At 48.1% G+C, this 114,133-nt stretch carries 110 protein-coding genes and 2 tRNA genes (1 of these 112 cut by a window edge); 97 read left to right on the top strand and 15 right to left on the bottom strand.

Annotated elements, in window-relative coordinates; translation table 11 throughout:
* Both G6R30_RS04175 and G6R30_RS04170 read right to left on the bottom strand, forming a co-directional pair.
* On the bottom strand, window positions 1-323 hold the beginning of the coding sequence (locus G6R30_RS04175; protein WP_213821779.1) for a DUF6198 family protein. Its footprint begins 400 nt before the window's first position; 323 of the gene's 723 nt are visible here — the first part of the coding sequence; it begins with the start codon at window positions 321-323; its stop codon lies beyond the left edge, outside the window.
* A 3-nt stretch (window positions 324-326) separates the two neighbouring features.
* Complete coding sequence (locus tag G6R30_RS04170) at window positions 327-1,343, bottom strand: zinc-dependent alcohol dehydrogenase family protein (protein WP_213821777.1); 1,017 nt, start codon at window positions 1,341-1,343, stop codon at window positions 327-329.
* Between the two features lie 429 nt (window positions 1,344-1,772).
* Here G6R30_RS04170 and G6R30_RS04165 point away from each other — a divergent pair, with 429 nt between their 5' ends.
* The 6 genes from G6R30_RS04165 to G6R30_RS04140 all read left to right on the top strand — a co-directional run bounded on the left by G6R30_RS04165 (window position 1,773) and on the right by G6R30_RS04140 (window position 8,265).
* The gene (locus G6R30_RS04165; RefSeq protein WP_213821775.1) at window positions 1,773-2,450 is read left to right on the top strand and encodes a DedA family protein; all 678 of its coding nucleotides are present in this window, start codon (window positions 1,773-1,775) and stop codon (window positions 2,448-2,450) included.
* Window positions 2,451-2,453: 3 nt separating this feature from the next.
* Entirely contained in the window at window positions 2,454-4,157 is a 1,704-nt protein-coding gene (locus G6R30_RS04160; RefSeq protein ID WP_213821774.1) for a phospho-sugar mutase, read from the top strand.
* A 121-nt stretch (window positions 4,158-4,278) separates the two neighbouring features.
* Window positions 4,279-4,638: a 50S ribosomal protein L19 gene (rplS, locus tag G6R30_RS04155; RefSeq protein ID WP_213821772.1), complete on the top strand. Its 360-nt coding sequence runs from the start codon at window positions 4,279-4,281 to the stop codon at window positions 4,636-4,638.
* Window positions 4,639-4,716: 78 nt separating this feature from the next.
* The gene (gene dinB, locus G6R30_RS04150) at window positions 4,717-5,811 is read left to right on the top strand and encodes a DNA polymerase IV (protein WP_213821770.1); all 1,095 of its coding nucleotides are present in this window, start codon (window positions 4,717-4,719) and stop codon (window positions 5,809-5,811) included.
* A 73-nt stretch (window positions 5,812-5,884) separates the two neighbouring features.
* The gene (locus G6R30_RS04145; protein WP_213821762.1) at window positions 5,885-6,847 is read left to right on the top strand and encodes a DHH family phosphoesterase; all 963 of its coding nucleotides are present in this window, start codon (window positions 5,885-5,887) and stop codon (window positions 6,845-6,847) included.
* Between the two features lie 56 nt (window positions 6,848-6,903).
* The gene (locus G6R30_RS04140; RefSeq protein WP_213821761.1) at window positions 6,904-8,265 is read left to right on the top strand and encodes a DEAD/DEAH box helicase; all 1,362 of its coding nucleotides are present in this window, start codon (window positions 6,904-6,906) and stop codon (window positions 8,263-8,265) included.
* A gap of 83 nt (window positions 8,266-8,348) precedes the next feature.
* On the opposite strand, the gene G6R30_RS04135 is transcribed toward G6R30_RS04140, so the two are convergent.
* Window positions 8,349-9,182 (bottom strand): YslB family protein, encoded by an 834-nt coding sequence (locus G6R30_RS04135; RefSeq protein ID WP_213821760.1) that lies wholly within the window; start codon window positions 9,180-9,182, stop codon window positions 8,349-8,351.
* A 95-nt stretch (window positions 9,183-9,277) separates the two neighbouring features.
* Here G6R30_RS04135 and murI point away from each other — a divergent pair, with 95 nt between their 5' ends.
* The 7 genes from murI (at window position 9,278) to G6R30_RS04100 (ending at window position 14,566) form a co-directional block, all read left to right on the top strand.
* Window positions 9,278-10,105, top strand: coding sequence for a glutamate racemase (murI, locus tag G6R30_RS04130; RefSeq protein ID WP_213821759.1), 828 nt, complete (start codon window positions 9,278-9,280; stop codon window positions 10,103-10,105).
* An 11-nt stretch (window positions 10,106-10,116) separates the two neighbouring features.
* Complete coding sequence (gene rdgB / locus G6R30_RS04125; protein WP_213821757.1) at window positions 10,117-10,722, top strand: RdgB/HAM1 family non-canonical purine NTP pyrophosphatase; 606 nt, start codon at window positions 10,117-10,119, stop codon at window positions 10,720-10,722.
* Window positions 10,723-10,805: 83 nt separating this feature from the next.
* A complete protein-coding gene (ruvB, locus tag G6R30_RS04120; RefSeq protein ID WP_213821755.1) occupies window positions 10,806-11,861 on the top strand; it encodes a Holliday junction branch migration DNA helicase RuvB in 1,056 nt (351 codons plus the stop codon).
* Between the two features lie 10 nt (window positions 11,862-11,871).
* Window positions 11,872-12,933, top strand: coding sequence for a tRNA preQ1(34) S-adenosylmethionine ribosyltransferase-isomerase QueA (gene queA / locus G6R30_RS04115; RefSeq protein ID WP_213821753.1), 1,062 nt, complete (start codon window positions 11,872-11,874; stop codon window positions 12,931-12,933).
* Between the two features lie 93 nt (window positions 12,934-13,026).
* On the top strand, window positions 13,027-13,482 hold the full coding sequence (tsaE, locus tag G6R30_RS04110; RefSeq protein ID WP_213821751.1) for a tRNA (adenosine(37)-N6)-threonylcarbamoyltransferase complex ATPase subunit type 1 TsaE: 456 nt from the start codon (window positions 13,027-13,029) through the stop codon (window positions 13,480-13,482).
* The gene (locus G6R30_RS04105; protein ID WP_213821742.1) at window positions 13,479-14,036 is read left to right on the top strand and encodes a GNAT family N-acetyltransferase; all 558 of its coding nucleotides are present in this window, start codon (window positions 13,479-13,481) and stop codon (window positions 14,034-14,036) included. The genes tsaE and G6R30_RS04105 overlap by 4 nt, the downstream gene beginning before the upstream one ends.
* Window positions 14,033-14,566, top strand: a complete 534-nt coding sequence (locus G6R30_RS04100) for a 3'-5' exonuclease (protein ID WP_213821740.1) — start codon at window positions 14,033-14,035, stop codon at window positions 14,564-14,566. Before G6R30_RS04105 ends, G6R30_RS04100 begins: the two co-directional genes overlap by 4 nt.
* A 39-nt stretch (window positions 14,567-14,605) precedes the next feature.
* Here G6R30_RS04100 and G6R30_RS04095 read toward each other — a convergent pair whose 3' ends face one another.
* Both G6R30_RS04095 and G6R30_RS04090 read right to left on the bottom strand, forming a co-directional pair.
* The gene (locus G6R30_RS04095) at window positions 14,606-15,424 is read right to left on the bottom strand and encodes an exodeoxyribonuclease III (protein WP_213821738.1); all 819 of its coding nucleotides are present in this window, start codon (window positions 15,422-15,424) and stop codon (window positions 14,606-14,608) included.
* Between the two features lie 25 nt (window positions 15,425-15,449).
* Window positions 15,450-16,310, bottom strand: coding sequence for an NAD(P)H-hydrate dehydratase (locus tag G6R30_RS04090; protein ID WP_213821736.1), 861 nt, complete (start codon window positions 16,308-16,310; stop codon window positions 15,450-15,452).
* A gap of 121 nt (window positions 16,311-16,431) precedes the next feature.
* On the opposite strand from G6R30_RS04090, the gene pepV reads away from it, so the two are divergent.
* Window positions 16,432-17,847, top strand: coding sequence for a dipeptidase PepV (pepV, locus tag G6R30_RS04085; protein ID WP_238476788.1), 1,416 nt, complete (start codon window positions 16,432-16,434; stop codon window positions 17,845-17,847).
* Window positions 17,848-18,072: 225 nt separating this feature from the next.
* Here pepV and G6R30_RS04080 read toward each other — a convergent pair whose 3' ends face one another.
* Window positions 18,073-18,519: a GtrA family protein gene (locus G6R30_RS04080; protein WP_213821731.1), complete on the bottom strand. Its 447-nt coding sequence runs from the start codon at window positions 18,517-18,519 to the stop codon at window positions 18,073-18,075.
* A 179-nt stretch (window positions 18,520-18,698) separates the two neighbouring features.
* On the opposite strand from G6R30_RS04080, the gene tig reads away from it, so the two are divergent.
* The 22 genes from tig to G6R30_RS03970 all read left to right on the top strand — a co-directional run bounded on the left by tig (window position 18,699) and on the right by G6R30_RS03970 (window position 40,021).
* Window positions 18,699-19,991, top strand: coding sequence for a trigger factor (gene tig, locus G6R30_RS04075; RefSeq protein WP_213821729.1), 1,293 nt, complete (start codon window positions 18,699-18,701; stop codon window positions 19,989-19,991).
* 101 nt (window positions 19,992-20,092) lie between these two features.
* Entirely contained in the window at window positions 20,093-21,343 is a 1,251-nt protein-coding gene (gene clpX, locus G6R30_RS04070; RefSeq protein ID WP_213821727.1) for an ATP-dependent Clp protease ATP-binding subunit ClpX, read from the top strand.
* Window positions 21,344-21,345: 2 nt separating this feature from the next.
* The gene (gene yihA, locus G6R30_RS04065) at window positions 21,346-21,930 is read left to right on the top strand and encodes a ribosome biogenesis GTP-binding protein YihA/YsxC (protein WP_213821725.1); all 585 of its coding nucleotides are present in this window, start codon (window positions 21,346-21,348) and stop codon (window positions 21,928-21,930) included.
* Window positions 21,931-22,034: 104 nt separating this feature from the next.
* A complete protein-coding gene (msrA, locus tag G6R30_RS04060) occupies window positions 22,035-22,574 on the top strand; it encodes a peptide-methionine (S)-S-oxide reductase MsrA (RefSeq protein ID WP_213821723.1) in 540 nt (179 codons plus the stop codon).
* A complete protein-coding gene (gene msrB, locus G6R30_RS04055; protein ID WP_213821721.1) occupies window positions 22,558-22,995 on the top strand; it encodes a peptide-methionine (R)-S-oxide reductase MsrB in 438 nt (145 codons plus the stop codon). The genes msrA and msrB overlap by 17 nt, the downstream gene beginning before the upstream one ends.
* A 112-nt stretch (window positions 22,996-23,107) precedes the next feature.
* Window positions 23,108-23,413: a PadR family transcriptional regulator gene (locus G6R30_RS04050; RefSeq protein WP_213821719.1), complete on the top strand. Its 306-nt coding sequence runs from the start codon at window positions 23,108-23,110 to the stop codon at window positions 23,411-23,413.
* Between the two features lies 1 nt (window position 23,414).
* Window positions 23,415-23,981: a DUF1700 domain-containing protein gene (locus G6R30_RS04045; protein ID WP_213821717.1), complete on the top strand. Its 567-nt coding sequence runs from the start codon at window positions 23,415-23,417 to the stop codon at window positions 23,979-23,981.
* Window positions 23,974-24,681: a DUF4097 family beta strand repeat-containing protein gene (locus tag G6R30_RS04040; protein ID WP_213821715.1), complete on the top strand. Its 708-nt coding sequence runs from the start codon at window positions 23,974-23,976 to the stop codon at window positions 24,679-24,681. The genes G6R30_RS04045 and G6R30_RS04040 overlap by 8 nt, the downstream gene beginning before the upstream one ends.
* A 238-nt stretch (window positions 24,682-24,919) precedes the next feature.
* Window positions 24,920-26,035, top strand: a complete 1,116-nt coding sequence (locus tag G6R30_RS04035; protein ID WP_213821713.1) for an AAA family ATPase — start codon at window positions 24,920-24,922, stop codon at window positions 26,033-26,035.
* Window positions 26,036-26,150: 115 nt separating this feature from the next.
* Window positions 26,151-28,574 carry a primosomal protein N' gene (priA, locus tag G6R30_RS04030; RefSeq protein WP_213821711.1) on the top strand — a complete coding sequence of 808 codons (2,424 nt, stop codon included), beginning with the start codon at window positions 26,151-26,153 and terminating at the stop codon, window positions 28,572-28,574.
* A gap of 132 nt (window positions 28,575-28,706) precedes the next feature.
* Window positions 28,707-29,678 (top strand): methionyl-tRNA formyltransferase, encoded by a 972-nt coding sequence (fmt, locus tag G6R30_RS04025; RefSeq protein ID WP_213821710.1) that lies wholly within the window; start codon window positions 28,707-28,709, stop codon window positions 29,676-29,678.
* The gene (rsmB, locus tag G6R30_RS04020) at window positions 29,671-31,017 is read left to right on the top strand and encodes a 16S rRNA (cytosine(967)-C(5))-methyltransferase RsmB (protein ID WP_213821708.1); all 1,347 of its coding nucleotides are present in this window, start codon (window positions 29,671-29,673) and stop codon (window positions 31,015-31,017) included. Before fmt ends, rsmB begins: the two co-directional genes overlap by 8 nt.
* A gap of 5 nt (window positions 31,018-31,022) precedes the next feature.
* Window positions 31,023-31,889, top strand: a complete 867-nt coding sequence (locus tag G6R30_RS04015; RefSeq protein WP_213821706.1) for a PP2C family protein-serine/threonine phosphatase — start codon at window positions 31,023-31,025, stop codon at window positions 31,887-31,889.
* Window positions 31,889-33,706, top strand: a complete 1,818-nt coding sequence (gene pknB, locus G6R30_RS04010) for a Stk1 family PASTA domain-containing Ser/Thr kinase (RefSeq protein ID WP_213821704.1) — start codon at window positions 31,889-31,891, stop codon at window positions 33,704-33,706. The genes G6R30_RS04015 and pknB overlap by 1 nt, the downstream gene beginning before the upstream one ends.
* 315 nt (window positions 33,707-34,021) lie before the next feature.
* Entirely contained in the window at window positions 34,022-34,741 is a 720-nt protein-coding gene (locus G6R30_RS04005) for a KxYKxGKxW signal peptide domain-containing protein (protein WP_213821702.1), read from the top strand.
* Window positions 34,742-34,880: 139 nt separating this feature from the next.
* Window positions 34,881-35,798 carry a ribosome small subunit-dependent GTPase A gene (gene rsgA / locus G6R30_RS04000; RefSeq protein ID WP_213821699.1) on the top strand — a complete coding sequence of 306 codons (918 nt, stop codon included), beginning with the start codon at window positions 34,881-34,883 and terminating at the stop codon, window positions 35,796-35,798.
* A gap of 31 nt (window positions 35,799-35,829) precedes the next feature.
* The gene (gene rpe / locus G6R30_RS03995; protein WP_213821697.1) at window positions 35,830-36,486 is read left to right on the top strand and encodes a ribulose-phosphate 3-epimerase; all 657 of its coding nucleotides are present in this window, start codon (window positions 35,830-35,832) and stop codon (window positions 36,484-36,486) included.
* A 57-nt stretch (window positions 36,487-36,543) separates the two neighbouring features.
* Window positions 36,544-37,194, top strand: coding sequence for a thiamine diphosphokinase (locus G6R30_RS03990; protein ID WP_213821695.1), 651 nt, complete (start codon window positions 36,544-36,546; stop codon window positions 37,192-37,194).
* Window positions 37,191-37,508, top strand: a complete 318-nt coding sequence (trxA, locus tag G6R30_RS03985; protein WP_213821692.1) for a thioredoxin — start codon at window positions 37,191-37,193, stop codon at window positions 37,506-37,508. The genes G6R30_RS03990 and trxA overlap by 4 nt, the downstream gene beginning before the upstream one ends.
* A 91-nt stretch (window positions 37,509-37,599) precedes the next feature.
* A complete protein-coding gene (gene rpmB / locus G6R30_RS03980; RefSeq protein WP_010691569.1) occupies window positions 37,600-37,800 on the top strand; it encodes a 50S ribosomal protein L28 in 201 nt (66 codons plus the stop codon).
* A 151-nt stretch (window positions 37,801-37,951) separates the two neighbouring features.
* Window positions 37,952-38,311 carry an Asp23/Gls24 family envelope stress response protein gene (locus tag G6R30_RS03975; RefSeq protein ID WP_213821690.1) on the top strand — a complete coding sequence of 120 codons (360 nt, stop codon included), beginning with the start codon at window positions 37,952-37,954 and terminating at the stop codon, window positions 38,309-38,311.
* A gap of 6 nt (window positions 38,312-38,317) precedes the next feature.
* On the top strand, window positions 38,318-40,021 hold the full coding sequence (locus G6R30_RS03970) for a DAK2 domain-containing protein (RefSeq protein ID WP_213821688.1): 1,704 nt from the start codon (window positions 38,318-38,320) through the stop codon (window positions 40,019-40,021).
* 63 nt (window positions 40,022-40,084) lie between these two features.
* Here G6R30_RS03970 and G6R30_RS03965 read toward each other — a convergent pair whose 3' ends face one another.
* A complete protein-coding gene (locus G6R30_RS03965; RefSeq protein WP_213821686.1) occupies window positions 40,085-40,312 on the bottom strand; it encodes a DUF4044 domain-containing protein in 228 nt (75 codons plus the stop codon).
* 101 nt (window positions 40,313-40,413) lie between these two features.
* On the opposite strand from G6R30_RS03965, the gene G6R30_RS03960 reads away from it, so the two are divergent.
* The 23 genes from G6R30_RS03960 to cls all read left to right on the top strand — a co-directional run bounded on the left by G6R30_RS03960 (window position 40,414) and on the right by cls (window position 64,203).
* The gene (locus G6R30_RS03960; RefSeq protein ID WP_213821684.1) at window positions 40,414-40,761 is read left to right on the top strand and encodes a hypothetical protein; all 348 of its coding nucleotides are present in this window, start codon (window positions 40,414-40,416) and stop codon (window positions 40,759-40,761) included.
* Between the two features lie 162 nt (window positions 40,762-40,923).
* Window positions 40,924-41,355 carry a division/cell wall cluster transcriptional repressor MraZ gene (gene mraZ, locus G6R30_RS03955; RefSeq protein ID WP_213821683.1) on the top strand — a complete coding sequence of 144 codons (432 nt, stop codon included), beginning with the start codon at window positions 40,924-40,926 and terminating at the stop codon, window positions 41,353-41,355.
* A gap of 48 nt (window positions 41,356-41,403) precedes the next feature.
* Window positions 41,404-42,363: a 16S rRNA (cytosine(1402)-N(4))-methyltransferase RsmH gene (gene rsmH, locus G6R30_RS03950; protein ID WP_213821681.1), complete on the top strand. Its 960-nt coding sequence runs from the start codon at window positions 41,404-41,406 to the stop codon at window positions 42,361-42,363.
* Between the two features lie 56 nt (window positions 42,364-42,419).
* Entirely contained in the window at window positions 42,420-42,788 is a 369-nt protein-coding gene (locus G6R30_RS03945) for a cell division protein FtsL (RefSeq protein ID WP_213821679.1), read from the top strand.
* Window positions 42,789-42,791: 3 nt separating this feature from the next.
* Window positions 42,792-44,933, top strand: coding sequence for a peptidoglycan D,D-transpeptidase FtsI family protein (locus G6R30_RS03940; protein WP_213821677.1), 2,142 nt, complete (start codon window positions 42,792-42,794; stop codon window positions 44,931-44,933).
* A 3-nt stretch (window positions 44,934-44,936) separates the two neighbouring features.
* On the top strand, window positions 44,937-45,890 hold the full coding sequence (gene mraY / locus G6R30_RS03935) for a phospho-N-acetylmuramoyl-pentapeptide-transferase (RefSeq protein ID WP_213821675.1): 954 nt from the start codon (window positions 44,937-44,939) through the stop codon (window positions 45,888-45,890).
* Between the two features lie 56 nt (window positions 45,891-45,946).
* Window positions 45,947-47,305, top strand: a complete 1,359-nt coding sequence (murD, locus tag G6R30_RS03930) for a UDP-N-acetylmuramoyl-L-alanine--D-glutamate ligase (protein WP_213821673.1) — start codon at window positions 45,947-45,949, stop codon at window positions 47,303-47,305.
* Window positions 47,306-47,308: 3 nt separating this feature from the next.
* A complete protein-coding gene (gene murG, locus G6R30_RS03925) occupies window positions 47,309-48,409 on the top strand; it encodes an undecaprenyldiphospho-muramoylpentapeptide beta-N-acetylglucosaminyltransferase (protein ID WP_213821671.1) in 1,101 nt (366 codons plus the stop codon).
* 9 nt (window positions 48,410-48,418) lie between these two features.
* Window positions 48,419-49,123, top strand: coding sequence for a cell division protein FtsQ/DivIB (locus G6R30_RS03920; RefSeq protein ID WP_213821669.1), 705 nt, complete (start codon window positions 48,419-48,421; stop codon window positions 49,121-49,123).
* A gap of 103 nt (window positions 49,124-49,226) precedes the next feature.
* On the top strand, window positions 49,227-50,573 hold the full coding sequence (gene ftsA / locus G6R30_RS03915; protein WP_213821667.1) for a cell division protein FtsA: 1,347 nt from the start codon (window positions 49,227-49,229) through the stop codon (window positions 50,571-50,573).
* Window positions 50,574-50,594: 21 nt separating this feature from the next.
* A complete protein-coding gene (ftsZ, locus tag G6R30_RS03910) occupies window positions 50,595-51,869 on the top strand; it encodes a cell division protein FtsZ (protein ID WP_213821665.1) in 1,275 nt (424 codons plus the stop codon).
* A gap of 13 nt (window positions 51,870-51,882) precedes the next feature.
* Window positions 51,883-52,329, top strand: coding sequence for a cell division protein SepF (locus G6R30_RS03905; RefSeq protein WP_213821663.1), 447 nt, complete (start codon window positions 51,883-51,885; stop codon window positions 52,327-52,329).
* 1 nt (window position 52,330) lies between these two features.
* Window positions 52,331-52,600 carry a YggT family protein gene (locus G6R30_RS03900; RefSeq protein ID WP_238476787.1) on the top strand — a complete coding sequence of 90 codons (270 nt, stop codon included), beginning with the start codon at window positions 52,331-52,333 and terminating at the stop codon, window positions 52,598-52,600.
* 1 nt (window position 52,601) lies between these two features.
* On the top strand, window positions 52,602-53,396 hold the full coding sequence (locus G6R30_RS03895) for a YlmH family RNA-binding protein (protein WP_213821661.1): 795 nt from the start codon (window positions 52,602-52,604) through the stop codon (window positions 53,394-53,396).
* A gap of 27 nt (window positions 53,397-53,423) precedes the next feature.
* Window positions 53,424-54,161 (top strand): DivIVA domain-containing protein, encoded by a 738-nt coding sequence (locus tag G6R30_RS03890; protein WP_213821659.1) that lies wholly within the window; start codon window positions 53,424-53,426, stop codon window positions 54,159-54,161.
* Between the two features lie 269 nt (window positions 54,162-54,430).
* Entirely contained in the window at window positions 54,431-57,229 is a 2,799-nt protein-coding gene (gene ileS, locus G6R30_RS03885) for an isoleucine--tRNA ligase (RefSeq protein WP_213821657.1), read from the top strand.
* A 122-nt stretch (window positions 57,230-57,351) separates the two neighbouring features.
* Window positions 57,352-57,837: a 30S ribosomal protein S16 gene (gene rpsP, locus G6R30_RS03880; RefSeq protein WP_213821654.1), complete on the top strand. Its 486-nt coding sequence runs from the start codon at window positions 57,352-57,354 to the stop codon at window positions 57,835-57,837.
* Window positions 57,838-57,950: 113 nt separating this feature from the next.
* Window positions 57,951-58,469 (top strand): ribosome maturation factor RimM, encoded by a 519-nt coding sequence (rimM, locus tag G6R30_RS03875; RefSeq protein WP_213821652.1) that lies wholly within the window; start codon window positions 57,951-57,953, stop codon window positions 58,467-58,469.
* Entirely contained in the window at window positions 58,469-59,212 is a 744-nt protein-coding gene (gene trmD / locus G6R30_RS03870) for a tRNA (guanosine(37)-N1)-methyltransferase TrmD (protein ID WP_213821650.1), read from the top strand. Before rimM ends, trmD begins: the two co-directional genes overlap by 1 nt.
* 24 nt (window positions 59,213-59,236) lie before the next feature.
* The gene (gene rnz / locus G6R30_RS03865; RefSeq protein WP_213821648.1) at window positions 59,237-60,187 is read left to right on the top strand and encodes a ribonuclease Z; all 951 of its coding nucleotides are present in this window, start codon (window positions 59,237-59,239) and stop codon (window positions 60,185-60,187) included.
* Complete coding sequence (gene recJ, locus G6R30_RS03860) at window positions 60,180-62,168, top strand: single-stranded-DNA-specific exonuclease RecJ (RefSeq protein WP_213821646.1); 1,989 nt, start codon at window positions 60,180-60,182, stop codon at window positions 62,166-62,168. Before rnz ends, recJ begins: the two co-directional genes overlap by 8 nt.
* An 18-nt stretch (window positions 62,169-62,186) precedes the next feature.
* Window positions 62,187-62,720 (top strand): adenine phosphoribosyltransferase, encoded by a 534-nt coding sequence (locus tag G6R30_RS03855; protein WP_213821644.1) that lies wholly within the window; start codon window positions 62,187-62,189, stop codon window positions 62,718-62,720.
* 31 nt (window positions 62,721-62,751) lie between these two features.
* Window positions 62,752-64,203, top strand: a complete 1,452-nt coding sequence (gene cls / locus G6R30_RS03850) for a cardiolipin synthase (protein ID WP_213821642.1) — start codon at window positions 62,752-62,754, stop codon at window positions 64,201-64,203.
* A 74-nt stretch (window positions 64,204-64,277) separates the two neighbouring features.
* On the opposite strand, the gene G6R30_RS03845 is transcribed toward cls, so the two are convergent.
* Complete coding sequence (locus G6R30_RS03845; RefSeq protein WP_213821640.1) at window positions 64,278-65,012, bottom strand: SAM-dependent methyltransferase; 735 nt, start codon at window positions 65,010-65,012, stop codon at window positions 64,278-64,280.
* A gap of 76 nt (window positions 65,013-65,088) precedes the next feature.
* Here G6R30_RS03845 and G6R30_RS03840 point away from each other — a divergent pair, with 76 nt between their 5' ends.
* From G6R30_RS03840 to asp3, 7 genes are all read left to right on the top strand, one after another.
* Entirely contained in the window at window positions 65,089-65,763 is a 675-nt protein-coding gene (locus tag G6R30_RS03840) for a uracil-DNA glycosylase (RefSeq protein WP_213821638.1), read from the top strand.
* A gap of 63 nt (window positions 65,764-65,826) precedes the next feature.
* Window positions 65,827-66,816, top strand: a complete 990-nt coding sequence (gene pta, locus G6R30_RS03835) for a phosphate acetyltransferase (protein WP_213821636.1) — start codon at window positions 65,827-65,829, stop codon at window positions 66,814-66,816.
* A 78-nt stretch (window positions 66,817-66,894) separates the two neighbouring features.
* A complete protein-coding gene (locus G6R30_RS03830; RefSeq protein WP_213821634.1) occupies window positions 66,895-68,367 on the top strand; it encodes a glycosyltransferase in 1,473 nt (490 codons plus the stop codon).
* Window positions 68,357-69,196 carry a hypothetical protein gene (locus G6R30_RS03825; RefSeq protein WP_213821632.1) on the top strand — a complete coding sequence of 280 codons (840 nt, stop codon included), beginning with the start codon at window positions 68,357-68,359 and terminating at the stop codon, window positions 69,194-69,196. The genes G6R30_RS03830 and G6R30_RS03825 overlap by 11 nt, the downstream gene beginning before the upstream one ends.
* Before the next feature lie 37 nt (window positions 69,197-69,233).
* A complete protein-coding gene (gene asp1 / locus G6R30_RS03820; RefSeq protein WP_213821630.1) occupies window positions 69,234-70,658 on the top strand; it encodes an accessory Sec system glycosyltransferase Asp1 in 1,425 nt (474 codons plus the stop codon).
* A 19-nt stretch (window positions 70,659-70,677) separates the two neighbouring features.
* On the top strand, window positions 70,678-72,216 hold the full coding sequence (asp2, locus tag G6R30_RS03815) for an accessory Sec system protein Asp2 (RefSeq protein ID WP_213821628.1): 1,539 nt from the start codon (window positions 70,678-70,680) through the stop codon (window positions 72,214-72,216).
* On the top strand, window positions 72,216-73,514 hold the full coding sequence (gene asp3 / locus G6R30_RS03810; RefSeq protein WP_213821626.1) for an accessory Sec system protein Asp3: 1,299 nt from the start codon (window positions 72,216-72,218) through the stop codon (window positions 73,512-73,514). The genes asp2 and asp3 overlap by 1 nt, the downstream gene beginning before the upstream one ends.
* Window positions 73,515-73,563: 49 nt before the next feature.
* Here asp3 and G6R30_RS03805 read toward each other — a convergent pair whose 3' ends face one another.
* Window positions 73,564-74,358, bottom strand: coding sequence for a sulfite exporter TauE/SafE family protein (locus G6R30_RS03805; protein WP_213821624.1), 795 nt, complete (start codon window positions 74,356-74,358; stop codon window positions 73,564-73,566).
* 197 nt (window positions 74,359-74,555) lie between these two features.
* On the opposite strand from G6R30_RS03805, the gene G6R30_RS03800 reads away from it, so the two are divergent.
* The 3 genes from G6R30_RS03800 to G6R30_RS03790 all read left to right on the top strand — a co-directional run bounded on the left by G6R30_RS03800 (window position 74,556) and on the right by G6R30_RS03790 (window position 76,603).
* Window positions 74,556-74,639 (top strand) — tRNA-Leu (locus tag G6R30_RS03800).
* A 194-nt stretch (window positions 74,640-74,833) separates the two neighbouring features.
* Window positions 74,834-75,781 carry a phosphatase PAP2 family protein gene (locus G6R30_RS03795; RefSeq protein WP_213821622.1) on the top strand — a complete coding sequence of 316 codons (948 nt, stop codon included), beginning with the start codon at window positions 74,834-74,836 and terminating at the stop codon, window positions 75,779-75,781.
* 99 nt (window positions 75,782-75,880) lie between these two features.
* Window positions 75,881-76,603 carry a YebC/PmpR family DNA-binding transcriptional regulator gene (locus G6R30_RS03790; protein WP_213821620.1) on the top strand — a complete coding sequence of 241 codons (723 nt, stop codon included), beginning with the start codon at window positions 75,881-75,883 and terminating at the stop codon, window positions 76,601-76,603.
* 28 nt (window positions 76,604-76,631) lie between these two features.
* On the opposite strand, the gene G6R30_RS03785 is transcribed toward G6R30_RS03790, so the two are convergent.
* Entirely contained in the window at window positions 76,632-77,099 is a 468-nt protein-coding gene (locus tag G6R30_RS03785) for a flavodoxin domain-containing protein (RefSeq protein ID WP_213821618.1), read from the bottom strand.
* A 584-nt stretch (window positions 77,100-77,683) separates the two neighbouring features.
* Between G6R30_RS03785 and thrS the strand changes: the two genes are divergently transcribed.
* From thrS to G6R30_RS03755, 6 genes are all read left to right on the top strand, one after another.
* Complete coding sequence (gene thrS / locus G6R30_RS03780) at window positions 77,684-79,648, top strand: threonine--tRNA ligase (protein ID WP_213821616.1); 1,965 nt, start codon at window positions 77,684-77,686, stop codon at window positions 79,646-79,648.
* Window positions 79,649-79,709: 61 nt separating this feature from the next.
* Window positions 79,710-81,089 (top strand): amino acid permease, encoded by a 1,380-nt coding sequence (locus G6R30_RS03775; RefSeq protein ID WP_213821614.1) that lies wholly within the window; start codon window positions 79,710-79,712, stop codon window positions 81,087-81,089.
* A 58-nt stretch (window positions 81,090-81,147) separates the two neighbouring features.
* A complete protein-coding gene (locus G6R30_RS03770; RefSeq protein WP_213821612.1) occupies window positions 81,148-81,804 on the top strand; it encodes a VTT domain-containing protein in 657 nt (218 codons plus the stop codon).
* A gap of 134 nt (window positions 81,805-81,938) precedes the next feature.
* The gene (locus G6R30_RS03765; RefSeq protein WP_213821610.1) at window positions 81,939-83,357 is read left to right on the top strand and encodes a nicotinate phosphoribosyltransferase; all 1,419 of its coding nucleotides are present in this window, start codon (window positions 81,939-81,941) and stop codon (window positions 83,355-83,357) included.
* A 221-nt stretch (window positions 83,358-83,578) separates the two neighbouring features.
* Window positions 83,579-84,442 (top strand): fructosamine kinase family protein, encoded by an 864-nt coding sequence (locus tag G6R30_RS03760; RefSeq protein WP_213821608.1) that lies wholly within the window; start codon window positions 83,579-83,581, stop codon window positions 84,440-84,442.
* Window positions 84,443-84,538: 96 nt separating this feature from the next.
* Window positions 84,539-85,144: an ECF transporter S component gene (locus G6R30_RS03755; protein ID WP_213821606.1), complete on the top strand. Its 606-nt coding sequence runs from the start codon at window positions 84,539-84,541 to the stop codon at window positions 85,142-85,144.
* An 86-nt stretch (window positions 85,145-85,230) separates the two neighbouring features.
* Here G6R30_RS03755 and G6R30_RS03750 read toward each other — a convergent pair.
* Window positions 85,231-85,303: transfer RNA gene (locus G6R30_RS03750), tRNA-Arg, on the bottom strand.
* Window positions 85,304-85,458: 155 nt separating this feature from the next.
* Here G6R30_RS03750 and upp point away from each other — a divergent pair.
* Both upp and G6R30_RS03740 read left to right on the top strand, forming a co-directional pair.
* Complete coding sequence (gene upp, locus G6R30_RS03745; protein ID WP_213821604.1) at window positions 85,459-86,088, top strand: uracil phosphoribosyltransferase; 630 nt, start codon at window positions 85,459-85,461, stop codon at window positions 86,086-86,088.
* Between the two features lie 23 nt (window positions 86,089-86,111).
* Entirely contained in the window at window positions 86,112-87,536 is a 1,425-nt protein-coding gene (locus G6R30_RS03740) for a D-alanyl-D-alanine carboxypeptidase family protein (RefSeq protein ID WP_213821603.1), read from the top strand.
* A gap of 72 nt (window positions 87,537-87,608) precedes the next feature.
* Here G6R30_RS03740 and G6R30_RS03735 read toward each other — a convergent pair whose 3' ends face one another.
* Entirely contained in the window at window positions 87,609-87,947 is a 339-nt protein-coding gene (locus G6R30_RS03735; RefSeq protein ID WP_213821601.1) for a hypothetical protein, read from the bottom strand.
* A 168-nt stretch (window positions 87,948-88,115) separates the two neighbouring features.
* Here G6R30_RS03735 and map point away from each other — a divergent pair, with 168 nt between their 5' ends.
* From map to G6R30_RS03690, 9 genes are all read left to right on the top strand, one after another.
* Window positions 88,116-88,904 (top strand): type I methionyl aminopeptidase, encoded by a 789-nt coding sequence (gene map, locus G6R30_RS03730; protein ID WP_213821599.1) that lies wholly within the window; start codon window positions 88,116-88,118, stop codon window positions 88,902-88,904.
* A 26-nt stretch (window positions 88,905-88,930) separates the two neighbouring features.
* Window positions 88,931-90,295 carry an RsmF rRNA methyltransferase first C-terminal domain-containing protein gene (locus G6R30_RS03725; RefSeq protein WP_213821597.1) on the top strand — a complete coding sequence of 455 codons (1,365 nt, stop codon included), beginning with the start codon at window positions 88,931-88,933 and terminating at the stop codon, window positions 90,293-90,295.
* Window positions 90,296-90,328: 33 nt separating this feature from the next.
* The gene (locus G6R30_RS03720) at window positions 90,329-90,667 is read left to right on the top strand and encodes a cysteine desulfurase (RefSeq protein WP_213821595.1); all 339 of its coding nucleotides are present in this window, start codon (window positions 90,329-90,331) and stop codon (window positions 90,665-90,667) included.
* On the top strand, window positions 90,664-91,320 hold the full coding sequence (locus G6R30_RS03715; RefSeq protein ID WP_213821593.1) for a histidine phosphatase family protein: 657 nt from the start codon (window positions 90,664-90,666) through the stop codon (window positions 91,318-91,320). Before G6R30_RS03720 ends, G6R30_RS03715 begins: the two co-directional genes overlap by 4 nt.
* 51 nt (window positions 91,321-91,371) lie before the next feature.
* The gene (gene recD2, locus G6R30_RS03710) at window positions 91,372-93,915 is read left to right on the top strand and encodes an SF1B family DNA helicase RecD2 (RefSeq protein WP_213821591.1); all 2,544 of its coding nucleotides are present in this window, start codon (window positions 91,372-91,374) and stop codon (window positions 93,913-93,915) included.
* 76 nt (window positions 93,916-93,991) lie between these two features.
* Complete coding sequence (locus G6R30_RS03705) at window positions 93,992-94,957, top strand: ribose-phosphate diphosphokinase (RefSeq protein ID WP_213821589.1); 966 nt, start codon at window positions 93,992-93,994, stop codon at window positions 94,955-94,957.
* Window positions 94,957-95,886: an SGNH/GDSL hydrolase family protein gene (locus tag G6R30_RS03700; protein WP_213821586.1), complete on the top strand. Its 930-nt coding sequence runs from the start codon at window positions 94,957-94,959 to the stop codon at window positions 95,884-95,886. The genes G6R30_RS03705 and G6R30_RS03700 overlap by 1 nt, the downstream gene beginning before the upstream one ends.
* Window positions 95,887-95,898: 12 nt before the next feature.
* Window positions 95,899-96,891, top strand: coding sequence for an aldo/keto reductase (locus G6R30_RS03695; RefSeq protein WP_213821584.1), 993 nt, complete (start codon window positions 95,899-95,901; stop codon window positions 96,889-96,891).
* Window positions 96,892-97,002: 111 nt separating this feature from the next.
* Window positions 97,003-97,230 (top strand): glutaredoxin family protein, encoded by a 228-nt coding sequence (locus G6R30_RS03690; protein ID WP_213821582.1) that lies wholly within the window; start codon window positions 97,003-97,005, stop codon window positions 97,228-97,230.
* 33 nt (window positions 97,231-97,263) lie between these two features.
* Here the strand turns inward: G6R30_RS03690 and G6R30_RS03685 are convergent, their stop codons facing one another.
* Entirely contained in the window at window positions 97,264-97,806 is a 543-nt protein-coding gene (locus G6R30_RS03685) for a YiiX/YebB-like N1pC/P60 family cysteine hydrolase (RefSeq protein ID WP_213821580.1), read from the bottom strand.
* A 163-nt stretch (window positions 97,807-97,969) separates the two neighbouring features.
* Between G6R30_RS03685 and brnQ the strand changes: the two genes are divergently transcribed.
* Complete coding sequence (brnQ, locus tag G6R30_RS03680) at window positions 97,970-99,352, top strand: branched-chain amino acid transport system II carrier protein (RefSeq protein ID WP_213821579.1); 1,383 nt, start codon at window positions 97,970-97,972, stop codon at window positions 99,350-99,352.
* 38 nt (window positions 99,353-99,390) lie between these two features.
* On the opposite strand, the gene G6R30_RS03675 is transcribed toward brnQ, so the two are convergent.
* Window positions 99,391-100,341, bottom strand: a complete 951-nt coding sequence (locus tag G6R30_RS03675) for a sugar-binding transcriptional regulator (RefSeq protein WP_213821577.1) — start codon at window positions 100,339-100,341, stop codon at window positions 99,391-99,393.
* A 288-nt stretch (window positions 100,342-100,629) separates the two neighbouring features.
* Here G6R30_RS03675 and G6R30_RS03670 point away from each other — a divergent pair, with 288 nt between their 5' ends.
* The 10 genes from G6R30_RS03670 (at window position 100,630) to G6R30_RS03625 (ending at window position 113,809) form a co-directional block, all read left to right on the top strand.
* On the top strand, window positions 100,630-101,781 hold the full coding sequence (locus G6R30_RS03670) for an NAD(P)-dependent malic enzyme (RefSeq protein WP_213821574.1): 1,152 nt from the start codon (window positions 100,630-100,632) through the stop codon (window positions 101,779-101,781).
* Between the two features lie 3 nt (window positions 101,782-101,784).
* Window positions 101,785-102,843 carry a [citrate (pro-3S)-lyase] ligase gene (gene citC, locus G6R30_RS03665; RefSeq protein ID WP_213821572.1) on the top strand — a complete coding sequence of 353 codons (1,059 nt, stop codon included), beginning with the start codon at window positions 101,785-101,787 and terminating at the stop codon, window positions 102,841-102,843.
* Window positions 102,833-103,126, top strand: coding sequence for a citrate lyase acyl carrier protein (gene citD / locus G6R30_RS03660; RefSeq protein ID WP_213821571.1), 294 nt, complete (start codon window positions 102,833-102,835; stop codon window positions 103,124-103,126). Before citC ends, citD begins: the two co-directional genes overlap by 11 nt.
* Window positions 103,126-104,037: a citrate (pro-3S)-lyase subunit beta gene (citE, locus tag G6R30_RS03655; RefSeq protein ID WP_213821569.1), complete on the top strand. Its 912-nt coding sequence runs from the start codon at window positions 103,126-103,128 to the stop codon at window positions 104,035-104,037. The genes citD and citE overlap by 1 nt, the downstream gene beginning before the upstream one ends.
* Window positions 104,027-105,565 carry a citrate lyase subunit alpha gene (gene citF, locus G6R30_RS03650; protein WP_213821830.1) on the top strand — a complete coding sequence of 513 codons (1,539 nt, stop codon included), beginning with the start codon at window positions 104,027-104,029 and terminating at the stop codon, window positions 105,563-105,565. The genes citE and citF overlap by 11 nt, the downstream gene beginning before the upstream one ends.
* 281 nt (window positions 105,566-105,846) lie before the next feature.
* Window positions 105,847-107,277 carry a citrate lyase holo-[acyl-carrier protein] synthase gene (gene citX / locus G6R30_RS03645; protein WP_213821567.1) on the top strand — a complete coding sequence of 477 codons (1,431 nt, stop codon included), beginning with the start codon at window positions 105,847-105,849 and terminating at the stop codon, window positions 107,275-107,277.
* A 65-nt stretch (window positions 107,278-107,342) separates the two neighbouring features.
* Window positions 107,343-108,131 (top strand): alpha/beta fold hydrolase, encoded by a 789-nt coding sequence (locus G6R30_RS03640; protein WP_213821565.1) that lies wholly within the window; start codon window positions 107,343-107,345, stop codon window positions 108,129-108,131.
* A gap of 66 nt (window positions 108,132-108,197) precedes the next feature.
* Window positions 108,198-109,511, top strand: coding sequence for a 2-hydroxycarboxylate transporter family protein (locus G6R30_RS03635; protein WP_213821563.1), 1,314 nt, complete (start codon window positions 108,198-108,200; stop codon window positions 109,509-109,511).
* A gap of 177 nt (window positions 109,512-109,688) precedes the next feature.
* The gene (locus G6R30_RS03630) at window positions 109,689-110,996 is read left to right on the top strand and encodes a 2-hydroxycarboxylate transporter family protein (protein ID WP_213821560.1); all 1,308 of its coding nucleotides are present in this window, start codon (window positions 109,689-109,691) and stop codon (window positions 110,994-110,996) included.
* A 386-nt stretch (window positions 110,997-111,382) separates the two neighbouring features.
* Window positions 111,383-113,809: a DUF1542 domain-containing protein gene (locus G6R30_RS03625; RefSeq protein ID WP_213821557.1), complete on the top strand. Its 2,427-nt coding sequence runs from the start codon at window positions 111,383-111,385 to the stop codon at window positions 113,807-113,809.
* 9 nt (window positions 113,810-113,818) lie between these two features.
* Here G6R30_RS03625 and G6R30_RS03620 read toward each other — a convergent pair.
* Window positions 113,819-114,133, bottom strand: a 315-nt coding sequence (locus G6R30_RS03620; protein WP_213821555.1) for an integrase core domain-containing protein, incomplete at its 5' end; no start/stop codon positions are given.

Genomic DNA, 114,133 nt, shown 5'->3' with positions numbered 1-114,133 from the left:
ATCAAGAGTGAGAAAGGCACCATGAAAGCGATGTTTCCAAAGAACTTCCACCAGTTTAACTTGCGATCTAAGACCATGTTCAAGATGGCGATCAAAACACCAACAATGAAGAAGACCCAAGAAAGACCAGACGCGGTGTTTCCCATAAAGGACATATTCCAACCGTTTTCAGCAGCGGTCCAATAAGCTGAACCCAAGAAAGCGGGGTGAATCTTTTGACTCGTGGCAATCGTCAAGACGTTTCCCATTGAGTTAATCACAAGGGAAAAGGCGAAATAAGCAATGGCAGTGCCCCAGCTTATCGTACGGTTACTCTTTTGCATAGGTTAGGCCTCTTCGCCACCGACCTTAACAACGGCCTTTGAGACAACGCCCAACTTACCGTTAACAAAGTCGTCAACTTGTGCCAACGTCAATTCGTGTGACATCAATGGCTTGATGTTCAACTTTCCAGATGAAAGCAAAGCCAATGAATCTTCGAATGCGTTAGGGTTAATGAATGAACCTTGGATCGTCAATTCCTTTTGGAAGATTTCGTACGTGTTCATTTCAAACTTGGCGTCAGGTCCACCAACACCGAACATCAAAACTTGACCACCACGGGCAGCTGATTCAACGGCAGTTTCTTGTGTTTGTGGCATACCAACAGCTTCGATAACAACATCGTATTCTGAAGCAGGAACCTTGTCACCGTTCATTGTGTTGAACGTGTTCTTAACACCGAAGAGTTCCTTGTTCATCTTCAACTTTTCGTCAACGATTCCGGCCAAATCAACTTGGTGGATACCGTAAGCTTGCAAGATTTGAACAAACAATTCACCCATGAAACCGTCACCGATAACCAAAGCCTTTTGGTATGGGGATGGCTTCAACAACTTCATACCGTGAATGGCACATGAAATTGGTTCAACGATTGCGGCTGACTTCAAGTCAACGTTGTCAGGAATTGGGTAAACAACTTCGGCTGGGGCAGTGAAGTATTCTTCAAAACCACCATCGCGCGTAACACCAACAGCTGAAAGGTTTTCACACAATTCAGGACGGTTTGTGTGGCAGAACTTGCACTGTCCACAGTAGATGTTAGGGTCAACAGACACGCGGTCGCCAACCTTCAAGTTTGTAACGGCTGAGCCGACTTCTTTAACAACACCTGAGTTTTCGTGTCCCAATACGATTGGTGGAACAGCATCGGCTGATCCTGGTTCACCAGCGTACAAGGCGTGGTCAGTTCCACAAACACCGGCAAAGGCCGTGTGAATCAAAACTTCGTTAGGCTTTACTTCAGGCTTATCAATGTTCTTGATTTCCAATTGCTTCTTACCTGTTAAAACAAGTGCTTCCATGAGATACATCCTCCAAATAAACTTTGTTTTACTTTACACAATATATAATAAACATTGAGCAAACTTGTGTCAAGTGAAAAAGAAAACTTTTTGTAAAAGGCGATAATATAAGGGATTAATGATTATTTTTTATCTATAAAAGATGAGCAAACAATTGTTTGTGTTGCTTTTCTCTTGATGAAGAGGGCATTTAGGAATAAACAGCATTTTTAATAACCGGGAAAAGGGACGATTCCAATCGGATTGGATGCGTTTTTTTTGAAAAAAACGAGATCTGGGCAGATTTTGAGCGGTTCTTAGCGTATGATTGGAGTAGGTGAAAGAAACTTTTTATTTTAAATTAACTTCGTTTAATTAAAATAGAAAATAAAATTTTGACTTAGCTTTGTTTCCCTTATATAGGAAATAAAACGAAAAGAGGAGTAGCACATGGTTTTAGCCTTTGGCGCAATTGCGGATTGGGTAACCCAGATTGGGCATGCCGACGCGAATTTTTCATTCATTGAACTGTCGATCTTATTTCTGTTGATTTTAATTGAAACTGGGGGAATCATTACTGGCTTCATTCCAGGTGATGCGCTCGTCATGACAGCGGCTGGCTTAGCAGGCCGACACCATTCGATTGAAGAATTCGTCATTTTGATTCTGCTTTTTACGCTAGCATCGACCATCGGTGATTCAATTAACTACTGGTTGGGGGCTTGGGTGATTCGACAAGTTGATAAGATTCCCTGGGTTAAGAAGCATTTAAATGAAGATTTTACTGCTAAAGTGACGGCCAACCTCAATCCGAAGCGCTGGCAGTTATTCATCATTTTGGGCCGTTTTGTTCCTTTCGTACGAACAATCGTTCCATTGTCTGCCCACCGCTTAAAGTTACCTTTTAAAACCTACTTCCACATGTCGGCCCTCGCTTCTGTGATCTGGGCGAGCTCGATGGTGACCATTGGGTACTTCTTTGGTCACTTGACTTTACCAGCCGGAGTACTACCCGTCGGCATTGTGTTGGCCATTGTGATTGCGGTTCTGGTTTTACGATCACCAAGGTTTCGCCAATTCATCATTGATTTAATCACCAAACCCAGCCAAGAGAAAGATGAGGACTGAGAAATGACTTATAACGATACTTTTGCTAAATGGCAAGCTGCTGATTTGCCAAAGGACTTAGAAAACGAACTCCAGGCCATGCCAGAAGATCAGATTGAAGAAGCTTTCTATCAGGACATGGCTTTTGGAACAGCGGGGATGCGCGGACACATGGGTGTCGGTCCTAATCAGATTAACGTGGTGACCGTTGCCAAAGTCACGGAAGCCCTTGCCAGCTATATTGATCAAAACGGCCAAGCGGCCAAAGAACGTGGCGTCGTGATCGCCTTCGATTCCCGTCACCATTCCACGGAATTTGCGATTGAAGCCTCACAGGTCCTTTCAGCCCACGGTATTAAGGTCTTCCGTTTCTCCTCACTGCGTCCAACGCCTGAATTATCCTTTGCCGTTCGTCATCTGAAGGCTTTTGCCGGTATCATGATTACGGCATCGCACAATCCAAAGGAAGATAATGGCTACAAGGTCTACGGTGAAGACGGTGGCCAGATGATTCCGTCCGCTGTTCAAGCTGTCATCGATGCCCGGGCGGCCATCGAAAATCCCTTTACCATCCAAAAGGATGCCAGCGAAAAGAACGTGGCGATCATCGACGACTTGGTCGATAACGCCTATTTGGCTGAAGTGAAGACAATTTCAGTTGATCGGGAATTGATCAAAAAAGAGGGGGCAGCCCTTAAGTTCGTTTACTCACCCCTTCACGGAACGGGACAATACATTGGTGAAAAGGCCTTACAACAAGCTGGCTTCACCAATTACACCGTCGTTAAGGAACAGGCCGAGTTGGATGGTGACTTTCCAACGGTTAAAAAGCCGAATCCGGAAGATCCGGCGGCCTTGTCACTGGCCATTGAATACGCCAAGCGCGAAGAAGCAGACCTTGTCGTGGCAACGGATCCCGATGCCGACCGAATGGGTGCTGCGGTACGCTTAGCCGATGGTTCTTACCAGGTACTGTCTGGAAACCAAATTGCCGCTTTGATGGTTAACTACTTGCTGACGGCTAAGAAGAAGACGAATACGCTGCCTGAAAACGGTGCGATCGTGACCTCCATTGTTTCTTCTCGTTTTGCTTCCGAAATTGCGAAGTCCTTTGGCGTGACAACCTTTGATGTCTTGACGGGCTTCAAATACATTGCGGCCATGATTGATCGCTTTGAGGAGAAAAAGGACTATACCTATCTCTTCGGCTTTGAAGAATCCTTTGGTTACCTAATTAAACCCTTTGCTCACGACAAGGATGCCATTCAGGCCCTCGTGCTCTTTGCTGAAATGGCTGCCTACTATAAGGAAGCTGGTCGTTCCTTTGCCGATGGCCTCGATGACTTGTACAAGCAATTTGGTTACTTTGAAGAAAAGACAAATGCTTATGAATTTCCAGGGGTTTCCGGCCATCAGGAAATGGCCGATCTCATGACGAAATTCCGTAACGAAAAGCTTGAAACAGTCGCTGGTCAATTGGTTTTGGCTACGCAGGACTTTGCCAGCCAGGAACAGGTCGATCGCGTCGGTTCAGTGAAAAAGATGCCACAGCCAAAGGCCAATGTGTTGAAGTACTGGTTGGCTGATGGCTCTTGGATTGCACTTCGTCCTTCTGGAACGGAGCCAAAGCTGAAGCTATACCTGGGTGTGGTCGCCGATTCGAAGGCCGCTGCCGACAAAAAGTTGGCCGCCTATGAAAAGGAAATGGCAGAAAAGCTCCAGGGATAAAGCCGTTGCAAGCAAAGCCAAGCTTTGCTATACTAGTAAAAGGCAATAAGCCATAATTAACGGTAATCCGCTGTGCGTGAGTCGGTTCGGCAAGCATACGATTGGCGATTAGGAGAATGACATGCGTCAAAACATTTTGTTAGAAAAAGTTACCTCAGCCCAATTGCGGAACGATATTCCTGAATTCCGCGCTGGTGACACGGTTCGTGTCCACGCCAAGATTGTTGAAGGAACTCGCGAACGTGTCCAGCTCTTTGAAGGAGTTGTGATTAAGCGTAAGGGAACTGGTATCCAGGCCACTTACACGGTTCGTAAGATTTCTTCTGGTGTTGGTGTTGAACGTACCTTCCCAGTACACTCACCACGTGTTGAAAAGATCGAAGTAACTCGCTACGGTCAAGTTCGCCGTGCTAAGCTTTACTACTTGCGTGCATTGCAAGGTAAGGCAGCTCGTATTAAGGAACGTCGTCGCGACGTCTAAGGTATGGCTTAAGTCTCCACTGTTCCAGTGGGGACTTTTTCTTTTGAAGATAAAAACGCTGAGAAAAAAGGGGGCGGCATGGCAGAGTTTTTGCAAGCAAGTGATAACCGAAAAATTCTGCACGTTGACATTGACGCCTTTTACGCTCAGGTTGAAATGCGGGATCATCCGCAGTTACGACATGTTCCCCTTGGGATTGGCCGTGATCCGGATAAGCACCACGGACACGGGGTGATTGCGACAGCCAACTATGTGGCGCGCAAAGCCGGCGTGCATTCGGCCATGGGTTCGATTGAAGCGAAAAGAGTCTGTCCGAATCTCGTTTTTGTGGCCCCTGACTTTGATAAGTATCGACAGATTTCGTCACAAATTCACGCCATTTTCCATGAATTCACGGAGACCATTGAGCCGGTGGCTCTTGACGAAGCTTACCTGGATGTTACGGAAAACAAAATGGCGGCGCCAACTTTGGCTGCGCAATTGCGCCACCGAATTTGGCAGGAAACGCACCTGACTTGTTCCGTTGGGGTTTCTTACAACAAAGTGCTGGCCAAATTGGGCTCGGAACACCATAAGCCCAACGGGGTGACGGTGATTCCTCATGAGTTAGCACAGGATTTTATGTTGCAATTGCCCATTCAGGACTTTCGGGGGGTCGGCAAGAAGACGCTGCTTAAGTTTGAGAAGCTGGGCGTCAAGAATGGTCGTGATTTATACGCCATGTCTTTGGACGACCTGCGGGTGCACTTCGGCTCCTTTGGGGATGTCTTGTACTGGCAGGCACGTGCCACCCATTTTTCACCGGTGAAGGACCGCTCGATGCGACAATCGGTGGGGAAGGAATCGACTTTTGAATTGGCCATTCATGACCGGCAATCGGTCGAAGCGGCCTTTAAGGCGCTCGCTGAAAAAGTCGTGGCGAACATGCAGAAACGAAAGCTACTTGGCCGAACCCTGACGGTTAAAATTCGAGATGACGAATTTCGGACGCAAACGAAGGGCCTTACCTTAGCGGGAACCTTTGACTTGGATCCGGCCTTTATGACTCGGCAGGCGATGCTGATTTTTGATGAGATCTATCCGGAGGACTTTTCCGTTCGGCTGTTGGGACTGACTTTTTCAAATATTATTGAACAAAAATACGAGGCCGTTTCTCTTTTTGAGCAGTTTTAATGCAGGATTGCCCCTTTTGCCCAGCCGCTTTGCTAGGGTATAATAGAAGGTAACAAAGAGACAGGAAAAAGACATGGCAAGTATTCAAGAAGATATTCTCGCACAAATTAAACGTTATGATACTATTATCATTCATCGCCACCAGCGCCCTGATCCCGATGCCTATGGGTCACAGCTTGGGTTGCAAGCCATTTTAAAGGCTTCTTTCCCCGAAAAAAAGATCTATGCGGCTGGTAAGCAAATTCCGGGCTTAGCATGGATTGGTGACGGGCAACCGATTGCAGATGACGTACCAGACGCTGCCTATAAGAAGGCACTCGTCATTGTCGTTGATACGGCAAACGATCCCCGAGTCGATGACCAACGCTGGCGGAATGGCTTGGAGGTCGTCAAAATTGACCACCATCCAAACGTCGAACCTTACGGGGACTGGCAGTGGGTTGAAGATGAAGCAGCGGCAACCGCCGTGTTGATCTATCAATTCTACGAGCAGTTAAAGGACCAAGGGTTGACGATGACCAAAGAGGCTGCTCGCTTCCTTTACATCGGCATTATTGGGGATACTGGTCGGTTCATGTACTCATTGAACGAAGATGTCTTTGATGTGGCAGCGAAGCTCGTTTCTTACGGCTTTGATTACCAGAGCATGTATACGCAGATGACGACTTTGCCAGAGCCGGCCGTCAAGCTTTCTGGCTGGGTGATGCAGCATATTACGGTCTTGGATTCTGGTTTTGCCTATGTCGTTTTGGACCGCGAATTATTGGATTCCTTCCACCTTGGCGACGCCGGCACCTCGTATACGGTATCGATCCCATCACGGATTGACCGGGTCAAGGCCTGGGCGATTTTCGAAGAGCAAGACAATGGCGACTACCGTGTTCGTTTGCGCTCCCGTTCGATCGTCATCAATGAGATTGCCCAAGACTTTGACGGTGGGGGTCACCCCTTAGCATCCGGGGCCTGGGCATATGGAAAAGAACAAATTCAAGCAGTGATCGACCGAGTCGATAGTGCTTTAAAAAAACAGTCTTAGGTCGTTGACCGAGCTAGCTGAAAACGGCTAGCGAACAAAGAGAAAGTAAGGACACGATGTCAGAAGAAAGCCAACAATTTGGCCAATTTAACTTAAAGCCGGACGTGCTAAAGGCACTGAAAAAGATCGGCTTTGATCAGCCAACGCCCATTCAGGCGAAGTTGATTCCGACGGTTTTGCGAGGTGGGGATGTGGTCGGCCAGTCCCAGACGGGTTCTGGAAAGACCCATACCTTCTTGGTACCCATTTTTAATCAATTGGATCCGACCGTACAGCGGACGCAAGTTGTGATTACAACGCCATCACGTGAATTAGCCGCACAAATTGCCAAGGCGGCACGCGCTTTTGCAGAAGCCATGGCAATGGAAAAAGTCGCCATCGTCGAATATGTCGGTGGTACGGATAAAGCGCGTCAGGTAAGACAACTAGAGAAGCATCAGCCACAGTTAGTCGTTGGTACACCGGGTCGTCTTTCCGACTTAGTCAAGTCCGGTTCGCTGGTTGTCAACCAGGTTAAGACGCTGGTTGTTGATGAAGCGGATATGACTTTGGACATGGGCTTTTTGCCTGATGTTGATTTTTTGGCTGCTGCCATGCCAAAGGATTTGCAGACACTCGTCTTTTCAGCAACGATGCCAGAAAAGTTGAAGCCGTTCTTGCGTAAGTATTTGGAGAACCCGGTTTTCACCACGATTCCAACGTCGGCGACGATTGCCGATACAGTTGATAACTGGTTGATTGCTACCCGTTCAAAGAATAAAGAAGAGGTGATCGACCGATTGCTCACAATCTTTAATCCGTATTTAGCACTGATTTTTGCTAATACAAAAGAACGGGTGAAGGAATTGGCTGCCCATTTGCGTAGTCAAGGACTCAAGGTGGCCGAGATTCACGGAGATATTCCACCCCGTGAACGCCGACGAGTCATGAAGGGCATTTTGCACCTCGATTATCAATATGTCGTGGCCACCGATTTGGCTGCCCGTGGTATTGATATTGAAGGCGTTTCCCATGTCATTAATGATGGCGTTCCGGGTGAATTAGAGTTCTTCGTTCACCGTGTCGGTCGAACGGGCCGAAATGGTCTCTCAGGAACGGCTGTGACCTTGTATGGGCCTGATGAAGAAAACAAGATTGCTGAACTTGAGAAGTTGGGCATTGTTTTCCAAAATAAGCAGATTAAGAATGAAGACATTGTCGATGTGAAGGACCGTAAGGCCCGTTACCAACGACAAGCCACGACGAAAAAGCTCGATCCAGAAATGGTCGGGATGGTCAAAAAGAAGAAAAAGAAAGTCAAGCCTGGTTACAAGCGTCAGATCAAGAATAATTTGAAGCGAAAGCAACAAATGGATCGTCGTATTGAACAGCGGCAGGAAAGAAGAAACACCCGTCGTCAAAATAAGAACCAGGATTAAGAGGTTCGCTGACAAGCGCAAGGTTAGAAAAATTCTTTCTACCAAACAAAAAACCACCCGATGGGGTGGTTTTTTTTGTTTTTTTAAAAGTCCAGGGCAGTCTTTGAATCATTCGTCTTTTTAGCCTTTGGATCAAAGGCTAAAAGTGAGTTCGTGATTGACTGTTCGACTGACAGCTCCTCGTCATCTGTGATGATTGCTGCTTCATCATTGATTTGGGATACCGCGTCAGCTGGTGCTTCTTGACTGAGCTGGCTCTGGCTGTTTTCAACCGTCTCAGCCATTGTGCTTGTGGCGGTTTGACTCAGCGTGTCAGCTTCGGAAATTTCGGCATCTTCATCGATCATGTGTGATTCTGAAGCGGGCTTAATTTGTCCGACGCTTTCGATTTGTTCGTGAACCGTTTCGGTTTTTTCATCCATCAAGTCGAAGAAGCGGTCACGCAAGCCAACTTGTTCAGAGGCGGTGAGCGAATCAATCTTATGGTCGTTATCCACCATGATGGTAATCGTCACGGCGTGTTTGCGGGTGACGACTTGAAAGTAGCTTTCCGAAACGGCCTCGTTTTGCAATTCGACTTGCTGTGCGAGGAAGCCGGCTTCCAATGAAAAGTCGGCCTGGCGGTTCAATGCCAAACGGTCCGCTACCACAGGCCCCGATAGGACCCATTGTTGTTCGGCTTCGCCCTGGTAGGTAATGGCCAGATCACCAAAGGCGGCTTTGTCGAAAAAGTCCGTGATTTCGGCGATTGATTCAAGTGGGAACTGACGTGCCAGTTCCTTTCCAGCCCAATACGTGATGTTGGCGTAGTCATCTGTTAACAGGTTTTGCAAGAGACCATCCCGTAGGAGTAGCGATGCAAAGGCGTTTTCAGACCGTGTTGAACCGATTGTTTGATTTGATCGAGCGTTTGGCATAAAAGACATCCTTTCTTCTAACTATTATAACAAATAGCGCGACTTTCGGCCCGGTCTCTCTTGCTTTTTTTTAAGATTATCCGATAATAGGAGGTATGGAAAAACGAGAAAACGCAATTGGAATGATGGATTCTGGCATTGGTGGACTGACCGTCCTCAAGGCGACCAAGGCACTCTTGCCCGATGAGTCAATTGTCTTTGTTGGGGATAACGCCCGTAACCCGTACGGCCCAAAATCACCCGACGAGGTGATTGATTACAGCCGGCAGATTGCTCACTTTTTAGTGAAAAAACACCAGATTAAGGTCTTGGCCATTGCTTGCAATACCGCCACTGCCTGTGCTTTACCAGTTTTGCAGGATGAATTAGACATTCCTGTCATTGGTGTCATTGATTCTGGCGCAAAGGCGGCAGTTGACACGACTTTGTCGGGTCGAATTGGTTTAATTGCAACGGAAGGTACGGTCAAATCGGGCCGCTACCAAGAAGAGATTGAAGCCCTACTGCCCACTGCCAAAGTCTTTGCACAAGCAGAGCCAGACTTCGTGCAACTGGTCGAGAAAAATCGTTACCAAAGTGATGAAGCAAAGACAGCCGTCAAGGCGCACTTAAAGCACTTTGAAAACGATCAGATTGATACGCTCATTCTTGGTTGTACCCACTTTCCTTTGCTGACGCCAGCCATTCAGTCAGCTGTTGCTGACGGCGTCCAATTAGTTGATGCGGGGAAGGCGACGGCTAAGGACTTAGCGGATTATTTGAAACAGCAAGACCTTCTGTCGAAAAGCAAGGAAAAGTCAGCGACTTATCAACTGTATACGACGGGACCGGTTGCGACTTTTGAAACGATTGCCAATAATTGGCTTGGCCAAGGCGATTTTCAATACCGGCACCTGCCGTTAACCACCCTTGAAAACAAGTGAGAGGATTTACGATGACCCGTTTGATTATTGCTAGCAAGAACGCCCATAAAGTCAACGAGATGAAAGCCGCTTTTAAAGAAGCGGCGATTGCCCTTGACCTGGTTTCACTGGCCGATTTGCCAGCTGTCCCTGACGTCTTGGAGGATGGACAGACTTTTTTGGAGAACGCGACCAAGAAGGCAGAGACCATTGCCAAAGCCTATCCAGATGATTTGGTACTGGCCGATGATTCCGGCCTGACCATCCCTTCTTTGAACGGCGAGCCCGGCGTTTTTTCTGCCCGCTACGCTGGTGACCATGATGACGTTGCCAATAATCGAAAGGTACTCGCCAAGTTATCGGGTAAGCAAGACATTGAACGTGAAGCCTTCTTTACGACGGTCATGGTCGTTGTGGGACCGGACCGAGCCAACTTACAAGTGGCTGGTCGTGTGGACGGCTTTATCACGGAAGACTGGGATGGGCAGGAAAGCTTTGGCTACGATCCAATTTTTTACTATGCGCCTGCTGAAAAGACCTTTGCTGAAATGACCACGGCCGAAAAGAATGACGTGTCACACCGCGGTCGGGCCCTGCAGGAATTACGTTTGAAATTACCGGCCTGGTTGGCCGAATAAAGTCGGGAAACCGACTTTTTTATTTGCGCCCAGACGGTATTGGAACTGCCAAAAGAAAAGCAAAATACGCTATAATAGGACTAATGACAGAGGAAACGACACAATTCAACAGTTGGTTCGAAGGGCAAAACGAGGCGGACGAACTCTTAAAAAACGCCGGTGCGAACCAAGAGGAGCAGGAAAGTGAACTTTCGCTGCGTCCTAAAAAGCTATCCGAATACATCGGGCAAAAGGCGTTAAAGGAAGAACTTTCGGTCTATCTGAAGGCCGCCAAGATGCGCGAGGAAGCCTTGGACCACGTTTTGCTTTTTGGCCCTCCAGGCCTTGGTAAAACGACTTTGGCGATGATTATTGCCAACGAGCTAGGGGTTCACCTCAAGACGGCATCCGGTCCGGCCATTGAAAAGGGGGGCGACCTGGTCGCACTTTTGAATGGCTTGGAACCTGGGGATGTGCTGTTTATTGATGAAATTCATCGATTGCCGATGAACGTGGAAGAAATGCTCTATTCGGCCATGGAAGATTACTATATCGATATCATGGTTGGGCAGGGACCAACGGCGAGGGCCGTTCACTTCCCGTTACCACCTTTTACACTCGTTGGGGCGACAACAAGGCCAGGAATGTTATCAAAACCGCTTCGTGATCGCTTTGGCATTATTAACTCCCTGGCCTACTACGAGCCAGAAGACTTAGCTGAAATCGTGACACGAACGGCTGCCATTTTTGAAGCGCCAATCACAAAAGAGGGGGCGCTGGCCGTTGCCTTGCGTTCGCGGGGAACGCCCCGAATCGCTAACCGCTTGTTAAAGCGGGTGCGCGACTTTGCTCAGGTGGCTGGGAAATCTGCCATTGAACCAGCATTAGTGGCGACTGCCTTAGATAAATTACGGGTGGATCAAAAGGGCTTGGATGAAACCGACCATAAGCTTTTGCTTGCCATGATTGATTTGTATAATGGTGGGCCAGTTGGTCTGGCAACCATTGCCGCCAATATTGGTGAAGAACAAGACACCATTGAATCGATGGTGGAGCCATATTTACTTCAAATTGGCTTTTTAAAGCGGACGCCCCGGGGACGTGTGGTCACAAAATCAGCTTACCAGCACCTCGGACGCCCATATGAACAGCAGAATTAAGGGGGATGCCATGACCGAAGCGGCACACTATCAACTATCGGATTTTGATTATGATTTACCAGAAGAACTGATCGCCCAAACGCCTTTGAAGGATCGTTCCTCCTCGCGTTTGTTGGTTTTGAACGCCGAAACGGGCGCCTATGAAGACAAGCACTTTTACGATATCTTGTCCTACTTGAATCCTGGCGATGCCTTGGTAATGAACAATTCCCGGGTCTTGCCCGCTCGTTTGCACGGGGTTCGGCCAAGTACCGGTGGTCATGCCGAGGTTCTTTTGCTTCGTCAAGATCACGATGACGTATGGGAAGTCTTGGTAAAGCCCGCAAAAAAGTCCCCAGTGGGCTCGACGATTGTGTTTGGTGACGACCCCGAAAAGCCCGTGATGACGGGAACGATTGTGAAGGAATTGGACCATGGTGGTCGATACATTCAGTTTGACTACCAAGGGATCTTCATGGAACGGCTGGAACAGCTAGGTGAAATGCCTCTGCCACCTTACATCAAAGAAAAATTGGAAGATCAGGAACGATACCAGACCGTTTATTCGAAGGTTGATGGTTCCGCTGCCGCACCAACGGCAGGTCTTCATTGGACCCCAGAATTGCTCCAAAAAGTGGCTGATAAGGGCGTTGAATTGGTCGAGTTGACCTTGCACGTTGGCTTGGGAACGTTCCGACCAGTTGACGAAGAAAACATCGAAGACCACAAGATGCATTCCGAGTTCTACCAGTTGTCAGAGGAAGCGGCAGCCAAGCTGAACAAGGTACGCAAAAACGGTGGCCGCGTTGTGGCCACGGGGACGACCTCGATTCGGACACTGGAAACCATCGGAACTAAGTTCCAGGGTGAATTAAAGGCGGATTCTGGTTGGACCGATATCTTTATTAAGCCTGGCTATGACTGGCAGATTGTCGATGCATTCATTACGAACTTCCATTTACCAAAGTCAACTTTGGTGATGTTAGTCGCTGCCTTTACGGGTCGTGAAAATATTTTGAATGCCTACCAGCATGCCGTGGCTGAAAAGTACCGTTTCTTCTCCTTTGGGGATGCCATGTTTGTTCATAAATAACGAAAAGACGCGGGTTTTTACCCGCGTTTTTTACTGTTCTTTTAAGCGGCTGGTCCAGACCAGAAGGGGCGGGGCCGTGGTATAATATTGGTTATGAAAACATTCGAAAGCACAAATCCGGCGCAAACACAGGCGTTGGCAAAAAAGCTGGCAGATTTAGCCACGGTTGGCTTAGTGATCACCCTAAACGGGGACTTGGGCGCTGGTAAAACGACTTTTACAAAGGGCTTTGCCCAGGCACTCGGTGTATCGGATCGCGTCAAGAGTCCCACTTTTAATATTTTGAATACCTACGAGTCGGGACGGTTGCCACTTTATCATTTTGACGCCTACCGTTTGGAAGAATCTGGTGCAGCTGACCAGGGATTTGAGGACTATCTGGGAACGGATGGTGTGACGTTAATCGAATGGCCACAATTCATGGCGGATTTGCTGCCCAATGACCGCTTGGTGATGACTTTTGAGCGGACCGGAAACGGTGCAGACGAACGTCTGATTACGGTAAAGGGTCTGGGAAAGGCTGCTGCCATCGAAGAGGCACTCGTATGATGGTTGAGTACCCGGGTGAAAACGAAGTCAGCTTATCTTATTGTTTGAAGAGCCTCGACTTGCAACACGCCCAAGTTGCACAAGACCTTTTGGCTGTTTTAAAGCAGGAATCGGATACCTTTCAGTTAGCCGATGAATTGGCACGGCAGCAGTCGCAAAGTATCGACGAAGAAGAGCTTGACGCGGAAGCGACTTTGCCAGCAAAAACATGGCTAGTCTGGGCGGAAGCCGAAACGGCGACAGATTCAGACGATAATCCGGCGCTTTCCTACCCGGTTGGCATTGGTTCGATCTCGTCTGGCGAAGTTGGCATTGCGATTTTACATGATTATCAAAATCAGGGGCTGGGCCGCTTAACCATTCAGTCAATGATCGATTGGGCGGTTCAGGTTGGTTATGAGCGACTCTGGCTAGATGTTGATATCACGAATGCCCCGGCTCGTCATCTCTACGATGAGTTGGGCTTTGCCGTTGTGCCAGGAGCTGAGCAGTCTGTCCAATTACCAAATAAACGGCAAGCAACGCTTGAACGAAGGGAGTTGAGCCTCGTATGAATTTTGTTGCCATTGATTTTGAAACGGCCTCGGGTCAGCGACATTCAGCCGTTTCGCTGGCGCTGGTCGTTGTTCGAAATGACGAAATTGTTGACCAGTTTTATACATTACTGAAGCCGGATACCCCTTTTTCTGCGCGAAATTCGCAGATTCACGGCATTTATGAAGAAGACGTGGTTGACGCGCCGACTTTTAAAGAAATTTGGCCCACAATCGCCCCGTTTTTTACCGAGGAAAAGATGGTTGTTGCCCACAATGCGACCTTTGATGTGTCTGTTTTGAAGGCTTGCTTGGACTATTATGACTTGCCCGATGCGCACTTCCAAGTTTTGGATACGTTAAAAACGTCTCGTCGGTTAATGCCTGATTTGCCAAATCACAAGTTGAACACGGTTTCGGCCGCGCTTGATATTTCGTTGAAAAATCACCACAATGCCTTAGCCGATGCGATTGCCTGTGCTGAAATTTTGATTCGCCAAGGCCAGCTCTATGGCACGGCACCGCTAAAAGAAGCAGTGCGCTATAAGTAATAAAAAAAGCTTCGCAAAATTTGCGAAGCTTTTTGAATCTTATAAATTAATTTCTAATTCGAGTGGGGCGTGGTCCTGGCGGGCGCCAGTGTCCACGACTTTGATATTTTCAACTTTATCTGCGATTCGGTTTGATACCAAGTAGTAGTCGATCCGCCAACCAGAATTGTTGATTTTTGATGTTTTCGAACGTTGGGCCCACCAAGAATAAATGCCTTCTTCGCCTGGGTGCATGGCGCGCAGGGTGTCCGTATAGCCGGCGTCGAGCAACTTGCTGAACTGTGAGCGCTCTTCATCAGTAAAGCCAGCCGAGTGATGATTCGTGTTTGGGTGCTTCAAATCGATTTCTTCGTGGGCGACGTTAAAGTCACCGGAGAAGATGACGGGCTTTTGCTCGTTCAAGCCGTTGATGTATGCACGATATGCGTCATCCCAAAGTTGCCGATCAGCGAGACGCGCTAGTTCGCCACCGGCGTTAGGCGTGTAGACAGTTGAAACGAAGCAATTCTCGAATTCTGCAGTCACAATCCGACCTTCTTGATCCATTTCGCCGGGAGCCCCAATTGTCGGATAGGCCACGTTAATTGGTTCGTCTTTTGTGATCAACATCGTGCCGGCATAGGATTTGCGGGCTGATGAAGAATTCGTATAAAAGTGATAGCCGGCAAAAAGCGTTTCGAGCGCCTCTCGTTGCTTCTTGGTGAGGCCTTCGACTTTTAGCTTGGTTTCTTGAATGGCGATCACGTCCGGTTTTGCTTCCGCAATGGTTTCGAGGACGCCCCAAGTCATGAGCCCACGGTCGGATTTGTGTTCGACAGCGGCGTTAATGGAATCGATGTTCCAGGAGATGAGTTTCATGTGCCTTCTCTTCCTTCTCGTTTTACTATTCTTCTTGCTTTGTATCGACGGGCGCCTTGCTAACCGTTTCCATTGCCAATCGTTGCATGTAAGCCGGAATGGCTTCGGCGATTTTTGATGGCAGGGTCACGTAGGCCGTTTTGCTGAGCTCTTCGGCAATGGCGGAGTGCGTATAAACGGCTGCTAAGACAGCGTGACTGACAGGTGAAAACTGTGCCGTAAAGCCGGCAATCATACCAGCCAGGGTGTCGCCCATGCCGCCAGTTGCCTGATAAGGGCCACCAACTGACAGTTGATACATATCATCTTTCAAGTATACCTGGGTAGCCGATGATTTCAAAACAAGAATCGGTTCCGGATTGAGGTTGATCAGCGCCTCCCAGTTCGCGTCTTCCCTGCTTTGATCAGCAATGACCACTTCGCCAAACCGTTGCCATTCCATTTGGTGTGGGGTGAGAACGACTTTGGCATTGGGAAGGGGAAGGTGCTGCTCTGCCATCATGGTAATGGCTGAACCGTCAATAATGAGCGTCTGTTTTGCTTGAACGGCTTGGAGGGTTTCTTTTAGAATGGTTAATTCCTGGCCAAGACCGGAACCAATTAAGATGACGTCCGCTTTTTTGATGGCTGCCGATAGGTCTTTTCGGTAATCCATGACCATCACTTCTGGAAGGCGGGCGTGGATGGCGGATTTGTTGGCCAAATCCGTTGCAACGGTAACGAGCCCCGCACCAGAATAAACGGCGGCTTGGGCGTTCATGATGACTGCGCCACCAAGGTTTTCGTTGCCACCAATAATGAGGACGTGACCATAGTTTCCCTTGAAACTGTTGTTCTGTCTTTTGTTGACGACGTTTGCTGCGATGTCGTGTGATAGGGTAAGCATAAAAATTTGACCTCCTGGCAACATTTTACCGCGGACTTGTGTATAATAAAAATCAAATCATTAGAAAATTATGAAAAAGTCATGTGAGACTTTTCCGGAGAAAACAGACGGAGGTATTTTCATGGTCGATTGGCAGTTGAAAGCAAAGGAAGAGGAAGCCGACTACTTAACGGATTTGGCGGATTATTTAGCCATTCCATCCGTGCGCGATGATCAGCAGGCAACGGAGGACGCGCCCCTGGGACCCGGACCGAAAGCAGCGCTGACGCACATCTTATCGTTAGCAGACCGGGACGGCTTTACCACAAAGAACATCGATAACGTGGTTGGCTACATTGAAATCGGGCCAGAGGACAGCGAAGAATACGTGGCTTTGCTCGCGCACGTTGATGTCATGCCGGCCGGTGAGGGCTGGGATACCGATCCTTTCACAGCAGTTATCGAGGATGGCAAAGTCATTGCCCGTGGTGCTTCCGATGATAAGGGGCCAGGATTGGCGGCTTATTACGCCTTCAAGATGATTCGTGATTTGGATTTGCCCTTGAAGCGTCGGGTTCGCTTGATCTTTGGTACGGATGAGGAAAACGATTGGACGGGGATGACGCGCTACTTCGAAGTGGAGCCCGCACCCGCCTTCGGCTTTTCGCCCGATGCCGAATACCCCATTATCAATGGGGAAAAGGGAAACGTGCAGGTGAACGTGACGGCTGCTGGAACAAACGGGGATAAGGCGCAGTTGCTGAAATTTGAGTCCGGTTTGCGGACAAACATGGTACCTGGTGTCGCCCGCGCGACGGTGGCTGGCCTTGACTTTGATAGGGTGGATGAGGCGTTTGCGGCCTATCTGAAGGCCCATCCTCAAATTCATGGCAAAGTCAGCCTCGATGGCGATGAGGTCTCCTTTGAGTTGATTGGAAAGCAGGTTCACGGTTCCCTTCCGGAAACGGGTGAGAATGCTGGTACTTACTTGGCTCACTTCTTGGAGCAGTATGACTTTGGTGGTTCTGCTGCAGGCTTCTTGGCCTATTTGGGCACTTGGTCACACGATGATCCAACCGGTCGCCAACTTGGTGTCGCTTTCCAGGACGACGTCATGGGTGCCTTGTCGATGAACGTTGGCATCATTCGTTTCGACGAAGAAAACGGCGCCTTTATTAACTACAACTTCCGTTATCCAAAGGGCATTAGCCCCGACTTTATTCGTGGCAAGCTGGCCGAGGCGGTTGAAAACTGGCCACACAAGGCAGAAATTGGTGGTCACGCACAAGTACCACACTACGTGGCGCCAGAAGATCCCGTTGTTCAGACTTTGTTGAACATCTACCATGAGCAAACCGGCTTGCCAGCCCATGATCAGGTAATCGGGGGTGGCACATACGGCCGTTTGATGGAACGTGGCGTGGCCTTTGGTGCGCTCTTCCCAGATTCGCCTGAGACCATGCACCAGGTCAACGAATTTGCCTTGGTTGACGACTTGGTTCGTTCGATGGGAATCTATGGCCAGGCGATTGTCGAATTGGCAAACTTGCCAGAATAACAGCCAAAGAACTTGGTAAAGCGAAAGAAAGAAGACTAACAAAAAACCATACTCTCGCTTTGACCGGCTGAGTATGGTTTTTTAATATCCCAGAAAGGACAGCCACCGCTTTGCGGCTTTGTCCTGAGGAGCCGTCTAGCAGGACGGCTCCTTTTCTGACTAAATTATAGCATGGTTGGAGTGAGCGGAGTGCGGTTTTTTATGCCGATTAGGAATCCGCTTAGGCTATTCGCCCAATTCTTCTTCGGTCAGGTTTTCGTCGTCTAGTTGCCGCTTCTTATCTCGAAAGACGTAAAGCTTTGCTAAGTAATAATTGGGGATGAGCAACATGGCATTACGCGCGATATTGACGTAAAAGTCGTCGAACTTCAGGTGTTGAACACCAATCCACATGATGACCAAGCCCAACCAAAAAGTCAGTCCTCGTGAAAGATAATAGTTGACGATTTCAGGGAGGAGCTGCCATCCGCGGGCCTTTGATTCAAAGACCCACTGACGGTTGGTCACATAGGCGAAGAGTACGGCAATCGCCCAGGCTAAGGTGTAGGAAATCGAATAATTGGCGACTTTTGAAATGAGACCATAAGACCACATATTGACCAAAAAAGTTCCAAAACCTAACAATAGGTAACGAATGATTTTGTCATATTTTTTTAGTAAAGCTTTTACCATAACCGTTCTCTCTAACCGTGATATTTCCACTATGATAACAAAGAAAGACAAAAGCAACATTAAAAGATGACAAAAAGATCAAAAACAGCCGTTTTTTCTAAATTTCGTCGCGACAAACCTTGTGATAATCGCTTATTTAGTCTAAAATTAATAGGAAGAAATGACTTGGAGGATTTACTATGTCTAAATGGACAGCAGCTGCGGATGCAAACCGTGGTACGTTAGAATTTTCAATTGCAGAAGCGGATGTACAAAAGGGTTTGAAGGCCGCTTTTGAAAAGAACAAGAACAAGATTGCGGTTCCTGGATTCCGTAAGGGAAAGGTGCCAATGTCACTTTTCTTGCAAAAGTTCGGTGAAGAAGCTTTGTACCAAGATGTGATGGACATCGTTTTGCCAGCCGCATACCAAGCTGCTGTTGCAGAAGCTGGTATTACGGTTGTTGGACAACCTGACATCGCCCCTGTTTCAATGGAAAAGGGTGCTGATTGGGAAATGAAGGCCGAAGTTGCCGTTGCCCCAGAAATCAAGTTGGGTGACTACACTGGCTTGACTGTTGAAAAGCAAGATGCCAAGGTTTCAGATGACGATGTTGATGCTGAAATCAAGCGGATGCAAGAAAACCAGGCAGAATTGGTCTTGCAACCTGAAGGCACGAAGGCTGAAAACGGCGACACTGTTGTGATCGACTTTGACGGTTCTGTTGATGGTGACCACTTCGAAGGTGGCCAATCAAAGGATTACTCACTTGAATTGGGTTCAGGCTCATTCATTCCTGGCTTTGAAGAACAATTAGTTGGACATGTTGCCGGTGACGATGTTGACGTTAAGGTCACTTTCCCAGAAGAATACCAAGCCAAGGATTTGGCTGGTAAGGAAGCGCTCTTTGAAGTAAAGCTTCACGAAATCAAGCGCAAGTCTTTGCCTGAATTGGATGACGAATTCGCAAAGGATGTTGACGAAGATGTTGACACGCTTGACGAATTGAAGGCCAAGACGAAGAAGAACTTGGAAGAAGCACGCGAACAAGCTGCTAAGGATGCCTTCGAAGACGCTGCCGTTGAAGCAGCTGTTAAGAACGCTGAAGTAGTTGGTGGCTCAATTCCACAAGAAATGATCGACGAAGACGTGAACCGTCAAATGCAACAATACCTCGGTCAATTGCAACAACAAGGTATCTCACCACAGATGTTCTTCCAAATTTCTGGTCAAACAGAAGATTCATTGAAGGAACAATTCACTGAAGGTGCTGACACACGTGTTAAGACAAACTTGGTCTTGGAAGCTATCGTGAAGGCGGAAGATTTCCAACCTTCTGATGAAGAAGTGGCTGCTGAAATCAAGGACTTGGCTTCACAGTACAACATCTCAGAAGAACAAGTTAAGCAATCATTGTCAGATGCTCTGTTGAAGCATGACATCGCCATGAAGGCAGCGGTTGATAAGATCGTTTCCTCTGCTAAGGCAAAGTAAACGAATTGAAGCCCCTTGCGGGCTTTTTTTCTTAGAAAAAGCTTGAGAATGGGCCTGATTGATTAGGACTTTCTTAAACGAAACGATAGAAAGGACGGCTTATGGCTGAGCAAAATCAAGGACCAATGGTGCACTGTTCCTTTTGTGGAAAAGGTGCTGATGAGGTCAAAAAGTTAGTTGCTGGACCAGATGGCCTCTACATTTGTAACGAGTGTACAGACCTTGCTGAACAAATCATCAAAGATGAACTGGCTGTCGATGCCAAAGAAGAGCAAATCGACTTGCCAACGCCAAAGGAAATTGTTGCTTCTTTGGGTGACTATGTGATTGGCCAAGACGATGCGAAGAAGACTTTGGCAGTAGCGGTTTATAACCACTACAAGCGCGTCAATGAAAACGCCTTGAAGACAACCGACGTTGAACTCCAAAAGTCCAACATCGCCTTACTTGGACCAACTGGTTCTGGAAAGACCTATTTGGCGCAATCGCTTGCTAAAATTTTGCAGGTTCCCTTCGCCATCGCTGATGCAACGACTTTGACAGAGGCCGGCTACGTCGGCGAAGACGTGGAAAACATCCTGTTGAAGCTCTTACAAGCGGCAGACTTTGACGTCGAATCGGCGCAGCGGGGGATTATCTACGTCGATGAGATCGATAAGATTGCTAAGAAATCCGAAAACGTTTCCATTACGCGAGATGTTTCCGGTGAGGGTGTCCAGCAAGCTTTGCTGAAAATGCTGGAAGGAACCGTTGCCTCCGTTCCGCCACAGGGTGGTCGCAAGCATCCTAACCAGGAACTCATCCAGGTGGATACAACCAACATTCTCTTTATTGTTGGCGGCGCCTTTGCTGGTTTAGATACGATTATCAAGGAACGACTAGGTAAGCGTGTCATTGGCTTTGGATCGGCTTCGTCCGAAAACGCCGAAGCCTTAAACAAGGCAAATGTTTTACAAAATGTGGAGCCGGAAGATTTGTCTAAATTCGGATTGATTCCCGAATTCATTGGTCGCCTACCAATTATTACGGTGCTCGACGAATTGACGGTTGAAGACCTCACCCATATCCTAACGCAGCCTAAGAACGCCTTAGTGAAACAGTACAAGGCCTTGCTTGGCCTGGATGGTGTGGATCTTGAGTTCCAACCAACGGCACTCAAGGCAATGGCTGACTTGGCCATTTCACGAGGAACGGGTGCCCGTGGCCTCCGTTCAATCATTGAAGACGTGATGAAAGATATCATGTACGAGATTCCATCACGCGATGATGTTGAAAAAGTCGTCATTACGAAGGCTGCAGTTGAAACGGGTAAGGAACCAAAGATGGTGTTGAAAACGAAAGAGGAGGACTAAGTATGGACGTTCATAATGTAGAAATGGTCATGTCGGCCGTTTCACCTAGTCAGTATCCCGATGATGGCCGACCAGAATTTGCCCTTGTTGGCCGTTCAAACGTGGGGAAGTCTTCATTGACAAACACGCTCATCAACCGAAAAAACTTTGCCCGAACGTCTGGCCAACCAGGTAAAACACAGACGTTAAACTTCTATGCGGTCGAAGACGCCTTGTACTTTGTCGATGTGCCTGGCTATGGTTATGCCAAGGTATCCAAAAAGAAGCGAGAAGCTTTCGGACAGATGATTGAAACCTACATTACGTCACGGAAGCAATTGCGTGGGGTGATTTCTTTGGTGGACGCGCGACACAAGCCCAGCGAAGAAGACATCATGATGTATCAGTGGTTGAATTATTATCAAATTCCCGTTCTTTTAGTGGCAACCAAGGCGGATAAAATCGCTCGTGGAAAACTAAACCAATCGGAGTCGATTATTAAAAAGGCGGTCGAATACGACGACGCCAACTCGGACTTCTGCTTTTTCTCATCGGTCGAAAAAACCGGTAAAGATGAAGTCTGGGGCTGGATTGAAAGCAAAATGTAAGTTTGAACAATTTGGTTGATAATTGTTTTATAATGAATAAATAACAACTAGACCATTGACGAAAAAGACCTTCTGAGTACAATAGTACTTAGGAGGTCTTTTACATGGCAGAAGATACAGCAATTTTTGCAGGTGGTTGTTTCTGGTGTATGGTTGAACCCTTTGATTCCATGCCTGGAATCAAAAAGGTTCGTTCCGGTTATACCGGCGGTCACGTCGCCAACCCAACCTATGAAGAGGTATGTTCGCATACCACTGGACATACGGAAGCCGTCAAAATCTGGTTCGATCCAGATGTGATTTCCTACAAGGAACTAGTCGATTTGTACTGGCTGGTAGCGGATCCAACGGATGCGACCGGCCAGTTTGCGGACCGTGGTGATTCTTATCGTCCGGTGATCTTCGTAAACTCTGAGAAGCAGCGAGAAATCGCCGAGGAATCGAAGAAGGCGTTGGCTGCGTCCGGTCGTTTTGATCGACCAATCGTGACATCAATTGAAGATGCCAAGCCTTTCTACGAGGCGGAAGAATACCACCAGGACTTTTATAAGAAGGATCCCTTCCGAGAAACCATGATGATGGTACCCCGGAAGCAATATCAAGCAAAGTATTGGGAGGATAAAATTCATGACGAAGGAAAGTAATGAAGAATTAAAGGCTCGTTTGACACCTGAACAATATGAAGTAACACAGAATGCGGCAACGGAGCGCCCATTTACCGGTAAGTATGACCAGTGGTGGGATGATGGCATTTTCGTTGACGTGGTTTCTGGTGAACCGCTCTTCTCATCAACGGATAAGTATGATTCTGGTTGTGGCTGGCCTGCCTTTACGAAGGGCATTGATGATGCTGACTTGCGTGAGCACACGGACCATTCCTTTGGGATGACACGGACGGAAGTTCGTTCGCGTGATGCTAATTCTCACTTAGGTCATGTCTTTCCTGATGGTCCTCAGGATAAGGGCGGTTTGCGTTACTGCATTAATTCCGCTTCCTTGCGCTTCGTTCCAAAAGAAGACATGGAAAAAGAGGGGTACGGCAAGTATTTGTCCCTTTTCAAGTAAATAAATGACCAAGTCGCTGGTTTTACCAGCGACTTTTTTCTTGCTCTTTTAGAATAAATTTTGTTTCTGCATACTCGATATCATATAATATTGGGTAGAAGAGGAGTTTGCGATGACAATTAAAGTACCAAATCGTGTTTTAGAGGCGGTTGTCCTAGCAAGTTTAAATCAGGAACCTTTATATGGTTATGCGTTGACAAAGAAAATTCAACGCCAATTACCCATCTCGGATTCAACAACTTATCCCGTCCTTAGAAGAATGGAACAGGCGGGCTTAGTGGCAACACACTCGGCTGTTTATGCAGAACGAATTCGAAAGTATTATCGATTGACGGATGAAGGAAAGGCCTATTTGATCGAAGTGGAACGTGACTGGCGAACTTTTGCCAGCCAGGTCAATGGCCTACTGGGAGAATAAGATGACCTACATCGAAGAGCTCGAACAGGCGTTAGGACGCTTGAAAACAGGCGAGCGAGAACAATTTGTTCAGCACTATGCTGACTATTTGAATAATCATCAATTAGACGATTGGGCGGCGCGAAAGACTTTGGGCACACCGGCAGAACTAGCCGAAAAGATTCAAGTACGACTCGCTAATCAAGAAATTGCGGACCAAGATTCGAACAGAACGACTAATCAAGGCCATGCTGGCCACTTTGCTTGGCTAATGTGGCTGACAGCACCATTGTACCTGGGACTGTTTGTGGTCTTGTTCTTCCTTGTCTGGTTGCCATCCTTGCTGATTTGGTCCTTGATGGTGGCCTTTATTTTGGCTGCGGCCTTTGTCGGCGTTGCTGGGGTTGTTGTCGTGGCACAGTCGTTGTGGGGCGGGGCCTTTTATATTGGCTTAGCACTTTTGATGCTAGGAATCATGTTTTTATTGTCGCCCTTGGCGACTTTCTTCTCCATGAAGTCCGCGGATTGGACGCGTTTTGCTGGTAGTCGAGTGATGCAACGTTTGAAAAAGGGGTTGAACCATGAATAAGAAAATTTGGTTTGGCTCTTCTCTCGTTTTGTTGGGCGCCGTGTTAATGGGCCTTGCCTTTTTTCAGGACGGTTTTCCAGGACAAATTTATTGGAACAACGGCCCTGTTTATTTATCTGAGCGCGATGAAAAGGGCGAAGTGGACCTGACACCTGATCAGATTGTTTCCGGTAAGCAGGATCTGACGGGACTCGATTTGTCTGTAAAAAACGCTGATGTAACGGTGCGTTCGGGGGAGCACTTTGCGATTTCCGTTGATCGAGCAGAGAAGAATTATGTCACGGTTTCTTCGAACGACGGATTGGTCAAAGTTACTGGCGATGAGCGCTTTGGTTGGTCTTGGGGAATCAACCAACCAACACCCCATCACATCACGATTACCCTTCCTGAGAAAACGACCCTTCAAAGTCTCAGTTTAGCTAGCCTGAATGGTGATTTGACGGTCAAAAACAGCCGCTCCGATCAGCTGAAAATTAAAAATACCAACGGGGATGTGAACTTGTCCGATGTCAAAGTCGCAACGAGCGGGGGTGTGACAAACCGCTATGGCGATATCTTCGTTAAGAAGAGCACGCTGCCAAAGCTGAAAACTTATAGTCGTTATGGCGATATCAATGTGACGAATGCTTATCAGAACGTCACGGCGGATCAGGCAGTCTTTAGCCTGACGAACCTTTCGGGCGATATTTCCTTGACCTAAGCTGTGCTGGCGGCTATAAAATCATTAATCGAAATGTAAAGGCTACTTCGTTTGAGTAGCTTTTTTCTATATTTTTACGTGTTATTGTTTTGACGGGGTTGAAAGGATGGCGACAGCGAATGGGAAATGATGGGCCGGTGTACTCTTTAGAAGGCTCATCCGGGAACGATTTTGCGCTGAAATTTTGCTATAATAGACTCAATTCCATCATTGGATAACGTTGATTTGGTAGGAGAACATGGTTAAAGCAAACTTAGTCAAAGAAAACCTAACAGGCGATAAAATTGGGGTCTTTTTCGGTACCCTGGCACCGATGCACATTGGCCACCAAGCCGAAATCTACAAGGCGGCTGCCTTAAATGACGGCGTGGTGGTCATTACCTCAGGATATACTGGCGATCGTGGTGACCAGATTGGGCTGCCCGTCGAGAAACGTTTTCGCTACTTACGAGAAGCCTTTAATGACGAAAAAAGCATTAAGGTGGATTACATCAATGAAGATGATATTCCGCAAATGCCAAATGGTTGGCAGGAGTGGACGGATCGGTTGACAACGACGATTAAGCGAAACATTACGAATCCGGATGCCCATATTACGCTTTACACGGGCGAAGCAGATTATCAAGCCATGCTTGAGAAGCTATTGCCAGATGACGGCCATTGGTCGGTCTCACTAATGGACCGCACGATTTTGAAGGTTTCAGCGACGGCGGTTCGCAAAGATCCCTTGGGAAACTGGGATTATATCAACCGTGTTTTCCGTCGACACTTTGCGAAGAAGATTTTAGTTGTTGGGGCGCCTCAAACTGGCAAGTCCACGTTGACCAGGCGACTGGCCCGAACGTCAAACTCGCCATTTTCTGTGGAGTTTTCGCGAACCTACCAAGAGAAGTCCAATGTCTTTGATTCCGAATTACTACTAAAGGATTATTCGCGTATTATTCAAGGGCAATACGATGCCAATTCGGCTGAAATCAATTCGCCGGCCAACAACGGGCTGACTTTTTTTGATACGGACGCCATGGTGACAATGGCCGAGACGCGTTCTTGGTTGGATCAAGACGATGCGGCGAAACTGCAGTTCCTTTTTGATAACACGATTGGGGAAGAAGAACTTGATTTGATTCTTGTGATTCCGCCAGAAGTGGCGGTGCAAAACGGGGCCGATGCCAAAGCTTCGCAGCTTTTTGATCAGAATCTCTGGCAGGTCATTCGTGACTATGGCTTTGCTGACAAGGCGGTTCGTTTGGATCGTCAGGGTGCAGCGGACGACCAGGCAGGTTATTATGCCCGTTATCTGCAGGCACTCGAGATTATTGAAAAACGAGTCGGGGTTAACTTGACCAAAGTCTAACTTGTTGGACCTGCCTTTGGGCGGGTTCTTTTCAGTAACGAGTAGTTTGGATTAGCTCGTTGCTTTGTTGGTTGCGCCATTTGATGAATTGGTGATTTCTTGAAAGGAGGCAGTGATGACGTCACGCTATGCACAGGTCGTGGTTGATGTGCCCACGCAACAAACCAATCAACCGTACACTTACTTGATACCTGACGAATTAGCGCAACGTGTTCAGGCTGGTGTTCGCGTCTTGGTGGCCTTTGGCCATCGCTCTGTTCTTGGATACGTTGTGGCCCTGACGGATCAGTTGCCAGAAGATATTCAAGAAGACCAGGTCAAAGACGTGTTGACGGTCTTAGATGAACGTCCGGTTCTATCAACTGAACTCTTGGAGCTGGCCAAGCACTTAGCGGAAAAGAATTTTTCCTACTGGGTGACTTTTTTGGCCCTGATGCTGCCGACTTCCTTAAAGGCGTCTTATCGCAAAAAACTGATTGCGCAGCCTAGCCTTTCCGATGCGGATCGGTTAGCTTACCTAGATGGCCAGCAGGAACGCCTGGTGAAGATGAAGGACTTTTCAGCCAAGGGCTGGCGAGCGATTCGCCAGCTTGAAAAGGCCGGCTTACTCAAAGTGTTGACGGTTATTGAGAACCAGGGGAAAGTGAAAACCACCACCGCTTTTCAAACCAATCCGGATCGAGAAGCGCTGGAAGAAATTTCTTCTAGTCTGTCAAAAGGGGCCAAGCAGCAACGAGCCATCGTGGACTTTGCCATCGCTCACCCGGGTCAGACTTTTTCAAAGGAAGACTGGCTAGAACAACTGGATGTTTCTTTTGCAACCCTGGGTGTTGCCGCTAAGAAGGGTATCTTGAAAAAAGTCGCCGTCGAAGTCAAACGGCGGCCCGATCGATTGGCCGACGGGCAAAAGGATGACATCAAGCAACTAAACGATGAGCAAGAGGTTGCCTATCAAGCTATCACGTCGGCGAATGATGACCATCAGCAAGAGGTCTTTTTGTTAGAGGGTATCACTGGATCAGGTAAGACAGAGGTTTATCTGCAGGCGGCTCAAAAAGCGATTGATCGCGGGGAACAGGTTCTCTTTTTGGTTCCAGAAATCGCCCTGACCCCTCAGATGCAAAAGCGAGTCGAAGATCGTTTCGGTGATCAAACCGCCTTGCTGCATTCCGGCCTTTCCGTTGGGGAACGCTATGATGAATGGCGGCGGATTCATGAAGGAAAAGTTCAGGTGGTCGTCGGTGCTCGTTCCGCCGTTTTCGCCCCCCTTGATCGCTTGGGACTGATTATTGTTGATGAAGAACATGAGAGTTCTTACAGCCAAAGCGAAAATCCTCATTACTCGGCGCGTGACGTGGCGCTTTGGCGGGGGCGCTTTCATCACGCACCCGTTGTGCTGGGATCGGCAACGCCTTCATTGGAGAGCCGGGCTCGAGCACAAAAGGGCCTGTACCACTTTCTTCGCTTAACTAAGCGAGCTAATCCACATGCGACTTTGCCAGCAGTATCGATTGTTGACATGCGTCAGGAACAGCTCGACCGCGGGGACACCAATTTTTCTTCTGGTCTCTTAGAACAGTTGAAGGCCGTTTTGGCACGTGGCGAACAAGCGGTCTTGATGTTGAATCGGCGGGGCTTTTCGTCCTTTGTGATGTGTCGTGACTGTGGTTTTGTGCCAAGGGATCCGAACTGTAATTTGGCCATGACCCTGCACATGGATAGTCGCACCTTGAAGTGCCACTACTGCGGTTATCAGGAACCAATTCCACACATTTGTCCGGTCTGTGGTTCAAACCGCATTCGCTACTATGGAACGGGCACTGAAAAAGTCGAGACCGAACTGGCTGCTTTGTTACCGGATTATCCCGTGATTCGCTTGGATCAGGACACGACGCGAAGAAAGGGAGCCATGGCCAAGGCATTAGCCGACTTTGGCCAGAAAAAGGCGCAGATTCTACTGGGAACCCAGATGGTGGCGAAGGGCTTGGATTTCCCTGACGTGACCTTGGTCGGTGTCTTGAATGCGGATACGGGCTTAGGGCTGCCTGACTTTCGGGCATCGGAAAAGACTTTTCAATTACTGACGCAGGTAGCCGGCCGTGCGGGCCGTGCCGAACATCAGGGCGAAGTGGTGATTCAGACCTATAACCCGGATCACTATGCCTTGAAGTATGCGCAAAAACACGATTATGAAGGTTTTTATCGACAGGAAATGGCTATTCGTCATGCGGCTGAATTTCCGCCTTACTTTTATACGGTTCAGATTCAATGCTCGGCAAGTGAGGAAAATCAGGTTGCCCTGCAAACGGCTAAAATTGCGGCCTGGCTCAAAAAGCGCCTACCCGAAGACGTTTTGTTGCTGGGTCCATCGCCCCGGTCGATTGCAAAATTGAAGGGCCGCTTCTTTTTCCAAATGATTTTGAAGATGAAAAAGCCAAACGAGGTGGATGCCTTACTTCGCGACTTGGTGGACCAGTCGCAGAAGGCCGACAAGGACTTTGCATTAGAAGTCCGTCGTGATCCCGTCTCCTTTATGTAAAAAAGTTCGTTAAAAAAGAGAAAGAAATGGTGAAAAGACGCGATAAAAGGTCGGGCCTTTGGGCCTTCTTTCTCTTTTTTGCTATAATAAGATCAACTGATTCCTTTTAGAAAACACAGTGAGGTAAGAAACATGGCTTTATCGATTGTCTTTATGGGCACCCCACAATTTGCTGTACCAACGCTTGAAGCACTGGCGACTGATGAACGCTTTGATGTCAAGGCCGTTGTCACCCAGCCAGACCGCCCCTTCGGACGAAAGTACCAACTCAAGGCGAGTCCCGTTAAAGTGGCGGCCGAAAAGCTTGGGTTACCTGTTTTGCAGCCGGAAAAGATTTCTGGCTCTGACGAAATGGCTCAAATTCTAGCCATTGCGCCCGACTTTATCGTAACGGCGGCCTTTGGCCAGTTCTTACCAACGAAGTTGCTCGAAGCAGCCAAGTACGGTGCGGTGAACGCGCACGCTTCCTTGCTGCCAAAGTACCGTGGTGGTGCACCGGTTCACTACGCCATCATGAATGGTGACCAGGAGACGGGTGTTTCCTTGATGTACATGGTGAAGAAAATGGATGCCGGCGATGTTTTAGACCTTGTTAAGGTGCCAATTACAGAAGACGACAACGTGGGTACCATGTTTGATAAGTTGGGGCAGGCAGCGGTTGGCCTAGTAACGGAAAACTTGGAAAAAATTGCCGCTGGTGACCTGAAGGGGAACCCGCAGGCAGAAGATGAAGTGACTTTTTCACCGAACATTTCCCGAGAACAGCAACAGTTGCACTTTGATCAGGAAACGGCCCAGCAGTTGGACTGGCACATTCGCGGACTTTATCCGACGCATCCAGCGCACGTACAGTCGGATGGTCAGTCAATGAAGTTTGTCAAAGTCACCCCACTGGCTGAGAAAACGACTGAAAAGCCTGGTGTCATCACCTTTAAGAGTAAAAAGGCGCTGCACGTTGCCGCTGCTGATGGCAGTCAACTGGCCGTGCTACGCTTGCAACCCGCTGGTAAAGCCGTCATGGACATCGCCGCCTATTTGAATGGCGCGGGCCAACACTTAGCGGTTGGGGATGCATGGATCACGATAGGAGAGGCGAATGCCTAAAAAAATCACTCACTCGGACAATCCCCGCCTGCTGGCGGTGTTGACTTTGGCAAAAGTTAAAAACGGCGCATACTCGAACTTGCAGTTAAATCAAATTATTAAAGCCAATCCTTTAAAGGACGCGGACAAGGGGCTTTTGACCACCTTGGTTTATGGGACGATTCAATACCGGATGCTCTTGGAATACTGGTTGGCCCCCTATGTGAAGGGGAAGAAACTTGAAAATTGGGTAAAGGAATTGCTCTTAACCGCCCTTTTCCAATGGCAAAAGTTGGATCGGATTCCAAAACACGCGCTTTTCAATGAAACCATCGAAATCGCTAAGACCATGGGAAACGTTGGCACTGCCAAGTTCGTGACGGCGATCTTGCATAACATGGACCGCCACGGCCTGGCTGATCCTGAAAAGATTCAAGATGAGACAAAACGTTTGGCCATTAGCTATTCGGTTCCTGAATGGTTGGTTGCCGAGTTAACGGCACAACTGGGTGGTAAAAAAGCCGCCAGCATTTTACAATCGCTCAACCATGCACCGGAGCAATCTGCTCGGGTGAACACGGCAAAGAGTGATGCAGAAGCGGTCATCCAGTCTTTGGAGGCTGAGGGATATACAGCCAAAAAGGGCTCCTTGGCTGAAGATGCCTTGATCATTGCCGATGGGCACGTGGCTTCGTCAACAGCCTATCAAGAAGGTTTGTTAACGGTGCAAGACGAGTCAGCCATGCTACCGGTTGAAGCCATGAAAATTGATGATCAGGTTCGCACTGTCTTAGATGCGGCCGCGGCACCCGGTGGTAAAACGACACAAATTGCACAGGAATTGCCCGAAGAGGCACGGGTGACAGCCTTGGATATTCATGCTCACAAAGTGAAGCTGATTGCTCAAAACGCCGCGCGTTTAGGCTTGGCTGACCGTGTCGATGCCATGGCCCTTGATGCTCGTGAAATTCCAGAACATTTTCAGCATGATTTTGACCGGATTTTAGTTGATGCCCCCTGTTCGGGACTTGGCTTGTTACGTCGAAAGCCTGAAATTCGCTATGAAAAGAGCATGGCTGACGTGCAACATCTGGCAACGCTGCAGTTGGCTATTTTGGAAGCAGCGGCGACGAAGTTAGCTAAAGGCGGCCGATTGGTTTATTCGACTTGTACGATTTTGAATCAGGAAAACGATGACGTGGTGGCCGAATTTTTGGCGAAGCACCCTGACTTTGTTCAAGTGAAAACGGAAACGACCAAGGGGGTTAAGGCCGATCGCCAGGAACTCGCCTTGAAGATTTATCCGGATGATTATCAAACTGATGGCTTTTATATCGCCACCTTTCAAAGAAAGGATTAACAGTTATGGCAATTGCCTACCAAAGTGACAAAGGACCAGCCCGGTCTGATAACCAGGATGCTGTCGGGGCGTTTTACAATCGCGCCGGCAATCCTTTAGTATTGGTTGCAGACGGCGTTGCCTCACAGGAAGGCTCCAAAAAAGCGGCTCGAATGGTTGTTGAGACCCTCGGGCACGCCTGGGAACAGGTGGCTTACGACGAAGAGGAAAAAGTGAAGGCCTGGTTAGTTCACCAGGCGGACTTAGCCAACCAGTCGATTCTGTTGGTCGGTCAACACGACCAAGAAGTGAGCCAGATGGCAACGACTTTGGTTTTGGCTGTTTGCCTGTCGGACAAAGTACTGGTTGCCAATGCCGGTGATTCCCGTGCTTATTTGCTCCGTCAGCAACAGGCCGAAATGTTGACTTTTGACCATACCGTCAGGAACGAATTGGCGCGGCAAGCCGGCGAGCCAATCGATGAAGACATTCCGGAAGCAGATTCGCTGACACGTTATTTAGGCGTGAATAAAAAAGTCGATCTGGAGTGGACGACTTTTGTACCGGATGAAAGTGACTGGTTGTACTTGACCTCGGACGGCCTTGCCAAAGTCCTGTCAATCGATGAACAGGTGGCGATTTTACAACCGGGCGTTCGCCGTCCGGGAAACAACCCGCAAATGGGCTCTGTTTTAGATATTTCGGAACGATTATCAGCGCTGGTTAAAGCCGCCATTGCACGAGATGTCCCCGACAACGTCACGGCGCTGTTGATGACCAACATGACGGATCAAATGGGCTCAACGGGACAACGGTTGACGGTTCAAAATGACCGGCCGGTAAAAGCTGATGAACTCGTTGAAGAAAATCGATTGAAAGGAAGGCTCGACTAATGGAAAAGGGAACGATGATTGATAACCGTTACCAGATTGTGCGCTTGTTGGGCGAGGGTGGCATGGCCAGTGTTTACCAAGCCTATGACACCTATCTAAAACGCGATGTAACTTTGAAGATGATCCGCTTTGATATTAAGGATCAGCCAGAAGCGTTGCAACGGTTCCAAAAAGAAGCCAAAGCGGCGACAACGTTGGTCAATGACCATATCGTCCAACTCTATGACGCGGGGGAAGCGGATGGCAATCCCTACTTAGTCATGGAATACGTGGCAGGTATGGACTTAAAAAGCTATATTAAAGAACATTTCCCCATTCCTTACCAGGAAGTCGTCGATATCATGGAACAGATCCTGGCGGCCGTTTCAGCCGCTCATAAGGCTGGGATTATTCACCGGGACCTGAAACCTCAAAACATCTTAATTGATGATAAGGGGCAGGTGAAGATCACCGACTTTGGGATTGCCCTGGCTCAAAATAAGTTTGGACAACCAAGGACAAAGGAGCCGGTGATTGGGTCAATCCACTATTTGGCACCAGAAGTGACTCGCGGGCAAAGTGCTTCTGAAAAGTCCGATATCTATGCGCTGGGTGTCATTCTCTATGAGATGCTGACCAATCAGGTGCCCTATCAGGGTGACACGGCCGATCGCATTGCTTATCAGCATGCCGAAGAACCAATGCCCTTCGTCAAGGACTTTGATCCGCAAATTCCGCAACCCTTGGAGAACGTGATTCTACGGGCAACGACAAAGGATGCCAAAGACCGCTACTTCTCAACGGCGGATATGGCGGATGATTTGAAGACGTCGCTGTCAAAGCGCCGCTCGGCGGAAGGCCGTTTTGTGCCGGAAGCATCTGATGAAACAAAATTAGTGACGCCGGATTGGAATAGTCATCCCTTTGTTGAGGATGATCCTGAAGAACTGGCAGACGAAGAGAAAGACGATGTGGAAGAGCGGATTATCGACTTTGGGCAAAAGGGTTACTCCGTAAAAGAAATCGCCGAACAAGTTGATCGCACACCAAAATTTGTCCGCGAAGTCTTAGATAAAAACGGCATTAAGTACCGTTCGAAAAAGAAGTGGGCCGTTTTGGCCATCGTCTTATTGGTGTTGGCCGGTGCCATCGGCGCTTATACTTATGCCCGAAACACTTATACCAGTATTCCAGACGTGACTAACATGACCGAAAGCAACGCCAAGAGTAAGTTGGAAGATGCCGGCCTCTCGATTTCTTCAACGTCAACGACGAGTTCCAAGTCAGTTGATAAGGGGGATGTCATTAAAGTGAGTCCATCGGTGGGCCGTTCGATTAAAAGGGGCTCATCGGTTAAGCTGGTGATTTCTTCTGGTACGGATACCGTGTCGATTTCGGATTACTCCGGCTGGGACTATTCAAAGGCCGCCAATCAATTGACGAATAAGGGCATTACGGTTAAGAAGAAGACGGAGGACTCAAATTCGACGCCTTCTGGCCAGGTCATGAGCCAATCGGTTGCTGCCGGTTCGCAGGTGGATCCGGGTGATACAACCATTACCTTGACCGTCTCCAATGGGCCAAAGTCGATTACCTTGCCTGACTTAACGAACAAATCTCAGTCAGACGTTGTCAACTGGGCAAACCAAAACAATGTGTCCTTGGCCTTCAATGTCGTGGATGCTAGTCAGCCAAGTGGCACCGTTGTCGGACAAGATCCGGCTGCCGGTTCGAAATTTACCATCGATAAAACGTTGACGGTCAAGATCTCATCGGGAACGAGCGCGGCTGCCTCGTCAAGTAGCTCAAGTTCAAGTTCAACGACGAAAACGAATTAAATAAAACGGGAAAAAGTCCTTAAGAAGGGCTTTTTTTATTTGCTCGCTAAGGAGTTGATTAGATTACCATCCGTAAAAAAAATTATTATAACATTCTTGTTAAAACATTAACGTTAAGATTTTCACTTGTTCATTAAATGAAAATTAATATCCTTGTTAAAATTGATTTTTGAATTTGTATAACTTGTGAAAAAATAATTTAAGTTTTATAGTCTTTTGAAATGTGTTTCTTTTGTAATAAACGTAAATATCCCGTAATTGTTTTCCGATATGCTGAACGTGTTGTTTAGAGTAAAAGTACTGAAGGGATATTTTATGCAAGAATTTAATCGTGTAAAAATGTATAAGAGTGGAAAAATTTGGGTTGCAGCAGCTGTTGCAGCCTTTGCCATCGCCGGTGTATCTGAAATTTCTGGTGCTAACGTGCCAATGTTCGGGCAAGAAATGACGGCATCAGCTGATTCAACGCCTATCACATTTAATGTAGTTGCAGAAAACAAGAGTAACTCAGATGTATTGACGCCATCAAAGACAACTCTTGAAGCACCAGCAACTGATGGAAATCTTGATGATCAAGAAGCTCTTGAATTGGAAGCTGGCAAGGTAACGGTTGACGGCTATACTGCAGGCAAGGTAACAGTTGACGCAGCGAACAAGAAGGTCACGGTTGAATATACGAAGAACGCTACACCATCTGCTGACACAGATAACAAGCCAGCAGAACCAGTAACTCCTTCAACGCCAGATGCTAATAAGAACGCAGATGGGTCAACAGACGCGGACAAGGACCAGAACAACAATGCTGGTGCGCCTAGTCAAGAAGAAAAGAATGCCGAATCACACTTCGACTTCCACCCAGCTATTGATGATGCCGCAGCGAACGCTGAACAAGTTGTTGCTAAGTCCGATGATAAGGCAGTTTCAGCACAACCTGAAACAGGTGTAGAAGCTAATTCTAACAACGCTATGGCTTTGACTGGCTTGGCATTGGCTGCTTCAGTACTTGGTTTGTCATTTTACAAGCCTCGTCACTAAGATTATTAATCACCCAATGATTCATTAGTTTTTCCGAGATAATTTAAAATGAGTTGCTCAAACAGTTGTTTGGGCGACTCTTTTTATTTGTTCGGACTTTTCAAAGCGTGTCTTAAAGCACTCATGCTATAATATCCCTATGAAAACAGGACGGATTATACGGTCGTTGGCCGGTTATTATGATTTAATGCTCGAGGACGGAACGGTGGAGCGAACCCGCGCGCGGGGGCAGTTTCGCAAAAACGGACAGAAGCCCTTGGTGGGGGACTGGGCCGACTTTGAGTCTGAGAATGGAGAAGGGTTGATCTGGGCGCTACATGAGCGTGAAAATAGCTTGGTGCGTCCGCCAATGGCCAATGTTGACTTGGCCATTGTGGTGACCTCAGTTGTCGAACCCGCTTTTTCGCAAAACTTGTTGGACCGCCAATTGGTTGCGCTAGAGGCTGAAAAAGTCCACCCCGTGCTCTACTTCTCGAAGCTTGATTTGCTGTCAGAAGAAGAACGGGCGACTTTTAAAGCCAAGGTCAGTCTTTATGAAGCCATTGGCTACCCAGTGATTTTTGCTGGTGATGATCTGCAGACGGCCTTTTCGCCACTCTTGAAAGACCGTGTTGTTGTGGCAATGGGGCAAACGGGTGCTGGTAAGTCCACGCTGTTGAATCAGCTGGCACCAGAATTACAATTAGCCGTTGGCGAGGTTTCCCAGGCGCTTTCTCGTGGAAAGCACACGACACGACAGGTATCCTTGATTCCCGTGCCGGAATACGAGACCTTGATTGCCGATACCCCTGGCTTCTCTTCTTATGAAGTCTTTGACTTTCCGGTTGAACAATTGGGGGATTATTTTCCAGAGATTCGGCAAGTGGCAGTGAACTGCCGCTTCCGAACTTGCTCACACTTAAATGAACCGGGCTGTGCGGTCAAAGAGGCCGTCGAACTTGGCAGCATAAGCGCTGAACGGTATAATAGCTATGAACTGTTTTACCAAATTATTAAGGGAAAACGGCCGGTCTATCAGAAAACGTCCAGCAAGTGGAAGCAGGATCGTTTAAATTAATCGAGCGAATTAGAAAAGAAAGAGGAACGACATGGCAGGAATTATTGCACCGTCAATTTTGAGTGCGGATGTAACAAAGTTGGGTGAAGACGTGACTTTGGTTGAAAAGGCAGGGGCACAATATCTCCACATTGATTTGATGGACGGCTCATTTGTCCCATCAATGGCGTATGGTCCTGCATGGGTTAAGCAATTGCGCCCGATGACCAACTTGTTCTTAGACGTCCACTTGATGGCTGTTCACCCTGAAAACCATGTGGCGGCTTTGGCCGAAGCGGGCGCCAACTTGATTGGTGTTCATGTTGAAGCAACCCCACACATTCACCGGGTGTTGCAAATGATCAAAAAGGCCGGTGTCAAGGCTGAAGTCGTGATTAACCCAGGAACGCCAGTTTCAGCGATTGTGCCAGTTTTGAGCATGGTTGACCAGGTTTTGGTGATGACGGTTAACCCTGGCTTTGGTGGCCAGGCCTTCTTGCCAGAAATGACGGAAAAGATTAAGGAATTAGTCGTTTACCGTGATGAACTTGGCTTGGAATTTGATATCGAAGTGGACGGTGGGATTAACAACGAAACGGCGAAATTGACGGCAGATGCCGGTGCTAATGTTTTCGTTGCTGGTTCATACGTCTACGACAAAAAAGATCCTGCAGCCAAGGTTCAAACGCTTTTGGATGTAACGAAGTAAAAGGGCCGAATGGCCTTGGCGGTCCGATTGAATTCGGCCGCCTTTTTTGGAGGTAAGATGCGAATTAACGTTTTAGCTGGGGGCCCCAGAGAGAATTGGCCAGAAAAAATGTTTGAGGAACCGGGTCAATGGATTGGCGCGGATCGAGGCGCCTTTTTCCTGATGGAAGAAGGGATTGAACCACTTCTTGCAGTCGGCGACTTTGATTCAGTCTCAGAAGAGGAGAAAGGGCGCTTAAGGTGTTTTCAAGAGGAGCGGCAATTTGCCGTCTATCCACCGGCTAAAGACGATACGGATACGGAGTTGGCCATTCGCTTTGCCATGCAGCAGGGAGCAGACGAAATTGTTCTTTATGGAGCAACCGGCGGACGGCTCGACCATGAGTTGTCAAATTTGACCATCCCTTTGCGAGCGGACTTTCATCATTTGGTTGGTTCTTTACGGGTGGTGGACCGGCAGAACCAAGTGACCTATTTGGATGCCAATCACCAGGTGGTTAAAAAGTTGCCAGGGCATCATTATTTAGGTTTTATGCCATTAGGTATACTTGATAATTTTGAAATCCTCGACGCAGAATATCCGTTGACCTTGAGCGTAAATAGCGGTAGAATGTATTCGTCGAATGAATTTATTGGAGAATTGGTACACGTTTCAATTGGAAGCGGCATAGTGCTGGTGATTCAATCGACGGATAGGAGGAATGAATGACAGTTGAAGCATTAACAGACGAAAATTTCGAGGAGAAAACAAAGAACGGTGTCTCCATTACTGATTTTTGGGCAACTTGGTGTGGCCCATGCAAGATGCAGTCACCAGTCCTCGACGCTTTAGCAGAGGATGGCAGTTTCTCAGGCATCGACTTTTATAAGGTGGATGTGGATGAAAACAAGGAAACGCCAGGAAACTTTGGCATTCGGGCCATCCCGACGTTGGTTGTGATGAAGGACGGACAAGCCGTTGAACGCTTGACTGGTTTCCACAATAAAGAACAATTAAGCGAAATTTTGCATAAATACGCCTAATATCTTGCCAAAGTCTAAACCCTCTGGTAAAATATTGTATTGTTGATAAGAAGAGCAGGCACGTCGTGCGGCTCGGATAGGAGGGTCAGACATGGCAAAAGATGCAATTAACGGTGCACGCACCCGTTTTGGTAACCAACGTTCACACGCCTTGAACTCAAGTCGTCGTAGCTGGAAGCCAAACTTGCAAAAGGTAACGGTTAAGATTAACGGTTCCGCACCTAAGAAAGTTTACTTAACGGCACGTACGTTGAAGGCCGGATTAAAGAACGGCTCAATCGAACGTGTATAAAAACCACTCCACTGGGTGGTTTTTTTATTTTTAAATGACCCTGAAAAAGAATGCCGTTAAGTTGGGGCTTTTGGTCAGGTCATGGTAAAATAGGATGTAAGTAATTTGAAAGGAAAAGTGGAGCGTGTTTCATGCTTCATGGACTTATGTGATGGCAATTAAAATTCGAACAAAAAACGGTGATGTCACAGTTGAAAACGATGTCATTGCCTCCGTTGTCGGTGGCGCAACCATCGCCAATCCTGGTGTGGTTGGGATGGCTTCTCGCTCTGCTTTGAAAGACGGTGTGAACCAGATTTTGAATCGTGAAAGCTACGGCCGTGGTGTTGTGGTTTCTCAAGGCGATAAGGGCCTGACGATTGATGTTTACATCGTGGTTCAACACGGCATGAAGTTGGCAGATATTTCCACTTCTGTTCAAGCCCGTGTCAAGTATTATTTAAACGCCTACCTAGGCTTGCATGTACCTGAAGTGAACGTCATTGTTCAAGGGATTGAAACCGAGGATTAAAGTAAAATGACTGCAGAAAAAATAACCACCATCACCCCCTTGGTATATGGGAAGATGGTGAACGCTGCCGCAGCCAAGTTGTCTGCCAATGCGGAAAACATTAATAAATTAAACGTTTTTCCCGTGCCCGATGGGGATACGGGAACGAACATGGCCTTGTCCATGGCTTCTGGTGCTGAATACGAGCGCGAGTCACAGGATCAAACGGTCGGTTTGCTATCAAAAGCTACAGCCAAGGGTCTCTTAATGGGCGCCCGTGGAAATTCTGGTGTCATTCTTTCACAGATTTTCCGTGGAATGGCCAATTCAATGGGCGAAAAGGAAACTCTTTCAGCCCGCGACATGGCCGATGCGTTGATGGAAGCTGCCAAAGTCGCCTATAAGTCAGTGATGAAGCCTACCGAAGGAACCATTTTGACGGTGATTCGTGAGGCAGCTGCCGAAGCGGATCGTTCAGCGACGGCGGGAGACGACTTGCCAACGTTGATGGAAAAGACTTTTGCAGCTTCGCAGAAGGCATTGGATTCAACGCCTGACCTCTTGCCCGTCTTGAAAGAAGTCGGCGTCGTTGATTCCGGTGGGCAGGGTCTTGTAATGGTCCTGTCTGGCTTTTCTGAAGTAGTGTTGGGTACTTTTGATGAAGATAACTTGAAGGCGCCTGATAACGCGGAATTGGACCAAATGGTTTCCAAGCTTCACGCCGGTGCACAAGCGGATGAGTCCTTGAATCCCGAAGATATCAAGTATGGTTACTGTACTGAAATCATGGTTGACTTGGGTGTCGGGACAACTTATGACCAACCCTTTGACTACGATAAGTTCTATAACTACATTGCCGACAAGGGTGACTCTCTTCTTGTCATTAACGATGATGACGTTGTGAAGGTTCACGTACACACGGAAGACCCTGGTTCGATTATCCACTGGGGAACGGAATTCGGTTCTTTGCGCAAGGTCAAAGTCGACAACATGCGCGATCAGCAACAGGCAGTGATTGACAAGCAGGAAGCTGAAAACCAGGCGGCTGGCCAGGCTAAGAAGCCGGTTGAGGCGCCTGAGAAGGCCGTCTTCGCCGTTGCCTCTGGTGACGGAATCGCCAAACTCTTTGAATCGCTTGGCGTTTACCAAGTGCTTACCGGTGGACAAACAATGAATCCGTCAACCAAGGACTTTGTTGATGCCATTGAACAATCCGGCGCCAAAGAAGCCATCATTTTGCCAAACAACTCGAACATTTTCCTGGCGGCTGATCAGGCTAAGGATCTGGCAGATGTTCCGGTTTCAGTTGTTAAGTCCCGTTCCATCCAACAAGGATTGACGGCCATGCTTGGCTACAATCCCGATGCCTCATTGGAAGATAACCAAGCAGCCATGACGGAAGAATTGGCAACGGTTGTTTCCGGCGCCGTCACGCAAGCGGTGCGAGAAACGACTTTGAAGGGCCATGACATCAAAAAGGGTGATTGGCTTGGTATGAAGGACGGCGAAATTGTTGTCGTTGGTAAGCAGCTCGTTGAAACAGCCAAGTCACTTCTTCAAGAGATGTGTGATGACGATTCTGAAATTGTCACCATTATTTCTGGTAAGGGTGCCAAGGCCAAAGCTGAGAAGGCTTTGGAAGAAGCCATCGAAGAAATTGATGACGATTTGGAAATCGAAGTGCACAATGGTGGACAAGATTTGTATCCATTCTTGTTGTCAGTTGAATAAATTAGCAAATAAAAAAGACGAGCAAAGCTCGTCTTTTTTTGTACGTTTATGTTAAAAAACTTCTTAACGGATGGCTGAAATGGCGGCGTAAATAACAGAACCAGCCATGACAATGACCATGAAGAGGGACATGAATAATGTCCACTTTTGATAACGTGTCTTCTTTTTCTTTTCAACCGTTGGTAGCGGGCGCTTGTTCAGTTGACGGTTAACCTCGTCTTCTAGTGCCTGATCAACCGTTGGTGCGATTGGCTGATCTTTTTCAATCTGCTGTTTCTTTTTCTTCGACATATCCCGTGTTCTCCTGAATGTTCTAGGGTTATCTTACCATAGAGGGCATTAAAATTGAAATTTTCGAGCGACCTTGATACAGTTAACTGGAGGTGAATAACATGGTTTGGTATTTTTGGGCTGGCCTTTGGTTGGCGGTATTACTACTTGTGATGATTTGGCGTTTTCTTTATCGGATGTTGCCAAAACTATCCTTTATTGATTTAGCAGCACTCCCGAGTTGGCTAGCCTTCTATTTGATTGAAGGGGCCGCCTTTTACCGTTCGGATCTTTTGCTCATTCTAGCCCTCTTATTATTACTGGCTAGTTTACTAGCCTTTCTTTTAATGGGGAAAAACGATGTCGATATTTTACGTTTTACCCATCTATTCTGGCGTTTTTCCGGTCTTTTAGCCATTCTGTTAGTCTTAATCACCATTTTGGCTGCTTTATTCAATCAATTTTTGTAAAAAATAGGGGAAATCCCCCACTGAGCCAAATCCTTGTTAAATCAAGGATTTGGCTCTTTTTTTATGGCAAACTTTAAATAAAATTAAGGAAAAGTGGTGAAAAGTGGGGGAATGTGGTAAGTTATATTTAAGTAATCCACAGGAAAGGAGACGTGGGCCATCATGTTCATGGGTGAATCATCACATAATCTAGATCCCAAGGGCCGGCTCACGATTCCGGCGAAATTTCGAAACCAACTCGGTGAGACTTTCGTCATTGCCAAGTGGATGGAACATTCCTTGCGCGCCATGCCATTGGACGTTTGGAATAAGCTCGAAGAGCAATTAAATAATTTACCAATCGGGAAGAAAGACGCCCGTGCTTTTAAGCGTTTCGTCATGGCTGGGTCCATGCAGGCGGAATTTGATAAGCAAGGCCGCGTCATTATTGCACCGAACTTAAAGGAACATGCCGAACTTGCAAAGGAAGTAGTGGTAACCGGTGTTGGTGATTCCTTTGAAATCTGGTCAGCTGAAAACTGGCAGGCATACACGGAACAAACAGCCGAGAACTTTGATGAGATTGCCGAGGGATTGGTGGACTTTGACTTTTAATTGGTCACGGACTGCCGCTTTCTGACATGAACGAGTGAAAGGGGAATGATGATGACATTTGAACACGTAACCGTTCTCCAGAAAGAAGCGGTTGATTTACTAGCCGTTAAACCGGATGGCGTTTATGTCGATGCAACCCTTGGGGGTGGTGGACATACCGGCGTTATCTTATCGAAGCTGACAACTGGCCGGCTTTACTCCTTTGATCAGGATGAAACCGCGATTTCGTATAACAAAAAACAGTACCAAAAAGAAATTGAAGCCGGAAAGCTGGTTTTGATTTTTGATAATTTTCGGACGTTAACGAGTGCTTTGCACGCAAAGGGTATCGATCACGTTGACGGTGTTTTGTACGACTTGGGGGTTTCCTCCGTTCAATTTGATCAAGGTGACCGTGGCTTTTCCTATAATCACGATGCGCCACTCGACATGCGCATGGATCAGCGGCAGGAACTTACAGCCAAGACCATCGTCAACGACTGGCCCTTTAATGACCTGGTGCGTGTGTTAACCCGATATGGAGAAGATCGTTTTGGAAAGGCCATTGCTCGAAAAATTGAACAGGCCCGTGAACAAGAACCCATCGAAACGACTTTTCAACTGGTCGAATTGATTAAAGAAGCGATTCCAGCACCGGCCCGTCGCCATGGTGGCCATCCAGCAAAGCGTTCCTTTCAAGCGTTACGCGTAGCGGTGAATGATGAGCTAGGCGCCTTGGAAGATTCGCTCGAGCAGGCCTTGGATTTGTTGGCTGTTGGTGGCCGGATTTCGGCCATCTCCTTCCAGTCGCAAGAGGACCGCTTGATAAAGCAAATGTTCAAGGAAAAGTCCCAGGAGCCCGAATTACCCCGCGGCTTACCGGTGATGCCAGACGAAATGGCGCCGGATTACCGGCTGTTGACTCGTAAGGCGATTAAGCCAAGCCAAGAAGAACAAGAAGAAAATCACCGTTCTGCCTCGGCACAATTACGAGGAATCGAACGGGTGCGTGATGTAAAAGAACGCTGACCTTCGACTGAAGTTCGTTGAAGTGACTAGCGAAGTACGATAAAGGAGAGAACCTGATGGCACAAAATGCGTATCGATATGAAAACGCAGCCAGAGCGCTGCCGGCCCAACCCGCCCGAAAAAAGGTTAAAGTTAAAAAGCGCTACCAACCCGCTGTTTGGACAAAGCAAGAACGCTCGCTCGTTGTTGTCATGGCAGTGACGGTTCTCTTCGTGATGTTAGCAACGGTGTGGACGACGGTGTCCATGCAACGCGTCGATGCGAAAAACCAAGCGGTTAGCGAAAAGATCGACAAGGTCAACGAAGAAAACGACTCCTACCGGGGTGATATTCAGACAAAGACCAACAAGGATAACTTGGAGAAAGTTGCGAAATCGGCTAACATGGAACAAAGCACAACGAACGTTCGCAACGTCAATCAATAAATTATGAAACAAAGTAAAAGACGACAACTCGGCAAAAAGATCACAGGAAATGCACGAAAGTTCGGCGCACTGCTCGGACTCTTCGCGTTGATTATCATTGTGGTAATGGGTGGTCGTCTTTTTCAAATTGCCGGCTTTAAATCAGTTAATAACCATGACTTGTCAGCTGCAACGCGGCTGACTTTTATGCAAAAGTCGACGGTGCCGGCCACTCGTGGCCAAATTCTGTCATCAAACGGCTCCGTTTTGGCTGATAATTCGACGGTCTATGACATGTATGCGGTCTTAGATAAGAAGCAGAAGGTGAATGGCAAGCCGGATTACGTAACGGATCCCAAATCAACGGCGGCTGCTTTGGCCCCAATTTTGGGTGCCGACGAGAATGATCTTTACCAACAACTGTCTTCGAATAAGCTGCAGGTTGAGCTGGGAACAAAGGCGAAGAACCTGTCTGTTGATCAGTACAACCAGATTAAGAAGTTGAATCTTTCGGGTATCAAGTTTACCGCGCAGCCCGCCCGCTACTATCCGAACAACCGAATGGCCTCCCACATAGTTGGTTTGACCAATTCCGTTGCCAACAAAGTCGGGCAAAAGACATTGAACGGTGTGCTCGGGGTCGAGGCCTTTAAGAACACCGCATTGCGCGGGAAAGACGGCCTAACCACCTCTCTTGGCGCCGATGTCCAACAGGATAAGAAGAATCAAGTCAAAAACGGTGATAACGTCACGTTAACCATCGATGAAAAGCTACAGGCGACTTTGGAAAACCGGATGGATGTTCTCTATTCGGGAACCAAAGCCAAGTCAGCCGCGGCCTTTGTGATGGAGGCCAAAACCGGTAAGATTGTCGCGGCCACGCAACGACCAAACTTCGATCCTAATACGCAAGATGGCCTTTCCGATGCCTGGGAAAACATGCTTAACCAGGCAGCCTTTGAACCTGGATCAACCATGAAGACCATCACCTTGGCTGCTGCCATTCAGGAAAAGAAGTGGCAGCCCGATGCGACCTATCAATCTGGAACCCTGGATATCGATGGGCAAAAGGTGACGGATGCCTTTGGTAATAACGCGGGTACGTTGACCTACCGACAAGCCTACGAGCGATCTTCAAACGTTGGTTTTGCAAAGATTGAGCAGTCACTGGGTGCCAAAACTTGGAAGTCCTATATTGATCGCTTCCACTTCTTAAAGAAGACGGGGGTTGAACTTCCAAACGAACAAACCGGTTCGATTTCTTTTGAACAACCAATTGACCAAGCCAACACCTCCTATGGTCAGGCCATTCGAACGACGCCGGCACAAATGCTGCAGGCCTATTCGGCCTTTGCCAATAAGGGGACGATGGTCAAGCCTTACTTGATTCAAAAGACAACGGATCCCCTGACTGGTAAAACAACCTCGACAGGTAAGACGACCAAAGTCGGAACGCCGGTTTCGTCATCAACTGCCAAGGAAGTGTTGAAGAACATGGAAGGCGTTGTCAATGCCGACGACGGAACGGCCAAGCAGTACTCACTGTCGGATGCAGGCTATCAAGTGGCGGCCAAAACTGGAACAGCCCAAATCGCTGAAAACGGGAAGTATTTGGACGGTTTGACCAATGCCATTCACTCGGTGATGGCCCTTGTTCCAAGCGATAATCCACGGTACATTATGTATGTCGTGGTTCGCCAACCACAGGTATTTCCAGATGCCAACATTCAGATTACCTTGAACAACGTCTTCCGTCCGGTGATGTTACAGGCTTTGAACGATGAAGATTCATCCGTTAAGTCCGCAACCAAGACGGTCGATTTACCTGATGTTCGGGGTAAGAGCATCGATGACGCAACAAAAGCATTGACCGATGCCGGTATGCGCGTAGCGACTGTTGGCTCAAAGGGAAAAGTCAGCGCTCAATCCATTAAGGGCGGTCAATCGGCCGTGAAGGGGCAGCTCGTTTTGCTGACTGCTGCCGGCACGACGACGGTGCCCGACTTTACTGATTGGAGTCAAAATGAAGTTTTGTCATGGGGATACCTGGCTGGTGTTAAAATAAAGTTAACGGATTCTGGTTATGCCCAGAAGCAGTCGCTGAAAGCGGGTACGGTTCTTCAAAACCAGAAGAGCCTTGAGGTTACGTTTAAAGAGAAGGATTAGGAAATGCTTGTATTAGAATTTCTATTGGGGATGGTCTTGACGGCCATTGCCATGCCAACGGTTATTAAGAAGTTAAAACAGAGTAAGGAACAAGCGGTCATTCGTGTGCTGGGGCCAGACCACCAAGCCAAGGCGGGGACCCCGTCATTGGGTGGGGCTGTCTTTGGCTTTGTCACACTGGCCGTTGTTTTCTGCCTACCAAGTACGTATCAAAATAGTCATTCCTTGACGACCATCTTGGCCTTGGCCGTTGGCTTTGCCTCCTATGGAATGATCGGTGCAGTTGACGATGTTTTGAAGTTAATTCACCATGCCGACGATGGTTTTGCTTTTAAGCCCAAGCTGTTAGCGCAAACGATTTCGGCCTTGATTGTGATGCTCTTGCTCTGGGCCATGCGTGTCCCAGCGGGCTTGAACTTGCCTTATTTTGGCATTGTTTACCTTGGCTTCTTTTACATTATCTTCCTCTGGTTCTGGTTGGTGGGTTGGTCCAATGCAACGAACTTGACGGACGGGTTGGATGGCTTGCTGACTGGTTTGGCTTTGATTGCCTATGGTGCCTACACCTATATGGCCGTTCGTGCGGATAACTGGGCCATGGTTTCCTTCAACGTTGTCCTGATGGGTTCTTTGGTCGGCTTTTTACTCTTCAATAAGCCAAAGGCAAAGATTTTCATGGGCGACACGGGTTCCCTGGCAATTGGGGCTGGATTAGCCGTCGAGTCCATTCAGTTGCACGCGGTGATTTCACTGCTTTTGATTGGTCTGGTTTTTGTAATTGAAACACTGTCCGTGATTATTCAGACCATTTCTTACCACTTCTTCAAGGTGCGTGTTTTTCCAATGGCCCCAATCCACCATTCCTTTGAAAAGTTTGGTTGGAGCGAATGGCAGATTAATTGTGCCTTCTGGGCCTTCGGACTGCTCTTTGCAGCAATCGCACTCTGGATTTTCTAACCATTCAATCATGGTGGCAGCGCCACCGTACATAAGTATCAAAGGGGGAGTTCGTCATGGCAGCTTTAGATTTTAATGGAAAAAAAGTATTGGTTCTTGGCTGGGCCAAGTCCGGTCGGGCAGCAGCAAAACGCTTGCTTGCGCTCGGTGCCAAAGTCATCGTGGCCAATCGCGATGCCATTGTAGATGATCAAGATGTTCGTGAATTGAAAGAGGCCGGCGTCGTCTTTATTGAAAACGATCAAGCTGAAGCGCTCGCAGCAGATAGCGATTACTTGGTTAAAAACCCGGGCATTTTCTATAACCATCCAATTGTTGAAAAGGCCGAATCTCTGGGTGTCCCCGTCTTGACCGAAGTCGCCGTGGCACTCTCGACCTTTACTGGACGGTTGATTGTCGTGACCGGCTCAAATGGTAAAACGACCACGACTTCGCTACTCGGCGCCATGCTCCAACATGATCCCAAGCAGGGCAAAGTCGTGATTGCCGGTAACATCGGAACACCGGTTTGTGAAGTCATCGGCGACTTGGGTTCAAAGGACACCTTGGTCTTGGAGCTATCGACTTTCCAATTGGTGGGAATTCCGGAAATCCAAGCGGATATCGCTGTGATTACCAATATTTTTGCTAACCATTTGGACTTCCACCACAACCGGGACAACTACGTGGCGGCAAAGGAACGCGTGGCCATTCACCAACGACCTGACCAAACCCTGATTTTGAATGGAACCGGGAAGGATACAGCAGCCATTAAGGCGCTGTCAAAGGCTCGGGTTCACACCTTTGATCCCGATAACCAACAGGCCTTCGCCCATGAAAATGCTGGTAATTTGGTGCTCGATGGTAAGGTTTTGATGCCCTTTGATGAAGTGAAATTGGTCGGCCGTCCAAATTTGGAAAACGCCTTGGCTGCAACGGCTGCCGCAACGGTTGCGGGTTGCAGTCTGGAAGCCATGAAGGAAGTGCTAACGACTTTTGCGGGGGTTAAGCACCGCTTGGAGTACTTGTTCAAGGAAGATGGCGTCATTTACTACAATGATTCCAAGGCCACGGACATCGAGGCCACTCAGGCCGCACTATCGGCCTTCAAGGAGCCAACGATTCTTCTGGCAGGGGGCTTGGACCGTGGCGATGATTTGAATCGCTTGGTACCCGATTTGAAAAACGTGATTCAGGTGATTGCCTTTGGCCAAACGACCGATAAGGTGGTGGCCATGGCAAAGGCAGCTAATCTGCCTGTGACTGTCGTTGAAAACGTCGAAGAGGCGGCGCCACTGGCCGTTCAAATGGCCAAGCCAGGCGAGGTGGTCTTACTGTCACCGGCGGCAGCTTCTTGGGATCAGTATCCCAACTTTGAGATTCGTGGTGACAAATACGTTGCCGCATTGAAAAAAGCTTTAGGAAAGAAGGATTAATCCATGAAAGTCATGCTCTCTGGTGGCGGCACTGGCGGCCACATTTACCCGGCGCTCGCTTTAGCAGACATCATTAAGGAAAAGGAAGACGATGCGGAATTTCTCTACGTTGGTTCCTTCCGTGGTGTTGAAAAAAACATTGTTCCAAAGACGGGCATGCCCTTCAAACAATTGCACGTACAGGGTTTTAAGCGCTCACTTTCAATGGATAACGTCAAGACCGTTTGGCTGTTCTTAAAGGCGGTTAAGCAGGCCAAAAAGATGATCCGCGACTTTCAACCAGACGTCGTGGTTGGCACGGGTGGCTACGTGTCAGGAGCTGTTTTAAAGGCGGCCCAGAAATTACACGTGCCAACTGTGATTCATGAACAAAACTCTGTGGCTGGCGTGACGAACAAATTCTTGGCGAAAAACGCGACGAAGATTGGGATTGCCTTTCCCGATGCCCAGGCTTTCTTCCCGAAGGAAAAAACCGAATTGATTGGGAATCCTCGAGCACAAGAAGTGGCCAAGATGCAATCAGACTTTTCATGGACAACCTACGGCTTGTCCGATGATAAGAAGACGCTGTTGATTTTTGGTGGTTCCCAGGGAGCACCAGCGATTAACTTGGCGACTTTGGCAGCCATTCCGGCCTTTAATGAACGCGACTACCAGGTGGTCCTTGTCGCAGGACCAAAGCGAATTGATCACTTTATGGACTTGTTGAAAGAGCAGGGCAAGACCTTGTCAGACCATGTCAAAGTCCTGCCTTACATCGAAAACATGCCGGCGGTTATGCAAAAGGCAACGGTCCTCGTTTCCCGTGCCGGTGCAACGTCGATTGCGGAATTAACAGCCCTTGGCTTACCTGCGATCTTGGTGCCATCGCCCTTTGTGACGGGTGATCACCAAAGCAAGAACGCCAAGTCTTTGGTTGATGCTGGTGCGGCTTTGGCCATTAAGGAACCGGATCTTGATGGTAACAGCTTGGTTAAAGCCGCCGATGCCCTTCTTCAAAACGATGCTCAGGCAGCAGCGATGAAGGGACAGTCCAAGCAGGTCGGCATTACGGATGCGGGCGATCGATTCTATGCATTGATTAAAAGCGTTATCAAGAACTAGGAGTACATCGTGCAAGAAGAGCTGACAAGATTCACAACAGATCGAGTCAAAACCAGTGCCTGGTGGGCCCTGGCTTTTTTTGCTGTCTTCGCAATTCTCATGTTCTGCTGGCAGCCCTGGCAAAAAATCACCACGGTTTCGGTTGATTCCGGAAACATTCCAACGGAAACGATTGAAAAGCAGCTGGGCATCAAAGAGGGTGCTTACCGTTATCAAGTGGTTTTGCAGGAAGCTTTTCTAGCTAACAAGTTAAAGCAGAAAAACAGCAAGGTGTCAGAAACGACTTTGCAGCTTTCGGGGAAGCGGCTAAACGTGCAGGTTTCAGAAAAGATTAACGCTGGCTTTATTCAAGAAAACGGTCGTTGGTATCAGCTTGATTCGAATGGGAACCGCCGCCAGGTTAAGGAGCCAGACGGTCGCGGGCCGGTTTATCAAGGTTTTAAATCTGAGAGCCGGATAAAGGCCGTCGCTCGCGCGGTTTCCTCCCTTGACAAAGTCATTCGTCAAGACATTGGAGAAATTCGTTTTGCACCAGACAGTAACAACGATAGTAAGCTGATTTTAGTCATGAGCGACGGTAATACCGTTTATGCCAGTCAGAAGACAATGGCTGAAAAGATGCGTTACTATGCAGGAATCGCGCAATCGATGACGCAAAACGGTGTCATTGACTTACAAATCGGTTCCTATTCCTATAGCTATGTTCGTAGATAAAATTCCTTGAGAAATTCCTTGGAAAGCCTACCGGACAGGTTTCCAATATGTTAAGATTATTTTTAGGTTTAGTTTAAAATTTTTAATTAAAAGGGGATACAGCATGGCCCAAGACGGCGTGATAGTTGGATTAGATATCGGCACAACCATGGTAAAAGTGGTTGTTGCTCAAAATAACGGTGGTCGATTCAACGTCATTGCTACGGGTTCGGCCGCCGGCGCTGGGTTGAAGCGGGGTGTCATTGTTGACATTAACCAAACGGCCGAAGCGATTAAACAGGCGATTTCCCAGGCTTCCTCTAAGGCCAACGTGGCCATTGAAGAAGTAGTGGTGGGCTTGCCCGCCAACCAGGTTAGCATCCAAAAGGTGTCTGGTTTAGTTTCAATCGAAAATCAAAATAAGCAAATTACCGGTCAAGACGTTGTCAATGTCACGACACAGGCCTTGAATTCCCTGTCACTGGCAGAGGAAACGCCGGTCGAATTCCTGCCTTCGCAATTTATTGTGGATGGCTTTGATGGCATTAAGGACCCAACGGATATGATTGGGGTTCGTCTCGAAGTACAAGGCTTGGTTTACCTGGCACCAAACAAGGTGGTTGATGGCATTAAGACGGCTGTTAAAAAAGCTGGCTTATCCATTGCTGCCATGGACTTGGCGCCTATGGCCTTAGCACCTGCTTTTCTGTCAGATGCTGAACAAAACTTCGGTGCCATTCTGATTGATTTGGCTGGTGGCCAGTCGACGGCTTCTGTCATTCATGATCACAAAGTGAAGTATATGACGGTTGACTACGAAGGTGGCCTATCCGTTACAAAAGATATTTCAACGGTTTTGAGTATTTCACAGGACGAAGCGGAAGCGGTTAAGGTGAAGTATGGTTCTGCTGATGCGAACCAAGCTTCTGCTGATCAAATCTTTTACGTGGATGCCGTTGGCTTGAGCGAAAAGAAGCCCGTCGATGAACGTTACTTAGCCGAAATCATGGAAGCCCGTTTCGATCAGATCTTTGATCGACTTGACCAGCAGCTCGATAGTGTTGGGGCCGATGATTTGCCGGGTGGATACATCATCACCGGTGGTTCGGCGGCAACACCTGGCTTGCTTGCAAAGGCGCAGGCGCACTTTGGTGAAAACGTCCAAGTAGCGCGCCCTAACCAAATTGGCTTACGCCATCCAAGTTTTGCCCGGGCATTGGCTTTTGCTTCATTTGAAGCCTTTCAATCAGACTTACAAAAGTTAATTAAGGCCGTTTTGATGGGCAAGCAAAACTATCAAGCACCCGAGGCTGAGACTTATCATCAAGCAGATAAGCAGGCAAAAGTCATTCAGACAACAGAGGATGAAGACGACTTTTACATGGATGATGAAGCGCCAAAAGAAGGCCTTTTCAAGAGGATGAAGACTTCTTTGACCTCATTATTTGCAGAAACAAACGACGAAGACTAACCATTCCAAAGGAGTATTTTCATGGACTTTACAATCGACGAAACGCAGGCATCAACCGGCGCGGTAATTAAGGTCATCGGTGTTGGTGGTGGTGGATCAAACGCCATTAACCACATGATTGAAGATGATATCCAAGGTGTGGACTTCATCGTTGCCAACACGGACGTTCAAGCTTTGGACAAGTCCGCTGCAAAAGAAAAGATTCAAATCGGTCCTAAGCTGACCGGTGGTCTGGGCGCTGGGTCTAACCCCGAACGTGGGGCAAAGGCCGCAGAAGAATCACAAGAAGCCATTGAAGAAGCCTTAAAGGGTGCTGATATGGTGATTATCACAGCCGGCATGGGTGGTGGAACCGGAAACGGTGCCGCCCCTGTTGTGGCTAAGATTGCAAAGGACATGGGTGCCTTGACGGTTGCCGTCGTTACCCGTCCCTTCGCCTGGGAAGGACCAAAGCGTTCAAAGTATGCAACCGAAGGGTTGCAGGCTTTGTCTGAACAAGTTGATTCCTTGGTTGTCATTACAAACGAACGTTTGAAGGACCAAATCGACTTGAAGTTGCCAATCATTGAAGCCTTTAAGGTTGTTGATGACGTGGTTGCCCAAGGTGTTCGTGGTATCTCCGAATTGATTACGAACCCTGGCTTCATCAACTTGGACTTTGCCGATGTTAAGACGGTGATGGAAGATGCCGGTCCTGCCTTGATGGGCGTTGGAACCGCAACGGGTGAATCACGAGCTGTCGATGCCACTCGTTCAGCCATCTCATCACCATTGCTTGAAGTTGATATGACGGGTGCTTCTGAAGTGCTCTTGAACGTAACGGGTGGGGCTGACCTTTCGGTTTTCGAAGCACAGTCTGCTGCCGACGTTATCAACCAAGAAGCTGGTCGCGATGTGAACGTTGTCTTTGGAACGTCCGTTGATATGGATATGAATGATGCCATTCGTGTCACGGTTATTGCAACGGGCCTAGAAGATGGCAAGAAACGTCCGGCTGCTAAGGCGACGACGGCTAAGACTGAAAAGCCAGCCCCTTCGGCGCAAGCCGAAGGAACAAACGACCAGGCCGGTCTTTTCTCCCGTTCAGCAGCGGATGGTGCGGAGGGCGTTGATACCAAAAACGATCCTTTCGCTGATTGGGACATTACGACCAAGCAACAGCCAAAGCAAGATGAAAAGCAATTTGACGGTGTGCAAAAGCAAGCCTTTGATCCCGTTGAACCAATTAACCAAAACATTGATCTTGACCTTTCGTCGGAAGATGACGATCAGCCACCTTTCTTTAAGAAGCGCTAAGAAGGAGTAATTCATGGCTTTCGATAAAATTAAAACCTTGTTTTCTGGTGATGATGATTACTACGAAGACGAATATGAAGAAGTGCAAGAAGAAGCACCCGCAGCTCAGCAAGAAAAGCCTAAGAAATCAATGGCCGCCGTTAAAAAGCAGCCAAAGAACACGGTGAATGCGACGCAGACTGCCCCAGCTGATGCTCGAATCGCACTCTTTGAGCCAAAGGTTTATGCTGATTCACGCGCCATTGCTTCTCAAGTAATTGAGGGTGATGCGGTCATCGTGAACTTTTCACAGTTAGAAGAAGACCCTGCTCGCCGTATTCTGGACTACATTGGTGGTGCGGTATACGCCGTTGACGGCTCGATGGAACGAATTGGTGAGAAGATTTTCTTGTTAACACCTTCGACTTATGAAGTCGCTGGGTCAATGAGCGAAAACTTAGATAACCAATCACGGTACTAATATGATTTTGCTGATGCTTTTCGTCATCTTGCGCTATGTCATTCAGATTTATTCCTTTGCGCTGGTGATTTACATTCTAATGTCTTGGCTACCTGGCCTTTACCATACCTGGTTTGGCCGTGAGCTTGGAAAGATTATTGAACCCTATCTTGGGCTCTTTTCTTTTATTAAACCGCTCGGCTTCTTAGATTTACGACCTTTGATTGCTTTATTGGTACTTCAGGGATTGGAGGACTATGTTCTGCCAATGCTGATGGGACTGGTTTTGTAAAATGGTTGATAATCAAGCAGCGGGGCAGCATTTTGCAGAAGAAGAACGTCCCTTTGTCGCGCAAGCATTGGACTGGATTGAAACGGCGGGAAGTGACTATCGAATGGTCCTCACGCACTTTTTGAATCCACGAGAGCGACACATTTTAAGTCTTTTGCTAGGTGATCGAACGGATATTTTCTTTCAGGCAGATGGTTTGTTTGATCGATCCGAGAAGGCCCGCGTGTTGATTTTTCCTGAATTTATGGAAGTTGTTGCCAGCGACTTTGACATGGCGCTTTTAGAAATTTCTTTTGCTAAGAAATTTGTACAACTTCGCCATAAAGATCTGCTTGGCGCCTTCTTGTCTGCTGGCATTGATCGTGCAACCTTTGGTGATATTGTGATTGACGAAGCCAAGGGACGTGCTCAAGTAGCGGTTGAACGTCGTTACCTACGGTTTATTCGTCAAGAAATTGGCCAAATTGGCAAGGTGTCGACGGACTGGCAAGAACGATCACCTGACCAGGCGTTTATAAAAGAAGAGGAGGGAGAAGAGGTTTTCCTTCTGCTGCCTTCTTTACGCCTAGACGCTGCAATTGCGAGTGCTTTTAACCTTTCGCGAACCGAAGCAAAAACGCTCATTGATAGCGGTTTGGTTGCAGTCAATTGGTCGAAAAGTACGACGGCGGATCGAAGCATTCGCTTAAAAGATGTGATTTCTGTTCGAAAGCAAGGACGAATTTCCCTTCAAAGCTTGGCAGGACACAGTAAAAGGGATAAAATAAAGGCAGTTTTTCAAATCATTCACCGTTGAATAGAATGAGGGAGAGAGGACGAAACGATGGCATTAACACCAGATGAAATTTTGAACCACGAATTTACTCGAAAGGGTTCACGTGCATACGTGGCTCGCGAGGTTGATTCTTTCTTGGACGAAGTCAATAACGATTACCGTGCCTTGATTGCCGATTACGAAGCTTTGCAAAAGAAGAGTCGTCAGCAACAAGAACAGATTGACGAGTTAGAAGGTCAAAAGAACCAGGTGAACGAATCAATTATGTTTGCTCAATCAGCAGCATCTCGCTTGCGTTCTGAAACGGAAGAAGAAGTTAAATCACAACTTGAAAAGGCACAGCAAGAAGCCAAGGAAATTGTGGATAACGCTCGTACGAAGGCCGAAGCAGAGGCAACACGTTTGGCCAAAGAAAACGTTGACTTGGTTGACGAACAAAACCGTTTGCGTGCTCGTGTTAATGACTTTAAGCAGTCCTTCCTTTCTTTGTTGGACGATCAAAAGGCGCTTTTGCAAGAAGACAAGTTGTCTGAAGCGGTGGAGGCCTTGCCAGCATCGATGCTTTCACAAAAGGTGTTGGATGATGGCCACGTGGCTGATGAAGAAGAGGCCGTTGATTTGCCAACTGACTTGAAAGAGATTCCGGACTTTGCCAAGGGACCGATTGAAAAAAAGGCCGATGACAAAGCAGCGGATTCCGATCAGCCGGCTAGTAAAGTCAATGAGGATACGGAAAAGCCAGCTGACCCAACGGTTGTTGTCTTTCCAGAATCAGAAGAAAAATAAGTAATTGAACGTAAGACGCGTTTCATTCTTGATATTGTAAGCGAGCCATGTACGGTGTGAGATGGCCAATCCCTCAAGAAGGAAATATCACTGACGTTTTCCCAGCGCTGAATGTAATAGGCGATGGCGAAGGGCAGCCCGTTAAAGCTGTATCGAAGCACTGGCTGTGCCAGTGGAAGAATAGGTGGTACCACGTTCATTCGTCCTGTTTACCCTTTGGGGTAAACGGGACTTTTTTATTATTATTGTTTAACCAGAGGAGAATGCCCATGAAGTATAAAGATACCCTAAACCTTGGAAAGACCGCTTTCCCAATGCGTGGTTCACTACCAAAGACGGAGCCAGAACGTGAAAAAGTCTGGTTTGAAGAAGACCTCTATGGCCAGCGCCTGGCTCAAAACGAGCAAAAGCCACACTTCAACCTGCACGATGGCCCTCCATACGCGAATGGAAACATTCACCTTGGCCACGCCTTGAATAAAATCACCAAGGACATCATCGTTCGCTACAAGAACATGTCTGGTTTCTACGCACCCTACGTACCCGGCTGGGATACGCACGGTCTGCCAATCGAACAACAGTTGACTAAGGCCGGTCATGACCGTAAGGCCATGCCAAAGGCGGAATGGCGAAACTTGGCCAAGGACTTTGCCTTGGAACAAGTGGCCAAGCAAAAGAAGGATTTCAAGCGACTCGGTGTCTTGGCTGACTGGGACCACCCTTACATTACTTTGCAACCGGAATTCGAAGCCGCTCAACTGCGTGTCTTCGGTGATATGGCCAAGAAGGGCTACATCTTTAAGGGTGCCAAGCCTGTTTACTGGTCATGGTCATCCGAATCTGCCTTGGCCGAAGCCGAAATCGAATACCACGACTTGAAGTCAATGTCACTCTTCTATGCCAACCAAGTCAAGGATGGCAAGGGTGTCTTGGATAACGATACCTACCTCGTGGTTTGGACGACGACGCCGTTTACGGTGACCGCTTCCCGTGGTGTGACGGTCGGACCTGACTTTGACTACGTTGTTGTGAAGCCTGCTGGCCAAGACAAGAAGTACGTGGTGGCCAAGGACTTGCTCGAAACGGTAGCACCAAAGTTTGATTGGGAAGACTACGAAGTCTTAGAAGAGCACAAGGGTGATGAATTTGAAAACATCACGGCTTACCACCCATGGGACAAGGACGTCGCCGAGGTGGTCATGGTTGGTGATCACGTGACCCTTGATTCCGGAACTGGTTTGGTCCACACGGCCCCTGGTTTTGGTGAAGACGATTACAATGTTTCCAAGCCATACGGCTTGGAAGTGGCCGTCACGGTTGATGAAAAGGGAATGATGACCAAGTCAGCCGGACCTGACTTTGAAGGCCGCTTCTACGATGACGTCACTGGAACGGTAATTACGAAGTTGCAGGACGCTGGTCTCTTCCTGGCAAAGGAAAGCATCACCCACTCCTACCCATTTGACTGGCGGACGAAAAAGCCAATCATCTGGCGTGCCGTACCACAGTGGTTTGCGTCAATTGACAATTTCCGTCAAGACATCTTGGACCAGTTGGACAAAGTCAACTTCTACCCAGCATGGGGTCAAAAGCGTTTGCACAACATGATTGCCGGTCGTGGTGACTGGGTCATCTCCCGTCAGCGTGTTTGGGGTGTGCCACTGCCAATCTTCTACGCTGAAGATGGCGAAGCCATCTTGGATGCTGACGTGATTGAACACGTTGCCCAATTGGTTGAAAAGCATGGATCAAACGTCTGGTTTGAAAAGGATGCCAAGGACCTCTTGCCTGAAGGTTACACGAACGTCCACTCACCAAACGGTATCTTCAAGAAGGAAGAGGACATCATGGATGTCTGGTTCGACTCCGGTTCATCATGGAACGGGGTTTTGCGTCAACGTCCAAACCTGGACTTCCCGGCCGACCTTTACCTGGAAGGTTCCGACCAGTACCGTGGTTGGTTTAACTCATCCTTGATTACTTCCGTGGCCGTGACTGGGCAGGCACCATACAAGAACTTGCTTTCGCAAGGATTTACTTTGGATGGTAAGGGCAACAAGATGTCCAAGTCCTTGGGAAACACCATTTCACCAGCCGAGGTTGGCGACAAATTAGGTGTTGAAATCCTTCGCTTGTGGACGATTTCCGTCGATACTTCCCAGGATATGCCAGTTTCACAAGAGATTTTGAAACAAGTGGCGGACTCCTACCGTAAAATCCGTAACACGATGCGCTTCCTTTTGGCTAACACGTCGGACTTTGACTATCAAAAGGATGCCGTACCGTTTGAAAAGCGTGCAGCACACGACCAATATGCAACGGTTGTCTTAAACGACCTGGTGAAGGGCTTGGAAGATGCCTACGAATACTACCGCTTTAACGACGTCTTCTCAAAGTTGATTAACTTTATCAACGTTGATTTGTCCGCCTTCTACCTGGATGTGGCCAAGGATGTGGTTTATGTGGAGGCACCGGATTCGGCGCTTCGCCGTTCCATGCAAACGGTCTTTTACGAAACGGTTCAGGCATTGACGAAGTTGATTTTGCCAGTTTTGCCACACACTGCAGAAGAGATCTGGTCATATTTGCCAGACGATTCGACGAAGTTTGCCTACCTGCAAGAAATGCCAGAAGTTTTGGACTTGCCAGGTGCTGCAGACATTAAGGCAAAGTGGGCAGGAATTTTTGCCATCCGTTCGGCAGCCAACAAGGCAATTGAAGCAGCCCGTGCCAATGATTTGATTGGAAAGAACGCCGAAGCTGCCATGACGCTCTACCTTTCAGACGAACAGTTGAAGACGATCGATGACTTGCACCTGGACTTGCGCTTGCTGCTCATGGTTTCCCAACTCGACTTGCAAAAGTCGGCGGCTGCAGCAGCTGATGTCCCAAGCTTCGATGGCCTTCAGATTCAAGTTGACAAGGCGCGTGGTGCGCTGTCACCCCGTGACCGCCGTTACCATGAAGACTTGGGTGAGGATACTGCCTTCCCTGAATTGGCAGCTTACGAGGCAAAGATTGTCCGTGAGTACTATCCGGAAGCACTTTCAGAAGGATTTGAAAAGTAACAGTTGACCCGACTTTTACCGAGATAAAATCAAAATTAAAAGCATGTCAAGTAAATATACTTGACATGCTTTTTGATATCTGGCATACTATAACTTGTAAAGAAATACGGAGGAAATTACTTATGGCAGTTAAAATTCGTTTGAAGCGCATGGGTGCTAAGAAGCGTCCTTTCTATCGTGTGGTTATCGCGGACTCACGTTCACCTCGTGACGGTCGTTTTATCGAAACGGTTGGAACTTATAACCCAATCACGGTACCAGCTGAAGTGAAGTTGGATGAAGAAAAAATCATGGGCTGGTTGCAAAACGGTGCACAACCATCTGACACGGTTCGTAACTTGTTGTCAAAGGCCGGTATCATGACGAAGTACGCCGAAACAAAGGCCGGCAAGAAGCCAGCTGCTAAGAAGGCCGCTAAGCCAGCCAAGAAGGCTGCTAAGCCAGCCAAGAAGGCTGCTGCAAAGCCTGCAGCTAAGAAGGAAGCCGCTGCTTCATCTTCAAAGCCAACGACAAAGAACACGGTTGCTGAAATCAAGGCATACTTGGACGCAGCTGGAACGAAGTACCCATCATCAGCTAAGAAGGCTGACTTGTTGGACTTGGTTTAATCAATGTCTAAAAAACTACCCTCGGGTGGTTTTTTTATTTTTCCCGCCTTTTCCAGTTGGATCAGTCCTGATTAGCCGGGAGGCCTTGTAAAATATTTGCTATAATAGACGGTATGGAAACAGTAAATTATTTTAAAATTGGAACCATTGTGAATACCCATGGGATTCGTGGTGAATTGAAGGTGAAGGCGATTACCGACTTTGCCGAAGAGCGCTTTGCCAAGGGAGCAACGGTCTATCGTTTGGTCGATGGCAAGTATTTGCCTGAAAAAATTGCCAAGGCGCGCATGCATAAAGGCATGTGGTTGCTAACCTTTGATGGCGTGACCAATATTAACGAAGTGGAAGTCTATAAGGGGCAGGAACTCTACGTCTCAGAAGCGGATCGTGACGAGTTGGCTGATGGGGAGTATTACTACTCTGACATCGTTGGTTGTACCGTAAAAGATTTGGAAGGTCAGGCGATTGGCCGTGTAAAGGAAATCATGGAAACCGGCGCCAATGATGTTTGGGTTGTCAAACGCCCAGCCGGACCAGATGCCTTGATTCCAGTTATTGAAGATGTTGTTAAAGACGTGAACGTTTCGGAACAAACCATTGTCATCGATGTGTTGGAAGGGTTGTTAGACTAATGAAAATCGATGTATTGTCCCTTTTCCCGAAGATGTTTGCGCCCATGCAAGAGTCGATTATTGGAAAGGCCATTGAGCGTGGGTCCTTATCCTTTAACGTGACCGACTTTCGTGATTACACGACCAACAAGCACAACAACGTGGATGATTATCCTTTTGGTGGGGGCGCCGGCATGTTGTTAACCGCGCAGCCAATCTTTGATGCCATTGCCGCCATTAAAGAAAAAGATGCCGCCGGTTCCGCCGGGCACGTCGTTTTATTAGACCCCGCCGGTAAAAAATTTGATCATCAAGACGCTGAACGTTTAGCTTCCTATGATCACCTGACCTTTGTTTGTGGCCATTATGAGGGCTACGATGAACGAATCAAGACTTTGGTTGATGAAGAAATCTCTCTTGGCGACTATGTCTTGACTGGCGGTGAGCTTGGCGCCATGGTGATGATTGATGCAACGGTTCGCTTTTTGCCCGATGTTTTGGGCAACGCGGAATCGGCAACGGGTGATTCCTTCCAAGACGGATTATTGGAATATCCGCAATACACCCGTCCCGCTGACTTTCGTGGGATGGTTGTCCCGGAAGTGCTCACCTCAGGAAATCATCAAAAGATTGCCGAATGGCGCTTAAAAGAATCATTGAAGAAGACCTACTTGCGTCGTCCCGACTTATTGGAGGGACGTTCCTTTACAAAGGAAGAGCGAGACCTCTTAGATGATATCAAAACCGAGTTGAACGAAGAGTAGTTCACTCAATTCGAGGTAAAATCGATGGAATTAGAATTTTTAGGGACCGGTTCCGGTCAACCATCAAAATTCCGCAATGTCGCAAGCATTGCCCTCCGTTTGCTGGACGAGCGAAACGCTGTCTGGCTTTTCGACGTGGGGGAAGCAACGCAACACCAAATTTTAAAAACGACGATTCGGCCTCGAAAGATTGAAAAGATCTTTATTTCACATCTTCACGGTGACCATATTTTCGGGCTTCCTGGCTTGCTTTCTTCGCGCTCCTTCCAAGGTGCTGATAAGAATGAACCGTTGACAATCTATGGGCCAAAGGGCGTGAAGAGCTTTATTACAACAGCCCTACGCGTATCGGAAACCCATCTTTCTTATCCAATCCACTACGTAGAAATTGAAGAGGGAACGATTTTTGAGGATGAAACCTTCAAAGTCGTTGCAGCACCATTGCGTCATCGAATGGCGGCCTGGGGCTTCCGAGTGGAAGAAAAACCACACGCCGGCGAACTGCTGATCGACAAAGTCCGGGCGGATAAGATTCCGTCAGGACCTGTATACGGTCGTTTAAAGGCAGGGGAAACCGTGATCCTAGACGATGGCCGTACGGTGAATGGCCAGGATTACCTGGGACCCGCACAACCAGGTCGCGTGATAACCATCATCTTTGACACGATGCCTGCCGATTCCGAACTTTTCTTGGCAGAAGGTGCCGACGTCTTAGTTCACGAAGCAACCTATGGCATGTCCAAGGATGAAGGAAAGATGGCTCGTGCCCACGGGCACTCAACTTCTCGTGATGCAGCGAACCTTGCCCAAAAGGCTGGCGTTAAGAAGCTAGTGCTAACCCATGTTTCGGCACGGTACATTGGCCCACTCTTACAAAAGTTTATTTCTGACGTTCACAAACTATTCGCAAACACGTATGTTGCTCGCGACTTGGACGTGGTCGACGTCCCATTTGAAAAGGAGCAGCATGAGTAGAAAGTGGCAAGTAATGGCACAGCCTGACGCTGCCGCCAGTCAGCGTCTTCAAAATGACTTGGGCCTTGGCCCTGTCACGGCTGGCTTTTTAGTTCAAAAGGGCCTCAAAACGGTCAAGGAGGCACAGGCCTTCTTGAATCCCTCCTTTGAACAGTTACACGATCCAGCCGACTTTTACCAAATGACAGAAGCGGTGGAACGGATTCAAGAGGCCGTTTTTTCAGGAGAGACAATTCTCGTCTATGGTGATTATGATGTCGATGGCTTAACCTCGACCACCATCATGACCGAGGCGCTGCTTTCTCTGGGCGCTGATGTCCACCCATATGTGCCCAACCGTTTTACAGACGGCTATGGACCGAACCAGGCGACCTATGCGCGTTTGATTGATGAAACTGGGGCAACACTCATTATCACGGTCGACAACGGGGTTTCTGGAAAAGCGGCCATCGACTGGGCAAAGGCTCAGGGAGTCGACGTCGTGGTGACGGATCACCATGCGCTGCCCGACGAATTACCCGATGCCGTTGCGGTGATTCACCCACGGCATCCAGAAGGGCACTATCCCTTTGGCGACCTATCCGGTGCTGGTGTCGCTTTCAAAGTCGCACAGGCCGTCTTACAGGATGGCATGCCGGCCGAAAGTCTGACGGACCTGCCAACCGAATTCTTTGACCTGGTGGCAATGGGGGCGATTGCCGATGTTGTGTCACTGACGGATGAAAACCGCGCCTTTGTGACTTGGGGCTTGAAAGAGATTGAGACGAACCCCCGTCCTGGCCTCCAAGCATTGCTTAAGTCGGCCAAGCAGCCAAAGGATGCCGCCGTGTTATCTGAGACTGTCGGCTTTAAAATTGCGCCGCGTTTAAACGCGATTGGCCGTTTAGGGGATGCTAGTCTCGGCCTGGACTTGTTAAAAACAAAGGACGAGGAAGAAGCCAAGTCCTTGGCAAAGCAAATCGAAGAATTAAACAACCAGCGTCGGGAATTGGCCGATCGGGTCTTCGATGAGGCAAAGGAACAGGCGCTGTCAGCTGAAATGGCTGCGGCTCCCGTTTTGCTGATTGCTGGTGAAGATTGGCATCAGGGAATTCTTGGTATTGTCGCTGCCCGACTGACGGCTGTTGTCGCCAAGCCGGTGGTGGTCATGACACACGTGGATGGCCTGTATAAGGGCTCGGGTCGTTCCTATGGCGACTTTGACCTGCATGCCTTCATGGCGGACTTTCAAGAGGATTATGAGTCCTTTGGTGGCCATGCCGGGGCTTTGGGAATTGCCATTGCCGAAGAAAAGCTTGATCAGGTACGCGCCGAGCTGCGTGAGGCTGGTGGAAAGCTCGCCTTTGAAGAAGCGCCCCTGGCCGTTAATTTGGTCATGGATCCAGCGATGTTGACCAAGGACTTTTATGATCAGCTGGCGGTCTTGGAACCATTTGGTGAGGGCAATGCCCAACCGGTTGTTGGATTAAAGGATGTGCCGTTAAACGAAGCTAAGGCGCTAGGTTCGGAAAAGAAGCACTTAAAGTTGCTCTTTAATGGTGGGCGTGGTCCTGTTGAGGCTTTGGCCTTTAACCAACCCGAACTGGTTCTGGCAGCTGAAGGAAGCAAACAGGCGACGATGGCCGGAACAGTCGGTGTCAATCACTTTGCTGGCCGGACACGGTTGCAGCTGATGCTCGAGGATGTTTCCTTTGCAAAGAAGCAAGCAACAGCGGCCTCTGCTACCTTTAAACGGTCCAAGCAGGACTTTGCCAATTTGTACAAATACTTGTATAAAGAACAAGAACGGGCAATTGTTTCCGATTTGCCGGCAGTCTTGATTGAACTGTCAATCGACGAAACAGAATTTAAATTAATGATCCAGGTCTTTTTGGATCTTGGCTTTGTTAAAATGGAGGATGGACACGTCCGTTGCCTGCAGCAAAAACAAAAGCGGGCTTTGGACGAGTCGATCACCTATCGACGGTATTTTGCCGGTTAACCGGTTTGAGGAAAAATAATGACTAAAATTGATTTACATGATTACGTTGCTTCCGTGGAGAACTATCCTGAAGAAGGCGTGACCTTCCGTGATATTTCGCCTTTGATGGGAAATGGCGCGGCTTATCGCGATGCCATTGACCAAATTAAGGACTTTGCCAAGGATTTGGACGTCGATTTGATTGCGGGTCCTGAATCCCGTGGCTTCATCGTTGGCTCGCCTTTGGCTTATACGATGGGCGTTGGCTTTGTTCCCGCTCGAAAAGTCGGAAAGCTTCCCCGTAAGGCCGTGTCGGCTTCCTACACCCTGGAATACGGTGGTGTGAACGAATTGGAAATCCATGAGGATGCGATTCAGCCAGGACAACGTGTCTTGATTGTGGATGATTTGTTGGCGACGGGCGGTACGATTAACGCGACCCGTCAGATCATCGAGAAGCTTGGTGGCGTTGTGGCCGGTGTGGCCTTTATCATTGAGCTAGAAGCTTTGCACGGCCGTGAAAAGATCATGCAGGCTGGCGAAGTGCCATTCTTGGCATTGATGGAATACTAAGAAGCAAAGTAGGAAGTAAGAAGGGCAATTAATGGCCGATCTCTGGACAATCATTGTTACGCTAAACACGATTTTGGCTGTTTTAACAGTCTTTCGTGAACCACGTGATATCGCGGCAACTTGGGCCTGGATTCTACTGCTGATTTTTTTGCCTGTCTTCGGCTTTGTGCTCTATTCCTTTGCCGGTCGAAAGCTGCCGGCTAAACGGCTCTTTGCCTTTCAAGGGCAGGACGCATCAGCCATTGATCAAAAGATTCAGCAACGTATCAAAGCCGCACCGGGTTCAACCAACAACGAGCGTGTTGCAGAACTGCCACGGTCGGCCCGCTCATTGGTCACGATGTTTCAACGGATTAATCAAACGCCTTTGGCTAGTAATAATGAAGTCCAGGTATTGACGTCGGGCCGGGACTTTTTCGAACGGTTGAAACGTAGTTTGAGACAGGCCGAGGAAAGTATCAACCTGGAGTTTTACACCTTTTACTCGGATGATTTGGGACACGAAATCCTTGATCTCTTAGTCGAACGTGCCCAGGCCGGTGTCGAGGTTCATGTCCTCTACGATTCACTTGGATCAGCGGGGACGACGGCCCGTTTCTTTGCACCATTAAGAGCCGCTGGCGGTCACGCGGCGCCATTTTTGAAACGGCGCTTTAACTTGATTAACTTCCAGCTGAACTTTCGTGATCACCGCAAAATTGTGGTGGTGGATGGCCGTGTGGGCTATGTTGGCGGCTTTAATATTGGGGATCAGTACCTTGGCCGTAAAAAGAAATTCGGTCACTGGCGCGATACGCATTTAAAAATCCAGGGGTCTGCCGTCTATGATCTACAAGAGCACTTTCTCTTGGATTGGAACGCCTCGGTCCTAAAGGCACCGATGGATGTGACGGCCGATCGCTACTTCCCAGCGCTGTCCGATCAGCCAGCGGGCCGAACGGATTTGCAAATTGTGACGTCCGGTCCGGATTCGGATGACGAACAAATTAAGATGGGCTACATTCGCTTGATTCAGTTGGCTAAAAAGCGTTGCTGGATTCAAACCCCTTATTTGATTCCGGATGATTCGACAATTGACGCCTTGCGAATTGCTGCGAATTCGGGCGTGGATGTTCGCATCATGGTGCCCTGCATGCCGGATCATATGTTTGTTTATCGGGCGACCCAGTACTTTGCCTCTCAGTTGGTAAAGGACGGCATTAAGATTTATTATTATCAAAACGGTTTTTTGCACGCCAAAACAATGGTCGTAGACGACCAATTGGCTTCCGTTGGATCCGCAAACTTTGACTTTCGCTCGTTTAAGCTGAATTTTGAAGTGAACGCTTTCTTGTATGACCAATCCGTCACGGAACAACTGGCGGCGACTTATGAAAAAGATATCGAACAGTCGAGCCTTCAAAGCGAAGAAAGCTTCCGTCGGCAGAGTCGTTGGTTACGATTTAAACAGGTGGCTTCCCGTTTGCTGGCGCCAATTCTATAAAAAAAGAGCCCCATCGTGCTCGAAAGCCTCAATTTTAGCTTTCTGATCACAATCGGCTCTTTTTTGTTTGCCCGTTACTTGGCCAAGTAGATGGCGTCTTGATAGGCATCAAAGGCTTGGTAGTGCCCGTTGAGTGTTGACGGCTGGCTGAGTTTGGCTGATGACCAAAACGCTTGGGAATTCGTGTCGCCGTCTTTTTCGCCAATGACTAGCAAATCAAATGGTCGTTGGCTTTTTCGCAGTTCGCAAAGAATTTGCCAGTCGCTTTCATCACCGTTTGGCGCCCAGGCCAGGATAAAGACGGGAAGGCTGGAATTCGGTTCTTCTTTCGCTTGGGCAATGGCCCTTTGCACGGTTTTCAGCGCTGCTTCTTCTTTGACCGGTGTCCAAGGGGTGGGGCGCTCGTTATCCTGTCCCTGCCAGTCGAGTGTATCGGTGGCGCTGGCCTGGATTCCCCGCTTCAATAGGGCGGCCGTTAGTAGGGCGTTACCGGCCATTAGTTCGATGACGGGGCGGCCCGCAATAAAGTTTTCGAGATCGTCGATCAATTGTTCGTTTGGTAAAAACCAGATGCCAAAGTCGGCGATTAGACTTTGCCGTAAGTCGCCAAAGGCTTCGTCTAAGGGAAGCAAAGCGGGATCACGTTCCAGCTTTTTTTGACTATAAAGCAATTTTGGTAGGGCGACTTTTGGCAAGCGTTGTTGTTTTAGGTCAGCAAGGCAGGTTGAAACGGCTTGGATTTTTTCGAGAATGACCGGACGGTCCTTGTAACGTGTTGTCAGTGAGTCCAAAACCGATTGATTGAGCATCTTTTCTTCCCTTGTTATTGATTCGAAACGCCCCTCTGGTAAAGTAGAGGGAGAACCTTTCTAGGAGTAGTATAGCATGGTGGCATTTCATCTAACAGGGTCCTCCTGGGATCCTAAACTAGCGGCTTTTCTGCCCGCTGATTATCAAAATGAGGCGGAACGTTTTTTGGATCGGACATACAAAGAAGCTGTCCCAACTTATCCGCTTCGTAACCGAGTCTTTGCGGCCTACCAAGAAACGCCCATTGAACAAGTCAAAGTCGTGCTGATTGGCCAAGACCCCTACCATCAACCGGGCCAGGCGCAGGGCTTATCTTTTTCTGTTCCAGACGGCATGAAAACGCCCCCATCCCTACGTAATATTTTAAAAGAAGTAGCAGATGATGAGGGGCAGACTCGATCGCACCAGGACCTTAGCTCCTGGGCAAAACAAGGTGTTTTGCTTTTAAACGCCGTCTTAACGGTCAAAGAGGGACAAGCCAATGCCCATCAAGGTCAAATTTGGGAAAGGTTGACGGATGCAACGATTCAGGTGGCTTCCGCTGATCCTCGTCCAAAAGTCTTTATCTTATGGGGTAGTTTTGCTCAAAAGAAGGCAAAGCTCATTGATCAAAGTCGGCACTTAATCATTCAATCTCCCCATCCAAGCCCGTTGTCGGCCTACCGAGGATTTTTTGGTTCCAAACCCTTTTCAAGAACCAATCAATTCTTAAAAAAGGCTTCACTTTCACCAATAAACTGGCTGGAATAAGACGAATCCAAGCGGACTTTGCTATAATTTAAATTGAAGAAAGACGGAAGAGGAGCGTGTGTAATGGCACTTTTTGACGAATTAAAAGAAAAGATTCAAGATGACCAAATTTCTTTGGTTTTCCCAGAAGGAGAAGACCCTCGAATTCAGGGCGCAGTGCTTCGTTTGGCTGACGAGGGCCTGGTGAAACCGATTCTTTTGGGTGATTTAACAACCATTCAAGAAAATGCCGAAGCCGCTGGCTTTGATCTGTCACCAATCCAGGTGATTGATCCTAAAACACTGGCAGCTGCCGAAAAGTCCGCCATGGTTGCGGCATTGGTGGAACGTCGAAACGGCAAAACCGATCAGGAAACAGCTGAAAAATGGCTCCAAGACGTCAACTATTTTGGAACGATGATGGTGCAAATGGGCCAGGCTGACGGGATGGTTTCGGGCGCTGTTCACCCAACGGGTGACACGGTTCGTCCGGCTTTGCAATTGATTAAGACAGCGCCAGGGTCGAAGCGAATTTCGGGTGCCTTCTTCTTGCAAAAGGGTGATCAGCGCTATGTATTTGCAGACTGTGCAATTAACATTGAACTCGATGCTGAAACCATGGCACAGGTGGCCATTCAATCGGCGGAAACGGCGAAGGCCTTTGGTGTCGATCCAAAGATTGCCATGCTTTCATTCTCAACGAAGGGGTCAGCCAAGGGCGAGATGGTCGATAAGGTCATCGAAGCAACGAAGTTGGCAAAGGAACTCGCCCCTGAATTGGCGGACCAGATCGATGGGGAACTGCAATTCGATGCCGCTCTCGTACCATCCGTTGGAAAGGCGAAAGCCGCTGGTTCAACCGTCGCCGGTCAGGCCAACGTCTTTGTCTTTCCTAGTTTGGAAGCTGGAAACATTGGCTATAAGATTGCCCAACGTTTGGGCGATTTTGAAGCAATGGGACCCATTCTACAAGGTTTAGCTAAGCCAGTTTCCGATCTTTCACGCGGTTGTTCCGAAGAAGACGTTTACAAAGTCGCCATCATTACCGCTATTCAAGTTCAAAACGCGCGGTAAGCTTTGAAAAACCAACGGTCACATGATTGACTGCTTGCTTAGTCTATTGCGATTGAAATCGAAGGGAGAGGGGTTCGGATGAATTTTTTCTTGAATAAGGGGATGGGCCATGGAAACTCCGGTGTGGAGCATGCCCAATTCTACCGACTAACTGCCTTTTCCCATATCGACGAACCAGCTAAATTGGTCTTTTCAGATCTTTTGCCAAAATTACATGAGCATACCAAGGAATGGGCAATACCGGAACAGGCGGTTTTAAATTTATATGATTATTTGATGGCCGATGACCCGGACGACTATTTGGAAAACGGCTTGCATCATGAAGACGTTGTGCCCTACGAGCAAACGGCGGTCAAGGACTTTACGAAGACGGACCGGGTCGTGGTGGAGCAGGCAACGGCTGGTTATCTGATCAAGCGGATGAAAGAAAAAATCTGGCAGGAAGAAAAACAGCTCTATCTGGTTTCTGATGCGCAGGTTGTCTTGATGCGTGGGCAACGGCGACTTTCTTGGTCCTATCGTCAGGTGGATAATCGGCGGGAGATGACCAGTATTTTGCTGGAAAATTTTAACGGTCAGTCCCATTATTTTCAGAATTTTTATGCCTTGTTAGCCTTTTTTCTAAAGCGGGTCCAAGCCTTCTTCGGTCCAAGTGCCTACTTTTTTGATCGTGGCTTGGATTACGACGAATACTTCGTTTCGCAAAAGAATCGACAAGACAATGACCGACTCATCGCGATGATTCATGCTGATCATCGCCTTTCCCGTGAGGGCAAGCGGCTGGTCTTTAACCAGTTTTATCAATACGTTGCCAACCACTTGGCGGCTTATGATGCCGTTGTGGTGGCAACAAAACGGCAACAAAACGTCCTGCGAGCTGATTTTGATCAGTTGGGCTATGACCGAGCGGCTTTGAATAAAGTCCGAGTCGTTCCGGTTGGCTTTGTTAATGAAGGGACTTCTGTGAAGAAGAGCCAAGGTCAACGGCCAGACGAAAAGCTCCAACTAGTGACCGCTTCACGACTGCATCCAGAAAAGCATCTTGATCAGTTGATTTTAACTGTGGCGGCTTTGAAGCGGGCTGGTTTGGCCAGTGCGTTAACGATTTATGGCAGTGGTCAGGAAAAAGAGAAACTGCAGCAGCTCATTGATGAGCAGGGCTTAAAACAGGATGTTCATCTCGCTGGGCTCTCGCAAAACCTGGCAGAGGATTTTGCAAAAGCCGATCTCTACCTCTCGGCTTCTTATTCTGAAGGCTTTGGTCTGACTTATCTCGAAGCCCTTTCGCAGGGGTTGCCCATTGTGTCATACAAAAATGAGTATGGCGCGCAAGAATTGATTTCAGATGGTCAAAATGGTGCGCTCGTTGACTTTCAACCTCGTGATGCCGCATTGAATGAAAACGTGGCGGGAATGGTCCAAGGGGTATTGCGTGTTCAAGCGTTCTTACCCGCTTTAAGAGAAGGGGCCTATCAGACGGCACAACGCTATCGTCTTGACACGGTTGCCCTTGCCTGGAAACGTGTATTGGAGGACCTTCATGACAATTGAACTGATTACTTCCTTCGATCAGCGTGCCGATCCAGCCGTGAATTGGCAAATTGAGCAGGTGCGGCGTGGAAAGGCTGACTTTTTGTATCTCTTTCAGCCACATGAAGACGCCAAAGCGATTTGTCAACAACTTGGCTTAGCCCTTGATCGGGTTTTTGATATGGCAAGCCAGCGGTTTCTATCGGAATGGCCTGATGGGGAGGGGCTCTTCCTGTTTGATCTGGCCGTTCCTAACCAGGGACAAATTAATCTCTCTGAAGAAGGGCTGGTGACCCTCTCTTCTGCTGGGCAACGGATTGCCGATGTGATTTTGTTTGCGGATAGCTACTACTTGGTGCAGGCGATTTCTTGGCTAGACCAGGATCAAGCAATTAGTCGAAAAGATATTTATCTGCGGACAGGGCAGCTTTTTGCCAAACAGTACTTTAATCGCGGGCAATTACTTCAATCCGACTTTTACTTTGGGGATGCGGCCGCCAGCCGTTCGGATTTTTATTTTGAAAAAAGGCGAAACTATGCGCTGGTAAATGGTCAAGGCTATCCTAGCTATGAGGCAGCCGAGCAGGACCTTTTGGCTTCCTTACAAGACGATCAAGAGGTCGAGATTACCTCAGCGGGTAGTCTGGCAACCATTGCCAAACAGTCGGTTTTGGCCTTGCCTCAAGGCCTTTTTGATGAAAATGGTGCTTTAGCACCTGAAATTGAAACGATTATACAAAATCCGGGTCATCCGGTAAAAGTCGTTAAAGTTGGTCATGCGGCGATGAAACGTGCCAAGGCGCTTGGCCTACCGATGGATAAATTAAGAGAAACCGATTTGGATGCGTGATGCACAGTCGGTTTCAGCGTGAAAGAAGGATGAGATTGTGTCATTAGTTGTGATTCCCGCCTGGCCTGATAATTTTCAGGTCGGCCAAAACGAAAAACAGATGCAGGCCATGGTGGCTCAATTACAGGCCGTATCGGATCCTTTTTTATTACTGCCGGCCTATCTCCCTAAGTGGCGAACGACTGCCGCTCAGTTGGGCCTTTTTGACCTGCCTTTTTGGTCACCCTTTGATGCTTTGCAAAAGATTCAAAAAAAGGGGCGACAGCCACTCCAGTTAAATGACTTAACTTGGCCAAAAGACGCTCAGTTTGTGCGGATGTTTGATCGAGTGGTGGTTTTGTCCGGAATGGTTCATTATGCCAACGTCTTCTTTACTTATCCAATGGCTGATCAGATTGATCGAATTGACTTATTGGAAGAGGGCAAGCTAAAACAGCAGTTAACCGTCGATGACCGTGGCTTCATTTCACGTATTTTGGACTATGATCATGGTGTTTTAGTCAAACTATCCTATTTGTCAGAGGGTGGTGCCGTGGTAGCTGAAGAAGATTATCAGACGGGGCACGTGCAAGCATTACTCCCAGACGGTCAAGTCAATCACTATCAAAAGATGGCCGATCTGCTGGTTGATTTAACCGTTGCCTATCTGACTGTTTTAGGCGTTGATCAAGCCTTTGTCGAAGACGGCGAGATGAACCGCCAGATTGTTAAACAGCTGAACTTGAAGCGACTGCTTCTTTGGACGGGGCAGGCCCCGGCCATGAATATTGAGGAAGACTGGTCGAGTTTGGCGGATCATGTCACGCTCTTGCAAGGACAGCGTGCCGCAAAGAAAGAGGGGGAAGAGCGAACCGGTCAGGCAATGCTCATGGCACCTTATCCCGTCTTGCCTAGTAAACTTTTACAGCGTAAAAAAGAAAATATTTTGTATTTCCAGGTTGGCGATATTGGTCAAGGGGAGCAGCGTAAGTTGCTCGAACAAGCTATGCAGTTTGTTTTACAGGGCGAAGATCGCACCGTTGTTTTTGAGGGCGAACTAGTGCCCATGCTGTTTGAAACGATGTTAGAAGACTTAATTGAAGAAGACCTGCCTGAACAAAGTGATGAAGAAAAGCAGGAGCTAAAGGCTCGTTTTGTCTTTTTGCAAAAATTGGCACCGGCCGGCCGCTTTGCCTACCTCGCAACGGCCTCGTTTTACATCGACTTATCCCGCCAGCCTGATTTGCTGGTTTTGGCTGCTGCGACGGCCTTGGGCTTGCCGACTTTGACCAAGGTGGACACCGCTTATACGGTTTTGGACTGCTTTACAGAAGAAATGGCGGCGCTTTCGCCTCGTCTCCATGCCCTTTTGGAAGAGGAAAACTGGCAGCAAGCCCATCAAGCAATCTTAGAAAAGGCAGAAACATTACGAGAAAAGCAGCTCGAATTCACTTGGAAAAACCTTTTGCAAGTTAAAAAATAAATGCTTAGAAGGAGTCGTTATGGCAGAATCAATGGCCATTTTACAAATTGGACAATCAGATCTAACAAAGAAAATGGGGGATGCATCAGGCATCACTTTTTCCTACTGTAAAACGATTGATCTTCCCGTCTTTTTAGCCGGACAAAAAAATCCTAATGACCTATCAGCCGACTATGTCTTGCTGACGGATGAGGGCTTGGATTCCGCCTTATTAGCTCGCCAAATTCGGGAGTGGCCAGCCTATTCTGTCTTGTATACAGGGGCCTTTGGTTCATTTTCACCAGCTATTCAAGCGGCTTTAACGGACCGCGGTGCCTTTCATTTACCGGAAAAAGAAGCAAAAGAAGTGGCCGCTCTTATTGCGACTGATTTCTACCGCGGCCAAGTGGGCTTTGCCACGCGTTTTTCGGAAGAGCAATTCGAGCCAGAGGATAACTATGCTTGGCGCTGGCAACGGGCTGGCCGTTTTCAAACGACGGTATCGGGTGACTTTGGCGATACTTACCAGCAAATTGGTACGTTAAAGACCTTTCCTGGCGATTTTCAGTCGGGACAGGAAAACTTGCTCTACCTGGATTACGAAGCGTCAGAAAACGTGGATGTGGCGCTTTCCTTTGTTTTCTTTCAAAACGGTGGCTTGCAATCGTTGAAGTTGTTTGAAAATCCTGACGCGACGAACTTGCCAACGGTGCGAGCACCAAAGCGCTATCAAGATTATCAGATTATTGTGCTGGCTAAGGGAGCCGGGGAGTTGACCCTAAAAAACCTACACCAGCGCAAGTCGCGCCATGGTTATGGCTACTTCCTGCCAGGAGGCGAACGATTGCTCACCATGGCGGGCGAAGAATTGCACGCTTACTTTAATCCTGGCCAAAAAAAGGGCCCACTGGTCGTTTGTTTTGCTGGTACCCGTTTGCATGTCGAGGGTTTTGAAATGATGGGCCCTCTTAATGAAAGCGGCCTGCCCTATTTGCTCTTTACCGATACACGAGCACAGGGCGGTGCCTTTATGGTTGGCCAAGCGGACTTTGAGAATCTCGTCATGGCACGGATTCGTGAGGCTCAAACGGTTTTGGGTCTTTCAGAAAATCAGGTGATTTTTACTGGTTATTCAATGGGGTCTTATCCGGCCGTTTATTACGGGGCACAGATGCAAGCCGAGCACTTCGTCTTAGCCAAGCCAATCGTTCACTTGGGCCAGTTCACGGCAAACGGCACCTTTGCGCATCAAGGCAAAAACCGCGATTGGCCGCTGGATGTCCGAATGGTTTTGACCGGGCGTCTGGACCAAGCCGATACGCCCTTGTTGGATAAGAAACTTTGGCAGGTGACCGATCAAGCGGATTGGCAAAATGTTTTTGTTGATTTATTTAGCATGCGTCGCGATGATTATGATCCAACTGCCAGTGCTGATTTGACCGATTATTTGAAGCGCCATGGTGCGCAAGTTCGGAGCCAGGAAGAAGATGGTTTCCACGAAGAAAAAATCGATCAAATGGTGGCCTTTTTAACGAAGGCAATCAATCGACAAGCAAAAGAGCAGGGAGGCTTCTACTAATGCAATGGCAAATTTATTGGACGCCAAAAACCAAGCTCTATGAACTGCAAGGCGCCGTCATTGACTTTGTTAAGGAAAACGAAGTTCACTATCAAAACCATTTCTTGCCCTCTGGTCGAGTCATTGCTTCCTGGTCGGATGAGGCGAATTATTTCCAAGAAAAACGAATCGGTCAGTTGCCAAAACTAAGGCCGGGGAAGCGATATCGAGCCAAGTTTTCAGTCGCTAATTCGGATAAGATGCGGGCCTATTTGTCCTGGCGTTTTTTCGATGAACAGGGACAAGAAATTGCTCAGCATTACCAAAACGGGCAGGAGGATGTCTTTACCCTGCCGGAAAAGACGTTTTCCTACCGCATTGATTTGCTGTCAGCGGGTTCGGGTGATTTTACTTTTCACGAAATTCAATTGGCGCCGGCTGTCGATGGTGTTTTACTCGATGGCGACCAGGCGGTAACGAATCATTTGACCGCTTATCTTCAGTTACCAAAGACCATTGTGTCAAAGACGCTACGAGTCCTCATCACAGAACCTGTTTTAACGACCATGGCCTACCCACTAGAACGGGTTCAGCCATCGCCACAGGCCGTCTTATACTTGGCAACGGACTTATTGCACTGTCAATCCTACTATGATGAACAGGTCCTTGAAGTGATCAACCAGGCAAAGAAAGCCGCGAAGGCAAAAGAAGTGGCGTTCATCGGTTATGGACCGATTTCTTCTCTAACGGCCCTTTTGTATCGTCGTGCAGTAAAGGGCGCGACGGCAGTCATTCCAAAGCAAGAGGATCTGCATTTACCCGCTGGCTATCGCCGTCGGTCAAAGGGCTTGGCCGACTTTATCGCTTCCCTACCAAAAAAGATTGCGGACCTTCGTTCTGATGAAGACGCTGTGTTGGAAAAGGCGACGTTGACGACTTATCCAAGTGACTTGCGAGTGGCAACCGCGGCAGACGAATTGTTGACTGGTCTGCCATACCTCGATTGGCCAGTTGATAAAAAAGTCGAGAAAAAGAGAAAAGCAAAAGCTCAAGCCGAAAAGGAAGCGGCCGAAAAGGCGGCTCGACTACGCTTAAAAGAGGCGCGTAAGCAAAAGAAGGCGGCGAACCAGGCCTCTGAAAAACCAGCTAAAAAAGCCCAGCCTGATAAGCCGGACTTTGTGCGTGATCAGAATCAAGATGACGCTTTGCTACGACGGAAAAAGCGGCATGGTTCAAGACACCGTCAGATTGAAAAACAAGAGGCGAACAGCTCTTCTCAGCGGTTGCAAGACTTTTTCACAAAGAGCCGCTCGAAATAACCTGGCGCTGAACGCAAAAAAAGGACCGAATAATTTCGGTCCTTTTTGATTAGAAATATGCTTTTAGAAAGAGATCAACAGCCAGAGCAACGGCCGCAATCGAGATGACGATTTTCAAAATCTTATCTGGAATCAAGCGAACAATGTGTGGGCCAATCCAACCACCGATGAATAAGCCGATGCCCATTGGAATGACGAGTCCCCAGTAGATATGGGAAGAAAAAATATAAATAACGGTCGCAATCAGGTTGGCCCCACCAAGCGACAGGTTCTTGAGCGCATTGTAGGAGGCAAAGGGCATGGTAGTAGTTGCCGAAAGAATGGCTAGGAGTAAGACACCACCGGCTGCTCCAAAGTAGCCACAGTACATGCCGACGAGTAAGATGCCGACGGACACGATGAGGCGGTAAAGCGGATGCTTGGCATCGTTTTCAATGGAGTCGTCACGGGTCAGGTTGAGCTCGTTTTTCTTTGATTTGTTCACCTGAGAAAGTAAGAGAAGGCCGGCTACTAAGACAAAGAAGGGCACGGCTTTTTCAAAAGTCGAAGCGGGTGCAGCCAAAAGCAACCAGGCCCCTATAATCGACCCACCGATGGTCAGCGGTAAGATCTTAATTAACTCTTTGCGGTGCTCACCAAGTTCCTTATGAGAGGAAACCGTGGCGCCTAATCCCGTCATGACAAGCGCTGCGGTGTTGGTGACATTGGCGAAGAGTGGTGGAACACCTACCGCCAGTAAGGCGGGATAGGAAACTAAGGAAGCAAGGCCAGCGGTTGTTGAAACGATACCAGCTAAAATCCCCATTGGAAGTAGAAATAGAAAGTGTTGCCAATACTCAGTCATGTTTTTTGCGGTCTCCTCGAATGTTTTTTTATTTCTGTAAAGGATAAAGGTTCTAAATAACAGGATCTAGTATAGTCTTGATTGCCGATTCCTGCAAGGTTTTGACCGCTTTCTTCCATTGCTAGCGCAATCGTTGACAGAAAAAGTTTTTCTTGTCAGAACGAGCGCGAGAGGATATAATGGTTATTGTTTCAAATGCCGCTGTGGCGGAACTGGCAGACGCGTACCGTTCAGGTCGGTATGGAGATTTCTCCGTGCAGGTTCGATTCCTGTCAGCGGCATTGATGAAAAAAGAGCAGCCTCGAGGGGTTGCTCTTTTTTGTTATCGAAAAGAAGCGACTTTTTTGCTTCTGACCCTTGGACTTTGACAAAAAAAGCCGAGATATTAGACAGATTCGCCGCTTCGGTACCTTCGCTCTGGTCGTGACTCATTATATAATTAAGGTAACTTAAATGAGGAGCGTGACCGATGACCATGACCCGAGTACAACATTTTAATCACTCACCAAAAAGCTTTGAAACATCTTCTGCTGAACGAATTGGCCTCTTGATTTTTTATCTGCTGGCCCTTAGCTTGTTCCTCTTTGCCAGTTTTTTTGATCGACAGGTGAGTCAGGCCGTAATGGACCGCTCGTCTGTTGTCGGTGCTTTTTTCCAGAAATACGGCATTTTTGGTCCAAATATTCTGCTTTTTTCCGCCTTTCAGATAATTGCTTGGGTCAGCTTTTTTTCAAATTACCGGCTGCTGCAGCGCTTTTTGTTAACTAGTCTTTTCATTCTTTTAGCAACCAATCAGCTGTTCTTTTCCTTGAAAGGGTATTTCGCCTATACATTGGCTCGCTTGCTCAACGGGCAGGGGCATTCTGTTGCCGATCCTGTCTTGGGACAATGGCTATTGGGCATCGCCCTTAGCGCTGTGCTTTCGATTGTTTTCTATTTTTACATCGCCCAACAAAGCGATTCAGAACGGCGGTATCTGTTGAAGGCGGCCATGTTTGGTATTGCTTTGGTCTTCGTTGTTTCGCTTGTCATTGGTGACCTCAAGTTGCACTGGGGACGTTATCGTCCGTTTCAAATGGATGCGGCCATGCGGCAATTCACCCCTTGGTATCATCCCAACGGATCCAATGGACACTACTCCTTTCCTTCCGGACACAGCACCTCTGGCTGGCTAATGGTTTATCTACCATTTCTATTACCTCGAAGTTGGCGGAGACAACAGCAGTTTTTACTGATGATGACCGTGGCTTTGGCCATTACGATTGCGCTCAGCCGCGTTCGTTATGGGGCACACTGGTTGTCGGATGTGACGGCAGCAAGCTTGATTGTTTTCTCGATGGTTTTTCTCTTTTCACGTCTGCTCGGCGCGCATTTTGTTGAGGCTAAGACGGCGAAAGGCCAAGAAGGATCCAAGTTTTTCTAACACCTGCGTAATTGCTTCACCTTAAAATGAAATAAACTAGTAATAGCAGGGGAACTTTGCTACAATAAGTAAGATTTCTAATTTTAAGGAGAAGACACAATGTCAGGACATAGTAAATGGCATAACATTCAAGGTCGTAAAAACGCCCAAGATGCTAAGCGTGGAAAGATTTTCCAAAAGCTTGCGCACGACTTATATGTTGCAGCAAAGGCTGGCGGTGCTGATCCCGAAATGAACGCCTCTCTTCGTTTGGTAGTGGATAAGGCGAAGGCCGCTAACATGCCAAAGGATAACATCCAACGTGCTTTGGATAAGGCTTCTGGTGCCGGTGGTGCAAAGTTCGAAGAAGTGACTTACGAAGGATACGGTACGGCTGGTGTGGCTGTTTTGGTGGAAGCCTCAACGGATAACATTAACCGTACGGTTTCATCTGTTCGAAACTCTTTCAAGCACTTCGGTGGTTCACTTGGAACTTCTGGTTCCGTGGCCTTCCAATTCGATCGTAAGGGTTACCTCGTGATTGATCGTGAAGAAAACCCTGATGTGGATGAAGACACGATTTTGGAAGTTGCGCTTGAAGCTGGTGCAGATGATGTTCAAACATCAGATGAAGCCTTCGAGATTTATACAGCGCCTTCTGACTTCCAAACGGTCGAAGCAGCAATGACTGATGCTGGTTATGAATTAGCTGATTCTGAAGTAACAATGATTGCTCAGAACCCAATGGCAATTTCAGATGAAGATCGCGAAAAGTTAGACAAATTGGTTGACGAGCTTGAAGACAACGAAGATGTCTTGGCTGTTTATACGACGGCTGAATAAATAAAAAAGGACCGAAAGGTCCTTTTTTTTATTGCCGTTTTTTGGCTAGTTGAACCGATTGATTAACCAGCTCCTTTAGTTTTTCAATATCTTTTTTTCCGGGGTAGAGGTTAATGCGAACGAGGTCAGCTGCCCGTTTGGCGCCGGCTTTTTGCATCTGCTCGTCGAATTGATCGAGTGCCAGACAATAGTATCCTTCGTAGAAGGTGTCACCGGAACCGGCGATCCCATAGGTTAAGTTTGAAAGGCTGACATCAGCCAAGTCATCAAAGTAGTCCAGTCCTTCGTCCGGAAGTGAGCCCTCGTCATAGGTGTAGGGGACGAGGAAAGCCAGGTCGTATTTGGCTAACTCTTCGGGTTCCGTTTGTGAAATCTCACTTTTTTCAACTTGGACCCCCTGATCTTTTAGGATAGCGATGATGTTGTCAGCCACCGCCTCGTTATTTCCAGTAATGGTGGCAAAGACCACCTGTGCGGTTAATTGATTATCAGCCATGCTGTCCTCCTTTATTAGCTTCATATCCCATTATACAAGAGAAGATGCATCGTTTTAAAAAAAGCCTGACTGGTATTTTAGAAAAGCTTGTCATATAATAGTCAAAAATACTTGGAGGACATCAGCATGGCATTATCAAAAGAACAAATCGCTGCATTACAAAACGTTTATGATCACGGGATTCTCGATCATGATGATAAGGCGCGCCAAGCGTTGGCTCAGGTTTTAGAGGATAACAAGTAAAACTTGTAACTTTTTTAAAATTGTGCCATAATTAGGACAATAAATTGCTGATGAGGACAACAAAGTTTGCATGGTCAGAAGAAGAGAGCCGACGGGTGGTGTGAGTCGGTCTGGCAGCAAATGGCGACTACCTCGGAATGGCGGAGAAGTAAGCAATGAAACTCTGCCCGGGTGACACCGTTAAACGTTTCTTGAGTCTGAGCAAAGCTCAGAGAAATGGGTGGTACCACGGTTTAGCGTCCCTTCGTGTTTTTAAGCACGGAGGGCGCTTTTTTTTATTCTTGGTGCCAAAAAAGAAGCGGTTGTCCGTCAGCAAGAGAGAAAAGAAAGAAGGCAGAAAAATGGCAGAAATTACCTTAACATTCCCAGATGGGGCAAAAAAGTCCTTTAACGAAGGGGTAAAGCCAATCGAAGTGGCGGAATCAATTGCCAAGTCATTGGCAAAGAAGTCTGTTTCAGCAAAGTTGAATGGCGCTTATGTCGGCATGAACGATGCGATGAACGAGTCGGGTGACTTTGCGTTGATTACCAAAAGCGATGAGGAAGGATTGAAAATTCTTCGCCATTCAACCGCTCACCTGTTAGCCCAGGCACTTCGTCGTCTGCCAAAGTTTGAAAAGATGCACTTTGGTGTGGGTCCTGCCATTGAAAATGGCTTCTATTACGATACGGATAATGGGGCTGGTAACCAAGTATCCGTTGATGACTTTCCTGAAATCGAAGCGATGATGAAAAAGATTGTCAAGGAAGACTTGCCAATCCTGTCGCACGAAATTTCAAAGGATGAAGCCTTGGACATGTTCCAGGATGATCCTTACAAGGTCGAATTAATCAACGACTTGCCGGCCGGCGAAAAGATTACGGTTGCCGTTCAAGGCGAACACGTTGAGTTGGACCGCGGTGGTTTGGTGCCATCAACTGGTTGGATTAAGCACTTTAAGTTGGTTTCTGTTGCCGGTTCCTACTGGCGCGGCGATTCCGACAAAGCCGTGATGCAACGAATTTACGGAACGGCTTTCTGGAATGCAGAAGACTTGGAAGAAGATTTGAAGCGTCGCGCGGAAGCGAAGGAACGTGATCACCGAAACATCGGTCGTGACTTGGATCTGTTCTTTACTAGCCAAAAAGTCGGCTCCGGCTTGCCCGTTTGGTTGCCAAATGGGGCAACCATTCGTCGCCAAGTGGAACGTTACATCGTTGATAAGGAATTGGCCAACGATTACTTGCATGTGTACACGCCAGTTTTGTCGAACTTGAACCTCTATAAGACTTCTGGCCACTGGGATCACTACCGTGAGGACATGTTCCCACCAATGGATATGGGCGATGGCGAATTCCTTGAATTGCGCCCAATGAACTGTCCTTCCCATATCTCGGTTTACCAGCACAAGCCACGTTCATACCGTGACTTGCCAATGCGTGTGGCCGAATTGGGGATGATGCACCGTTATGAAAAGTCCGGAGCCTTGACTGGTTTGTCTCGTGTTCGTGAAATGACTTTGAACGATGGCCACACCTTCGTTGCCCAAGAACAGTTGGAAGACGAATTCAAGTCAATCTTGGCCATGATGATGGAAGTCTATGAAGACTTTAACATCACGGACTACCGCTTCCGATTGTCCTATCGTGATCCCGAAAATACGCAAAAGTACTTCGATGATGACGAAATGTGGGAAAAGTCCCAGGCACAGTTGAAGCGTGCCATGGACGACATGGGCTTGGATTACTTCGAAGCACCTGGTGAAGCGGCCTTCTATGGTCCAAAGTTGGATGTGCAAACGAAGACGGCCCTTGGTGGCGAAGAAACGTTGTCAACGATTCAGTTGGACTTCTTGTTGCCTGAACGCTTTAACCTGACTTATGTTGGTGAAGACGGTCAAGATAACCACCGTCCAGTGATGTTGCACCGTGGAATCGTTGGTACCATGGAACGTTTTACGGCTTACCTGATTGAAATGTACAAGGGTGCTTTCCCAACTTGGTTAGCACCAATGCAAGTACAAATCATTCCAGTCAACGTCGAAGCACACGGGGACTATGCCAAGAAGATTCAAAAGTCCTTGGCCAAGGCTGGCCTGCGTGCCAACGTCGACACCCGTTCGGCAAAGATGGGCTACTTGATCCGCGATGCGCAGACCAAGAAGATTCCATACACGCTGGTACTTGGTGACCAGGAGCAAGACAACGGAACGGTGACGGTCCGTCGTTACGGCTCACAGGACACGGAATCAATGTCTGCGGCTGACTTTAAGCAATTAGTTGAAAAGGACGTAGCACGTTATTCTCGTCCGGATGAAAAAGCATAAGAAATAAATGAGAGGACACCGTTTCGGTGTCTTCTTCTGTGTTTGTTTGAAAGGAAGAACGATGTCAGAAAAGCAAAACATCGAAGAACCGCAACTAGAAAAAGGGTTGCAAAACCGCCACGTGCAGTTGATTGCCATTGGTGGCACGATCGGTACTGGTTTGTTCATGGGGGCTGGTAACTCCATTCACTATGTCGGACCTGGTATCTTGGCCGTTTACGCTATTATTGGTGCCATGATGTTTATCATGATGCGTGCCATGGGGGAGATGCTCTATCAAGACCCAACGCAACCAACTTTTATCGCCTACATGACGAAGTACCTTGGAAACCGCGCTGGTTTCTTTGCCCGTTGGTCCTACTGGTTGACCATGATTTTCTTCGGAATGGCCGAATTAACAGCCATTGGAAAGTATGTTCAATTCTGGTTCCCAGGCATGCCGGAATGGTTGATTCAAATCATTTTCTTGGTTGCCTTGAGTGCCGTGAACTTGATTGCGGTTTCACTGTTTGGTGAAATGGAATTCTGGTTCTCAATGATTAAAGTCATCGCCATCCTGGCCTTGATTGTGACCGGCTTGATTATGGCCTTTGGTCACTTTGAGACATCGGCTGGTACGGTTTCCTTTGGAAACGTCTTCAACCACTTTAGCTTAGTACCAAATGGTTGGGGAAACTTCGTGAACGCCTTCCAAATGGTTATGTTTGCCTTTGTTGGAATGGAATTCATCGGAATGACTGTGGCAGAAACGAAGAATCCACGTAAGATTTTGCCAAAGGCCATTAACCAGATTCCATTCCGTGTGCTCTTCTTCTACCTGGGTGCGCTCTTTGTGATCATGACGATTTACCCATGGAAGGAAATTCCAGCTCACCAATCACCATTCGTTATGGTCTTTGAATTGGTTGGCTTGAAGGGGGCCGCAGCGATTATCAACTTTGTTGTGCTGACTGCCGCCGCTTCATCATTCAACTCCATCCTTTTCTCAACGTCACGTAACTTCTATTCCTTGGCAAAGGAATCACGAGCTAAGTTCTTGCAACCCTTCACGCAATTGTCATCGCGCGGATTGCCAGCAAAGGCTTTGCTCTTCTCATCAGCCATCTCCGTGTCATCTGCTGTGATTTCATCAATCCCAGCCATTAACGATGCCTTCGTCTTCGTGACGTCGGCAGCCACTGATTTGTTCTTGATGATTTACATCATGATTTTGTGGGCTTACTGGCAGTACCGCAAGTCATCGAGTTACATGGCCGATGGCTTCTTGTTGAAGGCACCAAAGTTCTTCGTGCCCTTGGCAGTGCTCTTCTTTATCTTTGTGTACATTACGCTTTTCTTCAACGATTCAACCGTTGTACCGGCAATCGGTGCCACGGTTTGGCTGATTGTCTTTGGTACGATTTCATACTTCCAACCAAAAGAAGCCTTGTCACAGCAGTAAGCACTTTCATTTAATCTAGAAATTTTATAATGTTTGAAAACTGGAATGGAGACTTTGGATGTCTTTTTTGATCAACTTTATTTTGCATATTGATGACCATATTGCAAGCTTAGTACAACACTTTGGCCCATGGACCTACTTGATTTTGTTTGCCATTATCTTGATTGAGACCGGGGCTGTGGTTTTGCCTTTCTTGCCTGGTGACTCCTTGCTTTTTGCAGCGGGGGCCATCTCGATGACACCGGCCGGTCAAGCGGCTGGCTTGAACCATTGGCTCTTCATGCTTGCTTTCTTTGTCGCCGCTGTTCTGGGTGACACGATGAATTACTTGATTGCCCGGGAGGGTGGTCGAGCGCTTCTTGATAAAAAGCCTTTTTCGACTTTGATTAAGCCGAAAAACATTGAGGAAGCCGACGCCTTCTTTCAAAAGCATGGTGGCTTAGCCGTCATCATGGGGCGTTACGTACCCATTATTCGAACGTTCGTCCCCTTCGTGGCCGGACTATCCGCTTTCTCATTCCGCCGCTTCGTGGAATACACTGTCATTGCTGCCTTCTCTTGGTCATTCTTGATGACCGGGGCGGGTGCCTTGTTCGGTAACATTCCCTTTGTCGCGGAACATTTCTCAGCCATTATTCTGGGCATTGTCTTTGTGACCTTGCTGCCTTCGATTATTGCCGTTGCAAAATCGATTTTGAATAAGAAAAAGAAGTAAAAAGTCGCGCCGAACCCGATGTTTCGGCGCTTTTTTTTCGCATTTTGAAGGGGACTTCGTTATAATGAAAGCAATGTTTCCCCAATGTTTTTGGCTTGGGGATGAGTATTTTTAATCAATTGCTGGAGAAAGCCATGCCGATGAATTTGATTCTTGCAACGGACGCCTATAAGTTGACGCACCACTTGCAGTATCCACAAAACATTAACAAGCTGTATTCATACGGAGAGGCCCGTGTGGGCGGCCTCTACCCAACCATTTCCTGGTTCGGTTTGTCGATGATTTTACACGATTACTTCCAAACCAAAGTGACGACGGAAATGATCGATGAAGCCGAAAAAGTTGCCGAGGAAACCTTTGGGACGAAGACCTACTTTAATCGACCCGTTTGGGAAAAGGTTCGTGACCTCGGGTATTTCCCGGTGCGCATTAAAGCTTTGCCGGAAGGACTAGAAGTGCCAACGGGAACGGCTTTGTTTACCATTGAGTCGACAGCCGATTGGTTTGCGACCTCGTTAAATGCCTTGGAAGTGATGCTGATGCACGTCTGGTATCCAACGACCATTGCGACAAACTCACTTTATATCAAGAAACGTTTGCTGCCCTTGGTTGAAAAAACCGGGAATGTCGACTTACTGCCATTAATGGTGAACGACTTTGGTTTGCGGGGGGCAACCTCGCTGCAGTCCGGCCAGCGTGGTGGGGCAGCGCATTTGCTCCACTTCCGTGGATCGGATAATTTAGCCGCTTCGAACTACTTTGAACAAGTCTATGGCCGTGCCGGTCGTGCCCAGTCCATTTGGGCAACGGAGCATTCCGTTGCCACCGCCTATGGTTCAGGTCAGGGTGAATTTGATTACTTAAACGCCCAATTGGATCGCACGCCGGATGATGCACCCGTATCGATTGTGATTGATTCCTACGACACTTTCCACTTTGTTCGCGAGGTCGTGGGGTCAGCTGCCATGGTTGACCGTATCAAGAAGCGTCCAGGGCGGGTTGTTTTGCGTCCTGACTCAGGTGATCCGATTACGATGGACTTGGCTGTTTTGGATATCCTAGCGGATATTTTTGGTACGGAAGTAAACGAAAAGGGTTATAAAGTCTTGAAGCACAACGTCGGGTTGATTCAAGGCGATGGCATGAAAGCCGATACCATCATTAAGCTATACGAAGCGCTGATTGAAAAGGGCTGGTCAACCGATAACCTTGTCGTTGGGTCCGGCGGCGGTTTGTTGCAGGAAGGCTTCACCCGTGATACTGAGCGCTTCGCCATTAAGGCTGCCTATGCGCACACGGTGGATGGGGAAGACTTGGCCATTAAAAAACAGCCCAAGACTGATTTGACTAAAGCTTCTAAAGCCGGCTTATTAAAAGTCATTGTGGATGATTCGGGTCAGTTGCAGACGGTCCCACAGAGTCAGCCAGGAAAGGACCTGCTCCAAACCGTCTACGAGGACGGCCAAATTCAAACGGTTGCCATCGATGACGTGCTGGAACGAGCTGAGCGGCACTTAAAAGAAAAGGCCAATCTTGGTCACGTGAATGGTTAAATGAAAGGATTGATTAGCCGATCAATCCTTTTTTAGTGAAAAGCTTTCCGTCTCCTTCCAATCTGTGGTAGAGTGGAGTTAAAGAAAAGAGGCTTTATGTATTACGATCTTGTCCAATCAATTCTTGATGAACTGACCAATGCTAAGGCCCTTATTTGCTCAAAAACAGCTTCCGTATCGAATACGGGGGCTTTTTTTTATTTGTTATAGGAGGTATTTCCATGCTGTCTTCAGCAAATGCACAAGTGATTGGTCCTGATTTTTTGAGCCGGTTAAATCTACAAGACCCACATGACTTAAAACCCGTTTCAGGTGGCGATGTGAATCTGGCCTTTTCACTTTACTCAGGTACACAACGCTACTTTTTAAAAGTCCAACCCGATCACGATCAGCACTTTTTTGATTCCGAAGTGGCCTCGCTGAAGGCGCTTGGTCAGTACGTGACGGTGCCAAAAGTAATGAAGCAAGGGGCGACACAGGGCTTTGCTTACTTACTTTTGTCATGGGTCAAGTCAGGGCCAAGTAATCAGGGCAATCTCGGCCGTGCTTTAGCCGTTTTGCACCAGGCAAGCAATGATCGATTCGGCTTTGATTTATCCAATCATTCTGATTTTGTTCCAAAGGATAATTCTTGGTCGGATTCTTGGGCAACGTTCTTTGTCAATCAACGGCTAGAACCGTTAATGAAACAAGCCATTAAAAAGGGCTTTTGGCTGACGCAACGTGGTGATCATTACGAGAACTTGAAAAAGGCCATCTTAAACGATGAGCATGCTAAGAATGTCAAGCCATCCATGCTCCATGGCGATTTTTGGGCTGGAAACTTCATGTTTGATGAGAAGGGACAACCGGTCTTTATCGACCCCAATGCCTTCTATGGTGATCGCGAATACGATTTGGCCGTTTCCTCGGTCTTTCCAGGCTTTAACGATGACTTTTACCAGGCCTACCAAGCGGCCTATCCGTTGGAAGAAGGCTATCAGGAACGCTTTAAGTGGTACGAATTCTATTACATTTTGATGCACTTTGTGCGCTTTGGTGATATCTACGCACCACGGTTGAATCGGCTGCTCTTGGAATTTTAAGTAAATGATCAAAGTTGTCTGGAACCTGGAAGGGGGTTGTTGACAGCTTTTTTTCTACCCGCTATACTCGTAACATTAGTGCTTAGGAGAACCAAGATGAAAACAAAGAAAAACACACAACTTTTTGTGGCCCAGACGCTGTTTGTCGCTATCATCCTCTTGCAGTCGGCGGTTCCTTTCTTAGGATACGTGCCTTTGGGAGCCGTTGTCGTCGGTGCATCTGCCGTGATTTTACCGGCGACCGCCGCCTTGGCCGCGATTACTTTAGGGCCGAAGTCCGGCTTTGTTGTCGCTTTTTTCTGGGCCTTCTATTCTTGGATTCGGGCGATTTTACACCCGGGAACCTTCGGCGCCCTTTTGTTTTCAAATCCCTTTGTGGCCTTTATTCCCAGGATTCTGGTGGGCCTTGTGATTGGGTACTTGGCGCAGCGTTTCTTTAAAAATCAATTGAAGCCCGTCTGGTTCCTTTTTACCTTAGGCGGCCTGTCAGCCTTTATTAACACGGCCATCGTGATTGTGCTGACCTGGCTGTCGTTGACCTTTTTGCCCTATCATGGCTATGGCATTCCAAAGGAAAACCTCTTTTTCTGGTTAGTGGCGATCTTGGCCTTTAATTTCTTCTTTGAGTTTGTTATGAACGGTGTCTTGGTGGCGGCCATTGGCCCAGTCTTGCAGCGTCGTTTTCAAAAATTGATGAAATAAAAAGTCGTCCGGAAAATTTCCGGACGACTTTTTTTGTTACCTTGCTACACAACCCGTACAAGCGTTGATATACCAGTGTTATCATATGCACCTGCCCAGACTCGAACTGGGAGCAAAGACTTAGGAGGTCCCCGTTTTATCCCGTTAAACTACAGGTGCAAAGCACCTTTCATTATAACGGAGAAGGGGATTGAAGACAATTGAAGATTAAATAAAGGCTTTTTTAACCTTTCTTAACCCTTTTTTAAGGCAATTGACCCCGCTTTGTCATCAAATTCTGGTACACTTATTAAAAATGAGTCTTGGAGGATCAAATGGCTGAAGTGATTGAAGTGAAGCACCCACTGGTTCAACATAAGTTGACCATGATTCGAAACGAAGCAGTTGGCACGAAAGATTTTCGGGCCCTCGTTGATGAGTTGGCCATGTTATTGACCTACGAAGCTTCGGCTGATTTGCCACTTGAGACCGTTCCGGTTAAAACGCCGGTTCAAGAAACAAAGGCGGCTTCTTTGGCCGGTAAAAAGTTGGCAGTGGTGCCGATTTTACGTGCTGGGCTTGGTATGGTCGATGGCATTTTACAGTTGATCCCCGCTGCCAAAGTCGGACACATCGGCATGTACCGTGATGAAGAAACTTTGGAGCCGGTCGAATATTTTGTTAAGTTACCCGACGATATCGCACAGCGAGAAGTGTTGTTAGTTGATCCAATGTTAGCGACTGGTGGCTCAGCCAAGGATGCCATTTCAGCTTTGAAGTTACGTGGCGCAACACAGATTAAGTTGATTACGCTGGTTTCGGCTCCTGAAGGAATAAAAGCAGTCCAGGAAGCTCACCCAGACGTGACGATTGTGACGGCGGCAATTGACGAAGGCCTAAACGACGATGGCTACATTGTTCCTGGATTGGGCGATGCCGGTGATCGACTCTTTGGTACACATTAAAAATGGCGGAGCAGGATTGAATCATGCATTTAAAAAATCCTTTTAAACGAAAAGCAACCTTTCAAATGACCTTTCGACCGGCCTATACCTCGGTCAAGGAAAAGAAAAAGCGCCCACTCTTTTTGCGTATTATGATTTGGACCTTGCTGGCTATCTTAGTTCTTGGAACCAGCGGCTTTTTTGGCTTGGCTTTCTATGCAAACCGCGATCAGATTCAAGCTTCTGGCAAGCCGCTCGATGGTTCGGCCATGACTTTATCGGTGAAGGCCCGTAGCGCCTTAGTGATTGATGCCAATACGGGTCAAGTGCTGGGACAAAAGAACCCCGACCAACAAATCGGCATTGCCTCGCAAAGTAAGATGTTAACGGCCTATGCGATTTTGCAGGGGATTGATAATGGGGACTACCAGTGGACGACGCCGGTTACCATTAGTAAGTCTTCTGATTGGTCCGAAAAAGATACGGCCATGTATGCCCATTTGGACATTCACGCCGGTCAAACCCTGACGATTAAAGAACTCTTTACCGCAATGTTTACGACTTCGGCCAACGATGCCTCCTTGGCCTTGGCCGACTTTGCCAAGAAAAAATCCGAAACACAGCAGGAATTTCTTGAACGTTGGTCGAAGAAGCTGGGCTTGAAGGACACGGTTTGGTATAACGCGGCCGGTCAGGTTAATGACGACGCCTTTGATTACCAGGTTAAGTCCGCAAAGAAGACGGCTGAGAATAAGGCAACGCCAACGGATTTGGCCATGCTGGCCTATCAAATCATCAAGGATTATCCGGATGTAAAGGGCTATTACGAGAAGCGTGGCCTTGTTTACAGCCCCAACGGTGACGAGACCGCTACCAAGATTAAGCTGACGGAAGGTGGAAAGTTCGACCAAGAAATTAAGGGACAGCTGAACAACCCGAAGAACCTGACCATTGAAGGTTTAAAAACCGGGTCAACGCCAAAGAGTGGTGGTGGCTTGACGGGTCTGGTGAAGGATCAAGACGGACACGAGTTTATTACGGTTGTCTCCGGAGCTGGTAAATATACCGACTCAAAGGAACGTTATCAAGTCACCTTGGATGCAGTGAACCAGGTCTTGGATAATTACCGGAACCAGACGGTCGAAGCGGGTCAAAGTCTAGCCGGGCAAAAGGTGACGAAAAATGCCTGGGCGAAGGGTGGTCAGGTCCAGCTAATCACGAAGGAGAAGCGGACGTACTGGTTGAAAAAAAGCGCCAAGGGGTCGGTTACCTTTGCTAAGGTGAAGCGCTACAATAGCCAGTCACTGAGTGACGATGATGTCGTCGTGTCGGTTGCGCCAAACCTGAAGTCCTCTTATCTCTCGGGGGTTAGTTCCTCGGAAAAGAATGTGCCGCTAACGAATAAGGAAATGGTCGAGCAGTTAGACGACAATGGTTTCCGAAAGAATTGGCTGCAATTCTATCAATAAAAAAAATCATGAATGATGACGAAAAAAAGCAGAACCGAGAGGTTCTGCTTTTTTGTTTCAGTTTTTGATTGCTTAGTTATCGAAAACGCCAGCGCGTTCCTTCAATTCAGCTAATTGGTCGTCCAAAGACTGGCTAGCGTCTTCTTTCTTTGCAGCGGCTTGTCCCTTTACTTCTTGGAACTTGCCCTTGCCCGCTTCCGTCAAATCAGCGGCCTTTTGCTTGCTGGCTTCGGTTAAATCCGTTGCCTTTTGCTTTCCGTAGGCCAAGGCTTCTTGTCCCTTTGCCTTACCGGATTCGACAACGTCTTGGGCCTTATCCTTCAAGTCGGCGACACGGTCGTCGTCCTTCAACAATGCGTAGGCCAAAGCCGCGTTACCAAACAATGAAACACCAAGTAAAAAGTTCTTCATATCAGAGACTCCTTTTCCTTCTTCTTTCCTTCATTATGGCCGTGGACTTTGGAAAAGTCAACAAGCGGCAGCAGAATCGACTCGGATAAAAAAGATGCTTTCGCCCTTTTTGCCAGGGGTGAAAATGGTATAATAGAGGTACTTTTAAAAGACAAGAAAGGGACATTCATGATTAGTTTGAAATCACCACGTGAAATCGAAGCCATGCGCAAATCCGGTGCCATCATTGCCGGCATGCACCACATGCTTCGCGATTTGATTAAGCCCGGTTTGGATACCTGGGAAATCGAGACAAAATGTAAGGCTTATATCGAGGACCACGGTGGCGTTCCTTTGCAAATCGGCTTCGAAGGCTTTAAGTACGCGGTGACGATTTCGGTCAACAACGAAGTGGCCCACGGATTGCCTCGCAAGGGCTTGAAGTTGAAGAACGGTGACCTTGTCAAAGTCGACACGGTCGTTGGCCTTGATGGCGCCGTATCCGATTCAGCTTGGTCTTATGCGGTTGGTGAGGTATCACCCGAAGTCAAAAAGTTGATGGACGTTGCGAAGAAGTCCCTTTATTTGGGAATCGACCAAGCGGTGGTCGGCAACCGAGTGGGTGACATTGGCGCAGCCATTCAACAGTATGCAGAAGATGAGATGGGCTATGGCGATGTTCGTCAATACATCGGCCACGGCGTTGGTCCAACGATGCACGAAGATCCAGCCATTCCGCACTTCGGTAAGGCGGGACACGGCCTTCGTTTGAAGGAGGGGATGACCATTACCATCGAACCCATGATTAACATGGGTGGTTGGGAAGTGACGACTGACGAAACCCCAGAAGATGGTTGGACGGTTCGAACGGCTGACGGCTCATGGTCGGCTCAGTATGAACATACGCTAGCCATTACCAAGGACGGTCCTAAGATTTTGACTTCTCAGGATCCAGAAGAAGACGCAAAGTATTTGTAAGAGACATTTCTCGAGATGAGGTGACTATGGCACTTCCAGAAGCTTTCATCGCAAAATATCAAGACCTGCTCGGCAACGAAAGTGGGCCTTTTTTTGCGGCTTTAGAAGGACCCGTTGACAAGGGCTTCCGATTGAACCCCTTAAAGGCCAATCAAAAGCCCCTTTCCCTGTCATTAGAACAGCCAATCTCATGGTCGCCTAATGGTTATTTTGGGCAAGTGGCTGGAAAAAGTATCGATCATACAACGGGGCTGGTCTATTCGCAAGAGCCATCGGCCCAATTTGTAGCCGAGGTCCTGGCCGCTCAACCGGGTGAAAAAGTGCTTGATTTGGCGGCGGCACCTGGCGGAAAGTCCACGCAATTAGCTGGTCAAATGAAGGGACAGGGATTGCTTTGGACGAATGAGATTTTCTTTTCCCGAGCAAAAATTCTATCCGAAAACATCGAACGTTTTGGTGTTCAAAACGCCATTGTTTCTTCGGCTGATTCCAAGGATTTAGCCCAGTTATTGCCGGACTTTTTTGACCGCGTGTTGCTTGATAGTCCCTGTTCTGGTGAGGGGATGTTCCGAAAGGATCCCGAAGCCATCACCTATTGGTCAGAGGGCTACCCACGGGAATGTGCCGAACGGTCGGAAGAGATTCTAGCCAACGCGGTGGCGATGGTCAAGCCGGGTGGGGTACTTGTCTACTCGACCTGTACCTTTGCACCGGAAGAAGATGAGCAGACGATTGCCTGGCTCTTAGCAACTTATCCGGAATTCGAACTACTAGAAATTGACAAAGTCGCTGGATCAGGCATTCAAGATGGCCGACCAGAATGGGCAGACGGGCGTTCGGATCTCACCAAAACCGCACGCTTGTGGCCACAGGACTTAGCAGGCGAAGGACACTTTGTCGCCAAACTGCGCCGAAAAGATGATGAAGAAGAGACGAGACCAGCCATAAAAGGACAAAAGGCCGATCGTTTTTCTTCTGAGGAATCGGCCTTGTTGCAAGATTTCTTGAAGCAAACCGTTCCTGGCCTGGTCGTTGATTCTTCCCGGCTACTGCGTTTTGGCGATCGGGTCTTTTTAATGCCAGTTGACTGTCCGGCCTTTGGTCGCATTAAAATCTTACGGGCTGGCCTTTGCCTGGGTTCTTTTAAGAAGAAACGCTTTGAACCAGACCATGCTTTAGCCTTGGCGATTCAGCCTGATCAGGCGGCACAGACTTTTGCCATTGATGACTCAAGTGACTGGCAGGCTTACATTCATGGCGAGGCATTAAACACCAAGGCGGACTTGCAAAAGGGCTTTGTCTTGATGACTGCCGGCGGTAACGGTGTCGGTTGGGCCAAGTTTGTGAATGGTCAATTGAAGAACTTTTATCCAAAGGGCCTTCGCCATTAGAACGCCCACTTGTTTATAAAAAGGAGAGATGACATGGCATTTCAAAAGCAATTTAAAATCGAGGGGCTTGGTGACTTTGCCATCAGCCCGGCCATTAAGAAATTTACCTTGATGGATTTAGGTTTCATGACAAACAACGCCGGGGCTTTTGTGCTGAAGCGTTCCTTGCAGCCGGATCAGCCGATTGATCAAGCCATTTCGTTGAAAATTGTTTTCCAAAAGGATCTGTCAACTGCCAAAGTCGACGTCGTTGGCGCTGCTGGTGGCCCCGTTGATATTAAAAAGCGGGCGGATAAGGACCAAATGATGGAATTGCTGGCCTTCTTTTTGAAAGAATTAGTGGAACGGCAGGTTTTGGAGCAAGTGGCATGACAACTTTTTACTTTGTACGACATGGTCAGACGGAATGGAACCTGGAAAAGCGTTTCCAAGGGGCCCATGGCGATTCGCCGCTGTTAAAAAGCTCCTATGATGATATGGGGAAGGTGGCGAACTTCTTAAAGGATAAGAAGATTCGACGGGCCTTTTCCTCTCCTTTACCACGGGCGCAAAAGACAGCGGCCACGATTGTTCAGGGATTACCGGACAGCCCAAACCTTTCTTTGCATTCCAACATTGTCGAAGTCGGGCTCGGTGACTGGGAAGGCCAAAAGAAAGACGACGTGGCGCGCGATTATCCCCAGGCCTTCGATACGTATCGAAACCATTTGGAAAACTTTGAGGGGCAGGGCTTTCATGGTGAAGGCTATACGAAGGCCGTGGCTCGTTTCCGCCGTTTTATCGAACAAGTGAGTGCGGATTATCCAGATGATGCGGTCTTGGTTGTTGCCCATGGGCTGATTTTGACTTTTGGTATGACGAATTTGTTAGGGGTACCAAGAGCTGAAATTCGCTCGCGACTGGGTGGCTTGTCCAACACGTCAACAACCACCATCCACACGGCGGATGGTCAACACTTTGATTTGCTTGCTTGGAATCAAACGGATTATTTGGGCAAGGCGCAAGACGCCTCGACCACCATTTAGCATGGGAAAATGGTACAGCTTTGTACCGTACATATTGAGAAGTAGGACGAGATGGCAAGAACGATTTCTGAGGACAATCAAGTAAAGGGTGTGCTGCAAAATGTGATTTTTGCGGCGAAGGATTCTTATTTTAAGATTCTTTCCGTTTCGGTTGAAGAAAATGACTTTGACTGGGACGAAGAAGAACTGATTGTGACGGGCACCTTTGCCTCCGTTAAACCAGGGTCGACCTACGCCTTTTTTGGCCAACTGGTGACTCACCCGCGCTATGGTCAGCAGTTTCAGGCGGCCCGTTATGAAAATCAGGTTGCGACGGATGAAAAAGGCCTGGTGGCCTTCTTTTCATCGGGCGACTTTGCCGGTATTGGAAAGAAAACGGCAGAGAAGCTGGTCGATGCACTGGGTGAAGGGGCACTGGATAAAATCTTGGCCGATAAAACGGTCTTGAACGGCCTTTTAAAGCCGAAGGTGGCCGACAACCTCGTGGAGACGTTGACCAATAACATGGGGCTGGAACGACTTTTTGCCTTTGGCCACCGGGTCGGCCTGTCAGCGGATTTGGCTGGGCGTTTGTTCGACCGTTACGGGGAAGAAGCGCAGCGCATCTTGCAAGAAGAGCCTTACGAGCTGGTCTATGATGTGGACGGTTTGCCCTTTAAAAAAGTCGATGCGATTGCTCGTTCGGCAGGCTTTGATGACAAGAGTCCAGAACGGTTGAAGGCCGGGGTCTTTGCGGCGATTCAGGGCAGTTGCTTTGCCCACGGCCACACCTTCTTAACGGTGGAACAAGCAAGGCAAAGCGCGCAAAACATGTTGGGCGGTGCTTTATTGGAGGGCTCCCAAGACATTGACGCGACCTTGGGTGCTCTCGTTGCAGAAGGGCGGTTGACCTTTTCAGAAGGCGCCTATCAACCAAGAGATTTGGCCTTAGCCGAGCAAACCGTCGCCGATAAGATTCAAGAGCTTTCGGAAAAGCGTTCGGCCATTGAAACGACCTTGCCTGCCATCGATGATGCCTTTGTTGTCCCAGATAATCTGACACTCGATGACGTACAAGAAGAGGCCGTGAAAAAGGCGCTCTCAAGCCAGCTCTTTGTTTTAACGGGTGGGCCCGGTACCGGGAAAACCACGGTCACAAAAACCTTGATCAAAACCTGGGAGGCGCTGGTTAAAAAGCAGGCCAAAGATGGTGGAAAAGACCAGGATTGGCTAAAGGAGCAGCGGGTTCGCCTGGCTTCGCCAACCGGTCGTGCGGCCAAACGAATGACGGAAATCACCGGCTATGAGGCCACGACGATCCATCGCCTGTTAGGAATCTCGGATGGAGACGACGCTGAATTTGATGCCGACAACCCGCTCTCAGGTGGCTTGCTTGTTATCGATGAGGCATCGATGCTTGATTCGACTTTGGCGGCCACGCTCTTTTCGGCCATTCCAAAAACGATGCATGTCGTGCTGGTGGGGGATGCGGATCAATTACCATCGGTGGGGCCTGGAAACGTCTTGGCTGATCTGATCAATAGCCCGGCTGTTGACCACGTTGCCCTCCAGCGGATTTACCGACAGGGGAAGGGATCGTCGATTTCGACTTTGGCTTCGGCTATTAATCAGGGACGGTTGCCAGAAGACTTTGAAGAAAAGCAAAAGGATCGTTCGACCTTCTTGACCCGGACGGCGCAGGTGCCATCCGCGGTGGGACAGGTGCTTTCTTCGGCCATTAAAAAAGGCTTTACAGCCGATCAAGTCCAGGTTTTGGCTCCCATGTACAAGACAGCGGCGGGGGTGAATGCCTTAAATCAGCTCGCACAGGATCTGTTCAATCCGGTCAAACCCGGTCAAAAGACGCTGCAATATGGCGATACCGTTTTTCGTCTCGGTGATAAAGTCTTACAGCTAGAAAACGACAGTGAGCGTGACATCTACAACGGGGACATGGGTGAAGTTGTCGCGGTCCACAATCAATCGGATAAGGGTGTTTCTGCCGATGCCCTGGTGGTCGACTTTGCCGGCCAAGAGGTCTGGTATACGACAAAGACCTTGAACCAATTGACTTTGGCCTATGCAACCACGATTCACAAGGCACAGGGGAACGAGTTTAAGCTAGTGATTCTAGTCTTGAGTTCCCAGTTTAAGATTATGTTGAATCAAAACCTTGTTTACACGGCGATTACCCGTGCCAAAGAGGCCCTTGTGATGGTTGGCGACTACGATGCCTACCAGTATGCGGCCGAACATGAGGTGCCTCGACGCCAAACTAAGTTAGCGGCACTGATTGCAGGGGATGTTCGGACGCAATCTCAGTTGGAAAAGCCGGTAGCCAAGCGCCCAAAGAAGCCGGTGGATGCCAAGCTTGCTCCTGCCAAGTCAAAAGCAACAGCCGAAAAGGGCGACTTTGAGAAAGAAGGGGCCAAGCAAGGTCAGCAAAAGCCTTTGAAAAAAGGTCCTGAAAGTTCAATCAAGCCGAACAGGACTGAAAATGAAAAGGCCATGCTGGACGATACCAGCCTCACGGTTGCCCATTTAACAGCCGGCATTGATCCACTGATTGGCATGGACGACCTAAGTCCGGCTGATTTTATGCCAGCAGTGCGTTGAAATTTAGTATAATGTAAGTAGTAAAGACTGTTTGCAACGAACAGTCGCAAGAATGAAGAAACCGCCTGGAGCCAATATGACTGCTAATCCAAAATTTCGTCTCTTTGATTTAGGAATTAACCCAGCATTCTCTGAACAAGTCGCTGAACAAGTCGGCGTTCCATTGTCACCCGTTGACATTCGGACTTTTGCCGACCGCGAAATCTACGAACGAATCGTCGACTCCGTTCGTGGAATCGATGTCTATGTGATTGCACCGATTGCTGATCCGGTCAACGAAAACTTCATGAAGTTGATGATTTTCATTGATGCGGCCAAGCGGACTTCCGCTAAGTCCATCAATGTGATTATTCCCTACATGGGTTACGCCCGTTCGGATCGTAAAACACGGTCACGAGAACCAATTGTGGCCCGCTTGATTGCCGACATGTTGCAGGATCAAGGCATTAAACGGGTCATGACCATGGATTTGCACACGGCTCAAGTTCAGGGCTTCTTCGATATTCCAGTCGATCATTTGATTGCCCTGCCCGCACAGGTTGACTACCTCGAAAAGAAGGGGCTGGTCGGCCAAGAGGTGGTTTGTGTTGCTTCAGGACCATCGACTTTGAAGCTAGTGCAACGCTTGGCTTCGGCGATTGACAGTCAGTGGGCCATCATTGATCAGGAGCGTTATTCGAATCAGCCGGCCCGGGTGACGGGAAACGTTGCCGGAAAGCATGCCATTATTGTGGCGGACATGGTTGACACTGGTGCGACAATGATGAAAGCAGCTTCGGCTTTGAAAAAGGCGGGCGCGGGAGAAATCGCCGGCCTTGCCACCCACGGGGTCTTGTCGGGTCAAGCCTCAGAAGCCTTGCAAGCCTCTGATTTGGACCGCTTAATGATCTCGGATACCGTTGCGATTCCAGAAGAAAAGCGGTTTGCAAAACTCGAAGTGATTTCCGTTGCCTCGCTATTCGCCGAAGCCTTGAAGCAGGTGATTGAGCACAAGTCACTCGCCCAAGTTCTCCTGCCAAAAGAGGAGCGGGAGGCACAGTGATGAGAGAACATGAATTATTAAGCATTGCTTCGCCAGAATGGTCAGCAATTGGCGATGAGGACGGCATTCGCTGTTCGCAGTATGGTGCCTATTTTGCCTTTTCATCCGATGGCGCTGGTCAGTTCAGCCTCTTTTTCGATGCGGACTACCCCGAAATGACCTGGACACTGACCATCGACGGTGAAAATCAAGCGCCTTTGTCGGTTAATGGTCGTGAACTAACCGTGATGCTCCTTGCTGGCAAACACGATTATCACTTGACTTTGGACCAGTGGGCAACGGGTCAGGTTGCCTTTTGGCAAAGCGGCTTAACAGTTAAGAAGGCCGCCTTTACGGGTGCCGGCGAATTGACCGCTACTTTGCCAACGTCAGCCGAACAAGAAGTCCGACCTTATTTGACTTTTGTGGGGGATTCGATTGTCGCAGGAGAAGCTATGACGGGGGCTGCCCACGACCGGCACCGCCCTAGTCAGTCCTTCCCAGCCATCGTTGCACGAGAAAAGGGCCTGCCCTTAAATCGAATCGCCTATGGCGGGACCGGATTGACGGCTGCCGCACCATTCCAGGAACCAAAGGCGATTGACGCCCTTTGGCGAGTGGGTGAAAACATTGCAAGACGACGGGTTCGAACAAAACAAGTGGTGGTTGCCTACGGTTTGAACGATGGGCACTACGGAGCTTCTGAAGAAGACTTTGCCTTTGGCCTACGTGTCTACTTGTTAGAGTTAGTCAAGCGTTTCCACCAAGCGCATTTTTACGTGTTGACGCCCTGGAATGGGCAATTTACCGACATTTTCAAAGCAGAAGCCGCCCGCTTTGATTGCTTTACCGTCATTGAGACGACGGATTGGCAGATTCCAACCAGGCCACACCACCCTGGTTTAGCCGATCATGAACGAATCGCTGAGAAACTGATTCAGATTTTATAGGAGGAAGTTTACATGGTTTACCAAGCAGCAGAAGATCGTTACGAAAAGTTGCCCTATCGGCGCGTGTCCGACTCTGGGTTGATTGTACCAGCCGTTTCCTTTGGACTTTGGCGAAATCTTGGGGATACAATGCCTCTGGAAAATTCTCGCAAAGTCATTCTGAAGGCCTTTGATTCTGGTATTTTCTCCTTTGATAATGCCTTTAACTACGGGCCCAATAACGGAACGGCGGAGGAAACGTTTGGTCAGGTCTACAAATCTGATTTGAAGCCCTACCGAAACGAGTTGGTCATTACGACAAAGGCCGGCTATCACATGTGGCCGGGCCCTCTTGGCGAATTCTCAGGTCGAAAGACGCTAGTGAACGCCTTGGACACTTCCCTTGAAAAAATGAACCTGGATTACGTTGATATCTTTTATGCTCACCGTTTTGATCCAAACACCAACATGGAAGAAACGGCACGGGCCCTGGATCATTTGGTGAAGCAGGGAAAGGCTTTGTACGTCGGGGTATCAAACTATACGGCCGAACAAACAAAGGCCATTGCTGAAATCTTTAAGGATTTGGGAACGCCTTTCATCGGAAATCAAGTGTCATACAATATGTTGAACCAGCAGGAAAAGGAATCCGGTTTGTTGGATATTTTGGATGAACACCACGCCGGACTCTTTGCCTATGGGCCCTTGGCGGAAGGCTTGCTGACGGATCGCTATTTGAAGGGGATTCCAGCCGACTTTCCAATCCATAAGACCAACGGCTTCTTGTTTGATGACGGTCGTGACGCTTTGGTTGCTAAGTTAAACGCCCTGAATGAAATGGCTAAGAACCGCAATCAGACGCTTTCACAAATGTCGCTTGCATGGTTGCTTCAAGATCAGCGCGTGGCATCCGTGATCATTGGGACTTCTTCCGCGGACCATTTGTCAGATAACCTTGAATTCACCAAGAACCTTGACTTTACGGCGGACGAATTAGCGGCCATCGAAAAGATTATTAAGGGATAAAAAAAGAACCGATTCTTCGGTTCTTTTTTCTTTTCCTTCAGAAACCCTTGAAAAAGTCGCTTAAAACGTTAAAATAAGGAATATACCAATTTTATATTAGGAGGCGTCGTGATGCTTAAACTCTATACTCGCAAGACATGTGCCGAATGCGCAGCAACTAAGCTTTACCTGAAGACACGGAAGGTGCCATACGAAGAGGTTTCCCTGGATCAGCAACCGGACTTGTATGATCGCTTTAAGAAAGAGGGGAAGAAGCGGACGCCAATCGTTGAATCCTCCGTTGGTGATTGGCTTGGCTTTTCACCTAAGAAATTAAACGAATACATCAAAAGTATCTAAAAAAGGCTCACGAGTGCTGAGCCTTTTTTTCGATTAAACGTGAAGGGCGATAAGCGAGTGAGAACGCAGCAGACTATTGGGTGAAGAGCCCAGTTCTTTGATTGGAATTGCTCGCTGCAGTTTTCGATAGTAGTCAAGCCAATGGGGTAGAATTGTTCCGTTTGGACCAAATTGGAGCGGCTCTTCTTTAAAGACTTGCTCGTCGGAAAAGGCCCTAGTGACCAGTTGCGAACAATAGAGGCCGGGCCCATTTTCAAAGAAGCCGTGATTGTATGGCTGGCCAATGAATTGCCGTGCACGTTTTACAATAGCTGTGGGATTTCTTGGCCCATCCTTCAGCCGATAAAAGTCAACGAGGCCTTCATGGTCCTGTAAAAAGCTTGTCAAAGGGCGTTCAACAGCGCCGCTGTCAACTGTTGCTTCGATAACCGTCAGTTGCCCTTGCTCATGGACGACAAGGGCGACGTGAACGTAACCCTTTTCTTCTGCTTCGACGGTGCTTTGATTAATGGCTTCGTCGAGTGCTCTTTTGCTGGGCCGAACAAACGCTAGGTCGGCGCTTTGTAATGCTGTCATGGCAGTTTTCCTCTCTTCTTAGCATAGCAGAGGATTAGCCGAAAAGCTGCCCTTTTTTACGTCAGCTTTTCTACCAAACACAATGGCGTGACGGAAGAAAAGCGAGTACAATGGATAGATGTGAGTAAGCTTTAAAACGATTAATTCAATTGGAGAGTCGTAAATGGAAAAGAAATTAACATGGCGGCAAAACCTACTGATGGTGTCCTTAATTTTTGGTATGTTCTTTGGTGCCGGGAATCTGATCTTTCCTGTCCACCTGGGACAACTAGCCGGTGCTGCATGGGGACAAGCCACCTTTGGCTTCATCTTATCAGCTGTCCTACTACCATTACTGGCCCTGGTCGCGTTGGGTGTGACACGGTCGAGTTCGGTCTTTGACCTCATTAAGCCACTCGGCCCCCGTGTCTCAATTGTCTTTGTTGTGATTTTGCACTTTTGTTTAAGTCCCTTGGTGGTGGCCCCCCGTACAGCGACGGTGGCCTATTCTTTTTCAATCGCTAACTGGTTACCAGAAAGTGCGCAGCAACTGGGCCTCGTCATCTTTTCCTTAATTTACTTTATCTTGGTTTACTGGGCCTGTTTAAAAGCCGATTCGATTACGTCGGTCATTGGTAAGTATCTGAACCCGGCCTTCCTCATTCTCTTAGCGGTGGTCTTTGTCTTGGCCCTTGTTTGGCCAATGGGTGATTTGCGCCAGCACGTGACGTCGGCCTATCAGTCAGCCCCTGTGTTGTCCTCTGCAATCGAGGGTTATAACACGGTTGATGCCTTAGCTTCGCTTGTTTTGGGCGTAGCCATTGTGCATGCGATCGAAAACATGGGCTATCACAAGCCGGCTCACGTTGCTAAAATCATCGTTAAAACGGGAACTTGGGCTCTGATTGGCCTGTCCTTGGTCTACGTCGGTTTGATTATGTTGGGTGCCAGTTCGCTTGGTAAGGAAACGATTTCGGCCAACGGAGCGATTGCCTTAACCCAAATCATGATGAACTACTTCGGTTCCTTTGGCCAGGTCTTCCTAGCCGTGATGGGACCGGTTGCCGTCTTTACCACGGCGATGGGGGAATCATCTTCGATGGCACATGACTTTCACAGGGCCTTTCCGAAGGTTTCTTACGAAGGCTGGTTAGCGCTTGCTGTCGGTTTGGCCTTCTTGGTTGCCTTGTTGGGCTTGGATAAGATCATTGCTTGGGCCGTTCCGGTTCTGCTGATTATGTACCCAGTAGCCATTACCTTGGTTTTGCTAAACCTTGTTTCGCCCTGGTTGGGTCGGACGAAGGCCCTCTTCGAGTGGTCAATTGGCTTGACCTTGATTGGGTCAATCGGTGATGGCTTAACTCAGGTGCCTTTTGCAAAGGCCCTTGGTGGCTTTGTTAGCTATAGCCAAAACGGTGTTGAGCACCTTGGCTGGTATCAAGAACACGTCTTTATGGCTTCACACGGCTTCTCCTGGGTGCTCTTTGCTATCGCAGGATTGGTCATTGGTTTAGCCGTTCAATTCATTAAAAAGTCCCCATCGGTCGATGCCATTGAGGCGAAGTAAGTAAAAAAAGCTGCCCATTCGGGCAGCTTTTTTTATGGTTACTTTTCTTCTGTTTCGTTTAAAATCCGGTAGGCCAAGGATTCGGACATGATTAAGTCCGTGAGGAACTGACCGTTTAAGGCACCAATGGCTGCCTTAAACTTTGCCTTGGACCGCACGACGCCAATACGCTTTGGCACGCTGAGGATGGTGTTCAATGACAAACCAACGGTTTTATCAGAATCGGGGTTTAAGACTTTGCCATGAATGTCGTATGGACGACCGTAAATCATACCGGCCACTTCGCCCAGCCGGACTTCTGGGAAGAGGCGATTGATGTTTTGGTTCCAAATGGCAATCGATTCGAGGGAGGCGATGGTGCCGAGCCCGGTCAAAACGGTGTCCATGTTTTTGGCCACGTCCAGTGTTTGTTTGATTGAAACGGCTTCGTAGAGGCCGTTTCGAACGGTGTTATCGGATAGGTAGAGTGGGGCTGGCAAAGTCAAAAACTCACCGGCGACCTTTTTAGCTGCGCGTTCGACGATTCGAACCGAACCGGCCGTTGAGTTGTACTTCATGTTTTCGCCAACGAACTGCGTGAATTTAACCTGATCGAGTGGATTGCTGGTGATGGCATCAATCATCGAATACATGGTTTCACCCCAAGTCATGCCGACGATGTGGGGGCCCTTTTCGAGGTGCTTCACCACAAAATTGGCGGCGTAGTTGGCCAGCAGTTCTTCCGTTGCCGTTTCCGTTGCATCGTCTTGGATGATGTAACAAGTTGTTTTCGGAAACTTCTCCTTGAACAGTTGTTCCAACTGGGAATTACGGGAAGCGGTTTGGGCGATTTCGATTTTAACGATCCCGTTTTTCACCGCTTCGTTTAGGTATTTGTTAATTAAGTAGCGTGAAATGGCGTACTTATCGGAAATCTCACCAAATGATAATTTATTGAGGTAATAATCCTCTGAAATTTGAGCGAGTAAACTTGGATCCGTTGCTGGCATGGTAACCCCTTACTTTATGAATTGTTTTTCTTTCAAAAAAATCACGAATCTTTTTAATGAAAGGAAATGATTTAACTTATTTTACAATAATTTTCGGTAAATTTACAATTTTCACCAAATTTTTGATTTTCAGGTAAATTCAAAAAAATAAAAAGCCTTTAAATAATTAAAATAAAACAAAAACATTCCGTTTTTTAATAAAATATAAAAGGATTTTCTTTACTTCGATTCCAGGGCGCTTTACAATGAGGGTATCAAGAAGCGGCGAATCCAAGAGGAGGATCGACCATGGCCGAAGAAACAGAAGTACAGCGTTTGCACGCCGAGCACACCGGCGTTTTAGAGCTGCAGGGAACCTTTGCGATTAAGGATCCTGCCGATTTGGGAAAGGCCTACACGCCTGGTGTTGCTGCCTTAGCAAAGGATATTCAAGCGCATCCAGAAGACCAGGCGAAGTACACCATGTCTGGTAAATTAATTCCAGTGATTACCGATGGAACGGCCGTTCTGGGCTTAGGAAATATCGGTCCTGGGGCCGGCTTGCCCATTGTGGAAGGAAAGGCACTGATTTATAAGTCCTTTGCCAATGTGGACGCGATTCCCATGGCCTTGAATCAAGTGTCCGTCGATGACTTGGTCAAAACGATTGAGACAATGGCGCCTTCCTTTGCTGGCATTCATTTGGAAGATATCGCGGCTCCCCGCTGTTTCGAATTGGTCGAACGCTTGTCCAAGGATTTGGACATTCCGGTCTACCATGACGATCAAACGGGGACAGCCATCGTTGTGCTGGCCGGGTTGATGAACGCTGCCAAAGTTGTCGGGAAGAAATTGACGGATTTAAAAGTCGTCCTGACGGGTGTCGGCGCTTCTGGCCTAGCAACCGCGAACCTACTCTTAGCAGCCGGTATCAAGCAGCAAACCCTTGTTGATATTCATGGCGTGGTGCGGTCAAATGATGATCGCTACAATGATTTTCAGCGAAATTTGGCCGATCGGGTTCAAGAAGTGGCTGGTGATAGCTTAGACGAAGTCATTGAGGACGCCGATGCCTTCATTGGTCTTTCGGCTGCCAATGTTTTGTCGAAAGAACAAGTTCAAAAGATGGCAAAAGAGCCCATTGTTTTTGCCCTGGCCAATCCGCTGCCTGAAATTGATCCGGAAGAAGCCGCGGCTGCTGGTGTTGCCGTGATGGCAACGGGTTCGTCGCAATGGCCGAACCAGGTGAACAACGTCTTGGCCTTTCCCGGTCTTTTCAAGGGACTGCTTGCCTCAGGCTTGAAGCATGTTGACTCACAACTGCAAATCAAGGTGTCCCAAGGGTTAGCCGATTTGGTACCAGAACCAAGGGCGGATAAAATCGTGCCGGCAGTCTTTGACCAAGGAGTGGTGGATGCCGTGACAAAGGCGGTTCTGGACTATGCTCGAAAGGGCGAATAAATAATGGTTGAAAAGATTCGAGATCTCTACCTTTTTTCCAAAGCCTCGAAAAAACAGTGGATGGCCTTTTTGGAAGAGCAGGGTGTCGTTGACTTTGATCAGGCAGAAGTTCAACCAATTGATCAAACCCTCGGTCTTTATGATGAACAAGACCAGCTGGTCGGGACTGGCTCCATTGCCGGACAGGTCATCAAATACATCGCCGTTTCCCATGCGGGGGAGGAACACCCTGGTTCACGTTTTAATCAAATCGTGTCGGCCCTTGAATCAGACTTGGCGGAAAAGGGTTGCTTCCATCTCTTTGTTTTTACAAAAGCAACTTATCAGGAAGCCTTTGAGCACATCGGCTTTCGGACTTTGGCCAAAACGGCGGTTGGTTTGATTTTAGAAAAGGGAACGCCCAACATTGAGCAATACCGGGCGTCGCTACCGAAAAAGCCGGTTGACGCAGGTCAAACAGCAGCCATTGTGATGAATGCCAATCCCTTTACCAAGGGGCACCGCTATTTGATAGAACAGGCTGCGCAAGAAAACGATTGGGTGATGGTCTTTGTCGTGAATCAGGACGTTTCGCTCTTTAAAACGACCGAGCGAATGGCGATGGTTCAAAAAGGGAGCGAGGACATAGCCAACGTCGTGGTGGCAAATGGGGGCGATTACATGGTTTCTTACCTATTGTTTCCCGCCTACTTCATTGATGATCGAGACCAAGCCATCCGCTTTCAAACGGCACTGGATGCCGAACTCTTTAAGCAGCAGATTGCCGAACCGCTTGGGCTTTCGGCTCGCTATATCGGGACCGAACCGACCTCGCACACGACGGCCCTTTATAATCAGCAATTAAAGAAAATTTTGCCGCCTCAGGTTGCAGTCAAGGAAGTGCCCCGCCTAAGCCAAGATGGTCAGGCGATTTCAGCCCGTACGGTCCGTCAAGCATTAAAGGACCAGCAACTGTCTTCCTTAGCTGATTTACTACCAGAAACGACTTTGGACTTTATCAAGACAAACCAAGAAGCAATCATGGAACGCATCGCGAAAGGACAACAAATTCATGGAAATTAAGCAAACGGCCTTGGCCGGAACTTTGGAGTCTTCGGACATTCAGATTATGCTGAGTCAGGGCGAAAAGGGCATTCACTTTGACCTGACCTCAGATGTTAAAAAGCAATTTGGCGAGGATATCATGGCCACGATTCAATCCGTCTTGCAGGCTTATGACATTGAGAACGTCTTGGTCAAAGTCGTGGACAAAGGCGCCTTAACACCAGTTATCAAGGCCCGGGCTATTGCGGTTGCACAACGCGCCCTGGACTTAAAAGATGAACCAAATTGGGAGGTGCTCTAATGGCTGCAGACGAACGCTTACGCCGAACCATGATGTTTGTGCCTGGCAATAACCCAGGACTGATTAAAGATGCCGGTATTTTTGGTGTCGACTCGATCATGTTCGACCTAGAAGATGCCGTGAACATGAATGAAAAGGACGCAGCCCGCTATCTTGTCTATGAAGCGCTGCAAACCTTCGATTATGGGGATGCCGAACTGGTTGTTCGAATTAACGGGTTGGACACGCCTTTTTATGAAAACGACATTAAGGCGATGGTTAAGGCCGGCATCGACGTGATTCGATTGCCAAAGACCGAAAGTGCCGATATGATTCACGAGCTTGAAAACCTAGTGGAAGCAGCCGAAAAGGAATTTGGTCGAGAAGTTGGTTCGACACACTTGATGGCCGCGATTGAATCGGCCATGGGGGTGGTCAACGCCTACCAAATTGCTTCCGCCTCGAAGCGCATGATTGGGATTGCCCTGTCAGCCGAAGACTATACCACGGACATGAAGACCCATCGTTATCCAGATGGCCAAGAGCTTTTGTATGCCCGAAACGTCATCTTACACGCGGCCCGTGCGGCTAAGATTGCAGCATTTGATACCGTCTTTACCAACTTGGACGATGAAGAGGGCTTCATCCGAGAAACGAAGTTGATTCATCAACTTGGCTTTGATGGTAAGTCCATTATTAACCCTCGCCAGGTGGCACCGGTTAACCGAGTCTTTGCGCCGAGCCGAAAGGAAATTCAAAACGCGCAAAACGTCATGGCCGCCATCGAAGAAGCCAAGCAAAAGGGCTCCGGTGTCATTGCAATGAACGGTCAAATGGTCGATCGTCCGGTGGTGATGCGCGCAGAACGCGTGATGAAACTAGCAAAAGCTAACAATCTGATTGATGCGGAGGGAAATGACATTGAAGAATAATGTGAACCGGGAAATTCCGGACCAATTGTTAAAAACGCAAAATGACCAGGGCTTTCAAATGACGGACTTTGGCCAGCCAACCATTCAACGGGTGGCGCCAAAGGTCAAGGCGCAGACTGGCCCTTCAAAGGTGGTCGAGTCGATCAAGCAGGTCGTGGCGGCGACGGTTCGTGATGGCATGACCATTTCATTTCACCACCACTTCCGTGAAGGAGACTTTGTCTTCAACATGGTCATGCGTGAAGTGATCGATGCGGGCTATCAAAACCTGACTTTGGCACCTTCTTCTTTGACAAACGTTATGAATGACATTGTGGTCGAAGCGATTCAAAAAGGGACGGTCACCAATATCACCTCTTCTGGTATGCGTGGCTCATTGGGGGATGCCGTTTCACACGGTGCCTTGAAGAACCCGGTCATCTTCCGTTCGCACGGAAACCGCGCCCGGGCCATTGAGTCCGGGGAAATCAAGATTGACGTTGCCTTCTTGGGTGTCCCAAACGCCGATGAAATGGGGAACGCCAACGGGATGAACGGGGATGCCGCCTTTGGTTCCCTTGGCTATGCGCTAATGGACGCCCAATACGCGGATAAGCTCGTTTTGATTACGGATTCTTTGATGCCTTATCCAAACACGCCGGCTTCGATTAAGCAGACCCAGGTGGACTACGTTGTCAAAGTCGATCAGGTCGGAAACCCCGATAAGATTGGTTCAGGGGCCACGCGCTTTACCAAGGATCCAAAGGAACTACAAATCGCGCGAATGGTCAATGACGTGATTGTGCACTCGCCCTACTTTAAGGATGGCTTCTCCTTCCAGACGGGTTCTGGTGGGGCGGCCTTAGCCGTGACTCGTTTTCTGCGCCAGGCCATGATTGATAACCAAATCAAGGCTTCCTTTGCTTTGGGTGGCATTACTAAGCCAACCGTCGATTTATTGGAAGAAGGCCTGGTTAACCGGGTGATGGACGTTCAGGACTTTGACAAGGGGGCGGCTTCGTCCATGAAGAACTCACCGGCCCAGCAAGAAATCGATGCTTCCTGGTATGCGGATCCAGCCAACAAGGGCGCCATGGTCGATAAACTGGATGTGGCGATTTTGTCAGCGCTCGAAATCGATACGAAGTTTAACGTGAATGTGATGTCTGGTTCTGATGGCGTGATTCGTGGTGCCATTGGTGGGCATCAGGATGCAGCAACAGCCAAGTTGACGATTATTTCGGCACCGCTTGTTCGTGGCCGGATTGCCACGGTGGTGCCCGACGTGACAACGGTGATTACACCGGGTGATTCGATTGACGTGCTCGTCACCGAGATTGGGATTGCCATTAATCCAAAGCGACAAGATCTGATTAAGACCTTGTCGAAGGTGCCGGGATTGCCAATTTATTCCATCGAAGAATTGCAACAAAAGGCGGAAAAGTTGGTCGGTCGGCCAAAGCCATTGGCCTTTAAAGACCGGGTGGTCGCCCTGGCTGAGTACCGTGATGGCTCACTCATTGATGTAATCAAAGAGGTCGAGGATTAGGCTGAACCAAGCGTTAAAAAGTCGCCTTTTGGCGGCTTTTTTTCTCTGCTTTCCAAAACGCGACGATTTCCTAATCGATGAATGGATTGGTCGAGTTCGACCGTCTTTTGGCTTCCTTTGGCTGACAGGTGAGTAAAACTTTGGCTGTCGACCATGGTTGGGCTGTAATAGGAAAGTGGTAGGGCCCAATCTTGGCCTCCTTGACCTTTTTTGATTGCTGGGCAAATCTGCCTGGCTTCTGCTATATTAGAACATATCCATGCTAGTTGAGGTTTTTGTAGATGAGTGAACGCGTTGATGTATTTAAAAATGGCCGGGCCGTCAGCCTCGAAGCGGTGCTTGAAAACCGGGAGTGGCGGGTGGCCAAACAAGAAAAGCTCGAGGCGACTTTTAAAGAAGAGACCGTGGTCGCTGTCAAATTGAACATGCCGGGCGCAATTAAGAATTCGCCGGCCATTCAACAGCTGTTTCAAGCGGGTTGGCAGCTATTCTTGGCCGAACTCTCGACCTGGGAAATCCGTCATCTCGAGGTCTTTTCCAAACGGCCAACAGGTCCCGAAGGCTTTTTGGTTGTCACTGGTGATCTGACGGCAATCAAGAAGAAGGCGATCGCCTTTGAAGAACAGTTCTTTATGGGTCGGCTCTTTGATATCGACACCATGGCCAAGACAGCACCTGATTATCAATTATCGCGGCGGGAACTCGGCTTTGCCCCGCGGACCTGTTTGGTCTGCGATGACGATGCCAAAGCCTGTGCCAAGGCTAGGCGACATGATTTGGCGGCGGTCCAAGAGGCGGTCAACCGGATTTATGAAGAATACTTTGTCATTGATCCAGTGATTCCAGCCTGGAACGAGGAAATGGTCAAGAAGGCGGCGACCTTTGCCTGCCTGGCCGAGGCGGTGACAGCACCGAAGCCCGGCCTCGTCGATCCGCTTTCGACCGGCGCCCATGCGGACATGGACGTTTATGATTTCATCGATTCTTCCCTTGCTCTGGAAAATTACTTCGGCCTCTGCCTCGATGCTGGCCGTCACTTTCGTGGTTCTCAATTAAGTCATTTACTGACGGCCATTCGCCCAAGTGGTCGACGAGCAGAGGAACTGATGTATTTGGCGACAAATGGCGTGAACACCCACAAGGGAACGATCTTTACGCTGGGCATCTTGATTGCAGCCTATGGCTATGCCAGCCGCAATCAGCAGAGCCCGAGTCTGTCCTTTGTTCAATCGGTGGTTAGTCAAATGACTAGCCAACTCTTGGATGATGAACTGGCTAAAACAGTCGCCCAGGCAGATAGCCAGGGCAATCGCGCACTCACTGCCGGCGAGCAGCAATACCGAGACTTTCAGTTGACCGGTGTGCGTGGCGAAGTCGTCAATGGCTTGCAGCCATTGGCAACCGTTGGGTTGAAAACGCTGCGAGAGAGTCGGGGGAGCCGCAATGAGCGCTTGTTAAACACGTTCATGGCGCTGTCAGGCTCGATTGTGGATTCGACTTTGGTCAAGCGGGCCGGGGATCCAAAAGTCACGGCCGAACTGGCCGACTGGGTCGCACAGTTCAACCGCCTTGGTGGTGCCAATACGGAGGCGGGGATGCGCTACTTGAAGGAACTGGATCAGACATTTGTCGCTCGGAATCTATCAATGGGTGGCGCGGCAGACTATTTGGTGTTGACGGCTTTTCTTGGACGGTTGACGGGTCTGCTGTAAGCGGCTAGCGGCTAAGTAGAAAGCGGCACGCCGGCAATTGAAGCAAAAAGGAAGAAGGAGTTTTCATGGCCTTTTTTAAAAGTAGCGACGGTGTTTCGCTGAACTATCAAGACCGACCCGGAAAGGGGCAGACGGCCGTTTTACTTTCGGGCTTTTCAGGTATGCAAGCGGAGTGGCAGTATCAAATTGATGATCTGCAAGAAGCTGGCTACCGAGTGGTGACGATGGATTGGCGTTCCCATGGCCGGTCGGCTCGAACGGCTAAAAATCTGCGCATTAGCCGCTTGGCAGCCGATTTGGCTGAACTTTTCGACCTGCTCGACTTGGATCAAGTCCTGCTGATTGGTCATTCGATGGGCGCTTCCGTCATTTGGGCTTACCTGTCGCTCTTTGGCGAGGAGGCCTTGGACAAAGTCGTGCTGATTGATGAATCGCCCAAGCTCTTGAATGATTCGCTTTGGGACGGGGGAATTCGTGGGCTAAACTGGACGACTTTTCCGGTATTGTCTAAAAGCTTTTTTCACCAGAAATTGACGGTGGCAGCGGTTTCGCAGCAATTTAAGGATGCGCTGCGAGTCGAAAAGGAGGCCCACCCCTTCAACTTTGATTTGGTCTTTCCACTATTAGAAGACCACTTACTTGCGGACTGGCGGGAGAATCTGCAGGCATGCAGCCGCCCACTTCTCTTTGTGGCGGGGGAGCAGTCGCCCCTTTGGAAGCCGAACTATATCGAGACAGTCCGACCACTTTTTCCAGCACAGAGCCGAGTCGTTGTTCTTTCTGGGACAGGGCATTTGCCACATCTCGAGAAGCCAGCGGACTTTAACACGATTCTTCATAGCTTCATCGATTAAATTAAGGTCATTGCCTGTTATAATACACTTGTGAAAATATTCTTTAGACATAAGTGAGGATCGATTATGACACGGCAATTTTCGAAACAAATCGGCGTCTGGTTAAAAAAGGGGGCAGCTCTCTCAATTGACGGCTTCGGACTTCTGGCCTTCATTTTGCTCTTTTGCTTGATGATCGCCATGGCCGCCCTCAATTGGTTACCCAAAAACATGGTTGGCGTTTTGTTTACATTGGTGAGTTTGGGTGGGGCGCTTTATTACTTAGGTAGTCACCTGCCAATTGTTCGCAGTTACTTGGGTGGTGGGTCCGTCTTCGCAACGGTTGGCGCCGCCCTGTTGGCTAGCCTTGGTTGGGTACGACAGCCAATGCTTTCGTCAATTAAAACCTTTCTGACGACCAGTAACTTTTTAGCTTTTTACATCGTGTCCTTGATTGTTTCGGCCATTTTTAAAATGGATCGGCAATTGGTCTTGAAGGCAACGGTCCGCTTTTTGCCGGTGGCCTTCTTAACGATGTTCTTGACGGTTTTGATTGTCGGTGTGGTCGGGCAGTTGATTGGCCTTGGCTTTTACCACACGTCGTTGTTTGTGACTTTTCCAATGATGGCCGGGGGTGTCGGTGCCGGTATCGTCCCACTGTCTTCGATATATGGTGGGGCACTCGGACAACCCTCCGGGGTAGTGCTCTCGCAGCTCTTCCCGCCACTGGTCTTATCCAACTTGCTGGCCATCATCGCCGCTGGTTTGCTTGTTAAAAACAGCCAGCACTCAGCCTGGAACGGGCAGGGACGGTTGCTACGAAACCGAAGCGGGGAAGAGACAAGTACGAAAAGTGGCAAGCAAGTGGTTGCCGAAGAGCTCTTAATCGGAATGATGATTGCCTTTGCCCTCTATTTATTAGGGATTTGTTTACACCGACTCTTGCCAGCAGTGAACACCTTCGCGTTCTTGATCTTGCTAACGGTAGTGGTCAAGGCCTCTGGCCTGTTACCAGGCAAATACGAAGAGGCGGCCGTTTCATTTGGCCAGGTGATCGTGAAAACGATGACGCATGGTATTTTGGCTGGTGTGGGACTGACTTTGCTCGATCTTTCGGCTTTGGTCTCGACGCTCTCCTGGCAATTGGTTCTGTGCGTACTCGTCTCGATTTGCTCGATGATGGGGCTTGGGGCTGTCTTGGGGCAGCGTTTTGGCCTTTATCCAATTGAGTCGGCGGTGACGGCCGGGTTGATCAACCAATCGATGGGTGGCACGGGCAACGTTGCCGTTTTATCGGCAGCTGATCGCATGAATCTGATTGCCTTTGCTCAGATGGGCAATCGAATCGGTGGGGCCATTGTCCTCGTTGTTGCGGGTATCATGGTGTCAATCAGCGGCTAAGGTCTTTGCATTTTTCAATAGAATTTAAAAAGTCGAAGAAAAAAGAGCTAAAAAGGCTCTTTTTTACTTTAAATTAATAATCATACAGAAATTACAAAATGTTCCTTAAAAAAAGGCGACCCTGGTGTTATACTAGCTTAGTATTTATTACAAGAAATCGATATACAGGAGTGTATTATGTCTGAACAAACTTCAGAAAAAGGTCTTTTTGCAAAGATCGAAGAAAAAGTTCAAGTGACACACATCGGTGGAGTAGCCTTTATCTTGATGCTGCTTCTCTTGGTTGCCGTCTTGGGCCTGAACGCCATGCCTAAAAACATGGGTGGGGCTTTGTTTGCCCTCGTTATTCTCGGAGGAGTTTTCTTCTTCGTTGGAAACAACACGCCAATTTTGAAGTCCTACCTTGGTGGTGGGTCTGCGTTGGCCGTTGTTGCTGGATCAGCCTTCACTGCAATGGGTCTTGTCCCTCACTCGGCCGTTGCAAACATTAAGACTTTTATCTCAGATAACAACTTTTTGGAATTCTACATCGTGGCTTTGATCTGTTCAGCCATCTTGAAGATGGACCGCGACTTGCTCTTGAAGTCAGCTGTGCGTTTCTTGCCAGTTGCCTTTGGTGCAATGATCATCGCCTTCATCGTGACGTCATTGGTTGGTATGGGATTAGGCTACGACTTTAAGCACGCCGCTTTGTACATCTCATTCCCAATGATGGCCGGTGGAATTGGTGCCGGAATCGTGCCACTTTCAGCTTCTTATGCCGGTGCCTTGCACCAGTCAGCTGGTGACATCTTGAACCAACTCTTCCCAGCCGTTGTGATTGCCAACTTGTTGGCCATCATCGGTTCATCACTTTTGGTTAAGTTCACGACTAAGTCAAAGATGAACGGTCAAGGTGAATTGTTGAAGGCAACGGATGGCATGGAAATCAAGAAGACGACTTTGCCAGAAATTAACAACCGTCAATTGATGAACGGTATGATGGTTGCCCTTTCCTTCTACATGATGGGAAACGTGCTCTACCACTTCGTTCCAAAGATTAACGCCTTTGCCTTCATGATCCTTTTGGTTATCTTGGCCAAGGGATTCAACTTGGTACCAAAGTTCTACGAAGAATCAGCTGCCATGTTCGGTAACATGATTACGTACGCAACGACACCTGCCTTGTTGGCTGGTATCGGTTTGGCCCTTGTTGACATGAACAAGTTGCTCCAAACGGTTACTTGGCAATTGGTTCTTTGCTCATTCGTTTCGGTTATTACGATCGGAATCGCTGGTGGGTTCTTGGGTAAGCTCTTCGGACTTTATCCTGTTGAATCAGCCATCGCCGGTGGTATGATCAACAACTCAATGGGTGGAACTGGTAACGTTGCTGTTTTGTCAGCATCAAACCGAATGGGCTTGATCGCCTTTGCCCAAATGGGTAACCGAATCGGTGGTGCCATCATCCTGATCTTGGGTGGTTTGTTAATCACGATTTTGTAAAATCATTTTTAAAAAGTCGACGCGGAAGCGTCGGCTTTTTTTCTTTGTTTTTATCAATAATTAATGAATAAAAGTTAAGATTTTGTAACGATTACTTCCTATTAATTGGCGATTCTATTTTATTGATTTTCTGTTCACTCTAATTTAGGAAAAGCTATTGATGGAATGAAGGTAAACTGAATTAGAATACAGGGCGCCTTTAGGCCTTTTTTAATTCTGGCCTATCATCATGGTTGTGCCGTTTGACTAAAACGTCAGCTTTGTTTAAATTAATTGTCGCTTCGATAGGTAAAGTTTCTAAATTGTGTATTATTTGTATTTTATTTTTCAAGAGTTTCAATAGAATCAGAGTAAGTTCAAAAGAGAGTTTCCGGAGGGATCTTCTTATGCAGAATCAATTAATTAAAGAACACTACAAAATGTACAAGGCTGGTAAGCAGTGGTTCTTCGCCGCTGTCGCATCCTTTGCCATCATGGCAGCCATTGGTAGTGGTGCAGCCACGTCAATTTATCATGATGTCTTCCACTTGGCACCCATTACGGAGATGCTGTCAGTAAATGCGGATGATTCAACAGACAATGGAACAAATCCTGCGCGCTTTAACAATGGTTATCAGACCTACTCGGATCCGAGTGCGATTACCTTTGCTAATAAACGTGAGGCAACGGTTGGAAAGTGGGTCAATATTGGACCTGTGAACCAATTCGTTACGAACGATGCTAAGAGCCAGTGGGTTAATTTTGGAATCGTTCAGGCTTATGCGCGGGCAGATTCAAATGGAAACCCTTATATTACGATTGCTATTGGAACCACACAGTTAGCTGGTCAATCAATGGGGACTCGTAACTCATTCTACGGTTATGCAAGTAATGGATCGACTAAAACTTTCCAGTATCAGTATCCATTGGAGAAACAGTGGGCCTATATTCCAACAACGGACTTAGACACAAGTTACAACCAAGTTGGGATTCAATTTACTGCGAACTCAAATATGCCGGGTAGTGATGGTAATCCTCACAGTCAATTGATGACTGCTAAAGTGCAAACGAAGACAACGGACTCATTGAATGGTGACATTAACAACGGACAAGAAAAGGTTAAGGCCGCTCAGGATGAAACCACCAAAATGATGGATCTGCTGAAGGCAGAACAGACAAAAATCGATAATGCCATTGATTCAGATCCGACTTTGACAACTGCTGAAAAGACCACTCAAAAGGCATTGATTCCACCAATGCTGACCGAAGCCCAAGGTAAGATGGACTATGAGATTGATACGGCAACAATCGACTCCATCGAACAGAGTTACATTCCAAAGATTGACGGTGCGCATACAGCTGGAGTTGATTTAGACAAGCAAAAAGCCGCTGCTCAAAAAATTGTTGACGATAAGGCGAATGCACAGATCGCTGCCATTAAGGCAAATAACGATATGACAGATGCCGAGCAAGCCGCTGCCCTTAAAAAGGTCACGGATGCTCAATCGACGATGGACACAAACATTACGAATGCAACCAATGCCGATGGTGTCAATAGTTCCCGTGATGATGCTACTCAAAATGGCATTATTGACAATGCGAACAAGGCGGCCGAGACTTTGGAACAACGTCAAGCGGAAGCAAAGGCAAAGCTTGAAGCTGATAAGAAGGCCGCTGAGAGTGAATTAGACGGTGATCCAACCTTAACGTCTGGTGAAAAGACAAACCGAAAGAATGCTATTGATGAGGCCGTTACAAAAGCTGAAGGAACGATTGCTAGCGCAACAAAGGCGCAACAGGTTGTTGATGCTTTGGCTGCTGCTGAAACGGTCATTACTAACAGCCAGGCCCATGGCGATCTTAACAAGCAAAAGAGCGACGCCAAGCGGTCAGTAGCGGATTATGGTGAAGAACTTAAGAAAAAGATTGCCGCTGATAATACGCTGACTCAAACCGAAAAGGATAATCAAACAAAAGCTGTCAATCAAGCGATCGCCGATATTCAAAAAGAAATCGATGACGCTACAACCGCTGATGATATCAACAAATATCGCGATACCAAAAAGTCGATGGATTCGCTTTACGTACCTGGTACTGATTTGAATACGCAAAAGAAGAATGCCAAAGCCGCAGTCGATGGTAAGGCCAACCAGAAGCTTTCGGATATCGATAATAATAACGATATGACGAATGATGAGAAGGCCACTGCTAAAAGTAAGGTAGAAGCAGCACAAAAGGCAATGGATGACGCCATTGATAATGCAACGAATGCGGATGGTGTCAACAATGCTCGTGATGACCAAACTCAAAATGGCATTATTGATAACGCCAACCAAGCATCAGAGAGTCTGCAAGATCGAATCAAGAATGCCATTTCACAGCTTGATACTGATAAGAAGAATGCAGAAGACGAGATTGATAACGACGCAACCTTAACGGCTTCTGAAAAGAAAACTCGGAAGGACAATCTGGATCAGGCAATTGCGAAAGCTGAACAAAACATCACGGATGCCAAAACTGCCCAGTCTGTCGTTGATCTGTTGAATGGTGCTGAAAAGACCATTACTGATTCACAGGCGCATGGTACTGATTTAGATACGCAAAAGAAGAATGCCAAAGCCGCAGTCGATGGTAAGGCTAATCAGAAGCTTTCGGATATCGCAAATAATAACGATATGACTGATGCCGAAAAGTCCGCTGCAGAAGGTAAGGTAAAAGCAGCCCAAAAGGAAATGGATGACGCCATCGACGGTGCAACCAATGCGGATGGTGTCAACGGTGCTCGTGATGACCAAACTCAAAATAGCATTATTGCTCGTATGTCAATAAGTTAGACACTTTTTTTACATCACTAGGTTCGATTCATAGGTATGAATCCGTTCATGATTATATCGATGGATATAGCGTGATATTCGCGTAACCAGCTCAAATTTACTCTTAAACTGGTTCGGATAAATAAGTTCTCTTTTTAAAATTGAATGAAAGGCTTCAATTCTCGCATTATCATAGGGGTGACCCTTCTTGGAATATGAATGACGGATATGATTGGTCGCCAATAGATTTTCAAATACACTACTTGTATATTCACTTCCCATATCAGTATGTAAGTAGGCCGGCTTTTGGTGTCGCTTCAATGCTTCAACCAAAATGTCGGAGAC

Source organism: Fructobacillus parabroussonetiae (assembly GCF_018437265.1).
In the GTDB taxonomy this organism is placed as follows: domain Bacteria; phylum Bacillota; class Bacilli; order Lactobacillales; family Lactobacillaceae; genus Fructobacillus; species Fructobacillus parabroussonetiae.
Note: the sequence above shows the minus strand (reverse complement) of the source record. Positions and strands in the feature narration are given on the sequence as shown.

What these genes read in the sequence shown, in the direction of transcription:
- G6R30_RS04170 (WP_213821777.1), bottom strand. Translation starts at nt 1,343, where the DNA reads ATGGAAGCACTTGTTTTAACAGGTAAGAAGCAATTGGAAATCAAGAAC.
- G6R30_RS04165 (WP_213821775.1), top strand. Translation starts at nt 1,773, where the DNA reads ATGGTTTTAGCCTTTGGCGCAATTGCGGATTGGGTAACCCAGATTGGG.
- G6R30_RS04160 (WP_213821774.1), top strand. Translation starts at nt 2,454, where the DNA reads ATGACTTATAACGATACTTTTGCTAAATGGCAAGCTGCTGATTTGCCA.
- rplS (WP_213821772.1), top strand. Translation starts at nt 4,279, where the DNA reads ATGCGTCAAAACATTTTGTTAGAAAAAGTTACCTCAGCCCAATTGCGG.
- dinB (WP_213821770.1), top strand. Translation starts at nt 4,717, where the DNA reads ATGGCAGAGTTTTTGCAAGCAAGTGATAACCGAAAAATTCTGCACGTT.
- G6R30_RS04145 (WP_213821762.1), top strand. Translation starts at nt 5,885, where the DNA reads ATGGCAAGTATTCAAGAAGATATTCTCGCACAAATTAAACGTTATGAT.
- G6R30_RS04140 (WP_213821761.1), top strand. Translation starts at nt 6,904, where the DNA reads ATGTCAGAAGAAAGCCAACAATTTGGCCAATTTAACTTAAAGCCGGAC.
- G6R30_RS04135 (WP_213821760.1), bottom strand. Translation starts at nt 9,182, where the DNA reads ATGCCAAACGCTCGATCAAATCAAACAATCGGTTCAACACGGTCTGAA.
- murI (WP_213821759.1), top strand. Translation starts at nt 9,278, where the DNA reads ATGGAAAAACGAGAAAACGCAATTGGAATGATGGATTCTGGCATTGGT.
- rdgB (WP_213821757.1), top strand. Translation starts at nt 10,117, where the DNA reads ATGACCCGTTTGATTATTGCTAGCAAGAACGCCCATAAAGTCAACGAG.
- ruvB (WP_213821755.1), top strand. Translation starts at nt 10,806, where the DNA reads ATGACAGAGGAAACGACACAATTCAACAGTTGGTTCGAAGGGCAAAAC.
- queA (WP_213821753.1), top strand. Translation starts at nt 11,872, where the DNA reads ATGACCGAAGCGGCACACTATCAACTATCGGATTTTGATTATGATTTA.
- tsaE (WP_213821751.1), top strand. Translation starts at nt 13,027, where the DNA reads ATGAAAACATTCGAAAGCACAAATCCGGCGCAAACACAGGCGTTGGCA.
- G6R30_RS04105 (WP_213821742.1), top strand. Translation starts at nt 13,479, where the DNA reads ATGATGGTTGAGTACCCGGGTGAAAACGAAGTCAGCTTATCTTATTGT.
- G6R30_RS04100 (WP_213821740.1), top strand. Translation starts at nt 14,033, where the DNA reads ATGAATTTTGTTGCCATTGATTTTGAAACGGCCTCGGGTCAGCGACAT.
- G6R30_RS04095 (WP_213821738.1), bottom strand. Translation starts at nt 15,424, where the DNA reads ATGAAACTCATCTCCTGGAACATCGATTCCATTAACGCCGCTGTCGAA.
- G6R30_RS04090 (WP_213821736.1), bottom strand. Translation starts at nt 16,310, where the DNA reads ATGCTTACCCTATCACACGACATCGCAGCAAACGTCGTCAACAAAAGA.
- pepV (WP_238476788.1), top strand. Translation starts at nt 16,432, where the DNA reads ATGGTCGATTGGCAGTTGAAAGCAAAGGAAGAGGAAGCCGACTACTTA.
- G6R30_RS04080 (WP_213821731.1), bottom strand. Translation starts at nt 18,519, where the DNA reads ATGGTAAAAGCTTTACTAAAAAAATATGACAAAATCATTCGTTACCTA.
- tig (WP_213821729.1), top strand. Translation starts at nt 18,699, where the DNA reads ATGTCTAAATGGACAGCAGCTGCGGATGCAAACCGTGGTACGTTAGAA.
- clpX (WP_213821727.1), top strand. Translation starts at nt 20,093, where the DNA reads ATGGCTGAGCAAAATCAAGGACCAATGGTGCACTGTTCCTTTTGTGGA.
- yihA (WP_213821725.1), top strand. Translation starts at nt 21,346, where the DNA reads ATGGACGTTCATAATGTAGAAATGGTCATGTCGGCCGTTTCACCTAGT.
- msrA (WP_213821723.1), top strand. Translation starts at nt 22,035, where the DNA reads ATGGCAGAAGATACAGCAATTTTTGCAGGTGGTTGTTTCTGGTGTATG.
- msrB (WP_213821721.1), top strand. Translation starts at nt 22,558, where the DNA reads ATGACGAAGGAAAGTAATGAAGAATTAAAGGCTCGTTTGACACCTGAA.
- G6R30_RS04050 (WP_213821719.1), top strand. Translation starts at nt 23,108, where the DNA reads ATGACAATTAAAGTACCAAATCGTGTTTTAGAGGCGGTTGTCCTAGCA.
- G6R30_RS04045 (WP_213821717.1), top strand. Translation starts at nt 23,415, where the DNA reads ATGACCTACATCGAAGAGCTCGAACAGGCGTTAGGACGCTTGAAAACA.
- G6R30_RS04040 (WP_213821715.1), top strand. Translation starts at nt 23,974, where the DNA reads ATGAATAAGAAAATTTGGTTTGGCTCTTCTCTCGTTTTGTTGGGCGCC.
- G6R30_RS04035 (WP_213821713.1), top strand. Translation starts at nt 24,920, where the DNA reads ATGGTTAAAGCAAACTTAGTCAAAGAAAACCTAACAGGCGATAAAATT.
- priA (WP_213821711.1), top strand. Translation starts at nt 26,151, where the DNA reads ATGACGTCACGCTATGCACAGGTCGTGGTTGATGTGCCCACGCAACAA.
- fmt (WP_213821710.1), top strand. Translation starts at nt 28,707, where the DNA reads ATGGCTTTATCGATTGTCTTTATGGGCACCCCACAATTTGCTGTACCA.
- rsmB (WP_213821708.1), top strand. Translation starts at nt 29,671, where the DNA reads ATGCCTAAAAAAATCACTCACTCGGACAATCCCCGCCTGCTGGCGGTG.
- G6R30_RS04015 (WP_213821706.1), top strand. Translation starts at nt 31,023, where the DNA reads ATGGCAATTGCCTACCAAAGTGACAAAGGACCAGCCCGGTCTGATAAC.
- pknB (WP_213821704.1), top strand. Translation starts at nt 31,889, where the DNA reads ATGGAAAAGGGAACGATGATTGATAACCGTTACCAGATTGTGCGCTTG.
- G6R30_RS04005 (WP_213821702.1), top strand. Translation starts at nt 34,022, where the DNA reads ATGCAAGAATTTAATCGTGTAAAAATGTATAAGAGTGGAAAAATTTGG.
- rsgA (WP_213821699.1), top strand. Translation starts at nt 34,881, where the DNA reads ATGAAAACAGGACGGATTATACGGTCGTTGGCCGGTTATTATGATTTA.
- rpe (WP_213821697.1), top strand. Translation starts at nt 35,830, where the DNA reads ATGGCAGGAATTATTGCACCGTCAATTTTGAGTGCGGATGTAACAAAG.
- G6R30_RS03990 (WP_213821695.1), top strand. Translation starts at nt 36,544, where the DNA reads ATGCGAATTAACGTTTTAGCTGGGGGCCCCAGAGAGAATTGGCCAGAA.
- trxA (WP_213821692.1), top strand. Translation starts at nt 37,191, where the DNA reads ATGACAGTTGAAGCATTAACAGACGAAAATTTCGAGGAGAAAACAAAG.
- rpmB (WP_010691569.1), top strand. Translation starts at nt 37,600, where the DNA reads ATGGCAAAAGATGCAATTAACGGTGCACGCACCCGTTTTGGTAACCAA.
- G6R30_RS03975 (WP_213821690.1), top strand. Translation starts at nt 37,952, where the DNA reads ATGGCAATTAAAATTCGAACAAAAAACGGTGATGTCACAGTTGAAAAC.
- G6R30_RS03970 (WP_213821688.1), top strand. Translation starts at nt 38,318, where the DNA reads ATGACTGCAGAAAAAATAACCACCATCACCCCCTTGGTATATGGGAAG.
- G6R30_RS03965 (WP_213821686.1), bottom strand. Translation starts at nt 40,312, where the DNA reads ATGTCGAAGAAAAAGAAACAGCAGATTGAAAAAGATCAGCCAATCGCA.
- G6R30_RS03960 (WP_213821684.1), top strand. Translation starts at nt 40,414, where the DNA reads ATGGTTTGGTATTTTTGGGCTGGCCTTTGGTTGGCGGTATTACTACTT.
- mraZ (WP_213821683.1), top strand. Translation starts at nt 40,924, where the DNA reads ATGTTCATGGGTGAATCATCACATAATCTAGATCCCAAGGGCCGGCTC.
- rsmH (WP_213821681.1), top strand. Translation starts at nt 41,404, where the DNA reads ATGATGACATTTGAACACGTAACCGTTCTCCAGAAAGAAGCGGTTGAT.
- G6R30_RS03945 (WP_213821679.1), top strand. Translation starts at nt 42,420, where the DNA reads ATGGCACAAAATGCGTATCGATATGAAAACGCAGCCAGAGCGCTGCCG.
- G6R30_RS03940 (WP_213821677.1), top strand. Translation starts at nt 42,792, where the DNA reads ATGAAACAAAGTAAAAGACGACAACTCGGCAAAAAGATCACAGGAAAT.
- mraY (WP_213821675.1), top strand. Translation starts at nt 44,937, where the DNA reads ATGCTTGTATTAGAATTTCTATTGGGGATGGTCTTGACGGCCATTGCC.
- murD (WP_213821673.1), top strand. Translation starts at nt 45,947, where the DNA reads ATGGCAGCTTTAGATTTTAATGGAAAAAAAGTATTGGTTCTTGGCTGG.
- murG (WP_213821671.1), top strand. Translation starts at nt 47,309, where the DNA reads ATGAAAGTCATGCTCTCTGGTGGCGGCACTGGCGGCCACATTTACCCG.
- ftsA (WP_213821667.1), top strand. Translation starts at nt 49,227, where the DNA reads ATGGCCCAAGACGGCGTGATAGTTGGATTAGATATCGGCACAACCATG.
- ftsZ (WP_213821665.1), top strand. Translation starts at nt 50,595, where the DNA reads ATGGACTTTACAATCGACGAAACGCAGGCATCAACCGGCGCGGTAATT.
- G6R30_RS03905 (WP_213821663.1), top strand. Translation starts at nt 51,883, where the DNA reads ATGGCTTTCGATAAAATTAAAACCTTGTTTTCTGGTGATGATGATTAC.
- G6R30_RS03900 (WP_238476787.1), top strand. Translation starts at nt 52,331, where the DNA reads ATGATTTTGCTGATGCTTTTCGTCATCTTGCGCTATGTCATTCAGATT.
- G6R30_RS03895 (WP_213821661.1), top strand. Translation starts at nt 52,602, where the DNA reads ATGGTTGATAATCAAGCAGCGGGGCAGCATTTTGCAGAAGAAGAACGT.
- G6R30_RS03890 (WP_213821659.1), top strand. Translation starts at nt 53,424, where the DNA reads ATGGCATTAACACCAGATGAAATTTTGAACCACGAATTTACTCGAAAG.
- ileS (WP_213821657.1), top strand. Translation starts at nt 54,431, where the DNA reads ATGAAGTATAAAGATACCCTAAACCTTGGAAAGACCGCTTTCCCAATG.
- rpsP (WP_213821654.1), top strand. Translation starts at nt 57,352, where the DNA reads ATGGCAGTTAAAATTCGTTTGAAGCGCATGGGTGCTAAGAAGCGTCCT.
- rimM (WP_213821652.1), top strand. Translation starts at nt 57,951, where the DNA reads ATGGAAACAGTAAATTATTTTAAAATTGGAACCATTGTGAATACCCAT.
- trmD (WP_213821650.1), top strand. Translation starts at nt 58,469, where the DNA reads ATGAAAATCGATGTATTGTCCCTTTTCCCGAAGATGTTTGCGCCCATG.
- rnz (WP_213821648.1), top strand. Translation starts at nt 59,237, where the DNA reads ATGGAATTAGAATTTTTAGGGACCGGTTCCGGTCAACCATCAAAATTC.
- recJ (WP_213821646.1), top strand. Translation starts at nt 60,180, where the DNA reads ATGAGTAGAAAGTGGCAAGTAATGGCACAGCCTGACGCTGCCGCCAGT.
- G6R30_RS03855 (WP_213821644.1), top strand. Translation starts at nt 62,187, where the DNA reads ATGACTAAAATTGATTTACATGATTACGTTGCTTCCGTGGAGAACTAT.
- cls (WP_213821642.1), top strand. Translation starts at nt 62,752, where the DNA reads ATGGCCGATCTCTGGACAATCATTGTTACGCTAAACACGATTTTGGCT.
- G6R30_RS03845 (WP_213821640.1), bottom strand. Translation starts at nt 65,012, where the DNA reads ATGCTCAATCAATCGGTTTTGGACTCACTGACAACACGTTACAAGGAC.
- G6R30_RS03840 (WP_213821638.1), top strand. Translation starts at nt 65,089, where the DNA reads ATGGTGGCATTTCATCTAACAGGGTCCTCCTGGGATCCTAAACTAGCG.
- pta (WP_213821636.1), top strand. Translation starts at nt 65,827, where the DNA reads ATGGCACTTTTTGACGAATTAAAAGAAAAGATTCAAGATGACCAAATT.
- G6R30_RS03830 (WP_213821634.1), top strand. Translation starts at nt 66,895, where the DNA reads ATGAATTTTTTCTTGAATAAGGGGATGGGCCATGGAAACTCCGGTGTG.
- G6R30_RS03825 (WP_213821632.1), top strand. Translation starts at nt 68,357, where the DNA reads ATGACAATTGAACTGATTACTTCCTTCGATCAGCGTGCCGATCCAGCC.
- asp2 (WP_213821628.1), top strand. Translation starts at nt 70,678, where the DNA reads ATGGCAGAATCAATGGCCATTTTACAAATTGGACAATCAGATCTAACA.
- asp3 (WP_213821626.1), top strand. Translation starts at nt 72,216, where the DNA reads ATGCAATGGCAAATTTATTGGACGCCAAAAACCAAGCTCTATGAACTG.
- G6R30_RS03805 (WP_213821624.1), bottom strand. Translation starts at nt 74,358, where the DNA reads ATGACTGAGTATTGGCAACACTTTCTATTTCTACTTCCAATGGGGATT.
- G6R30_RS03795 (WP_213821622.1), top strand. Translation starts at nt 74,834, where the DNA reads ATGACCCGAGTACAACATTTTAATCACTCACCAAAAAGCTTTGAAACA.
- G6R30_RS03790 (WP_213821620.1), top strand. Translation starts at nt 75,881, where the DNA reads ATGTCAGGACATAGTAAATGGCATAACATTCAAGGTCGTAAAAACGCC.
- G6R30_RS03785 (WP_213821618.1), bottom strand. Translation starts at nt 77,099, where the DNA reads ATGGCTGATAATCAATTAACCGCACAGGTGGTCTTTGCCACCATTACT.
- thrS (WP_213821616.1), top strand. Translation starts at nt 77,684, where the DNA reads ATGGCAGAAATTACCTTAACATTCCCAGATGGGGCAAAAAAGTCCTTT.
- G6R30_RS03775 (WP_213821614.1), top strand. Translation starts at nt 79,710, where the DNA reads ATGTCAGAAAAGCAAAACATCGAAGAACCGCAACTAGAAAAAGGGTTG.
- G6R30_RS03770 (WP_213821612.1), top strand. Translation starts at nt 81,148, where the DNA reads ATGTCTTTTTTGATCAACTTTATTTTGCATATTGATGACCATATTGCA.
- G6R30_RS03765 (WP_213821610.1), top strand. Translation starts at nt 81,939, where the DNA reads ATGCCGATGAATTTGATTCTTGCAACGGACGCCTATAAGTTGACGCAC.
- G6R30_RS03760 (WP_213821608.1), top strand. Translation starts at nt 83,579, where the DNA reads ATGCTGTCTTCAGCAAATGCACAAGTGATTGGTCCTGATTTTTTGAGC.
- G6R30_RS03755 (WP_213821606.1), top strand. Translation starts at nt 84,539, where the DNA reads ATGAAAACAAAGAAAAACACACAACTTTTTGTGGCCCAGACGCTGTTT.
- upp (WP_213821604.1), top strand. Translation starts at nt 85,459, where the DNA reads ATGGCTGAAGTGATTGAAGTGAAGCACCCACTGGTTCAACATAAGTTG.
- G6R30_RS03740 (WP_213821603.1), top strand. Translation starts at nt 86,112, where the DNA reads ATGCATTTAAAAAATCCTTTTAAACGAAAAGCAACCTTTCAAATGACC.
- G6R30_RS03735 (WP_213821601.1), bottom strand. Translation starts at nt 87,947, where the DNA reads ATGAAGAACTTTTTACTTGGTGTTTCATTGTTTGGTAACGCGGCTTTG.
- map (WP_213821599.1), top strand. Translation starts at nt 88,116, where the DNA reads ATGATTAGTTTGAAATCACCACGTGAAATCGAAGCCATGCGCAAATCC.
- G6R30_RS03725 (WP_213821597.1), top strand. Translation starts at nt 88,931, where the DNA reads ATGGCACTTCCAGAAGCTTTCATCGCAAAATATCAAGACCTGCTCGGC.
- G6R30_RS03720 (WP_213821595.1), top strand. Translation starts at nt 90,329, where the DNA reads ATGGCATTTCAAAAGCAATTTAAAATCGAGGGGCTTGGTGACTTTGCC.
- G6R30_RS03715 (WP_213821593.1), top strand. Translation starts at nt 90,664, where the DNA reads ATGACAACTTTTTACTTTGTACGACATGGTCAGACGGAATGGAACCTG.
- recD2 (WP_213821591.1), top strand. Translation starts at nt 91,372, where the DNA reads ATGGCAAGAACGATTTCTGAGGACAATCAAGTAAAGGGTGTGCTGCAA.
- G6R30_RS03705 (WP_213821589.1), top strand. Translation starts at nt 93,992, where the DNA reads ATGACTGCTAATCCAAAATTTCGTCTCTTTGATTTAGGAATTAACCCA.
- G6R30_RS03700 (WP_213821586.1), top strand. Translation starts at nt 94,957, where the DNA reads ATGAGAGAACATGAATTATTAAGCATTGCTTCGCCAGAATGGTCAGCA.
- G6R30_RS03695 (WP_213821584.1), top strand. Translation starts at nt 95,899, where the DNA reads ATGGTTTACCAAGCAGCAGAAGATCGTTACGAAAAGTTGCCCTATCGG.
- G6R30_RS03690 (WP_213821582.1), top strand. Translation starts at nt 97,003, where the DNA reads ATGCTTAAACTCTATACTCGCAAGACATGTGCCGAATGCGCAGCAACT.
- G6R30_RS03685 (WP_213821580.1), bottom strand. Translation starts at nt 97,806, where the DNA reads ATGACAGCATTACAAAGCGCCGACCTAGCGTTTGTTCGGCCCAGCAAA.
- brnQ (WP_213821579.1), top strand. Translation starts at nt 97,970, where the DNA reads ATGGAAAAGAAATTAACATGGCGGCAAAACCTACTGATGGTGTCCTTA.
- G6R30_RS03675 (WP_213821577.1), bottom strand. Translation starts at nt 100,341, where the DNA reads ATGCCAGCAACGGATCCAAGTTTACTCGCTCAAATTTCAGAGGATTAT.
- G6R30_RS03670 (WP_213821574.1), top strand. Translation starts at nt 100,630, where the DNA reads ATGGCCGAAGAAACAGAAGTACAGCGTTTGCACGCCGAGCACACCGGC.
- citC (WP_213821572.1), top strand. Translation starts at nt 101,785, where the DNA reads ATGGTTGAAAAGATTCGAGATCTCTACCTTTTTTCCAAAGCCTCGAAA.
- citD (WP_213821571.1), top strand. Translation starts at nt 102,833, where the DNA reads ATGGAAATTAAGCAAACGGCCTTGGCCGGAACTTTGGAGTCTTCGGAC.
- citE (WP_213821569.1), top strand. Translation starts at nt 103,126, where the DNA reads ATGGCTGCAGACGAACGCTTACGCCGAACCATGATGTTTGTGCCTGGC.
- citX (WP_213821567.1), top strand. Translation starts at nt 105,847, where the DNA reads ATGAGTGAACGCGTTGATGTATTTAAAAATGGCCGGGCCGTCAGCCTC.
- G6R30_RS03640 (WP_213821565.1), top strand. Translation starts at nt 107,343, where the DNA reads ATGGCCTTTTTTAAAAGTAGCGACGGTGTTTCGCTGAACTATCAAGAC.
- G6R30_RS03635 (WP_213821563.1), top strand. Translation starts at nt 108,198, where the DNA reads ATGACACGGCAATTTTCGAAACAAATCGGCGTCTGGTTAAAAAAGGGG.
- G6R30_RS03630 (WP_213821560.1), top strand. Translation starts at nt 109,689, where the DNA reads ATGTCTGAACAAACTTCAGAAAAAGGTCTTTTTGCAAAGATCGAAGAA.
- G6R30_RS03625 (WP_213821557.1), top strand. Translation starts at nt 111,383, where the DNA reads ATGCAGAATCAATTAATTAAAGAACACTACAAAATGTACAAGGCTGGT.